At 63.0% G+C, this 112,195-nt stretch carries 105 protein-coding genes (1 of these 105 cut by a window edge); 40 read left to right on the top strand and 65 right to left on the bottom strand.

The window, feature by feature from the left end:
- The 4 genes from ACFSNN_RS09265 to ACFSNN_RS09250 all read right to left on the bottom strand — a co-directional run.
- Window positions 1-1,079: the 5' portion of an RNA polymerase sigma factor gene (locus ACFSNN_RS09265; protein ID WP_134461039.1), read on the bottom strand. It extends 196 nt beyond the left edge of the window; only the first 1,079 of its 1,275 coding nucleotides appear in the window; it begins with the start codon at window positions 1,077-1,079; its stop codon lies off the left edge, out of view.
- Window positions 1,080-1,083: 4 nt separating this feature from the next.
- Window positions 1,084-1,491: a VOC family protein gene (locus tag ACFSNN_RS09260; protein ID WP_134461042.1), complete on the bottom strand. Its 408-nt coding sequence runs from the start codon at window positions 1,489-1,491 to the stop codon at window positions 1,084-1,086.
- A gap of 186 nt (window positions 1,492-1,677) precedes the next feature.
- On the bottom strand, window positions 1,678-2,091 hold the full coding sequence (locus ACFSNN_RS09255) for a YciI family protein (protein WP_134461045.1): 414 nt from the start codon (window positions 2,089-2,091) through the stop codon (window positions 1,678-1,680).
- Window positions 2,092-2,239: 148 nt separating this feature from the next.
- Window positions 2,240-2,593 carry a YciI family protein gene (locus tag ACFSNN_RS09250; protein WP_134461048.1) on the bottom strand — a complete coding sequence of 118 codons (354 nt, stop codon included), beginning with the start codon at window positions 2,591-2,593 and terminating at the stop codon, window positions 2,240-2,242.
- A gap of 588 nt (window positions 2,594-3,181) precedes the next feature.
- Between ACFSNN_RS09250 and ACFSNN_RS09245 the strand changes: the two genes are divergently transcribed.
- Complete coding sequence (locus ACFSNN_RS09245) at window positions 3,182-4,987, top strand: hypothetical protein (protein WP_244322898.1); 1,806 nt, start codon at window positions 3,182-3,184, stop codon at window positions 4,985-4,987.
- A gap of 98 nt (window positions 4,988-5,085) precedes the next feature.
- Here the strand turns inward: ACFSNN_RS09245 and ACFSNN_RS09240 are convergent, their stop codons facing one another.
- The 3 genes from ACFSNN_RS09240 to ACFSNN_RS09230 all read right to left on the bottom strand — a co-directional run bounded on the left by ACFSNN_RS09240 (window position 5,086) and on the right by ACFSNN_RS09230 (window position 7,317).
- On the bottom strand, window positions 5,086-5,559 hold the full coding sequence (locus ACFSNN_RS09240) for a hypothetical protein (RefSeq protein WP_134461054.1): 474 nt from the start codon (window positions 5,557-5,559) through the stop codon (window positions 5,086-5,088).
- Window positions 5,560-6,617: 1,058 nt separating this feature from the next.
- Window positions 6,618-6,890: a DUF1488 family protein gene (locus ACFSNN_RS09235; protein WP_012428894.1), complete on the bottom strand. Its 273-nt coding sequence runs from the start codon at window positions 6,888-6,890 to the stop codon at window positions 6,618-6,620.
- A 133-nt stretch (window positions 6,891-7,023) separates the two neighbouring features.
- Complete coding sequence (locus tag ACFSNN_RS09230; protein WP_134461057.1) at window positions 7,024-7,317, bottom strand: hypothetical protein; 294 nt, start codon at window positions 7,315-7,317, stop codon at window positions 7,024-7,026.
- Between the two features lie 376 nt (window positions 7,318-7,693).
- On the opposite strand from ACFSNN_RS09230, the gene ACFSNN_RS09225 reads away from it, so the two are divergent.
- Entirely contained in the window at window positions 7,694-8,167 is a 474-nt protein-coding gene (locus ACFSNN_RS09225; protein WP_134461060.1) for a GNAT family N-acetyltransferase, read from the top strand.
- Window positions 8,168-8,202: 35 nt separating this feature from the next.
- Entirely contained in the window at window positions 8,203-8,553 is a 351-nt protein-coding gene (locus tag ACFSNN_RS09220) for a DOPA 4,5-dioxygenase family protein (protein ID WP_134461063.1), read from the top strand.
- A 53-nt stretch (window positions 8,554-8,606) separates the two neighbouring features.
- Here ACFSNN_RS09220 and ACFSNN_RS09215 read toward each other — a convergent pair whose 3' ends face one another.
- The 6 genes from ACFSNN_RS09215 to ACFSNN_RS09190 all read right to left on the bottom strand — a co-directional run bounded on the left by ACFSNN_RS09215 (window position 8,607) and on the right by ACFSNN_RS09190 (window position 18,703).
- Window positions 8,607-8,918, bottom strand: a complete 312-nt coding sequence (locus ACFSNN_RS09215; RefSeq protein ID WP_134461066.1) for a high-potential iron-sulfur protein — start codon at window positions 8,916-8,918, stop codon at window positions 8,607-8,609.
- A gap of 48 nt (window positions 8,919-8,966) precedes the next feature.
- Entirely contained in the window at window positions 8,967-9,656 is a 690-nt protein-coding gene (locus tag ACFSNN_RS09210) for a nitroreductase (protein ID WP_134461069.1), read from the bottom strand.
- Between the two features lie 107 nt (window positions 9,657-9,763).
- Window positions 9,764-14,704, bottom strand: coding sequence for a response regulator (locus ACFSNN_RS09205; RefSeq protein ID WP_134461072.1), 4,941 nt, complete (start codon window positions 14,702-14,704; stop codon window positions 9,764-9,766).
- A 328-nt stretch (window positions 14,705-15,032) separates the two neighbouring features.
- Window positions 15,033-15,755, bottom strand: coding sequence for a PepSY-associated TM helix domain-containing protein (locus ACFSNN_RS09200; RefSeq protein WP_134461075.1), 723 nt, complete (start codon window positions 15,753-15,755; stop codon window positions 15,033-15,035).
- Window positions 15,752-16,435 (bottom strand): Fe2+-dependent dioxygenase, encoded by a 684-nt coding sequence (locus ACFSNN_RS09195; protein ID WP_106279046.1) that lies wholly within the window; start codon window positions 16,433-16,435, stop codon window positions 15,752-15,754. The genes ACFSNN_RS09200 and ACFSNN_RS09195 overlap by 4 nt, the downstream gene beginning before the upstream one ends.
- A 69-nt stretch (window positions 16,436-16,504) precedes the next feature.
- The gene (locus tag ACFSNN_RS09190) at window positions 16,505-18,703 is read right to left on the bottom strand and encodes a TonB-dependent receptor (protein ID WP_134461078.1); all 2,199 of its coding nucleotides are present in this window, start codon (window positions 18,701-18,703) and stop codon (window positions 16,505-16,507) included.
- Window positions 18,704-19,157: 454 nt separating this feature from the next.
- Here ACFSNN_RS09190 and ACFSNN_RS09185 point away from each other — a divergent pair, with 454 nt between their 5' ends.
- Window positions 19,158-20,153, top strand: a complete 996-nt coding sequence (locus tag ACFSNN_RS09185) for an aldo/keto reductase (RefSeq protein WP_134461081.1) — start codon at window positions 19,158-19,160, stop codon at window positions 20,151-20,153.
- A gap of 31 nt (window positions 20,154-20,184) precedes the next feature.
- On the opposite strand, the gene ACFSNN_RS09180 is transcribed toward ACFSNN_RS09185, so the two are convergent.
- The 5 genes from ACFSNN_RS09180 to ACFSNN_RS09160 form a co-directional block, all read right to left on the bottom strand.
- Window positions 20,185-20,754, bottom strand: coding sequence for a YbhB/YbcL family Raf kinase inhibitor-like protein (locus tag ACFSNN_RS09180; RefSeq protein ID WP_134461084.1), 570 nt, complete (start codon window positions 20,752-20,754; stop codon window positions 20,185-20,187).
- 39 nt (window positions 20,755-20,793) lie between these two features.
- Window positions 20,794-21,573 carry an ROK family protein gene (locus ACFSNN_RS09175; RefSeq protein WP_134461087.1) on the bottom strand — a complete coding sequence of 260 codons (780 nt, stop codon included), beginning with the start codon at window positions 21,571-21,573 and terminating at the stop codon, window positions 20,794-20,796.
- A gap of 167 nt (window positions 21,574-21,740) precedes the next feature.
- Window positions 21,741-23,348 carry a glucose-6-phosphate dehydrogenase gene (gene zwf, locus ACFSNN_RS09170; protein WP_134461090.1) on the bottom strand — a complete coding sequence of 536 codons (1,608 nt, stop codon included), beginning with the start codon at window positions 23,346-23,348 and terminating at the stop codon, window positions 21,741-21,743.
- Window positions 23,349-23,508: 160 nt separating this feature from the next.
- Complete coding sequence (locus ACFSNN_RS09165) at window positions 23,509-26,316, bottom strand: MGH1-like glycoside hydrolase domain-containing protein (RefSeq protein ID WP_134461092.1); 2,808 nt, start codon at window positions 26,314-26,316, stop codon at window positions 23,509-23,511.
- A 51-nt stretch (window positions 26,317-26,367) separates the two neighbouring features.
- The gene (locus ACFSNN_RS09160) at window positions 26,368-28,371 is read right to left on the bottom strand and encodes an amylo-alpha-1,6-glucosidase (protein WP_134461095.1); all 2,004 of its coding nucleotides are present in this window, start codon (window positions 28,369-28,371) and stop codon (window positions 26,368-26,370) included.
- Window positions 28,372-28,581: 210 nt separating this feature from the next.
- On the opposite strand from ACFSNN_RS09160, the gene ACFSNN_RS09155 reads away from it, so the two are divergent.
- From ACFSNN_RS09155 to ACFSNN_RS09145, 3 genes are all read left to right on the top strand, one after another.
- Window positions 28,582-28,896, top strand: coding sequence for a hypothetical protein (locus tag ACFSNN_RS09155; protein WP_134461098.1), 315 nt, complete (start codon window positions 28,582-28,584; stop codon window positions 28,894-28,896).
- 59 nt (window positions 28,897-28,955) lie between these two features.
- Window positions 28,956-31,109, top strand: a complete 2,154-nt coding sequence (locus ACFSNN_RS09150) for a phosphocholine-specific phospholipase C (protein WP_134461101.1) — start codon at window positions 28,956-28,958, stop codon at window positions 31,107-31,109.
- 146 nt (window positions 31,110-31,255) lie between these two features.
- The gene (locus ACFSNN_RS09145) at window positions 31,256-31,525 is read left to right on the top strand and encodes a cupin domain-containing protein (protein WP_012428877.1); all 270 of its coding nucleotides are present in this window, start codon (window positions 31,256-31,258) and stop codon (window positions 31,523-31,525) included.
- Between the two features lie 22 nt (window positions 31,526-31,547).
- On the opposite strand, the gene ACFSNN_RS09140 is transcribed toward ACFSNN_RS09145, so the two are convergent.
- Window positions 31,548-32,663, bottom strand: coding sequence for a succinylglutamate desuccinylase/aspartoacylase family protein (locus tag ACFSNN_RS09140; RefSeq protein WP_134461104.1), 1,116 nt, complete (start codon window positions 32,661-32,663; stop codon window positions 31,548-31,550).
- Between the two features lie 31 nt (window positions 32,664-32,694).
- On the bottom strand, window positions 32,695-33,486 hold the full coding sequence (locus ACFSNN_RS09135; RefSeq protein WP_134461107.1) for a transporter substrate-binding domain-containing protein: 792 nt from the start codon (window positions 33,484-33,486) through the stop codon (window positions 32,695-32,697).
- Window positions 33,487-33,609: 123 nt separating this feature from the next.
- Between ACFSNN_RS09135 and ACFSNN_RS09130 the strand changes: the two genes are divergently transcribed.
- On the top strand, window positions 33,610-34,530 hold the full coding sequence (locus ACFSNN_RS09130; RefSeq protein WP_134461110.1) for a LysR substrate-binding domain-containing protein: 921 nt from the start codon (window positions 33,610-33,612) through the stop codon (window positions 34,528-34,530).
- Between the two features lie 24 nt (window positions 34,531-34,554).
- On the opposite strand, the gene lysA is transcribed toward ACFSNN_RS09130, so the two are convergent.
- Complete coding sequence (gene lysA, locus ACFSNN_RS09125) at window positions 34,555-35,799, bottom strand: diaminopimelate decarboxylase (protein WP_134461113.1); 1,245 nt, start codon at window positions 35,797-35,799, stop codon at window positions 34,555-34,557.
- 114 nt (window positions 35,800-35,913) lie between these two features.
- Here lysA and ACFSNN_RS09120 point away from each other — a divergent pair, with 114 nt between their 5' ends.
- Window positions 35,914-36,843 (top strand): LysR family transcriptional regulator, encoded by a 930-nt coding sequence (locus ACFSNN_RS09120; protein ID WP_134461116.1) that lies wholly within the window; start codon window positions 35,914-35,916, stop codon window positions 36,841-36,843.
- Window positions 36,844-37,019: 176 nt separating this feature from the next.
- Complete coding sequence (locus ACFSNN_RS09115) at window positions 37,020-37,874, top strand: oxidoreductase (RefSeq protein ID WP_134461119.1); 855 nt, start codon at window positions 37,020-37,022, stop codon at window positions 37,872-37,874.
- Window positions 37,875-37,905: 31 nt separating this feature from the next.
- Here the strand turns inward: ACFSNN_RS09115 and ACFSNN_RS09110 are convergent, their stop codons facing one another.
- The 7 genes from ACFSNN_RS09110 to ACFSNN_RS09080 all read right to left on the bottom strand — a co-directional run bounded on the left by ACFSNN_RS09110 (window position 37,906) and on the right by ACFSNN_RS09080 (window position 45,353).
- Window positions 37,906-38,319: a rubredoxin gene (locus tag ACFSNN_RS09110; protein ID WP_134461122.1), complete on the bottom strand. Its 414-nt coding sequence runs from the start codon at window positions 38,317-38,319 to the stop codon at window positions 37,906-37,908.
- Window positions 38,320-38,704: 385 nt separating this feature from the next.
- A complete protein-coding gene (locus tag ACFSNN_RS09105; protein ID WP_134461124.1) occupies window positions 38,705-39,925 on the bottom strand; it encodes an aromatic ring-hydroxylating oxygenase subunit alpha in 1,221 nt (406 codons plus the stop codon).
- 166 nt (window positions 39,926-40,091) lie between these two features.
- Window positions 40,092-41,543: a glycosyltransferase family 2 protein gene (locus tag ACFSNN_RS09100; protein ID WP_134461127.1), complete on the bottom strand. Its 1,452-nt coding sequence runs from the start codon at window positions 41,541-41,543 to the stop codon at window positions 40,092-40,094.
- Between the two features lie 49 nt (window positions 41,544-41,592).
- On the bottom strand, window positions 41,593-42,192 hold the full coding sequence (locus tag ACFSNN_RS09095) for a cytochrome b (protein WP_134461130.1): 600 nt from the start codon (window positions 42,190-42,192) through the stop codon (window positions 41,593-41,595).
- Window positions 42,193-42,724: 532 nt separating this feature from the next.
- Window positions 42,725-43,825, bottom strand: coding sequence for an SAM-dependent methyltransferase (locus tag ACFSNN_RS09090; RefSeq protein ID WP_134461133.1), 1,101 nt, complete (start codon window positions 43,823-43,825; stop codon window positions 42,725-42,727).
- A gap of 63 nt (window positions 43,826-43,888) precedes the next feature.
- Window positions 43,889-44,665: a DUF1295 domain-containing protein gene (locus ACFSNN_RS09085; RefSeq protein WP_134461136.1), complete on the bottom strand. Its 777-nt coding sequence runs from the start codon at window positions 44,663-44,665 to the stop codon at window positions 43,889-43,891.
- 70 nt (window positions 44,666-44,735) lie between these two features.
- On the bottom strand, window positions 44,736-45,353 hold the full coding sequence (locus ACFSNN_RS09080; protein ID WP_134461139.1) for a lipocalin family protein: 618 nt from the start codon (window positions 45,351-45,353) through the stop codon (window positions 44,736-44,738).
- 327 nt (window positions 45,354-45,680) lie between these two features.
- On the opposite strand from ACFSNN_RS09080, the gene ACFSNN_RS09075 reads away from it, so the two are divergent.
- The 7 genes from ACFSNN_RS09075 (at window position 45,681) to ACFSNN_RS09045 (ending at window position 53,154) form a co-directional block, all read left to right on the top strand.
- Window positions 45,681-46,742 (top strand): DMT family transporter, encoded by a 1,062-nt coding sequence (locus ACFSNN_RS09075; RefSeq protein WP_134461142.1) that lies wholly within the window; start codon window positions 45,681-45,683, stop codon window positions 46,740-46,742.
- A gap of 176 nt (window positions 46,743-46,918) precedes the next feature.
- Window positions 46,919-47,122 carry a DUF3562 domain-containing protein gene (locus ACFSNN_RS09070; RefSeq protein ID WP_134461145.1) on the top strand — a complete coding sequence of 68 codons (204 nt, stop codon included), beginning with the start codon at window positions 46,919-46,921 and terminating at the stop codon, window positions 47,120-47,122.
- Window positions 47,123-47,261: 139 nt separating this feature from the next.
- The gene (locus ACFSNN_RS09065) at window positions 47,262-48,365 is read left to right on the top strand and encodes an NAD(P)/FAD-dependent oxidoreductase (RefSeq protein WP_134461147.1); all 1,104 of its coding nucleotides are present in this window, start codon (window positions 47,262-47,264) and stop codon (window positions 48,363-48,365) included.
- A 26-nt stretch (window positions 48,366-48,391) separates the two neighbouring features.
- The gene (locus tag ACFSNN_RS09060; RefSeq protein WP_134461150.1) at window positions 48,392-48,811 is read left to right on the top strand and encodes a hypothetical protein; all 420 of its coding nucleotides are present in this window, start codon (window positions 48,392-48,394) and stop codon (window positions 48,809-48,811) included.
- Between the two features lie 160 nt (window positions 48,812-48,971).
- Window positions 48,972-49,433, top strand: coding sequence for a GNAT family N-acetyltransferase (locus ACFSNN_RS09055; protein WP_134461152.1), 462 nt, complete (start codon window positions 48,972-48,974; stop codon window positions 49,431-49,433).
- A gap of 280 nt (window positions 49,434-49,713) precedes the next feature.
- Window positions 49,714-51,423 carry a molecular chaperone HscC gene (locus ACFSNN_RS09050; RefSeq protein ID WP_134461155.1) on the top strand — a complete coding sequence of 570 codons (1,710 nt, stop codon included), beginning with the start codon at window positions 49,714-49,716 and terminating at the stop codon, window positions 51,421-51,423.
- Between the two features lie 6 nt (window positions 51,424-51,429).
- A complete protein-coding gene (locus ACFSNN_RS09045; protein ID WP_134461157.1) occupies window positions 51,430-53,154 on the top strand; it encodes a J domain-containing protein in 1,725 nt (574 codons plus the stop codon).
- Between the two features lie 112 nt (window positions 53,155-53,266).
- On the opposite strand, the gene ACFSNN_RS09040 is transcribed toward ACFSNN_RS09045, so the two are convergent.
- From ACFSNN_RS09040 to ACFSNN_RS08975, 14 genes are read right to left on the bottom strand one after another with little or no spacing between them, the layout of a single operon-like run.
- Window positions 53,267-54,670, bottom strand: coding sequence for an MFS transporter (locus tag ACFSNN_RS09040; protein WP_134461160.1), 1,404 nt, complete (start codon window positions 54,668-54,670; stop codon window positions 53,267-53,269).
- Window positions 54,671-54,695: 25 nt separating this feature from the next.
- Complete coding sequence (locus tag ACFSNN_RS09035) at window positions 54,696-55,961, bottom strand: NAD(P)/FAD-dependent oxidoreductase (protein ID WP_134461163.1); 1,266 nt, start codon at window positions 55,959-55,961, stop codon at window positions 54,696-54,698.
- On the bottom strand, window positions 55,954-56,919 hold the full coding sequence (locus tag ACFSNN_RS09030) for a VOC family protein (protein ID WP_012428852.1): 966 nt from the start codon (window positions 56,917-56,919) through the stop codon (window positions 55,954-55,956). Before ACFSNN_RS09030 ends, ACFSNN_RS09035 begins: the two co-directional genes overlap by 8 nt.
- 17 nt (window positions 56,920-56,936) lie before the next feature.
- Window positions 56,937-58,427 (bottom strand): aldehyde dehydrogenase, encoded by a 1,491-nt coding sequence (locus tag ACFSNN_RS09025; protein WP_134465518.1) that lies wholly within the window; start codon window positions 58,425-58,427, stop codon window positions 56,937-56,939.
- Between the two features lie 44 nt (window positions 58,428-58,471).
- Window positions 58,472-59,302 (bottom strand): aspartate dehydrogenase, encoded by an 831-nt coding sequence (locus ACFSNN_RS09020; protein WP_134461166.1) that lies wholly within the window; start codon window positions 59,300-59,302, stop codon window positions 58,472-58,474.
- Window positions 59,295-60,953 (bottom strand): thiamine pyrophosphate-binding protein, encoded by a 1,659-nt coding sequence (locus ACFSNN_RS09015; protein WP_134461169.1) that lies wholly within the window; start codon window positions 60,951-60,953, stop codon window positions 59,295-59,297. Before ACFSNN_RS09015 ends, ACFSNN_RS09020 begins: the two co-directional genes overlap by 8 nt.
- Window positions 60,946-61,743 carry an SDR family oxidoreductase gene (locus tag ACFSNN_RS09010; protein WP_134461172.1) on the bottom strand — a complete coding sequence of 266 codons (798 nt, stop codon included), beginning with the start codon at window positions 61,741-61,743 and terminating at the stop codon, window positions 60,946-60,948. Before ACFSNN_RS09010 ends, ACFSNN_RS09015 begins: the two co-directional genes overlap by 8 nt.
- Window positions 61,743-62,627 (bottom strand): IclR family transcriptional regulator, encoded by an 885-nt coding sequence (locus ACFSNN_RS09005; RefSeq protein WP_208949545.1) that lies wholly within the window; start codon window positions 62,625-62,627, stop codon window positions 61,743-61,745. Before ACFSNN_RS09005 ends, ACFSNN_RS09010 begins: the two co-directional genes overlap by 1 nt.
- Complete coding sequence (locus tag ACFSNN_RS09000; RefSeq protein ID WP_134461175.1) at window positions 62,628-63,518, bottom strand: alpha/beta fold hydrolase; 891 nt, start codon at window positions 63,516-63,518, stop codon at window positions 62,628-62,630. It lies immediately after the preceding gene.
- Window positions 63,519-63,563: 45 nt separating this feature from the next.
- Complete coding sequence (locus tag ACFSNN_RS08995; RefSeq protein WP_134461178.1) at window positions 63,564-64,091, bottom strand: cupin domain-containing protein; 528 nt, start codon at window positions 64,089-64,091, stop codon at window positions 63,564-63,566.
- Between the two features lie 26 nt (window positions 64,092-64,117).
- Window positions 64,118-64,885, bottom strand: a complete 768-nt coding sequence (locus ACFSNN_RS08990; RefSeq protein ID WP_134461181.1) for an SDR family oxidoreductase — start codon at window positions 64,883-64,885, stop codon at window positions 64,118-64,120.
- A complete protein-coding gene (locus tag ACFSNN_RS08985) occupies window positions 64,878-65,972 on the bottom strand; it encodes an aromatic ring-hydroxylating dioxygenase subunit alpha (protein WP_134461184.1) in 1,095 nt (364 codons plus the stop codon). Before ACFSNN_RS08985 ends, ACFSNN_RS08990 begins: the two co-directional genes overlap by 8 nt.
- Before the next feature lie 48 nt (window positions 65,973-66,020).
- Entirely contained in the window at window positions 66,021-66,332 is a 312-nt protein-coding gene (locus ACFSNN_RS08980; protein WP_134461186.1) for a recombinase-like helix-turn-helix domain-containing protein, read from the bottom strand.
- Between the two features lies 1 nt (window position 66,333).
- Entirely contained in the window at window positions 66,334-66,648 is a 315-nt protein-coding gene (locus ACFSNN_RS08975; RefSeq protein WP_012428841.1) for a non-heme iron oxygenase ferredoxin subunit, read from the bottom strand.
- Window positions 66,649-67,089: 441 nt separating this feature from the next.
- On the opposite strand from ACFSNN_RS08975, the gene ACFSNN_RS08970 reads away from it, so the two are divergent.
- Window positions 67,090-68,163 (top strand): porin, encoded by a 1,074-nt coding sequence (locus ACFSNN_RS08970; protein ID WP_134461189.1) that lies wholly within the window; start codon window positions 67,090-67,092, stop codon window positions 68,161-68,163.
- Window positions 68,164-68,253: 90 nt separating this feature from the next.
- Here ACFSNN_RS08970 and ACFSNN_RS08965 read toward each other — a convergent pair whose 3' ends face one another.
- Entirely contained in the window at window positions 68,254-69,228 is a 975-nt protein-coding gene (locus ACFSNN_RS08965; protein ID WP_134461192.1) for an IclR family transcriptional regulator, read from the bottom strand.
- 277 nt (window positions 69,229-69,505) lie between these two features.
- Here ACFSNN_RS08965 and ACFSNN_RS08960 point away from each other — a divergent pair, with 277 nt between their 5' ends.
- On the top strand, window positions 69,506-69,793 hold the full coding sequence (locus tag ACFSNN_RS08960) for a hypothetical protein (protein WP_132379269.1): 288 nt from the start codon (window positions 69,506-69,508) through the stop codon (window positions 69,791-69,793).
- A 98-nt stretch (window positions 69,794-69,891) separates the two neighbouring features.
- Window positions 69,892-71,586: an acid phosphatase gene (locus ACFSNN_RS08955; protein WP_134461195.1), complete on the top strand. Its 1,695-nt coding sequence runs from the start codon at window positions 69,892-69,894 to the stop codon at window positions 71,584-71,586.
- Between the two features lie 64 nt (window positions 71,587-71,650).
- Here ACFSNN_RS08955 and ACFSNN_RS08950 read toward each other — a convergent pair whose 3' ends face one another.
- A complete protein-coding gene (locus ACFSNN_RS08950; protein WP_134461198.1) occupies window positions 71,651-72,343 on the bottom strand; it encodes a DUF4410 domain-containing protein in 693 nt (230 codons plus the stop codon).
- Between the two features lie 159 nt (window positions 72,344-72,502).
- Between ACFSNN_RS08950 and ACFSNN_RS08945 the strand changes: the two genes are divergently transcribed.
- From ACFSNN_RS08945 to ACFSNN_RS08935, 3 genes are all read left to right on the top strand, one after another.
- Window positions 72,503-72,862, top strand: a complete 360-nt coding sequence (locus ACFSNN_RS08945; RefSeq protein ID WP_134461201.1) for a DUF3564 domain-containing protein — start codon at window positions 72,503-72,505, stop codon at window positions 72,860-72,862.
- 396 nt (window positions 72,863-73,258) lie between these two features.
- A complete protein-coding gene (locus ACFSNN_RS08940) occupies window positions 73,259-74,008 on the top strand; it encodes a DNA/RNA non-specific endonuclease (protein ID WP_134461204.1) in 750 nt (249 codons plus the stop codon).
- Window positions 74,001-74,261: a hypothetical protein gene (locus tag ACFSNN_RS08935; protein ID WP_091805439.1), complete on the top strand. Its 261-nt coding sequence runs from the start codon at window positions 74,001-74,003 to the stop codon at window positions 74,259-74,261. Before ACFSNN_RS08940 ends, ACFSNN_RS08935 begins: the two co-directional genes overlap by 8 nt.
- A gap of 59 nt (window positions 74,262-74,320) precedes the next feature.
- Here the strand turns inward: ACFSNN_RS08935 and ACFSNN_RS08930 are convergent, their stop codons facing one another.
- On the bottom strand, window positions 74,321-76,060 hold the full coding sequence (locus tag ACFSNN_RS08930; protein WP_134461207.1) for a methyltransferase type 11: 1,740 nt from the start codon (window positions 76,058-76,060) through the stop codon (window positions 74,321-74,323).
- A 333-nt stretch (window positions 76,061-76,393) separates the two neighbouring features.
- On the opposite strand from ACFSNN_RS08930, the gene ACFSNN_RS08925 reads away from it, so the two are divergent.
- A complete protein-coding gene (locus ACFSNN_RS08925; RefSeq protein WP_012428831.1) occupies window positions 76,394-76,765 on the top strand; it encodes a hypothetical protein in 372 nt (123 codons plus the stop codon).
- A 250-nt stretch (window positions 76,766-77,015) separates the two neighbouring features.
- On the top strand, window positions 77,016-77,405 hold the full coding sequence (locus ACFSNN_RS08920) for a hypothetical protein (protein WP_134461210.1): 390 nt from the start codon (window positions 77,016-77,018) through the stop codon (window positions 77,403-77,405).
- Window positions 77,406-77,419: 14 nt separating this feature from the next.
- On the opposite strand, the gene ACFSNN_RS08915 is transcribed toward ACFSNN_RS08920, so the two are convergent.
- A complete protein-coding gene (locus ACFSNN_RS08915; protein ID WP_134461213.1) occupies window positions 77,420-78,133 on the bottom strand; it encodes a Crp/Fnr family transcriptional regulator in 714 nt (237 codons plus the stop codon).
- Between the two features lie 91 nt (window positions 78,134-78,224).
- Between ACFSNN_RS08915 and ACFSNN_RS08910 the strand changes: the two genes are divergently transcribed.
- Window positions 78,225-78,764: an Mpo1 family 2-hydroxy fatty acid dioxygenase gene (locus tag ACFSNN_RS08910; protein ID WP_134461216.1), complete on the top strand. Its 540-nt coding sequence runs from the start codon at window positions 78,225-78,227 to the stop codon at window positions 78,762-78,764.
- A gap of 40 nt (window positions 78,765-78,804) precedes the next feature.
- On the opposite strand, the gene rarD is transcribed toward ACFSNN_RS08910, so the two are convergent.
- On the bottom strand, window positions 78,805-79,701 hold the full coding sequence (rarD, locus tag ACFSNN_RS08905) for an EamA family transporter RarD (RefSeq protein ID WP_134461219.1): 897 nt from the start codon (window positions 79,699-79,701) through the stop codon (window positions 78,805-78,807).
- A gap of 561 nt (window positions 79,702-80,262) precedes the next feature.
- Here rarD and egtD point away from each other — a divergent pair.
- Window positions 80,263-81,243, top strand: a complete 981-nt coding sequence (egtD, locus tag ACFSNN_RS08900; RefSeq protein ID WP_134461222.1) for an L-histidine N(alpha)-methyltransferase — start codon at window positions 80,263-80,265, stop codon at window positions 81,241-81,243.
- 143 nt (window positions 81,244-81,386) lie between these two features.
- On the opposite strand, the gene ACFSNN_RS08895 is transcribed toward egtD, so the two are convergent.
- Complete coding sequence (locus tag ACFSNN_RS08895) at window positions 81,387-81,680, bottom strand: acylphosphatase (protein WP_063500556.1); 294 nt, start codon at window positions 81,678-81,680, stop codon at window positions 81,387-81,389.
- A 214-nt stretch (window positions 81,681-81,894) separates the two neighbouring features.
- On the opposite strand from ACFSNN_RS08895, the gene hpnA reads away from it, so the two are divergent.
- Window positions 81,895-82,905: a hopanoid-associated sugar epimerase gene (hpnA, locus tag ACFSNN_RS08890; protein ID WP_134461225.1), complete on the top strand. Its 1,011-nt coding sequence runs from the start codon at window positions 81,895-81,897 to the stop codon at window positions 82,903-82,905.
- Window positions 82,906-83,041: 136 nt separating this feature from the next.
- On the top strand, window positions 83,042-83,587 hold the full coding sequence (locus ACFSNN_RS08885) for a hypothetical protein (protein ID WP_134461228.1): 546 nt from the start codon (window positions 83,042-83,044) through the stop codon (window positions 83,585-83,587).
- Between the two features lie 59 nt (window positions 83,588-83,646).
- On the opposite strand, the gene ACFSNN_RS08880 is transcribed toward ACFSNN_RS08885, so the two are convergent.
- Window positions 83,647-84,819 (bottom strand): glycosyltransferase, encoded by a 1,173-nt coding sequence (locus ACFSNN_RS08880; RefSeq protein WP_134461231.1) that lies wholly within the window; start codon window positions 84,817-84,819, stop codon window positions 83,647-83,649.
- The gene (gene hpnC / locus ACFSNN_RS08875) at window positions 84,819-85,685 is read right to left on the bottom strand and encodes a squalene synthase HpnC (RefSeq protein ID WP_134461234.1); all 867 of its coding nucleotides are present in this window, start codon (window positions 85,683-85,685) and stop codon (window positions 84,819-84,821) included. The genes ACFSNN_RS08880 and hpnC overlap by 1 nt, the downstream gene beginning before the upstream one ends.
- 343 nt (window positions 85,686-86,028) lie before the next feature.
- Between hpnC and ispH the strand changes: the two genes are divergently transcribed.
- The gene (gene ispH / locus ACFSNN_RS08870) at window positions 86,029-86,973 is read left to right on the top strand and encodes a 4-hydroxy-3-methylbut-2-enyl diphosphate reductase (protein WP_012428820.1); all 945 of its coding nucleotides are present in this window, start codon (window positions 86,029-86,031) and stop codon (window positions 86,971-86,973) included.
- A 10-nt stretch (window positions 86,974-86,983) separates the two neighbouring features.
- Window positions 86,984-88,138, top strand: a complete 1,155-nt coding sequence (hpnH, locus tag ACFSNN_RS08865) for an adenosyl-hopene transferase HpnH (RefSeq protein WP_012428819.1) — start codon at window positions 86,984-86,986, stop codon at window positions 88,136-88,138.
- 124 nt (window positions 88,139-88,262) lie between these two features.
- On the opposite strand, the gene ACFSNN_RS08860 is transcribed toward hpnH, so the two are convergent.
- Window positions 88,263-88,868: an MlaC/ttg2D family ABC transporter substrate-binding protein gene (locus ACFSNN_RS08860; RefSeq protein WP_134461237.1), complete on the bottom strand. Its 606-nt coding sequence runs from the start codon at window positions 88,866-88,868 to the stop codon at window positions 88,263-88,265.
- Between the two features lie 213 nt (window positions 88,869-89,081).
- Between ACFSNN_RS08860 and hpnN the strand changes: the two genes are divergently transcribed.
- Together hpnN and ACFSNN_RS08850 are read left to right on the top strand one after the other, a co-directional pair.
- A complete protein-coding gene (gene hpnN, locus ACFSNN_RS08855) occupies window positions 89,082-91,697 on the top strand; it encodes a hopanoid transporter HpnN (RefSeq protein ID WP_134461239.1) in 2,616 nt (871 codons plus the stop codon).
- Window positions 91,698-91,699: 2 nt separating this feature from the next.
- A complete protein-coding gene (locus ACFSNN_RS08850) occupies window positions 91,700-92,698 on the top strand; it encodes an MlaA family lipoprotein (protein WP_134461242.1) in 999 nt (332 codons plus the stop codon).
- 114 nt (window positions 92,699-92,812) lie between these two features.
- On the opposite strand, the gene ACFSNN_RS08845 is transcribed toward ACFSNN_RS08850, so the two are convergent.
- The 7 genes from ACFSNN_RS08845 to ACFSNN_RS08815 all read right to left on the bottom strand — a co-directional run bounded on the left by ACFSNN_RS08845 (window position 92,813) and on the right by ACFSNN_RS08815 (window position 99,893).
- Entirely contained in the window at window positions 92,813-93,544 is a 732-nt protein-coding gene (locus tag ACFSNN_RS08845) for a phosphorylase (RefSeq protein WP_134461245.1), read from the bottom strand.
- A gap of 3 nt (window positions 93,545-93,547) precedes the next feature.
- Window positions 93,548-95,578, bottom strand: coding sequence for a squalene--hopene cyclase (gene shc, locus ACFSNN_RS08840; protein WP_134461248.1), 2,031 nt, complete (start codon window positions 95,576-95,578; stop codon window positions 93,548-93,550).
- Window positions 95,575-96,843 carry a hydroxysqualene dehydroxylase HpnE gene (hpnE, locus tag ACFSNN_RS08835; protein WP_134461251.1) on the bottom strand — a complete coding sequence of 423 codons (1,269 nt, stop codon included), beginning with the start codon at window positions 96,841-96,843 and terminating at the stop codon, window positions 95,575-95,577. The genes shc and hpnE overlap by 4 nt, the downstream gene beginning before the upstream one ends.
- A 4-nt stretch (window positions 96,844-96,847) precedes the next feature.
- Window positions 96,848-97,696 (bottom strand): presqualene diphosphate synthase HpnD, encoded by an 849-nt coding sequence (gene hpnD / locus ACFSNN_RS08830; protein ID WP_106281481.1) that lies wholly within the window; start codon window positions 97,694-97,696, stop codon window positions 96,848-96,850.
- A 277-nt stretch (window positions 97,697-97,973) separates the two neighbouring features.
- The gene (locus ACFSNN_RS08825; protein WP_134461254.1) at window positions 97,974-98,912 is read right to left on the bottom strand and encodes a sensor domain-containing diguanylate cyclase; all 939 of its coding nucleotides are present in this window, start codon (window positions 98,910-98,912) and stop codon (window positions 97,974-97,976) included.
- Window positions 98,909-99,532, bottom strand: coding sequence for a chemotaxis protein CheC (locus tag ACFSNN_RS08820; protein WP_012428809.1), 624 nt, complete (start codon window positions 99,530-99,532; stop codon window positions 98,909-98,911). Before ACFSNN_RS08820 ends, ACFSNN_RS08825 begins: the two co-directional genes overlap by 4 nt.
- Window positions 99,525-99,893, bottom strand: coding sequence for a response regulator (locus ACFSNN_RS08815; protein WP_134461257.1), 369 nt, complete (start codon window positions 99,891-99,893; stop codon window positions 99,525-99,527). Before ACFSNN_RS08815 ends, ACFSNN_RS08820 begins: the two co-directional genes overlap by 8 nt.
- A 216-nt stretch (window positions 99,894-100,109) precedes the next feature.
- Between ACFSNN_RS08815 and ACFSNN_RS08810 the strand changes: the two genes are divergently transcribed.
- The 3 genes from ACFSNN_RS08810 to ACFSNN_RS08800 all read left to right on the top strand — a co-directional run bounded on the left by ACFSNN_RS08810 (window position 100,110) and on the right by ACFSNN_RS08800 (window position 104,170).
- Window positions 100,110-100,463: a hypothetical protein gene (locus tag ACFSNN_RS08810; RefSeq protein ID WP_134461260.1), complete on the top strand. Its 354-nt coding sequence runs from the start codon at window positions 100,110-100,112 to the stop codon at window positions 100,461-100,463.
- 145 nt (window positions 100,464-100,608) lie between these two features.
- Complete coding sequence (locus ACFSNN_RS08805; protein WP_134461263.1) at window positions 100,609-102,900, top strand: hybrid sensor histidine kinase/response regulator; 2,292 nt, start codon at window positions 100,609-100,611, stop codon at window positions 102,898-102,900.
- A 226-nt stretch (window positions 102,901-103,126) separates the two neighbouring features.
- Window positions 103,127-104,170 (top strand): hypothetical protein, encoded by a 1,044-nt coding sequence (locus tag ACFSNN_RS08800; protein ID WP_134461266.1) that lies wholly within the window; start codon window positions 103,127-103,129, stop codon window positions 104,168-104,170.
- A gap of 104 nt (window positions 104,171-104,274) precedes the next feature.
- Here the strand turns inward: ACFSNN_RS08800 and ACFSNN_RS08795 are convergent, their stop codons facing one another.
- The gene (locus tag ACFSNN_RS08795; RefSeq protein WP_134461269.1) at window positions 104,275-104,829 is read right to left on the bottom strand and encodes an NADPH-dependent FMN reductase; all 555 of its coding nucleotides are present in this window, start codon (window positions 104,827-104,829) and stop codon (window positions 104,275-104,277) included.
- A gap of 363 nt (window positions 104,830-105,192) precedes the next feature.
- On the opposite strand from ACFSNN_RS08795, the gene ACFSNN_RS08790 reads away from it, so the two are divergent.
- Entirely contained in the window at window positions 105,193-105,399 is a 207-nt protein-coding gene (locus ACFSNN_RS08790; RefSeq protein WP_134461272.1) for a hypothetical protein, read from the top strand.
- 166 nt (window positions 105,400-105,565) lie between these two features.
- On the opposite strand, the gene ACFSNN_RS08785 is transcribed toward ACFSNN_RS08790, so the two are convergent.
- The 3 genes from ACFSNN_RS08785 to ACFSNN_RS08775 form a co-directional block, all read right to left on the bottom strand.
- Window positions 105,566-105,835: a DUF6723 family protein gene (locus ACFSNN_RS08785; protein WP_244322899.1), complete on the bottom strand. Its 270-nt coding sequence runs from the start codon at window positions 105,833-105,835 to the stop codon at window positions 105,566-105,568.
- A gap of 11 nt (window positions 105,836-105,846) precedes the next feature.
- Window positions 105,847-106,131: a hypothetical protein gene (locus ACFSNN_RS08780; RefSeq protein WP_134461278.1), complete on the bottom strand. Its 285-nt coding sequence runs from the start codon at window positions 106,129-106,131 to the stop codon at window positions 105,847-105,849.
- Window positions 106,132-106,707: 576 nt separating this feature from the next.
- Complete coding sequence (locus ACFSNN_RS08775; protein WP_013341997.1) at window positions 106,708-106,839, bottom strand: hypothetical protein; 132 nt, start codon at window positions 106,837-106,839, stop codon at window positions 106,708-106,710.
- 445 nt (window positions 106,840-107,284) lie between these two features.
- On the opposite strand from ACFSNN_RS08775, the gene ACFSNN_RS08770 reads away from it, so the two are divergent.
- A complete protein-coding gene (locus tag ACFSNN_RS08770) occupies window positions 107,285-107,893 on the top strand; it encodes an RNA polymerase factor sigma-70 (protein ID WP_134461281.1) in 609 nt (202 codons plus the stop codon).
- Window positions 107,880-108,083, top strand: coding sequence for a zf-HC2 domain-containing protein (locus ACFSNN_RS08765; protein WP_134461284.1), 204 nt, complete (start codon window positions 107,880-107,882; stop codon window positions 108,081-108,083). Before ACFSNN_RS08770 ends, ACFSNN_RS08765 begins: the two co-directional genes overlap by 14 nt.
- A 55-nt stretch (window positions 108,084-108,138) precedes the next feature.
- Here ACFSNN_RS08765 and ACFSNN_RS08760 read toward each other — a convergent pair whose 3' ends face one another.
- Window positions 108,139-108,429: a DUF1272 domain-containing protein gene (locus ACFSNN_RS08760; RefSeq protein ID WP_134461287.1), complete on the bottom strand. Its 291-nt coding sequence runs from the start codon at window positions 108,427-108,429 to the stop codon at window positions 108,139-108,141.
- Window positions 108,430-108,563: 134 nt separating this feature from the next.
- Entirely contained in the window at window positions 108,564-109,940 is a 1,377-nt protein-coding gene (locus ACFSNN_RS08755; protein ID WP_134461290.1) for a GntT/GntP/DsdX family permease, read from the bottom strand.
- 231 nt (window positions 109,941-110,171) lie between these two features.
- Here ACFSNN_RS08755 and ACFSNN_RS08750 point away from each other — a divergent pair, with 231 nt between their 5' ends.
- The gene (locus ACFSNN_RS08750) at window positions 110,172-111,158 is read left to right on the top strand and encodes a sulfonate ABC transporter substrate-binding protein (protein WP_134461293.1); all 987 of its coding nucleotides are present in this window, start codon (window positions 110,172-110,174) and stop codon (window positions 111,156-111,158) included.
- A 48-nt stretch (window positions 111,159-111,206) separates the two neighbouring features.
- Here ACFSNN_RS08750 and arsC read toward each other — a convergent pair whose 3' ends face one another.
- On the bottom strand, window positions 111,207-111,566 hold the full coding sequence (gene arsC, locus ACFSNN_RS08745) for an arsenate reductase (glutaredoxin) (protein ID WP_134465520.1): 360 nt from the start codon (window positions 111,564-111,566) through the stop codon (window positions 111,207-111,209).
- Window positions 111,567-112,195 lie beyond the last annotated feature (629 nt).

Raw genomic sequence — 112,195 nt, 5'->3', positions numbered from 1 at the left:
AAACCGGCCGCCGGACCGAACGCCATGCCGACCGCCACCGCACGGTTCAACTCGACCACCGGCGACGGCGCCACCTGCGCCAGCGCGTCATACAGTGCGACGATCTGCGCCCAGTCGGTATCTTCCGCGCGACGCGCACGGGCGTGACATGCGGCGAGCGCTGCCTGCAACGCGTACGGGCCGCTCGCGCCGCCGAGCGCGTGCGCGCTGTTGAGCGCGGCCAGTCCACGACGGATCAGAAGCGGATCCCAGCGGCTGCGATCCTGATCGAGCAGCAGCACCGGACGGCCTTGCGCGTCCGTGCGCGCATGCGTGCGCGAGGCCTGAATCTCCATCAGCGCGACGAGGCCGTGCACTTCGCTTTCGTCGGGCACGAGACCGCTCAGCACGCGGCCGAGCCGCAGCGCTTCCTCGCAGAGCGCCGGACGCATCCAGTCGTCGCCGGCCGTGGCCGAATAGCCTTCGTTGAAAATCAGATAGATAACCTGCAGCACCGAAGCGAGCCGCGGCGCGCGTGCGTCCGCTTGCGGCACCTCGAACGGCACCTTGGCCGCCGACAGCGTGCGCTTGGCGCGCACGATGCGCTGTGCGACGGTCGGTTCCGGCACGAGAAACGCGCGCGCGATTTCGTCCGTGGTGAGGCCGCCGAGCAGACGCAGTGTGAGCGCGACGCGCGCATCGGTCGACAACACCGGGTGGCACGCGGTGAACACGAGCCGCAGCAGATCGTCGCCGATATCGTCGGCGCGGGCGGCATCGAGGGCATCGACGAAATCGGGCACGAGATGCGCCTCCATCGCGTCGAGATCGTGCCCCAGCTCCTGACGCTTGCGAGCATGCAGCGCTTCCTGGCGCAAGCGGTCGAGGGCACGGTTCTTTGCGGTCGCCATCAGCCATGCTCCCGGGTTGTCGGGCACGCCCGCGTCGGGCCAGTGTTCGAGCGCGGACACCAGCGCGTCTTGCGCCAGTTCCTCGGCGAGCCCAACGTCGCGCACGATCCGCGCGACGTGGGCGATGACCTTGGCGGACTCGATCCGCCAGACTGCCTCGATGGCACGATGCGTGGCTGCCGTGGTCACCGCTTCAGCCCGCCGCCTTGCCGTTCGGGTCCATGTAGATGAGCTCCCAGATGTGGCCGTCGATATCCTCGAAGCCGTGCCCATACATGAAGCCGTAGTCCTGCGGAGCGCGCGGAACGGCGCCGCCGGCAGCGAGCGCTTTGGCAACCAGCGCATCCACCTCCGCCCGGCTTTCGCACGACAGGCCCACCAGCGCTTCCGTGCTTTCCTTCGGATCGCACAGCGACTTGCGGGTGAACGATTTGAACAGTTCCTTGACCAGCAGCATCGCGTAAATGTTCTCGCCGAGGATCAGACAGGCCGCCTGTTCGTTCGTGAATTGCGGTTCAAAGCTCAAGCCGATCGCGCTGAAGAAGGTTTTCGATCGTTCGAGATTGTCGACCGCGAGATTGACGTAGATCTGCTTATGCATGACGGAGTCCAATGATCGGTTGTGGACAGGGCGCGGCTGGAACGCCCTGCGCCGTGTTCAGCTCGCCTCAGCGAGCGTTTTCAGACTGTTCAGGCCGTCCTCGAAATCCTTGCCGACCGTTTTGTCCATGCTGAAGAACACCTGAGTCAGCTTCGACATCAACGGCGCGCGCTTCGCGTTTGCGTTTCAGCGCTTGCCGGCGTCCAGTTCGCGGAACCGCTCCAACTCCGGGCCGGGTTCGAAGTCGTCGAATTCGAACAATTGACGCACCTCGATTTCGCCGTCCGCCTGGTCGCCGAAGGGCGCCGGAAAGCGCCGCGCCCATTCCATGGCTTCTTCGCGCGAGCGCACCTGGATCAGCGTGTAGCCGGCAATCAGTTCTTCGGTTTCCGGAAACGGGCCGTCCACCACCGAGCGCTTGCCGCCACTGTAGCGAACGCGCCAGCCTTTCGAACTCGGTTGCAGGCCGGTGGCGTCGAGCAGCACGCCGGCTTTGGCCAGCTCTTCGTGATACGCGCCCATCGCGGCCATCAGGGACGCTTCCGGCATCTCGCCGGCTTCGCTGGCGGCGGTCGCTTTTACGAGGATCATGAATCGCATCGCCGTGACTCCTTATCATTGTGAGAGGGAGAGCCGCGCCCTTGGCTGGCTTCTTATTCACACGACGAGCAACGCGCGGCCGGATCGACACACTTGCCGATCCGCCAGGGAAAACCCCGAAACCACATGGCATCGATGCGCGAATCGGCTAGAGGAAACACGGTCCGAGCTTGCGGACTTCGACCGTGCACCACGTTGCGGCCGGGCAGGCTTCGGCAATCGCCACGGCTTCTTCACGCGTTTCGACATTGAGAAGGAAGAACCCGCCAACCATTTCCTTGGCTTCGGCGAACGGGCCGTCGAGCAATTTCGGCTGACCGTCGCGCACCTGGACGTGCACGGCGTCGTTCAGGGACGTGAGCGATTCGGCCGCGACCAGCTTGCCGCGCGCTTTTAGATCGGCGGAGAAGCGGAGCATCTGATCGTAGACTTCGCGGCCCGCGGCTTCACCGCGTTCAATGCGTTGATTCGGGGGTTCGACGATGAGCAGCATATAAGACATGGCGTCTCCGATTTTGATCGCGCCGCGGATGTGAACGCCCTGGAGGCGTATGAAGGCAAAAGCGCGTGCGGCGGGCTGGCGAGAGGCAGTCTAACAAGCATGAAAGGCTCCGGCAAACCTGATCCGGCATTGGCGCGGCGGCCCAGTGGGCGTTTTACGGAGACTCGTAATATGCGCGCGTCATGGGGATTCGTTTTTACCGTGCGGCACGATATCGCCGCATGGAGGTATTCCCCAACGCGCTAAACACCCCCGTGTAATTGCCATTCGTTTTATCGCGTTGACACGCGCGAATTATCGGCCTTCAATTTAACGACGATGCATGGTCCGATTGCGCGCAATCGTCGGCAAATCGGCCCGCAAAAGGATGGCCCATTCACAAGCAATCGAATGATTAGAGCAGCGGGGGAAATCATGCATCGATCGTTAGTGCGCAACGGCATTGCCGCCATCGCGGCCCTAGTCATTTTCCAACTCAGCAGTTGCGGCGGTGGCGGCGGCTCCAACTCCAATTCCGGCTCCAACTCGTCAAGCACGCCGACGGGCCCAGCGACCGTCCTGACCGGGACGGTGACCGCAGGCAGCCTCATGCCTGACGCGCATGTCACGGTGATCGATTCAGCCGGCGTCTGGGTGAACGGGTCCGCCAACGCTCAAAGCGTGTACTCGGTCCTGGTGAAAGGCATGACGCCGCCGTTCCTGATTGTCGCCAACGATTTTGCCCGCCGGTCCGCCCCGCTCGTCTCGGTGCTGGCCCAGTTGCCGAACGGCCCGGCGCCGGCCGTCGCCAACGTCACGACGCTGACCACCGCGGTCGCCGCCATGCTCACGGTCTCCGGCAACCCGCTCGACCTCGCGTCGCCCACGGCGCTCGCCAAGGTGGCCCAAAGCGCCGTACAGATCGAAGCCGATACGCTCAGCGGGATATTGGGGATCATCCTTGCGCGGAACGGCGTCGGAGGGATCGACTTCGATCTCATGGGCGGCGCGTTCACACCGGACCATACCGGCGCCGACGCAGTCATCGACGCGGTGTCCGTCGTCCCGGCCGCTAACGGCGGCTTGCTGCTGCTATCGAATGCCGCGCCCAATACGACCGTGGCGCTGAACAGGAGCACCACGCGAGCGGTGATACTCGACGCGCCGCCCGCACCCGCGAATTACCTGGAACCGCTCGCGACGCTGCTGACGGCCTGCGCCGCCTCCGGCACGTTCAACACGTCCTGCTCGCCAGCGCTCGACGCCACGTTCCTGGAAAACGGTTCGACCGATTTCGCTGTCGGCCATGGCTTCACGGACGCGGACTTGACCGGCGCCGTATTCGGTTCGCCGAAGACCCTCGCCTTTTTCACGCTCAACGGCAAGCAGCAGTCGCTCGTACAGTTCCCGGTCACGCTCTCGGACGGCAAGTCGGCGTGCCTCTTCTACAGCATCGCTCAGCAACGCGCGACGCCGGTCACCCTCGCCGACGGCGTGCAGTTTGGCTGGGATCTGATCGGCAACCAGTCGCGATTCGCCGTGTCGATCAACTCCCAAATCGCGCGGAGCACGTTCCTCGATTTGAAGCCGAACGACGTGGACCATTACGAGTCGGGCCTGATGATCACGATCCCGACCGCGTCGAATCCATCCGTCTATTCGGCTTCCGTTACTGGCCCGGGTCTCGCCGCGCCGATCTGGTTGATGCAGCGCACGGTTCCTGACAGCAGCACGCTGGCTTTGTCGGACGCGGTCTTGAGCGCCGCGCCGGTGTCACCTGCCACGACCGGCAGCGACACGACGTTTTATCGCTGGTCGTGGCAATCGATTTCGTCGGCAGCGAACTTCCTGGCGCCGGCCGCGAGCGGCTACTACGCCGTGCACCCGATGGACGCGAGTATCGTGCCGCTCTATTCGACCTACACGATCACGTTCTACGACCGGAACGGCGCGCAGCTCGGCCAGTCGTCGATCATCAATCCAAGCAGCCCATTGAGCGCAGCGGCCGGCAACTCGGTCGCATGGCCGACGCTGCTGCCGGAGTTCACCAATCAATTCCTGCCCCCCGGCGGGTCGCTCGCGGGCCTGCAGAGCACGGCGAGCGTGACATGGTCGGGCCTCGTGAACGGGCAGGACCTCGCGTTTCCGGTGACATTCGTGCACGTCCGGGCAACCGGTCTGACAGCCTCAGGGACGGCAACGGAAGGGGACGGCTATTTCGTCGGCGCGCCGAACGGCACGGCCGTCGTCGGACAGTATCAGGCGACAGTCAGCGCAGGCAGCAATTCGCTCGGCGTGCTGACTTGCTTGACTTGCGGATTCCCGCCGCTGACCTCGGGCTATTCGCGGCTCGTGCAATTGAACGGCGGGCAGGACGCGACCGCGTTCTACGTTTCGACGGCGTACAACGATTAGCGCCGTTCCTTGCTAAGTCACCGCGGCAGACTAAAAAAACGCCCCACATGGGGCGTTTCATTTGCGCGTGTGAAAAAGGAGAAACGCGTGCGGCCGGCTCAGACCGTCGCTTCCGCAATCGCCTGCACCTGCGCGGACCTCATCAATCCTTCGATCATTCGCGCTTCCGCGCTCGCGATCTCGCTCAGCGATGCCACGGACAGTTGTCCGTCGAGAATCGCCAACGCCGTGCACAAGCGGGCGTATTCGCCGTCTTGCAATGCCCACGCGCCTTCGTCGTGTTCACGCACGTCGAGCTGCACCATCGCGGCATGTGCGCTTTCGATGTCGGACAGAACGTCTTCACCGAGGCCCAAGCGCGCAAGTTCCTGCGACACCAGCAAATGCCGGCTCAACGTCATATGCAGATTCCGCGAGCCGTGGCCGTGCCGGAATGCATCGAGGGCGGTGTAGCACTGCAGGAGCATCGCCGACGTAACCGGCTCATGAGCGGTGCGGCTATAGGTCAGCGCGCGCAACAACGGGGACATGGCCGACTGGTTGTGCTTGCGGACTCGCGATTTACTGGACATATCGGTTCAACCTCCTTCTCTAACTCTCGGCTTCGCCACCGAATTTTTTTGCTCCGGTAACAAACGCCGCCGATACGCCGGCGGCTTGACAGGCCCTGATGTGAGTCTGTGCAGCCATCATGGCAAGCAACTATTAAGACAGACTTAAACGGCTTCAAGTCCGGTTTGCATGCAGCATCTCACACTACGCAACCAGCTGGTTGTTCGATTCCGCCAAAAGCGTAGCGCGTAGCGCAACGTTGAGATATCGGTTCGAACTTGCCAATTACAAGTCGCGTCGCGCGTCACGACGAAAAAAAACCCCGTTCCCGCGAGGGAACAGGGCCTGACAGGATGGAACAGTCGTACTCGCGCGTGGATGCTCGCCGACGTATAACCACCGCAAACTCGCAAAGCTGTTGTTACTTGAACTACACCTGCTGAAGCTGTGTTGCCTGGACTGCCACTGCAAATAAAACCGTGCTGCGTGAACTACCACGACAAATAAAACGTGCTGCCGATACTGCTGCTGCGAAACCATTCGTTTCAGAACTGCTCACTGCAATTACAGTCGGGTCCTTCGCCTTCGACATCGCCTGACTGCAACCCCCTGCTGATTCACGCGCAAATTACATGGATCGCGCGCCGTTTGCATTGCTTCGACTACCTACTGCTTTACTGCCCTGCCGCCTTCGACAACCGCGGCAAACTGCCATCAACGGTACGGTTCAAAACAACGCGGGGGAAGACCGCGTCGATGGGGCTCGGTGATTTGTCGCTCCATGGAAAACAGTGTATTCCGGCAGGTGCGAATGCAATTGGGCGAAGCGAAGGGATTTGGCAGGCCAGTTTGGCGAATCGGTGTAACAGGCCGGTTTCGTCAGAGGTGAGCGGCGCGCAGTCTGCGCCGCCACGGCAAAACATGCGGTTATCGCGAGGGCCAATTCGTCGCCGACGACCTCGGCCGTGCATTGGAGCAATGCGCGGGGCGGAATGGCAACGACGCGAGCGACGGAACCGTCGCCGTCGCTCGCTGATCTTTGAGCATGTGAGCTTGCAAGGCGCGCAGCGTGAACTCGTCAACCGCGTGCGGCGAAATCGCTGATCGTCAGCAGCACTTTTTCGCCCGGACGCGCCAGCAGTTTTCTCTCCGCTACAGCGGTGATGCGTTTGCGGCCGTCAGCGAACGTCTTCAGTACACGTTCCTCGCCCGCGCCGCGTTGCAACCAGAAGTGCTGTTCCAGGGCCTCACGCGTGACGGCGCATTCGAGGTCCCGGCCTCGCGTCGAAAGCTGGAAAATCACCGTGCGCCCGTCTGCCGAGACGCTTGGTTCAAACTCGATAATCTCCATGGCCCACCTCGCAAAGTTCGTTAAACCGCTCGCCGTGTTGAACGAACGACACCGAAAAAAACTGAATACAGATGCGAAACACGCGTCGAGTTCTTTCGACTGATCAATGCACGCTATCGCGCCACGGCCAGACTCACTGTGCGCTGGACCACTGTCGGGTGGCCGAAGCATGCGCGCTGGACCAGCACGGACGTTTCGCGCGGAACTCGTGCAGCAGCGCATTCAACCCTTCCGTCATGGCTTGCGTGCCGCGCCGCACACCTCGCGACGCGGACGACAGCGCGAACCAGGAATGCGGCGGCCGAAGCTCATGGCACATGCCGCGCGCATCGGCAAAGCGCAGACAACCGGTGTCGGGATAAAAGACGAGTGTGATCGCGTCGCCGTCGACCCCGTGCGTGACCGTGAGTGGTTTCGTATTCAGCATTTTCGTTGTTATGCCAGGTGGCGTCGTTCATCGGCGGTTCGACGTTCGAACCCGCACGCGCCAGCAATTCGCGAGTGAGGCAAAAGCAAAGCGCATGCCAATGAACAAAAACCTTGTCGGCCGAGCCGCGGCGAACGCGACACCAAAAGCCAGCACCATGCCGTCAGCAAGCCGCAAACGCCGACTGCGCATGAAAGATCGTGCGCGATAGCGCAAGAATCCGCCACGCGGCGGACCTTATGACGAAGGCATCCACGCGGCCGGCGGCTAGCGAACTCGAGAGGCACAAACATAACCGCGTGGTAAAAAAGCGCTGCTGGCGCGACAATTCACGACCATTCTTACTGGCCGCCGGCACGCCGGAAACGTTACCAACATGTCCGTTCAAGAACCTGTCTTCACCCTGCGCCCGGCATTGGACACGGACGAGGCCTTTCTATTCGAGCTGCGCAAGGCGACCATGACGGAGCACCTGGCGCGCGTCGGCGAGCCGTCGGACGACACCGAGCATCGCGCGCGTCTGCTGCATCGTTATGACACAGCGCGCGTGATTTGCATCGACGGCGCGCCCGCCGGTTTGCTCAAAGCGCATCGCACCGACACCGAGTGGGTCGTCGTGCAATTGCAGATCGCGCCTGCGCTGCAAGGGCGCGGTATCGGCGAGCGCGCGCTGTACACGGTGTTGCGCGCCGCGCAGGCCGACGCGTTGCCGGTCACCCTCAAGGTGCTCAAAGGCAATCCCGCGCAGCGCCTGTACGAGCGCCTCGGCTTCGAGATCGTCGGCGAAGATGAGAGACAGTTTCACATGAGGCGCGCGCCGCGCGCGTCGGCGGAAATTGAAGCAGAATGAATGTCGGATAAAGACAGATACGCCACGGACTTGATATGACCTTTCGCGATACCTCCGCCATTACAAGCTGGCACGCCCACGTGTATTTCGATGCGGGCAGCCGCGACGCGGCATGGACTTTCCGCGAGCAGATCGGCGCGCACTGGGGCGACGCACTGCAACTGGGCCGCTTTCACGAGCGCCCGGTCGGACCTCATCCCATGTGGTCGTATCAGCTCGCGTTCACGCAATCGCAGTTCGCCGACGTGGTCGGCTGGCTCACGCTCAATCATGGCGCGCTGGATATCTTCCTGCACCCCAATACCGGCGATGCATTACGCGATCATCGCGACGCAGCCGTATGGATCGGCCGTTCGTACGAACTGGTGCTGAGCGCGTTGAATTGACTGCATGTAAGTGCGGCGCGCGACAAACCTAATCGCGCGCCGCCTCTTGCCGTTCACATATTCGAGTACGCACTGCACCAGCCGCGCGCCGCGACTTGCTTGTCGCCGAACAGCGTGCATCCGCCATATGCGTCGTTGGCTTTGCCCTGGAACAGCGAGCAGTTGGCACAGCTCTGTCCGGCGGCGTAGCCCGGAAACTTCGCTTTGTCGACCTTGGACGCGTCCTCTTTGTAGCCGACGGCTTGCGCTTTCGGATCGGATTCGCTGAGTGTATTTGCCGTGTCGGCGCAGGCGGCACGGGTGAGCATGACCGCCGAGCCCGCGCTCACGCCCAGCAGCAGAAAATGACGACGCGATGTTTTCATATGGGTCCAATGGAAAGTGGGGACTTGCCTCGATCGCAATAACCGCCGTCAATCGAGAAATCGCGTGAACCGTTCGACTGGTTCGCGCTCGGTGCGTAACGTGTTGACCAAAGCGCTTTCGTCGGCGAAACCAAGTGACATGCCGCACACCAGTTGCTCTTCAGGCGGCAAGCCGAGCTGCTCGGCAATCACCCGATGAAACGGCGTAAATGCGGCTTGCGGACACGTATTGAGACCGCGCCCGCGCGCGGCCGTCATGATCGCCTGCAGGAACATGCCGTAGTCGAGCCAGCTGCCGCGTTCCATCACCCGGTCGATGGTAAAGAACAAGCCCACCGGTGCGCCGAAGAAGCGATAGTTCTGCGCATGCTGCTCGTGCATGCGCGCCTTGTCGCCTTTTTCGATGCCGAGCAAACCATACAGATCCCAGCCGATTTTGCGGCGCCGGTCGATGTACGGCGACACCCATCGATGCGGATAGTACGGATACTCTTCCTGATACAGCTCGTCGCATTGCGGGTGATCGTAAGCGTCGAGCAACGCCTGCGAGAGACGCGCCAGCGACTCGCCCGTCACCACGCAGACCTTCCACGGCTGCGTATTGGTGCCCGACGGGGCACGGCTGGCGGCTTCAAGAATGGCTTCGATATCGGCGCGCGGCACCGGCGTGGGCAGAAAGGCGCGAATCGAACGCCGCGTGACGAGCGCGGCCTCGACGTCGTTGACGGGGATGGTCATCGGCGAATTCCGGTGGAACCAGCAGTTGTGACGGTCTGCGGGAATTCTAGCGCGAGCGCACGCTTTCCCGCCGGCGCGCCGGCAACGCCGGCCGCGCGCAGCGCGGTTTAGCGCAGTGGCGTTTTTAGCGCATCGATGAGATCGAGCGGATCGTAGGGCTTGCGCAGCAGCATCGCGTGCGGCAAGACCGCGCGCTGCGCCGGCGTCAGCACGAGGTCGTAGCCGGTCAGAAAGATCACGCGCAGATCAGGCCGCTCGCGACATACGTCGAGCGCCAGATCGATGCCCGACTTACCCGCCAGCCCCACGTCGGTCAGCATCACGCTGATCGCGTGTTCGCTGAGAATCTGCTTGGCGTCATGCTCGCCTTCGGCCTCCAGAATGTCAAAGTCGAACGTGCGCAGCAATTCGGCGGTGCTCACGCGAATCAGCTCGTCGTCTTCCACCAGCAGAATCCGCAGCCGCGTTTGAGTGACGAAACTATCGGCGCCATCCGGCGTCATCGGTGGATCGATCTCGAGAAGATGCTGCTCGGCCTCGGCGATTTCAGCCGCCTGCGGATTCTGCGCTTGCAGCACGTAGCGCACTTTGCGCGCCAACGCTTCGTGCGTATAGGGCTTGCTGAGCAATTCGATGCCTTCGTCGAGCCGCCCCGAATGGACGATCGCGTTGTCCGTGTAGCCCGACGTGAACAGCACCGCGATCGCCGGCAACCGCTCGCGCGCCTTGCGGGCGAGTTCGGTGCTGCGCAACGGGCCGGGCATCACCACATCGGTAAACAGCATGTCGATCGGCACGCCACTTTCGACGATCGCCAGCGCGCTTTGCGCGTCTTTCGCTTTCAGCACGCGGTAGCCGAGATCGGAGAGCATTTCGACCACGGTCGTGCGCACTTCCTCGTCGTCTTCGACCGCGAGAATCGTTTCCGTACCGCCCTTGGCGGGACCGGCTTCGATATTCGTTTCGAGGTCTTCTTCCTGGCGCACCCGCGGCAGATAGATGCGGATCGTGGTGCCGTGACCTTCTTCGCTGTAGATCTTCACATGGCCGCCGGATTGCTTGACGAAGCCATACACCATGCTCAAACCGAGGCCCGTGCCCTGGCCTTCGGGCTTGGTCGTGAAGAACGGTTCGAACACGCGCTCGCGCACTTCCGGCGGCATGCCGGCACCCGTGTCGGTGACCGCCAGCATCACGTACTGACCCGGCGTGACCTCCGCGTTGCGTTTGGCGTAGGCGTCGTCGAGCGCGGCATTGCCGGCTTCGATCGTGAGCTTGCCGTGGCCGTTCATGGCGTCGCGCGCGTTGATCGCCAGATTCAGCAGCGCGTTCTCGACCTGGAACGGATCGACCAGCGTATTCCACAAGCCGCCCGACACGATCGTTTCGATTTCGACGCCGTCGCCGAGCGCGCGTCTGAGCATATCGTCGAGACCGCGCACGAAGCGGCCGAGGTTGACGACCTTCGGCGCGAGCGGCTGACGCCGCCCGAACGCGAGCAGTTGCGAGGCGAGGTTCGCGCCGCGCGCCACGCCCGCCAGCGCATTGCGCACGCGCTGCTCGGGTTTTTCCGAACCGGCGACGTCTTTCGCGAGCAGTTGCAGATTGCCGCCGATCACTTGCAGCAGGTTGTTGAAGTCGTGCGCGACGCCGCCCGTGAGCTTGCCGATCGCTTCCATCTTTTGCGCCATGCGCAGCGCTTCTTCGGCGTGCCGCAGCGCTTCGGTGGTTTCCTTATCAGCGGTGACGTCGCGGCCCACGCCGTGAATGCGCGCCGTGTCGGGATCGAGCGCGAGTGTCCACGCAACCCAGCGCCACGTGCCGTCGATCCGCTTGAAGCGGTTTTCGTAACGCACCGGCACGCCCGTTCCGCGCAGTTCGGCCAGGTGCGTGCGGACCGTCTCTACGTCATCGGGATGAACAAGATCGACATAGGAACGCGACATCAGCCATTGAACGTTATGACCGAGCGCCGTGCTCCACGATGGACTCACACGCTGCAAGCGGCCTTCGATATCGGCCACCACCAGCAGATCCTCGCTCAACTCCCACAAACGGTCGCGGTCCGCCACCGTTTCGATCACGCGGCGCTCCAGCGTTTCGTTCAGATCGTGCAACGCGCTTTGCGCCTTGGTGCGCTCGGCGATTTCGGTTTGCGCCGCCTGATACAGGCGTGCGTTGTCGATGGCGATCGCCGCCTGCGCCGCGATGCCGGCCACGATCCGCTCGGCGCGCTCGGTGAACACACCTGGCTCCGGGTGGCCGAAGAACAGGCCGCCGACCACTTCGCCGCCGCGCGATTGCACCGGCGCGGCCAGATAGCTGCGCACCTTCAGATGGCCTTCCGGCATGCCACGATGCGGCGCGTTGTGGCCATAGCGCGGATCCTGCGTGATGTCGTCGACGCGCACGATGCCTTCGCCCCGGAACGTGGGTCCGAACACCGCCGTGTTGCGCGGCATGGGAAACCGCTCGAACGCTTCTCTCGGCACGCCGGACAGCGTGTACAGCATGTAGCTGCCGCCTTTGTCGTCGAGCACGTTGTAGAAGAACGAGCCGAACGCGGCGCCGGTCAGTTCGGTGGCCGCGTCAGTCACGATCTGCACCGCCCGGTTCAGATCGAGTTCGGCCGCCACCGTGGAGCCGACGCGATTGAGGATCTCCAGCGTGCGCGATTCCTCGCGCAGCTTCATCTCGGTCTCGCGACGCAAGCGCGCAAGCTGCAGGTTGCCCGACACGCGGGCCAGCAGCTCGCGCGCGGAGAAAGGCTTGGTCAGATAGTCGTCGGCACCATGCTCGATACCGTCGACGCGCGCTTCCTCACCCGCGCGGGCCGACAGCATCAGCACCGGCGTGTCGCGCAAATCCGGATCGGCGCGCAGTGCGCGCAGCAGGCCGAAGCCGTCGAGGCGCGGCATCATCACGTCGGAGAGCACCAGATCGGGCGGTTCCGCGCGCGCGGCTTCGAGCGCCGCCTGGCCGTCGCTCGCGAGCCGCACGTCGTGGCCGGCCGCCCGCAAGATGCGGCTCATATACTCACGCAAGTCCGCATTGTCGTCGACGACCAGCAGCCGCGCGGCCTCGGCCGGCGCAGCCTCGGGCGACGTCTCGCCGGCCGGTGCCGTTTCGATCGACGCGCCGTCCACGATCTCGTTCTCCGGACTCCAGCGCAACGCGGCATCGACATAGCTGCGCGCGTGCTTGCTCATGGTGGCATGCACGCCTGGGTCCTCGCGCTGGGACAGCACGGCGCCGCGCGGCAGCGAAACGGTAAAGCACGCGCCTTCGCCGAGCACACTGTCGACCCGCACGGTGCCGCCATGCAGCTTCACCAGTTCCTGCACCATCGCAAGCCCAATGCCGCTGCCTTCGACCGAGCGGCCCGGTGCGCCCGCCACGCGATGAAAGCGCTCGAACAGACGCGGCACTTCTTCTTCCGCGACGCCGATGCCGCTATCCGTCACGCTGACCTCGACGCCGCCTGTGATCGCGCGAACCGCGACGCGGATCGTGCCGAAGAACGTGAACTTGTACGCGTTCGACAGCAGGTTCATCACGACCTTTTCCCACATCTCGCGGTCGAGCTGCACGACCACGGGCGTAGCCGGAATCTCCACGTCGAGGCGCAGGCCGGCCGCCTCCATCGCCGACTGGAACAGCGACGCGAGTTCGGCCGTGAAGGACGCGATGTCGGTGGGCTGCGTGTGAATCTCGATGCGGCCCGCCTCGATCCGCGAGAAATCCAGCAACGCGTTGACGAGTTTCAGCAGGCGCAAGCCGTTGCGATGCGTGATCTCGATCAGCGCGCGGTCGTCGATATCGCTGCGTGTCTGCGCGTTATCACCGCTCGCGCCTGGCTGGGGCCTGGCGAGGAGTTCTTCGAGCGGGCCGAGCATCAGCGTCAACGGCGTGCGGAATTCATGGCTGATGTTGGAGAAGAACGTGGTCTTCGCCCGATCGATTTCGGCCAGCGCCTCCGCGCGCCGCCGCTCCTCCTCATACGCCTGCGCGTAGCCGATCGCCGCGCCGATCTGACCGGCAACCAGGTTTAGGAAACTGCGATAGGCGTCGTCGACGAGGCGGCAAGGATTCAGCCCGGCGATCAGCAACACTGTTTGCGTCGATTCGCTGCCGGCCGACACCGGCAGGATGACCGCCTGCTCCGGCGCGAGATGCCACGGACCGCTCGGCAACGCGGTGCCGAACCGCTGCGTCAAGTCGCGCACGAGCTGCGGCGCCTGGTTGTCGAAGATGTCGGCGATCGGCCAGAGCGATTCGCCCACGCGCATCGTCTGCGGCGCCGCCGGATGGCCCGGCTCGATGCCGCACGCGCCGACCAGCGTGACCGTGTCGCTGCCGGGTTCGGCCGCGTAAAGCAGGGCAAAGGGCAAGTCTTGCGGATTCGCTTGCAACGCGCGCGCGCTGAGTTCGCACGCCTCGCGCCAGTCGCGGCCATTCGGACTCACCGCCGCCAATTCCTTCAACAGCGCGAGTTGCCGTTCGCCGACCACCCGCGCCGTATCGTCGCTGTTGGCGCAGATGATCCCGCCCGGTTGGCCGTCCTCGCCGGGAATCGGGCTGTACGAGAAGGTGTAATACGTCTCTTCCGGAAAGCCGTTGCGCTCCATGATGAGCAGCTTCTGTTCGACGAAGATGCCCTCGGCACCCGCCAGCGCCGTATCCAGAAGCGGCTCGATGTCAGTCCAGATTTCCCGCCATACGACGCGAGTGGGTTGACCAAGCGCGACCGGATGCTTGCCGCCGATGATCGATTTATACGGATCGTTGTAAAAATAGAGCAGCTCGTCGCCCCAGCCGATCCAGAGCGGCTGACGCGACGTGAGCATGATGCGGATCGCGATCTTCAGACCTTGTGGCCAGGTGTCGGGCGCGCCAAGCGCTGTCTGCGTCCAGTCGTAGGTGCGGATCAGCGCGCCCAGTTCGCCGCCGCCGGAAAGGAAGGACGGGGCGGCCGAGCCGGCGGGCGATGCATCCGACATGAAGCGGTCCGGCTGTTTCAACGCGATCTCCTCGACGCGGCGGGTCATATTCGTGCGGACCGCTATTGCAAAAGCGGTGCCTGATACGACGGATGGCTAACGATCACCACGCAATTAATGTAGCGCGATTCTCGCACGTAGCGGTGTGCCGGAGGAAGGTGAGACGACGCGCCGAAACCCCAAGCAGCGGGCTTTTCGCGGCGCGGGACCGAGCGTTATGCGGAGGATTGCGCGGAGTGGATGAGACGCCGCGGAATGAAACAAAAATGCAGGTAAAACGTACCTTGACGCAATGCGTGCGCAGAGGCAATTTTCCCGATCGCGACGCCTTCGGCGCGCGACCGGATTCTTCGATCACTGCGGGCTTGCAATGTCTTTACAGCAGGCCCACACACACCGCGGCGACGATCGAGCCCAGCACCAACACCGAGCCGATGGTCTTGCGTTTGTTCAACTCCGTCCAGAGCAGAACACCGGTAAGCGACAGCAAGATGATGCTGCCCGCGAGCGTATCGATCAGCAGCACCCAGCCGACGCTCAGGCCCACGCCCTTGTGCAGGTTCGCCAACATGGCGAGAAACGTGTTCTCGCTGCGTTTGACCGTCACATAGCCGTTGCCCACCCAGTACTCGGCGGACGTGTTCTCATGCGGCGACGCGAAATTGAGCTGCCAGTGCTCCGGCTGGACGACGCTGCGCTCGCCCCATGCCACCGGATGAGCCGGCTCTTTCTGCACGCGCCCGGGCGTGCCCGCCAGTTTCAGTTCGTGCTTGAGCCACTTGCCCAACTCACGCGGCGTTTCCGGCGCGGGTTGCGGCAACGGCACCTGCAACATCGCCACTTGCGGCTCGCCGGTCGACACTTTGAGCGGTCCGCCGCGATGGTTCAGCAGGAACCCCGTGGTGCCGAACAGCAAACCCAGCGCCGCGCCCCACAAGCCGACCCAGCCATGCACCTTGCGCAGCCATTTGACGAAGGTGGCGCGGCGCGAACGCTGCTGCCGCGCTTTCAATTCGTCGTTGTCGAGCCGCTGCGGCTCGCGCGTCGTTCGGTCGATGCCCGCGGGCGCTTCAATATCGATTGCCTCGGGTACGCTCACGTTTCACTCCAGGTTCGCAACAGATTGTGATAGATGCCGACGAGGCTGCGGCGCGCCGTATCGTCGGCGTTACTGGCGTTCAGCCGTTGAATCGCGGTGTCCATGTCGAACAGCATCGCGCGCTGCGTATCGCTGCGCACGAGGCTTTGCACCCAGAAGAAACTCGCGATCCGCGCGCCGCGCGTGACCGGCGTGACCTGATGCAAACTCGTCGCCGGATAGACGATCATGTCGCCGGCCGGCAGTTTGACCTGCTGCACGCCGTAGGTGTCTTCGATCACGAGTTCACCGCCGTCGTAGTCGGCGGGATCGGAAATGAACAGCGTCACCGAGACGTCGGTGCGCAGCTTCACGCCATTGGGCAGCACGCGCACGGCGCCGTCGACGTGACTGCCGAACTGCATGCCGCCTTCGTACCGGTTGAACAGCGGCGGATACACCTGGTTCGGCAACACCGCGCTGATGAACAGCGGGTTGCGTTCGATCGAGGCGAGAATCACGTCGCCCAGCTCACGCGCAACCGGCGTGTGCTCGGCGATCTGCTGATTGCGTTTGACAGGCGCGCCCTGATAGCCGGCGGTCGCGCGGCCGTCGACCCAGGCGTCGCCGGCCTGGTCGAGCCGCTCGCGCACGAGCCGCAACTGCTCGGCGTTCAGTACGTTCGGTATGTGCAACAACATCGTGTTTCCTCTTTGCGTCGGCTTGCCGCTTTCGAAAACGGCAAGCCTAACGCATCCGTTCAACGCGTATCAGAAGCGGTAGTCGAACGTCGCCAGCAAGGTGCGGCCGATACCCGGCACGGAACGGCCGCCGTCGGACGGGATCAGCGCGTCGTAGTAGTACTTGTTGGTCATGTTCAACAGGTTCAGGCGCACGTCGTACTTCTTCGCGTGGTACGCGGCGGTCGCATCCCAGCGCGTGTAGCCCGGCACCTGCACGTAGTTCGTGTTCGATGCGTAGCGCGGCGACATATACGTCGGACCGCCGCCGATTTCCCAGTGCGGCGTGATCGCGTAAGTGGTCCAGAAGGTCAGCGTGTTGCGCGGCGTGTTGGCCGGCACGTGCCCTTGCGTACCGTCGCGCGCCTTCAGGATGATGGCGTCCATGTACGTGTAGCCGCCGAACACTTGCCACTTGTCGGTGATGTGGCCCGTCACGCCGGCCTGGAATCCGTCGACGCGAACGTCGCCGTCGAGTTCGTATTCGGTCGGCGAAACTTGCGTGCGCGCGTTGGTCTTTTCTTCGCGGAAGAACGACGACGTCACCGAGAGATTGCCGCCGAGCAGATCCCATTTGCCGCCCACTTCGTACGACTTGGTCGACTCAGGCGCGAGGTTCTGCGTGAGGTTGGTCACCGTCAGTGCTTCGAGCGACGGGTTGAACGACGTGCCGTACGACACGTAGTACGACTGCCAGTCGGTCGGCTGATAGATCACGCCGGCGCGCACGCTGGTGAAGAAGTTGGTTTGCGTCGCGTAGCTCGGCGCGCTGATCGTGTTGTGGATCTGCGCCTGGAAGCGATCCCAACGCAATCCGCCAATCACCTTCCACTGCTGGCCGATCGACACGGTGTCGTTCACGTACGCGCCGATTTCGTTCGAGCCGGAATCGGCGTAGTTGCCGACCGTGGTGGTCACACCGGCAGGGTTGGACAGATACGCCGGGTTCACCATCGACACGACCGGCAAGTTGTTGCGGGTGTATGCCTGGTTCGAATAGCTGTCGTGGCCGAGGTCGACGCCGGCGATCAGGTCGTGCTTGATCGGGCCGGTGACGAACTTGTACTGCAGCATCGTGTCGTTGTAGAGCGAGTGGTTCTCGATCACACGGTCGTGGCTTTGCAACTTGATGAACAGTTGCGACGGCGACAGCGTCGTGAAATTGCCGTTGCTCAACGCGGGGCTGGTGGCGAGCGGCCCCGTCAACACCGCTTGCGGCGCGGTTTCGCGCGCGTCGGTCATCGAGTGCGAGAACTGTGTCTGGTTCGTCAGGATCAGGTTGTCCGAGAACTTGTGCTTGATCCCAGCCGTAACGGTCTGGATGTCCTGGATCGTGCGGTCGGTGGTCAAGCCGTAGAACGTGTTCTTCGGCACCGGCGACGGGCGGCCGTTCAACGCCTGCACGCCGTAGTCCGGCATGTCGTAGTTGTGCTGGATCAGCGCGGAGATCGTCACTTCGGTCGGCGTGCCGATGCCGAAGCGCACTTCCGGCGCGATACCGTAGTCCTTGTTCTTCATCTCGTCGCGCGTCGAACCGAGACTTTGGCCGAAGGCGTTCAGGCGAATCGCCGAGGTATCCGTCAGCTTGTGGTTCACGTCGACGGTGCTGCGATATTTGGCGTCCGTGCCGATCATGCCCGTGACTTCCGCCGAGTCGTGCAGGTTCGCTTTCTTGCTGACCTGGTTGATCACGCCGCCCGTCGAGCCGCGGCCGAACAGCATCGACGACGGGCCGTACAGCACTTCGAGTTCTTCGAGGTCGAAGGTGTCGCGATAGTACTGGTTGCGATCGCGGAAACCGTCCAGGTAGATGTCGTTCTGTGCGGTGAAGCCGCGCAGGTTGATGTTGTTGCCGATCTGGCCGCCTTCGGCCGCGCCGATCGTCACGCCCGGCGCATTGCGCAACGCGTCCTGGAACGAAGTAGCGCCTTGCGATTGCAGCACGGCCTTATTGATGACGGTGACGGTCTGCGGAATGTCGCGCAGCGCCGTGGGCGTCTTTGCACCGACCGTCGCACGCTCCGCCTGGAAGTCCTGTTGTTCTGCTTGCGCCGCCACGCCGATGGTGGGCAGGCTGCCGGTGTCGGCTGCGGTGGTCGTCGTCGCGTTTGCATTCGCGGCCGGCGGCTGCGAAGTGGTTTGCGGAGCAGTCTGCGCGACCGCCGGAGTCGCAAAGGGAACGGCAAAAGCTAACGCTAACGCAGTCGCAAGCGGCGTGTGGTTGAACATGGGAATTCCCGTCGGAGATGCGTTTGCCGGATTCGCATGTCTGAGATGGAATCGACGGCAAAACCGCAATTGGCTGGCTGCCGGTCTCGTGCGCTAGGCACCGACGACGGGATGGCTGGCTAGGTGGTTAAATGAGAATCGCTATCATTCCACACGCATAAAACTGCATCAATCGCGACATCGCTTACCCCTAGTAACAGAATTGTTTCTGTTTTTTACTGTTGTAGGCTATTTGTAATTTTCAAGCCTATTTTTGTGCCGAAACATTACAGTTTTGCAATATTACGACCGTTGAAAGGAAAGACTTTCACCGCCGAAAGTGAAAAAGACGCCGCCGTTAGCTTTCAAATAAATAACAACTGACTGCGTCTGCGGTCGGCACTCAATCCCGGCTCGGTTTATCCTTTTTGCAACACTGCCTACCGAACCGTTCCGTTCACCCCCGGAGTTGACCATGCAATACCGCAAATTCGGCCGTACCGGCCTGACTGTGTCGCGCCTATGTCTCGGCACGATGACTTTCGGCCTGCAGACCGAAGAAGATGTCTCGCATCGCATTCTCGACACGGCGGCAGATGCCGGCGTGAACTTCATCGACACGGCCAACGTGTATCCGCTCGGCGGCACGGAAAACCTTGCCGGCCGCACGGAAGAGATCGTCGGGCGCTGGCTGAAGGGCAAGCGCGAGCGCTTCATTCTGGCGACGAAAGCGGTGGGGAAAATGGGGCCGTCGGCGTGGGATCAAGGCGCGTCGCGCAAACATCTGCTGGATGCGATCGACGCCTCGCTGCAACGCCTCGGCACCGATTACGTGGACCTCTACCAGCTTCACTCCGACGACGCGAATACGCCGCTCGACGAAACGCTCGAGGCGCTCGACGTGATCGTTCGCTCGGGCAAGGCGCGTTATATCGGCGTGTCGAACTTTCTCGCGTATCGGCTGGCGCGCGCGTTGGGCCGTGCTGATGTTTTGCGCGTGGCGCGCTTCGCCTCCGTGCAGCCTCGCTATAACTTGCTGTTCCGCCAGATCGAGCGTGAATTGTTGCCGCTCGCCGCCGAAGAGCAATTGGCCGTGATGCCGTACAACCCGCTCGCAGGCGGCCTGCTCACGGGCAAGCATCAACTGGATGCCGCGCCCACGTCGGGCCGGTTCACCGAAACCGTCGGCAAGGCCGGCGCGATGTATCAGCAACGGTACTGGCACAAACGCGAGTTCGAGACCATCGAGCAACTGAAGGCAATCGTTGCGCCGACCGGCGAATCGTTGACACGGGTTTCACTCGCCTGGGTGCTGGCCAATCCGCTCGTCACGTCGGCGATTATCGGCGCGAGCCGCGTCGAGCAATTGAGCGACACGCTCGCGGCGTCCGAACTCGTACTCGACGAGCAGATCAAGACGCAGCTCGACGAAGCGAGTGTGGAATACCGCTGGGGCGACGCGGCGCGATGAACGTGGCCGCCCGCCGCGACGCCCGCTGCGTTCACCGTCCGTAACGCAGCACCGTGCTCGTTGCCGCCAACACATGGTCCTTGATGGCGGCGAACAACGCCTCGCGCGTCAAACCGGGCGGCAGTGCATCCGGCGGCAGGTCGAGCGCATAGACCTGCGCGAGGTAGTGATGCGGATTGTCGCCCATTGGCGGGCATGGCCCTCGATAGCCGGTGGCGCCCGTCTGATTCGTTCCGGCGACGCTGCCGGGCGGCTGGCTGGCGCCGGCGCCGAGCGAGGTCGTCGAGGGCGCGACGCCGTATAGCACCCAGTGCACGATTCCCAGACCTTTCCCGCCGTCGGGATCGAACAGGGTCACCGCATAACTCCTCGTGCCGGCGGGCGCGTTGCGCCATTGCAAGGCCGGCGATACATTGCCGCCACCGCAATTGTTCGCGCTCGCCGCGTGGCTCGAATCCAGCGCGCCGCCATCGGCCAGTCCCGGCGACGACACCACGAAAACCTCTGCCGCCACGACATGCACCGCGGCAAGCGCCAGCACGGCGGACACGCCGGCCGGTAACAGGCGTCGCGCGACGCCGAAGCGTTTGCTGTCAATCATCGTTTCTGACTCCGGCCAGAGTTCAGCGGTGGTCCGACATCATTTGAAGCGGCCCGTCCGCTCATTCGCTTCCGGCAGTTGCCGCGTCTCGCGCACGGATCTCGGATGCCACAGACGCGCGCCGCCTTCGATACCTGCGTCGTTCGAAACGGTGGCTACATTCGCCGGCAGATCGAACGTGAGGCGTGCCGCGTTGCCGCCGCCGATCCACAGCTTGTCGTAGTTCACGAGCGTGCTCAGAATCCCGATCACCTTCTCAACGCGCCGGTTCCACCGTTTATTCCCGGCTTTTTCACGCGCCGCGTCGCCGATGTATTCGTCGTACGCCACGCCCTTCTTGCTGACGGGGTGATGCGCCAGTTCCAGGTGAGGCATCAACTCGCCGTCGCGGAACATCGCCGTGCCCGCGCCCGTGCCGAGCGTCAGCACGAATTCGAGGCCCTGGCCTTCGATCGCGGCGAAGCCCTGCATCTCGGCGTCGTTGATCATGCGCACCGGCAGGCCGCCCAGCCGCTGCGCCAGCGAATCGGCGAGCGGGATGTCATGCCAGCCTTCCACGCCGAAGTGCGGCGCGGTCAGAATGCGGTTGTTGCGCACCACGCCCGGAAAGCCGATCGACATCAGCGTAGGCGGCTCCTGTTCGACGAGCGGGGCAACCAGTTTCGCCAGCGCGTCCACGAGTTGATCCGGCGTGCACGGATGCGGCGTCGCCACCCGCAGGCGCTCGGTTTTCATGTTGCCGTCCGCGTCGATGATCGCGGCTTTCAAACCCGTGCCGCCGACGTCGATCGCCAGAATCCGCTCAGTGCTGCCTGTCACTTTCGGCTTAGTTGACGGCTTACTTGTCGGCTTGTTTGACCGTTTAAGCGCCGCCTTCGCTGGCGCTTTGCTTGCCGTCTTGCCCGGCGTCTTCGTCGCCGTCTTACCTGTCGTCTTGCGTGTCACCACGGTGTCCCCCGATTGTGTTGGTTCGACTCGTCGTTGAATTACTTCTTCTGCACAGCATCCCGCTTCAACGGCCGCCATGCGTGACCGTCGCGCGCTAATAGCGCGTCGGCTTCCGCCGGGCCTTCGCTGCCGGCCGCATAGCCATGCACCGGCACCGCGCCGCCGGTGTTCGGATGCAGCACGTCGTCCACCGCGCACCAGCTGGTTTCGATGCTGTCGGCGCGCTGAAACAGCGTCTCGTCGCCGAGCATGCAATCGTAGAGCAAGGTTTCATAACCGACGTTGGCGCGTTCCGCGAAGAAGTCGCCATAGTCGAACGACGACTGCACTGCGCCGATCTGCATGACCGGCCCCGGCGTTTTCACGTTGAAGTCGAAGCTCGTACCGTGCGCCGGATCGATGCGCAAAGTCAGCACGTTCGGCGTGAGCGCATCGACGGGTGTGTCGCGGAACAGGCGGAACGGCACCGGCTTCAGTTGAACCGAGATTTCCGTGCGACGCGCCGCCAACCGTTTGCCGGTGCGCAGATAGAACGGCACGCCGGCCCAGCGCCAGTTCTCGACGAACACGCGCGCCGCGGCGTAGGTTTCCGTCGTGCTGTTCGTTGCGACGTCCGGCTCTTCGAGGTAGCCGATGCCGGCTGGGCCCTTTTCGTATTGACCGAACACGACGTCGTCCGGCGTCAACGGCTTGATCGCGTCGAAGATTTCGGCCTTTTTGTCGCGCACGGCTTCGGCGTCGAACGAATTGGGCGGTTCCATGGCGACCATGCCGAGCAACTGGAACAGGTGGTTCGGGAGCATGTCGCGGAACGCGCCGGTCTGTTCGTAGAACTTGCCGCGCCCTTCCACGCCGATGGTTTCCGCCGCCGTGATCTGCACGCTGTCGATATATTCGCGCCGCCACACGGGCTCGAACAGCGCGTTGGCGAAGCGCACCGCGAGAATGCTCTGCACGGTGTCCTTGCCGAGAAAGTGATCGATGCGATACACCTGCTCTTCTTTTGCATACGACAGGATGTGCGCGTTCAAATCTTTGGCCGAAGCGAGATCGGTGCCGAACGGTTTCTCGATCACGATCCGGCGGAAGCCGCCGCCGTCGCCCTCTTTCAGCAGACCCGCCTTGCCGAGATGCTCGACGATCGGTTTGAAGAAGCGCGAGCTGACCGCGAGATAGAAGATCACGTTGCCGCCCGGCGTTTGTTCGAGCTTTTGCTTGAGCTTCGTGAAAGTATCGTCGGTTTCGAATTCACCGGCCATGTATTCGAGGCGTTGCGCGACCCAGTCCCACGCCTTGTCGTCGAGCTTGCCGGCGTGGAACGTGCTGGCCTTGTCGGCAGCGAACTGTTCGAGCGACTTGTGCAGATCTTCGCGCCACGCGCTCGTCTCGCGTTCGCCATGATTCACGCCGATGATTTTCATTCCATCGTCAAGCAGGCCATCCACCGCGAGGTTGTACAACGCCGGCATCAGCAGCCGCTTGGTCAGGTCGCCGCCGGCGCCGAAGATCACCAGCGTGCACGGCGGCGCGGGCCGCTTGCCGGGCGGCGAGGCCGGCGCCTCCTGCGGGCTCGAGCTGACTTTGCAGCTCGGCGGTTGACTGGCAGCGGGGCGATCGGCTGCTGGGGTATTCGGTGTAGTCGACATGGGATTCACTTTTGGAAACCAATGGAACGGACGTGGTATACATGAAAGACCACGCTTGAACCCACACAGTTCAAAAACGGCCACGCAACCTGCTCACCTTGCGACGTTGTATGGCTTGTGTAACCTCACCTCACTCGCTCACTAGCGCCGCCGCTACGCGCTACTTCGCCGACGCATGCACCGGTTCGGCAGCCGGCGCCGTCTCGGCCGGGCAAGCGGGCGCCGTGGCTTGCGCCGAAGGTGACGTCGGAATCGGCGCGTGATCCGTTTCGCCCGCCAGCGGCACGTTGCCCGACGCGCTCATCGCGCGCGGCTGCAACAGCAACGCAACCAACCCGGTCCAGCCGGTTTGATGCGAAGCGCCCACGCCGCGCCCGTTATCGCCATGAAAATATTCGTGGAACAAGATCAGGTCACGTGAACGCGGATCGGCCTGCAATTGCGGATAAGCGCCCATTACCGGCCGCTCGCCGTCCTTGTTCTTCAGAAACAGCGTAGTGCAGCGGCGCGCCAGTTCGTCCGCGATCTGGCTCAGAGAGAACTTCTCGCCCGAACCGGTCGGATATTCGACCCTGAAATCCTCGCCGTAATAGCGGTGAAATTCGTATAGCGATTCGATGAGAAGATAGTTCACCGGCATCCATATCGGACCGCGCCAGTTCGAATTGCCGCCGAACACACGCGTATCGGATTCGGCCGGCAAATACTTCACGGTAAAACTGTCGCCGTTGTGGTTGAACACGAACGGATGATCGCGATGGTATTGCGACAGCGCCCGCACGCCATGATCGGACAGGAATTCGCTCTCGTCGAGCGCGCGGCGCAACAACGCTTTCATGCGATGCCCGCGCAATAGCGAGAGCAGTAGCGCATTGCCCTTGCCCGGCTCGTTCCAGCGCGAGACCAGCTTAGCCAGATCGGGGCGATGTTCGAGGAACCAGACCAGCCGTTCGCGCAAGCCCGGCAAACCGCCGTGCAGACGCTCTTCGAGCACGTGCACCGCGAATAGCGGAATCAGACCCACGATCGAGCGCAGCCGCATGGGAATGCTGCTGCCGTCCGGCAGGTGCAGTTTGTCGTAGAAGAACTCGTCCTCGTTGTCCCAGAGGCCGGTTTCGCAGCCGTCGTCGCAACTCACGGCCTCGGCGATATACAGAAAGTGCTCGAAGAATTTCACGCCAATATCGACGAACACGTGATTGGCGTACGCGAGTTCGAGCGCGATACGCATCAGGTCGAGCGCGTATGCGGCCATCCAGGCCGTACCGTCGGACTGATCGATGTGCCCGCCGGTAGGCAACGGCGATGAGCGGTCGAAGATCCCGACGTTATCCAGCCCGAGAAAGCCGCCCTGAAATATATTGTGGCCGTCGGCGTCCTTGCGGTTCACCCACCACGAGAAATTCAGCAGTAGCTTATGGAAGACAAGTTCCAGAAAATCGCGATCCGCCTTGCCGGTGAGCGCGCGGTCGATTTCATATACGCGCCACGCGGCCCACGCATGCACGGGCGGATTCGCATCGCCGAGCGCCCATTCATAGGCGGGAATCTGACCGTTCGGATGCTGATAGCGGTCCTTCACCAGCAACAGCAGTTGCCGTTTCGCGAACGCCGGGTCGATCAGCGCGAACGCGGCCGCATGAAACGCCAGGTCCCATGATGCGTACCACGGGTATTCCCACTTGTCGGGCATCGACACGATGTCCGCGTTGCACAGGTGCCGCCAATCCCGATTGCGACCTTGTTTGCGGCTCGCTGGAGGCGTCGGCTGAAGCGGATCGCCTTCGAGCCAGCGCTGCACGTCGTACTGGTAGTACTGCTTCGACCACAGCATGCCGGCAAGCGCCTGACGCTGCACGAGCCGCGCGTCGGGGTCGGTGATCTCGTGTTGCAGCGCGCCATAGAACTCGTCGGCCTCGGCGATGCGGCGCGCGAAGATCGCATCGGCATCGAGTTGCACGTCGTCGGGGCTCGACTGCGGACGCCAGCGCATGTACACCACCGCGCGTCCATATGGTTCGAGTTCGATCGCGGCATGCGCGCCGGCCTTGGTGCCGGTGTCGCGGCGGATCGCCTGTTCATCGCCGTGCACGAGGTAATCGTTGAAGCCGTCTTTGAACGGCCCCACGCCGTCCATGTTGAAGAGGCGCTTGACGTTGGTGTCGTTCTCGCAGAAGAGCCACGTGACCTGCGGCGCGTCTTTCGACCAGGCCGTCACGACAATCGGCTCGTGCCCATGCTGATGCCCGACCACCTGCGCCCCGCCGTTATGATCCGTGCCGGCGACGAGCGAGGGTTTGTCGTTGCTCTCCTTCCACGACCACGAATTGCGGGCCCAGATTTGCGGCAGCACATCCAGCGAGGCCGCCTGGTCCGCGCGATTCTCGATGGTCACGCGCATGAGAATGTCGTCCGGCGCGTGTTTGGCGTATTCCACCTGTACGTCGAAGTAGCGCAAATCGTCGAACACGCCCGTGTCGAGAATTTCGTACTCCGGCATGTCGCCGCCACGGCGCGCGTTTTCCTGAACGAGGTCGTCGTAGGGATAGGCGGCGTGCGGATACTTGTAGAGCATGCGCATGTACGAATGCGTCGGCGTGCCGTCGACGTAGAAGTACAGTTCCTTCACGTCCTCACCATGATTGCCCTGCGCATTCGTAACACCGAACAGGCGCTCTTTCAGGATTGCGTCCTTGCGATTCCATAGCGCGAGCGAGACGCACCAGCTGAGCTTGTCGTCGGCGAAACCGGCAATGCCGTCCTCGCCCCAACGATACGCACGGCTGCGCGCATGGTCGTGCGGAAAATAGTCCCAGGCGGTGCCGTCCGGACTGTAATCCTCGCGCACCGTGCCCCATTGCCGCTCGCTGAGATACGGTCCCCAGCGCTGCCAATGCGCGCAGTCGGCCGAATGCAGCCGTGAACCTTCAATGGTGGCGAGCAGATTGGCAGCGCGCAGCGGTGGCATGACTACATCCTTGCATCGGGCTTGGCGGTGGGACACACATCGTAGCGCGGTTTAGGCGCCGGCGGTCGCCAACCCGGCAAGCAGGTGTTCAATGCGCAGCAACTCACCGAGCGACCACGCCTGAAACGGGGTGCCGGCGGGCGCGTGCGGCGCATCGCCGTCCGCGATTTCGGAGAGATGGTCGAGACCGGCGTGGTCGAGATGCGCGTAGAGCGGGTCGAGAAAGCGCGTTTTCGCCTGCATGCGGGCATCCGCCGCGCCGCCGTTGACTCGCAGCCACGCTTCGACGAATGGACCGAGCAGCCACGGCCACACGGTTCCTTGATGATAGGCGCCATCGCGCTCGAGTGGAGACCCGCCGTAGTGTCCGCGATAGGCAGGATCGGACGGCGCGAGCGTCCTCAGTCCTAGCGGCGTGAGCAATTGCGCTTCGACCTGATCGAGCACCGCGCGCGCCGCCGCGCCATCGAGCAATGGAAACGGCAGGCCGCCGAGCGCAAAGATCTGATTGGGCCGGATCGCCCGATCTATCGCGCCTTTAACGTGATCGACGTCCACGTTGTCGAACAGCGCTCGCGTGGACAGATCGACGAAGCGTTCATGAAACGCTTGCAACCCCCGCTCGGCGACCGGCTGCCATTGCGGATTCCACGTTGCTGCAATGCGCAATGCGTTGATCCAAAGTGCTTGCACCTCGACCGGCTTGCCGATGCGCGGCGTGACCACCCAGTCGCCGACCTTCGCATCCATCCACGTGAGTTGCACGCCGGGTGTGCCGGCGCTCAGCAGGCCGTCGTCGGCCGACGCCTGGATGTTGAAGCGCGTGCCCTTCGTATAACCCGTGAGGATCGCTTCACATGCCTGTTGCAGGCGCTGCTGCGTTGCAGCGCTCGCGTGACGCGTGGCCAGATAATCGTGCACGGCGACGATGAACCACAACGACGCGTCGACGGAGTTGTATTCCGGTGTATCGCCATAGTCGGGAAAGCGATTCGGCAACATGCCTTCCGACAACGTGCCCGACCATTCGAGCAGAATCGCTTCGGCGTCGTCGAGGCGGCCCGAGGCAATCAGCAAGCCGCGCATCGCGATGAAGGTGTCGCGGCCCCAGTCGGTGAACCACGGAAAGCCCGCGAGGATCGTGCGGCCTTCGTTGCGCGACACGACGTACGCGTCGGCGGAACGCTGCAAGCGCGAGCCCAGCGCGTCGCGGCGTTGTTGTTCGATGCGCGCGAGTTCTGTTGCGCGGATCGCCGACGCTTTTGCGGTCGTTGGTTGCGTCACGCTCGTCGCGCTCGGCGCGCGTGATGCGTCTGACGCGCTGAGAATCATCACCGCTTCACCATCGGTGAGATTGAAGCTGAACACGCCGGGCGTCGCGAGGTCCTCGCTGAAGTCGAGGCCGCGCTCCCGCTCGCGGACGTAGCAGAAGTTGCGATACCAGTCGGGCGCGTGCGTGTAGACGCCGTTGCTCGCGGCGTGGATCACCGGCAAGTCGCCGTATGGTTGCCAATTTACGCTGGCCTGGTCGTCGCTTGTCTGCGCGTGGAAGTTGAACGCGGCGTTCTCATGGTGCAACGCGTGGTAGTCGCGGCCCGACAGCAGCGGCCTGACTTTCAACGTGAACGCGTTCGTTTCGGAACCGGCTCCCGCACCCTCCTCCAGCCGCCAACGCAAAACCGTTTCCCGAGTCGCTTTGCTGACGAACACGTCGGCAGCCAATACAGCACCAGCACCGATCTGAACGCGCCATGTCGGCCACGGCGTCGTATCGAACGAGACAAGACTCGTGGACAGGTCCGGATAGACAACGTCCGGCACGTATCGCTGCATGCTCAACGGATAACGCGCGCCGTTCGCTTCGAGCCATGCCTCCACGCCGTTCACCAGCACCACACGCCCGCCCGGCGCCCGCGTCGCGGTAAGCAGCAGCGCGTGATAGCGGCGCGTGCGCAGCGTGCCCACGGTGCCTGACGCGAATCCGCCGAAGCCGTCCGCTTCCAGCCATTCGTCTTCGAGACGCGTGATGTCGAAAGGTCGGTCGATGTGTGTCATGAACTCACCGGTTAAGCAAAGCAATCCATCTTTCAGTGCGCCTGAATGTCAGCCATGAGGCGCCGCGGTGACCATTCTCCTACTTATCACTTTCCGCTTCCTTTCGAAAAACCGACTTGTCGACGCAAGTTTTACCACTCGCAAACGTTTCACAATTATTTCTTGAAAGGGTTGGAGACTGCACCCGCTTTCACGAAACTGGACGCAGACATGAGAAGAAACCAACGCCTCGCGAGTGCCGCTTTGGTTGCACTTGCAACTTTAGCGTTGAGCGGTTGCGGTGCAGATGATGCCGCGCCGTCGACAGCCTCATCAACGCCGGCCGTTGCGAACAACGACGCCGCGCCGAATGCGGCTGCCTCTCCCGCGACGCCAATCCTCAACGCATCTTCTCCGCTCGCAGCCGACCCCACAGCGGCCTCCGATCCGATCACGCAGAACATGCAAGCCAGTCTCGCCGCGGACAACCAGCAAGTCGCGCCTGTCATGCATTACGCACCCGGCGACAGCGCCAACAGCAACTAACCCGATTCCACCGGCGCGCGTGGCGCGCTATTCTTCCTCCCCGCAGAAGGTGATATTCGATGACATCAAATAGCCGTCGCCGTTTCCTGCAGACCGTGGCTTCATCCGCCGGCGCTGCTGCCGCGCTGACCGCGCTGCCCGAGTCGATTCGCAATGCGCTCGCCGTGCCCGCGTTTTCGCGCACCGGCACGATCCGCGATGTCGAGCACATCGTCGTGTTCATGCAGGAGAACCGCTCGTTCGACCACTACTTCGGCCACATGCGCGGCGTGCGTGGCTACAACGACCGCTTCCCGATTCCGCTGCCGAACGGCAAGCCGGTGTGGTACCAACCGTCGAAGGAAGATCCGACCCAGCCGGTCCTGCCGTTCCATCTGAATACTGCGACCACCAGTGCGCAATGCGTCGGCGATCTGGATCACTCCTGGTACAAGACTCATGCCGCGATCGACGGCGGCCGCTACGACCAGTGGCCTGCCAACAAGACCGACATGACGATGGGCTATCACCTGCGCAGCGACATTCCGTTCCACTACGCGCTGGCCGATGCGTTCACCATTTGCGACGCGTATTTCTGCTCGTTGCCGGGACCGACACACCCGAACCGCTCGTATCTGATGACCGGCATGGTCGATCCGAGCGGCACGCTGGGCGGTCCGCTGCTCGACAACAACGATTTCGTCGATGGCGACGGTCCGCCGAATTACCAGTTGCTGTCGTGGACCACGTACCCGGAGCGTCTGCAAAACGCGGGCATTTCGTGGCAGGTGTACCAGCAGGGCCTGACCGGCGCCGATCCGTTGAACGGCAACTACGGCACCAACATCCTGCAGAACTTCACGAATTTCATCAACGCGCAGCCGGGTTCGCCGCTGTATGAGCGCGCGCAAACCGTGCGCACCATCGACGACCTGAAGGCCGACGTGCTGGCCAACAAGCTGCCGCAAGTGTCGTGGCTGTGCCCGCCGGCCGCGTACTCGGAACACCCGAGCTATACGCCCGCATACGGCGCGGAGTACACCTCGCAGATTCTGGATGCGTTGACGTCGAATCCCGAAGTGTGGAGCAAGACCGTGCTGTTCATCATGTACGACGAGAACGACGGCTTCTTCGATCACCTCGTGCCGCCGCAACCGGCGACGACCGGCGCGCAAGGCAAGTCGACGGTCAGCACCGAAGGCGAAATTCACAACGTGGTGAATCCGGCGCGCGGCGGCAGCTACACCGCCGACGGCCTGCCGTACGGCCTCGGCCCGCGCGTGCCGATGACGATCGTGTCGCCGTGGAGCAAGGGCGGCTTTGTCTGCTCGCAGGTGTTCGATCACACGTCGGTGATTCGCTTCATCGAAGCGCGCTTTGGCGTGTACGAGCCGAACATCACGGCATGGCGCCGCGCGGTGTGCGGCGATCTGACCACGGCCTTCGACTTCCGCACGCCGGATTCGAAAGTGCCGCCGCTGCCGGACACGAGCAACTACAAGAGCATCGCCGACAACCAGTGCGCGACGCAGCCGAAGCCGACTGTTCCCGCGACGCCGGGCGCCATCGATCCGCAGGAAAGCGGCATTCGTTTCGCGCGTGCGCTGCCGTATGAGTTGCACGTGAACGGCCAGGCCAACGAGAAGAAAAATACGTTCGAGATCTCGATCGGCAACACGGGCGACCAGGGCGCACATTTCTACATGTACGCGACGAATCGCACGGATGGTCCGTGGCGTTACACCGTTGAAGCGGGCAAGTCGATCAACGAGACTTTCGATCTCACCGTGACCAATGGCGTGTACAGCTTCGAAGTGTTCGGGCCGAACGGTTTCGTGCGCAAGTTCGCCGGCAACACGCAGCAGGCGACAGCGCAGAACGCGCAGATCGCCGCAGGCCACGGCAAGAACAAACCGTCCGAGCCGGAAGTGAAGGTGCAATACGACGCCGCAAACGGTAACGTGTTCCTGAAGTTCAGCAACAAGGGCAGCGGCATTGCACGCTTGACGGTGACGGACAACGCGTACGGTGCGCACCCGCGTCCGGTGCTGGTGCCGGCCGGCGCGCATATCGAAGAAGCGTGGGTGCTGGCGTCGAGCCATCACTGGTACGACTTGACGGTGACGAGCAATGACGACGCAAGCTTCTCGCGCCGCGTTGCGGGTCACGTCGAGAATGGGCGGCCGAGCATTAGCGATCCGGCGGCGGTGGCGCCGGTGTTGGTGGCCAATTAAGGGCGCCTCAAAGTGAATGGGCTTCGGTCAACGCAGGCATGCTTGATCGAAGCCCAGCGCCGCTATGTGGTCACGCGAGACGTCCTGCGCGAAACAGCGAATAGCGTTACAGTCAGTGCTCCCCACTTCCTGCCGATGGGCACATCATGGACCGTAACGCATTCACCGAAAGCCTGACGAAAGAAGGCTTCCCCGACGCCGTGGTTGTCACGCGCGAGGCGAACGTCGAGATGGACGTTCATGAGCATCCATTCGAAGCCCGGGCCCTGATCCTGGAAGGCGAACTGAGCATCCGCGTGGATGACGAAGAGCGGGCCTATCGCGTCGGCGACGTCTTCCATTTGCCGGCGAACAAACCGCATTCGGAGCGCTATGGTCCGAACGGCGTAACGTATCTGGTGGGAAGAAAGCAGTAAGGCGCGGCCCGCATAAGGAACATCAAGCCCCCAGCAAAACCCCGGTTCTGAAAGGCCGCGTGCCCGTCACACGACCGAGCGGCGCGCCGGCCGTTACGAAGCGAATCGCGCGGCGCATGTAAAACACGCCTTCGGTTTTGCTGGCGATCGTGGTTGTCTCGTCAGTGAGCGGATCGACGATATCGAACAGCGCTTGTCCGGCGCGAATCATGTCGCCGATCTTCGCGCGGTGAATCAGAATCCCGCTGACAGGTGCGTAAAACTGCTCACTGCCGGCGAGCGGCGTCGCAGGCGACAACAATTCCGGCAGCGGCTTGGCATCGAGTTTGATCGCCTTGCGCCACACAAGATAATCGACGAGCGCGTCCGCATCTTCCTGCGCGACTTCATAGGATACGTCGCGCTGTCCGCGGCATTCCACGGTCACTGCAATCGCACCGTTCGGCACCGGCTTGTCGGGCGGCAACTCCTGCTGCAATTTCCACCACAACAGGCTGTGCGTTTCATCGAACGATTCGCCGCCTGAATTGGTGGCAAGCAACGACGCCTGCGCGCCGAGATAGCGCGACAACGGTTCGAACTCCGGCCACGCAGCCTCGCTGGTGTAGAGATGCATGGCCGCTTCGAGCGAACAATGCAGATCGATAATGACGTCCGCGTCGAACGAGAGCTTCAGCAACGCCAGCTGCAGCGATTCGAACTCGGTCAATGGTTTCTGATCGGCCAATTCTTCGGCAATCAATTGCCGCACCAGCCGCACGTTTTCGGTGGCATCCGAACCCAACGTTTCCTTCGCGCGCGCGACCAGCTTCGAGAACTGCAGAAAGTGACGATTGAAATTCTTCCCACTACCCAGATCGAAACGGCCGAGAAACTGGCCGAGCACGTATTGCCCGAGCCCGACCGGATTCGCCACCGGCACCAGCACGATTTCCGCGTTCAGCGCGCCCTGCTTTTCCAGTTCGAGCAATCGACGTTTGAGCAGAACGGTCGTCAACATCGCAGGGGTTTCATCGGCATGCAGCGACGACTGGATATAAATCTTCTGGCCGCTATTCGCCGGGCCGAAATGAAACGACACCAGTTCGCGGTGCGTGCCGATAGCCGGCGAGAGAAGCGGAATCGATTGCCTGTTCATGAGCGGAAGTCTGTAAAGAGAAGTCGGAAAATCAATTGCCGTACGGATCGAAGTCGAAGTACTTCTTCGCGATCTGCGCGTACGTGCCGTCCTTGAGCATCGAAGCGATTGCCGCGTTAATGGAGGCCTGCACCGCCGTTTCATCCTTACGTAAGCCGATGCCCACGCCGCGATCGCCCATTGAAAGCGGTTCGCCGACGAACGCAAAACCCTTCCCAGCCGGCGTGCGCAGGAAACCGATATCCGCTTCAACCGAGCCGAGCAATGCGCCGTCCAGGCGCCCGTTCTGCAAGTCGGCGAACACTTCGTCCTGACTCTTGTATGCCACCACATGCGCGCCGAGCGGCGCCCAGTTCTTCAGTGCATAGCCCTCGAACTGCGTGCCCGACTGCACGCCGATCTGCTTGCCGGCCAGTGCATTCGTGCCGCCCGCGAGCGCCGAACCTTGTCGCGCGATCAGCCGCGATTTGAACTGGAAGAGTTTCGACGAAAACAGAATCTGCTGCTCGCGCTTCTCCGTGATCGCCATCGATGAAAGGATCGCGTCGATCTTGCGCGCCTGCAGCGCCGGAATCATCCCGGAGAATTCGAGCTCAACCCACTGACAGCGCGCGTGGATGCGCTTGCAGATTTCGTTGCCGAGATCGACGTCGAAGCCTTTAAAGCTGCCGTCGGGCGCCTTGGCGTCCATCGGCGGATAGCTCGGGTCGATACCGAGGCGCAGCGTAGTGGGCTCGACGGCGAACGCGCTGCTGCTGAAGGCCAGCGCGGCGCTCAACGCGGTGCTCAACGCAGCGCCCAGGATTGTCAGCGGAATTTTCATGGGAGGACGGAGTGTGGGTGGGCGGATGACGACGGAGCTATCCTAAGCCGCGTCCGCGCCTCAAAGAAGTCTCGTTCGGACTATCATGATCACTTTTACCGATCACTGAACCGGCGATTCTTCATGGCGTTGACGATCTCCCAGCTTCGCGCGTTCACGGCCGTGGCCGAGCATGGCAGCATCCGCGCGGCTTCGCGGGCGCTCGGCATCGCGCAGAGCGGCATCACGCAGCAGTTGCAGAATCTCGAATCGATGCTCGGTGCGACCCTGTTCACTCGCACGAACCGCGGCATTGCGCTGACGGCCCTCGGCCAGCGGTTATTGCAGCGCGCGGGCGCGATCATCGGCGAATGCGAACGCGCGGAGCAGGAAGTGCAGCAACTGCGCGGCGACTACGTCGGCGAGGTTACGTTCGGCATGACGACCGAGCCGTTGATCGATGCGTTCGCGCCGGTGCTGATGGAATTTCGCACGCGCTTCGAGCGGGTCGCGGTGCACCTGCGCACCGGCACCTCGCGCATGATGATTTCGTGGATTCGCGAAGGCACGCTGGATTTCGCGGTGGCGCTGGTGTCGAAGCACACGGACACCGCCGATCTCTCGGTCACGCCGCTGTATACGTCCGATCCGGTGATCGTCTGCCGTCAGGGGCATCCGGAGGCCGGTGCGACCTCGCTCGCCGAACTGGTCGATTGCACGTGGGTCGCCACGCGCTCGCCGAATCTCACGGACGATCCGCAAACCAACCGCCTGAACCATTTGTTCGAAAGCCATGGCTTGCCGCCGCCGAACATCGTCGCGACGGTGGAAGGCCTGTACGAAACGCTGCATCTGGTGAGCGCGACGGATTGCCTGTCGCTCGAAGCGTCGATCGTGGTGAACCGCGGACCGTTTGCGAGCACGCTCACCGCTATTCCGGTGCGCGAGCGCGCGGTCGAACAGAACGTTTGCCTGCTGCAACGCGCCGCCATTCCGCTTACGCCCGCCGCGCAGGAACTCGCGACCATGATCGCTTCGTACACGCGCACGGTGCGGGCGCGTTGAAGCGGTGTCGCCGCGGCGCTGAAATCAAGCCGCCGTTTCTTCGAGCGCGAGCAACTCGTCGATGGTCTGGCGCCGGCGGATCAGTCGCGGCTTGCCATGATCGAGCAACACCTCGGGCGCAAGCGGGCGGCTGTTGTAGTTCGAGGACATCGACGCGCCATACGCGCCTGCATCGTGAAGCACGATGAAGTCGCCCACTTCAGGCGTATGTATTGAGCGGTTCGTGATGACGCCGCCTTCGGCTTGCGTGAAGACATCGCCGGCTTCGCAAAGCGGCCCGGCCACCGCGAACGAATCGACCGGCGCCTCGCTTAACACGCCGTCGCGCTTCAACACCGTCATCTCATGATGACTGCCGTAAAACGACGGCCGCACGAGGTCGTTGAATCCGGCATCGAGCAAAGCAAACTGCTGCGCGGGGCGTCGATTCAACGCGTGAACTTCCGCGACGAGCACGCCCGATTGCGCAACCAGAAAGCGCCCCGGTTCGACTTCCAGCCTCACGCGATGCCCGACATGCGTTTCGATCTGCTGGCGCGCCGCGTCCCAGAGCCGGAAATAATGCGCGACATCGATCTCAAGCTCGCCTTCGCGGTACGGCACCGACAAGCCACCGCCAGCAGAAATCGCTTCGATATCGTGGCCCAGGCCCTTCACGGTTTCGACCATCGCCTCGCAGACACGCGACAGATGTCCATAGTCGACGCCCGAACCGATATGCATGTGCAACCCGACCAGCTTGAGGCGATGACGCCGGACCAGCTCGACCGCCCGCGGCAGATCGTCGAGCCAGATGCCGTGCTTGCTATGCTCGCCGCCCGTGTTGGTCTTGTTGCTATGCCCATGACCGAAACCCGGATTGATCCGCAGCCACACGCGATGACCTTCGGGCGCATGTCGTGCTATCCGTTCGAGCATATCGAGCGAGCCCGCGTTGACCGTGATGCGATGCTCGATCACGGTGGCGAGGGTCGCGTGATCGATCAGATCGGCGGTGAACACGACGCCTTCTGGATCGCCGTCCGGCGTGAAGCCCGCCGCGAGACTGCGTTTGATTTCGCCCAGAGAGACCGCGTCGACCATCGCCCCTTCGTCGCGCATCAGTTTGAGGATATGCAGATTCGAACAGGCCTTCTGCGCATAGCGGATCACGTCGAAGCTGCGCAATTCGGCAATGCGCCGGCGGATTGTGTCTGCGTCGTAGACCCACAGCGGCGTGCCGTGCTCGTGGGCCAGTTCGACGAGTTGTTGCGGATCGAATGGCGTCATGGTTCCGTCTCTCTTCGTCTCGAAGCGTTGGTGTGAGCGACATGATGCTGAAAACGCGTCATTCAGTAAAATACCAATTCTTGGCAGGCCCATTCACTTCTGATATACGCAATCATGGCGCTCACGCATCGGCATATCGAAGTCTTCCGCGCATTGATGACCGCGGGCAGCGTCACCAAAGCGGCCGAGTTGCTGTTCACCTCGCAGCCCACGGTCAGCCGCGAACTGGCGCGCATGGAGCAGAGCATCGGCTTTGCCCTGTTCGAACGCACGAATGGCCGGCTGCGTCCCACGCTGTCCGCGCTCACCCTGTTCGACGAGATCAAGCGCGCGTACGTCGGGCTCGAACGCGTGGCGTCCACCGCCGCGAGCTTGCGAGAATTTCAGGGCGGGCAACTTTCCGTCATCGCATTGCCCGCGTTTTCACATTCGATCTTGCCGGGCGCGGCGAAGCGCTTTCACGACGCGCAACCGGGCGCGAGTCTGTCGATCGCGACGCAGGAGTCGCCGTTTCTTGAGGAATGGCTGACCGCGCAGCGCTACGATCTCGGCCTCACCGAACATGGCGCGCCGCCGGCGGGTACGCGTCTGACGCCGTTGCTCGAAGTGGATGAAGTGTGCGTGCTGCCCGACGGCCATCCATTGCTCGGCAAGCGTGTGATCGCACTGAAGGATTTCGCTAATCAACCGTTCATCAGCTTGTCGTCGAACGATCCATACCGGATTCAGATCGACGAGACCTTCGCGCAAGCGGGAATCGCGCGCCGCCAGATCGTCGAGACACCTACCGCGGTGTCCGTGTGCAGCTTCGTTCGGCAAGGGCTTGGCCTCGCGATCGTCAATCCGCTGACCGCCCTCGATTTCGTGGGACGCCATCTGCATATCCGGCCGCTCGCCGTGTCGCTGCCGTTTCGCGTGAGTGTGATTCAACCGGAGCATCGTCCGGGTCACCCGCTGGCTGGCGAGTTCGTTGGAGCGCTGCAAAGCGAAGCCGCCGCGCTGCGGCTACAATTGAAATCCCACACCGGACGCAAGCAGCAGTGACGGCGTTTGTTCGCGAATCAACGCGCGCCAGCCATTGCCGACATCCACCACCGAAAAGTCCGGGCACGCTTCAAGCTAAGCACAGCAGCACACCGATTGCGTACGCGAACCGCGCACAGCGCCTTCGCGCCGCATGAGTTTTCACATGTCGTAGACCATCAACAGGAGTTTCCCAAATGATGAATCGAGACAATCCCGTCTGGCTGATCACAGGATGTTCCACCGGCTTTGGCCGCGAATTGGCAAAGCTGGTGCTCGAGCGCGGCTGGCGCGCGGTGGTCACCGCACGCGATCCATCGAAAGTGAAAGATATCGCCGAAGCGCACGGCGATCGCGCACTGGTTCTGCCGCTCGACGTGACGAACCCCAAGCAGATCGACGACGTGGTGACGCAAGCAAAGCAACGTTTCGGCCGCATCGACGCGCTCGTCAACAACGCGGGTTATGGCTATCTGGCGGCGATCGAGGAAGGCGAGGACGACGAAGTCCGCGCCATGTTCGAAACCAACGTGTTCGGTCTGATCGATATCACTAAGGCGGTCTTGCCGATCATGCGCGAGCAGCATAGCGGTTTGATCGTCAACGTGTCGTCGATCGGCGGCATCGCGAGTTTCGCGGCGACCGGCTATTACCACGCCACCAAATACGCCGTGGAAGGTCTATCCGAATCGCTGGCGACGGAGGTGAAACCGCTTGGCATCGACGTGCTGATCGTCGAACCAGGGCCGTTCCGCACGAACTGGGCCGGTCCGTCGATCAAACAATCGGCTACGGTAATCGACGACTACGCGGCCACGGCCGGTGAGCGCCGCAAGCAGACCGAGGCGCGCAGCGGCAAGCAGGCAGGCGACCCGGTACGCGCCGCGCAGGCCATTATCGACGCCGCGCTGTCAGACACACCGCCGCTGCGCTTGCTGCTCGGCAAGATGGCGCTGGAACTGGCGCGTAAGAAGCTGGACTTCATGCGCAGCGATTTCGACGCATGGGAAGCCACCACGGTAGGCGCGGATTTTCCGGAAGGCGCGGGTTGAGCTTCAGGCGTACGTCGTGTGTTGGCCGGGCTTAGAACTCGACCAGCGCGAAATCTTCCTTGCCCACGTCGCAAAGCGGACAGCGCCAGTCGGCCGGCACGTCCGCCCAGCGCGTGCCCGGCGCGATGCCCTCTTCCGGCAAACCTGCGGTTTCGTCGTAGACCCAGCCGCAGATCACGCAGACCCACTGCTTGAAGTCGTCCGCCGAAGCCGCGGGCTCAGCCGCCCGCGGCGCATCGGCCGCGTGCGACGCAGGCGTTTCGTCAAGGCTCACCACCCAAGGCGCGGCGGTGCCCACGCCGGTCTCCGCGAGACGCGCCTGCAGGCTCTCCAGAAGCCGCTGCGCTTCGGCCTGCGTCAGATCGATCCAGTAGGGATCGCCCGCGCCGTCGTTGAGCCGCTCAGAGGAAAACTGGATTTCTACGGCTACGCCCTTCTTGTACATGGCAAATCGGAATTTCGATAAAGCCGGCAACGCGCCCCGCAAGGCGTCTGCCCGGAGGCGTGCCGGCATGGATCGGAAGCGTCGCGCAGAGGCTTCGCGCGGAGATCAGACGAACTGGTTCAGCACGATCGCGGCGATCAGGCCGGCGGCGCCGATGAGGCCCAGCAATTGCAGCAGCGTGAGGGATTTACGGGGAGCAGTAGGAATGTGTTGCGTAGTCACGGGCTATTCTTGAAGATCGGAAAAAGCGAAATGGTACACGGGTCTGCGGCCGGCGCATGTCGAATAGCGCAAACCGCCGTGCATTAGCTGCCATTATCGCTGCTCGATCCTCCTGGATTCCCTACCGTCCGGAGATGGATTAATTCCCCTCGAAAGGGAAAGATCAGCTCTTCGCCAACGGGCTGCCGTGGCGCGAGTCCCAGAAGCGGATTACCGCTGTGTCGCCCGTGCCGGCGCCCACTACCTGGTCCGGCGCGCCGTTTTCGCGCAGCAACGCGCGCAGATCGTTGATGACCGGGAACACCTCGTGGTTCCAGTCCGCGCCTTGCGAATCGTGGGCGCGCTGTTCGGCTTCCACGATCTCGCGGTCTTCCTTGAAAATGCGCTCGGTGAACCACACCAGCAGCGGCCATGCGAGATTCAACACGCCGGGAATGCCCGGCTTGCGAATCGACAGCAGCCCGAATGTGCGGTTGGTGCGCTGCTCGCGATCGAGCGGCACGTAGATGATCCACAGATTCATCACCAGCGTCTGCTCGGACGTGCGGATCTGCAGCGTCTGATACGGATACTCGGTGCGGATCGTCATCACGTCTTTATCGTTGTCGCCGCCGGTTTTACGGCTCTGGCCGAATACGATCGCTTCGCCGATCGGTTGCTGGCCGGCCATGCGCGCGAACGTGTAATCGACTTCGACCCAGCCCTCGCCGCGCCGCCGGCCGAGCGAACGCGCCCGCATCTGCCCCATCTGCTTGCGATGCAGAAACTGATGGTTCATGTCCATCAGGTTCTCGTGCATGAACGAGTAATGACAATTCACCGCGCGGCCGAAGCGGCGCGTCTTGTACTTCGGGTCCGAGACCGACGCGAGATCGGGCAGCGGCCGTTGTTCGGCCAGCGCGGCGTCGCCGGGGAAAACGAAAATCAGGCCTTCGATCTCGCGGCACGGATAAGAGCGCACGCCGTTCGGCAGACGCTCGCGGCCCAGGTACGGTACGTCGATGCACTTGCCCGAGCAGTCGTAAGTCCAGCCGTGATAGCCGCAGCGGATCGATTCTCCATCCACCACGCCCTGATGCAGCGGCACCTGACGATGCGCGCAGCGGTCCTCCAGCGCGAACACCTTGCCGGACTCCGTGCGCGCCAGCACGATCGGATCGCCCGCGAACGTCACACCATGCGTCTTGCCCCGCTTCACCTCGTGCGACCACGCCAGCGGATACCAGTGATCAGGGTGAATACCGACGCGGCGCAGATCGCGCACCGGTGCGTCGTTGGCGGCCTGGCCCGGCGCGTGAGCCGGTTTCTGCGATGCGGCCTGGGCAGGCGACGCATCGACGGTTACATCGACGGTGTCTTGTTCTAGCGGGGGCACAGCATGCATAGGTGGGTCTCCGTGCACGGGCGGATAGAAGGTTGCGCCCTGCAAATTGCGGGCGGCATCGTCGTCAGTCTACTAGAACCCAACGCTGTATGGGTTCGGGGACCGTGCAACCACCTGCTGCGGCGCCTGTGCGGCGCATGCCTGCTTGAGGCGATGGGCCGCCGCGTCAGCTCTCGTCGTGCGCCACCAGTCCCGAGCGGCGCTGCACGCCCCATGACCGGCCGCCGCGCAGGAAATGCAGCCAGCCGAGCGCGGCGCCCACGTGCCGCACCAGCTGAAACGTGAACGGCTCGGCGACCGCCGCGAGCATCGCCATCCACAAACCGGAGCCCGTGCGCTCGCCGGTCCAGCGCCGGTACAGATGAATGCTCCACAAATAGAACGCGAGGTCGATCGCCGTTTTGATCCCGATCACGCTGAAGATCGACACGACGATCGCGCCATGTCCGCCGAACACAAAGGCGAGCAGCAGCGCGAACGCGGTGAGACCGTAGATCGGCTGCATGGTGTCGATCGCCTTGACCGGCAGCATGAGCATGCCGAGCGTGCCGTAGCGCGGATTGCCGGTCATGTCGCGGTTCCAGTACTGCGTCTGCAGAAAGCCCGCGAACCAGCGGCGGCGTTGACGCAGAAAGCTGGCGAGATTGTCCGGCGCATCGGTGCGGGCATGCGCTTCGCCGACCACGCGCACGTCCCAGCCGAGGTCGTGGTCAACCGAATAGCGGCGCAGCCGGTGAATCAGCTCGTAGTCTTCGACCAGACACTGCGGATCGAAGCCGCCCACGTCGACCAGCGCGTCGCGCTTGAACGAAGCGAAGGCGCCGGAAATCAGCAGCAGGCTGTCCGCACGCATCCATGCGAAACGGGCGATGAAGTTGCGCATGTACTCGTAAGTCTGGAACCACTGGAACACGCGCCCCGACACCGACTTGCCGCACACCGGCACCAGAATGCCCGCTGCGGCGACCAACTTCGGCTCGCTCGCGAAAGCGGCGCGCATGGCGTAGGTGGCGTCGTCGTCGAGCAGGGTGTCGGCGTCGACCGTCATGACGGTTTCGGTGGTCATCACGGTGATTGCCGCATTCAGCGCGCGGGCCTTGCCGCCGTGCGGCACACGCAGCCAAAACAGATTGGGATACAGCGTGCTCGGCGCGCTCAGCACGCCGTCGGCGGCCGCGGTGAGGCCGAAGCGTTCGGTGAGAAGTTCGCGCGTTGCATCGGTGGAACCGTCGTCGGCAATCACGATTTGCGCCGGCCCATGCGTTTGCCGCAGCAGTGCGGCGATCGTTACCGGCAGCACCGTCGCTTCGTTATGCGACGCGACGATCACGCCCATGCTCGGCAAGCTGCGCCGCTCGAAGTCCGGCTCGAGCGCCGGCGCACGCCGCATCAACGGCAGTGTTTTCCACGTGACGAACGCCAGCAGCAAAGTGTCGTACACCACGTACGCGATACCCGTCGACCATGCCAGCGCGCCCTGCAGAAAAAAGGCGCGCGCGAACAGCAGCAGCCACAGTACGACCACACTCAGATGAATCAGCGTGCTCAACGGCGTCGTGCGGCGCGGCACGATGCGCGGCGAAGCGAGAGCGAGAGCCTGTTCCAGGGTTTTCTTCAAAATGACTGCCGGGTTTGTCGATGTTGCGGTTGATAGGTGAAAGCGGCGCTCACGGCACCATGCGCTTCAGAACCGACTTGCGATCGATCCACTGATGCTTCAACGCGCCGCCTATATGCATTGCCAGCAGCGCATAGAGCGCGTAGCCGAGCCAGGTGTGCAGGGCGCCGAAGCGGTCGTGCAAGGTCTCCTTGAGCGCCGGATCGAGGTTCATCACATAGCTGATACGCGGCCACGGAAACAGATTGAACAGGTGCATGGGATGCGTGGCCGCGTCTTTCCAGGCGGAATCGTGCAGCCAGCCGGACAACGGCAGCGCAATCATCAGCAGATAGAGCAGAAAATGTGCGACGTGCGCGGCAATCTTTTCCCACGACGGAAACTCGCGCGGCAATGGCGGCGGCTTGTGCGACACGCGCCACAAGATGCGCATGAGCGCGAGACCGAGCACCGTGATGCCGATCGACTTGTGGGTGTCGACCACCGGGCGCACCCAGTCGTCCGGCAACGAATCAGCGCTCAGGCCGAGCACGACGTTGCCGATCATCAGCAGCGCGATGAGCCAGTGCAGCACCATGGCTGTGCGGGTGTAGCGCGACGGCACGGGCGTGCCGGTCGAATCGGTCAAAGGGTCGGCGTGCGTGTTCATGTTTATTCCGTCCGCAACGGCATGGCTGCGAAAGCTGTTTGAAAATCCGGCGAGGCAATAGCACATCCCGATGCGCCGCAGTATAGGCAAACGCCCCAGTGTGACGCTTTATTCCGCCGGGCGCTTAAAACTATGTTTCAGATTATTTCGTGCAGGCGGGTTGAGCGAGGCCGTTGCACCTTGAATGTGCGCCGACTAGTGCGCCACTCCGCGAGATCAGCGCGGGCGAATTAGGCCTCCGTCGAGCCGGCCGTTGGTTGCATGCGCATCAAGTCAGCGGCGATCCCGGGCGGGGCGATTACAGCCATAGGCAAATGACGAGCGCGACGTCATTGCAGTTGCTGCGGCGTACCCCGGGATGCGTCCAAGGTTTGATGCGGGGGTGACTGCGCAGTTTCCTGCCGACGCGATAAATCGTCGCGCGGCATCCGGGAGACGGCCGCGCAACAGCGAGACAAGCGTAAAAGCACCGTGAAAAGCGGCCGGCGCATCGCGTCACGGCTCGCGCATCAGGGAAGCAGCGGGCCGCCCTCTAGCGCTTGACGAACCGATAATGCCCAACGCCCCATTCGTTCCCATGCGCGTAGCCGAACAACTCGGCCACGGCCATGTAGAACATGCGCCACCGTTGCAGCCATACTGCCGCATCGCGCGCGCCGTAGGTGTCGGTGAGCATCGGCATCACCCGGTCGCGCGCCGCATCGAGCGCGGCGAGCCAATGATTCGCCGTGCGCTCGTAATGTGTGCCGCTCACCCACCACTGCCGCTCTACGCGCAGATCGTCCTGGAAATTGAGCAGCAGCGCCTCGGACGGCATCGTACCGCCAGTGAAGAAGTACTTCGACAACCAGTCGCTGCCGTCCTGCACCTGAAAATGGTACGCCAGCGTGCGATGCGCGAAGATATGCACGAACAGCTTCGCGTCGTCGTGCATCCAGCGCGCGATTTTCGCGAGCAGCAGGCCGTAGTTCTTCATATGCTCGAACATCTCGATCGACACTACGCGGTCGAAGCCGCAGCCAAGCTGCGCATCGTCGAATTCGAAATCGACGATGTTGCCCGTCACAACCGAGAGGTTGTGCAAACCCGCCTGCGCCGCGCGCGCTTCGATAAACGCGCGCTGCCCATGCGAGTTCGATAGCGCGACGATCCGCGCATTCGGATAACGCGCCGCCAGCCACAACGACAGCGAACCCCAGCCGCAACCGAGGTCGAGAATCCGCTGACCGTCGGCGAGTTCCGCGCGCTCGGCATAGCGTTCGAGCATGGCCGCTTCGGCTTGTGCGAGCGACTCCCCACCGGTCGGATACAGGCAGCACGAGTACTTCAGATGCGGCCCGAGGTGCGCGTGGAAGAATGACGCCGGCACCTCGTAATGCTGCGTGTTGGCGGCCTGCGTTTCAATCGCGATGGGGCTCGCGCGCAGATCGTCGAGCAGACGGTTGAGCCGTTGCGCGCGCAACTCGCCGTTGTTGGCTGCTTCGTCGCGCAGACGCTGACGCATCAATTGACGCATGCCGAAGCGAATCACGCTGTCCGGCAGCCAGCCGCGTTCGCAGCCTTGAATGAGCCAGCCATCACTGGGCTCGACAGGCGACGGCGGTAAGGTGTGGTCGGTAGTGGATGCGCTCATGAGGCTGACTCCCTGTCGTTATTCTGGACTTTTCGAATGCGCGCGTGCGCCGTGGTCGCCTGTTCAACGCCGCGGCGGCCACGGAATCAGCGCGCTGGTAGTGCGCATGTAATCGGCGTAACCCGGGCGCCGCTTTGCCATGCTTTCTTCGAGCAACGGAATGCCGGAGAGCTTCAGCAACAGAAACGCCATCAGCACCGGCGGCAGCAGCGTGAACCAGGCCCACGGCGTGCCGATCGACAACGCGATATAAGCGACCCAATGCACGCATTCGAAGAAGTAATTCGGATGCCGCGAGTAACGCCACAAGCCGACGCGGCACACCGCGTCGCGATTGGCCGGATCGGCCTTGAAGCTTTGCAATTGGCGGTCGGCCTCGGCTTCACCAGCCACGGAAACGATCCACACCACGACGGCCAGCACGCCCCACTCAATAGCCGGCGCCGTGCCGCGGTACGACGGCACCAGAAACGCGATCGAGAGCAGCATCGAAATCACGACTTGCAACTGGAAAAACCAGAACATCCTGCTCGCCGCCTTATCGCCCCATTCTTCGCGGAAGCGGTGATAGCGCGCGTCTTCGGGCTTGCCGGCATTGCGTTTCCACAGATGCGTGCCAAGCCGCACGCCCCAGATCAAACCGCCGAGCGCGGTCAACGCGCGCGCGCCGGGGTCGCCGGTGCCGAGCACCGCGTAGAGCACCGCGACGAGGCCGAGCGAATATGCCCAGACGGGATCGACCATGCCGGCGTTTTCGCTCTTCAATTGCCACGCCCAGACCGCGCTGAAAATCGCGACGAGTCCGATCAGGGCAATCACGGCAACGGCAAGCGGCGACATGGTTTCCTAGTTCGATGGCGATGCGGGTTATACGCTGCGGCAGCTGCATCGGATGCGCGCGACGCGTCGACTAGTCTTTGTCGCCCGGCGAAGCGAAACCGGGCTTGCCCAGCTGATCCGGCCGCTGCGGCACGCGCCTGAAACGCGATGTGTCGTAGCCCATCGCATCGAGCCGTGCGAGCAAGGCCCGATACGTGTCGTCGCTCATGTCCGGCTCGCGCGAAAAAATCCAGCCGAGGTTTTTGCCCGGATAACCAAGAATCGTGTAGCGATAGTCTGAGTCGACGTACAGCGTCAGTTGCGTCACGTGAATGGGCCAGAACAACTGCACGCTCCACTCGCCACCGTCTTTGCCGGGCACGGGCGTGTCGAGAAACTGGTAGTGCTTTTCCTCGCTGTCGAAGCGCTTCTTGCGGGCGTAGTACGAATCGTCGATCTTGCCGTCCTGGCGCAGTGTCCATTCGGCGCGGCTCGCCACCATGTCGCGCTCGGCGAAGTACGGAATGTTCGCGATGATGTACCAGCGGCCCATATAGCGCGGCAAGTCGACGGGCACGGTGGAGAGCGGCTCGCTCGCACGCGGGTTGGGATTGGGCGGATCGTTGGAGCAAGCCGCGAGCGATAACAGCAGCACCGACGCAACGGCAGTTGCGGCAGCAGTGGCAATGGCATGGACAACTCGGCGCATGGCGGCGGCCTCGAACGTGTGGCGGCAATAAACGTATTACGTTCGACAGGGCTGTCTGGATGCGCCCGGCGCCTATGAATCGACACGGCTGATTCGCGTCAGAACACGCAGCCACCGGCAAGGCGTGCTCGACCACCACCTCGCGCACGCGCAACGTTGCGCTGCTCTGGCCGTCCAGTTTAGGCGACCATATTCGCCTAAACTGGACGCTTTCGTCGCTCCACTGGCCGACCTGCTGCTCAGCAGCGCTTTACGACCGGCTTACAAGCGGCGTGATCCGGTTGGCGTTATCGTGTCTGCAGCGCCTCCTCCCATACGAATTTCCACATGTCGATCCGCTTCAACGCCCCGTTCACCGCCTTGCTTGCCGCCGCCCTGTTCGGCGCGACGACACCGCTCGCCAAAGCGCTGCTCGGCTCGCTCTCGCCGTTCCTGCTTGCCGGACTGTTCTACCTCGGCAGCGGTTGCGGCCTTGCCACGGTGATACTGGCGCGCCGGCTCAAAGGCGACGGCGGCCAGCCGGCCGGCCACAGTCGTTTCCCGTCACGCGAAATCCCCTGGCTGGCCAGCGCGATCGCGGCCGGCGGCGTCGCAGGGCCCGCTCTATTGATGCTGGGTCTGCAAACGACGCCGGCCGCCACCGGTTCGCTGCTGCTGAATCTGGAAGGCGTATTCACCGCATTGATCGCGTGGATCGTGTTTCGCGAGAACGTCGACGTGCGGGTGTTTCTCGGCATGGCCGCGATCGTCGCGGGCGGCGTGGCGCTGGCCTGGCAACCGGGCGCAGCGGGACTGCCGCCGGGCACGCTGCTGCTAGCCGGCGCCTGCGCGTGCTGGGCGGTGGACAACAATCTCACGCGCAAGGTGTCGGCGCACGACGCGATATTCATCGCCTGCGTAAAAGGGCTTGTGGCCGGTTCGGTCAACGTGGCGCTCGCGCTCACCCTCGGCGCCGCCTGGCCGAAGCTCTCGACCGTCGCGCTCGCCATGCTCACCGGCTTTGCCGGCTACGGCGTGAGTCTGGTGTTGTTCGTGGTCGCGCTGCGCAATCTCGGCACCGCGCGAACCGGCGCTTATTTCTCGGTTGCGCCGCTATTCGGCGTGACCCTGTCATGGCTGCTATGGCCGCAACTGCCGCCGCCGCTCTTCTGGGTCGCCGCCGCGCTGATGGCGCTGGGCGTGTGGCTGCACATTCGCGAACGTCATGAACATCCGCACACGCACGATCCGCTAGAGCACTCGCATCGTCACCGGCACGACGCGCATCACCAGCACGAGCATGACTTCGCGTGGGACGGCGACGAGCCGCACACCCATGTGCACCGCCATGCACCCATGACGCACGCGCATGCGCATTTCCCGGACATCCACCACAGGCACACGCATTGATTTTTTGCTCGGCCGCGCTGCGCGGGCTTTTGCCGCATCGCAAGACAAAAATCTCTGTGAAAAAAAATCAGGCGATAGACCGATTCAATTGGCATCGGTGCGCATCGCATCCTGTAATGAAACTCCTGTTGTCCGTGTACTAGCTGTCCAACCTGCCTGCATCTTTGGAGAGATCTATGTCGCAGCCCGAGCCTAACGTAGACGAATTAGTGAAAAGCATCGCCGAGGAAACCGACACGCCCGCGGAAACGGTCTCAAAGATGTACGCAGACACCCTGGCCAGCTATCGGCACGATGCGCGTGTATTCGACTACGTGCCGCTCTTTGCCGCGAAAAAAGTGCGCAACCAGCTTCGCGACACTTTGAATCGCAAACATTGACACGGCGGCGCGCGGAGACCACCGCCTGTTGAATCGCCTGTTCACCTCGACCGACTCGCGCAAAAATTCACGTAACGCGCACTGATTTTTTTCCCGCTGATAGACTCTGGCCCAGAACATCGACTCGGGGGGAGTTGGCATGCGGGTAACAATCGTAGGCGCGGGCATCGCCGGTTTGAGCACGGCGTGGTCGCTCTCGAAACAGGGACATGACATCACACTGATCGAGCAGGGCTCGATTCCAAATCCACTCGCCGCATCGGGCGACCGGCATCGCATGATTCGTCGCGCATACGGCGATGCGGATGGTTATGCGCGAAGCATCGAAGAGGCGTTCGATAGCTGGGACCTGCTATGGAACGATCTCGGCGTGTCCCATTATGCGAATTGCGGCGTGCTCGGCATTTCGCAATTCGCAGGCGATGGCGCCGAACAGTTCCGCACCGGCCTCGACCGGATGGGATTCGAGTACGAACGGCTCGAGCCGCTCGACGCAGCGGCCCGCTACCCGTTTCTCGATCCAGCGACGTTTCGTTACGCTTACCTCGATCACGACGGCGGCGCACTTTTCAGCGAACGCATTGCACGCGATATGAAGGCGTGGCTCAAGATGCGCGGCGCCGACATTCGTATGCACACCAAGGTGCACGCGGTCGATCCGACCGCCGCTTCCGTGCAAATCGAAAACGACGAGATCGTACGCGCCGACCGGCTCGTGGTCACCGCGGGCGCATGGACGGCGCAGCTGTTTCCCGCGCTTGCCGAGAACCTGATGACGTACCGCAACACCGTCGCCTATCTGGAGCCGCCTGTGGATCTGGAAGACGCGTGGTCGAAGGCGCCCGCGATCGTCGATATCGGCGGCGCGAGCGACGGCTATGTGCTGCCGCCGCTCGACGGCATTGGTCTGAAGTTTGGCGCCGGCGTCAACAAAACGCTCACGCCGGACCCCGAGGCGAATCGTGTTGCGGCGCCTGGTGAAGGCGACCGTTTGCGGCGGCTGTTTTCACCGCCGTTCGGCCGGATCGACGAATATACGGTATCCGAAGTAAAAACGTGCGCTTACACGTTCACCGCGGATAACCGCTTCTTTTCGAAGCGCATCGGCAACACGCTGGTGGTGTCGGCTTGCTCCGGACACGGCTACAAATTCGGCGCGGCGGTAGGACGGCGAATCGCTGAGGCGCTGGAGACGGACGACAACGCCACCCTCGCGCGCTGGCTCAGAGCCGAGACGGTCTGAACGGTCGTCCGTTCCTATACGTAACGATGACTGACGCCAACGCATTGTTCATCCCGCCGCAGGACGGCATCGACGAAACCGCGATGACGCTCGCCGCGCTCGCCTGCATCGACGGCTTTACCGCCTGCTTCAACGCGCGCGATCTCGGCGGCATGGACGCGCATTTGCACTTTCCGCACGTCATTCTCTCGGGCGAAGAACTGGTGATCTGGGAACGGCCGGGGCAATTGCCCGCCGGCTTCTTCGACGATCTGACGCGCGCTACGGGGTGGCATCACACTGCGTATCAGGAACAGGATGTGGTGCTGGTGAGCCCGCGCAAAGTGCACCTACGTGTGGTGTATTCGCGCAATCGCGCGGACGGTTCGATCATCACCCAGCATCGCAACGTCTGGATCGTGACGTGGCAGGACGGGCGCTGGGGTATCAAGCAGCGTTCGTACTGAGTGCGGTTTGCTATCCATCGGCATAGCGAGCTCCTGCGGCACCGCACTCCACATCGTCCATTCGTGGCTCCAAATTTCGGCCGTGTCGTGGAGCTAACAATGGCGCGTCGAATTTCTTATGCTGACGGATTGGCAGTCTTCACTCACTAAGGAACCGCACATGTCCGATTCGATTCAGATCCGTCCCGTCGTCCCCGGCGACTTCGACGCATGGCTGCCACTCTGGGACGCCTACAACGCGTTCTACGGCCGCTCGGGCGAAACCGCGTTGCCGCGCGAGATCACGCAAATCACGTGGGAACGTTTCTTCGACGGCTACGAGCCGATGCATGCGATGGTCGCCGAACGCAACGGCCAGTTGCTCGGCCTCGTGCATTTCCTGTATCACCGTCACACGACGATGAAAGGACCAATCTGCTACCTGCAAGACCTGTACACGCTCGACAGCGAGCGCGGCAAAGGCGTCGGCCGCGCATTGATCCAAGGGGTATATGAGCGCGCCAAAGCCGATGGTTCGCAGCGCGTTTACTGGCAGACGCACGAAACGAATCAGACGGCGATGAAGCTCTACGACAAGGTTGCGGACCGCTCAGGCTTCGTGGTGTATCGCAAAGCGTTGTGATGGCGCACGGCAAGCTCGCGTAGCACGCTGCCAGTTCGTCTCGCCGTGCCGCGTGCCCACGCCGCGCGTCGCCTATTGACGTTCGACCGATCGCGCGGCCACCACGCGTCGCGCATCGTCCAGTCCGATTCTCGCCACCTTCCAGACGCGCACCGCTCAAGTTTGCGTGCGGTCTGCCGTTATCGCCATTGGACGGAGCCACACCCGGCTCCACGCGGTTCATCGGCGAAACCTTGGGCGATCTCCTCATGGAGGGGCGCAAACGAATCGGAAACTGTACATGCCTTCGATCATCGGCATCGATCTTGGAACCACGCATAGTCTCGCGGCAATCTGGCGCAACGACCGCGCCGTGCTCATCCCGAACGCGTTAGGCGAAACGCTCACGCCCTCGTGCGTTTCCATCGACGGCGATGGCTCGATTCTCGTCGGCCGACCCGCTCACGACCGCTTGCATACGCATCCCGAGCGCACCGCCGCCAACTTCAAACGCTACATGGGCACGAGCCGCGCCGTGTCGCTCGGCACGCAAACGCTGCGTCCCGAAGAATTGTCCTCGCTGGTGCTCAAGTCGTTGAAGGCCGATGCCGAAGCCTTTCTCGGCGCAACCGTCAGCGACGCCGTGATCGCCGTACCCGCCTATTTCAGCGACGCGCAACGCAAAGCCACGCGCATCGCCGGCGAACTCGCCGGCCTCAATGTACTGCGCCTCGTCAATGAACCGACCGCGGCCTCGCTGGCGTATGGCGTGCATCAACGCGACAGCGAGCGCAAGTTCCTGATCTTCGATCTGGGCGGCGGCACTTTCGACGTCTCCGTACTCGACTTCTTCGAAGGCGTGATGGAAGTGCGCGCCAGCACTGGGGACAATTTTCTGGGCGGTGAAGACTTCACCGACGCATTGGTCGAATTGTTCTGCCAGCGTAACGGGCTGAAGCTTCAATCGCTTACGCCGGTTGCCGCGCAACGGCTGCATCAGCAGGCCGAACGCGCGAAACGTCAACTCACGCAGAACGGCGTCGACAGCGTCACGCTCGAACTCACGATCGACGACAACCAGCACGTGCTCGAACTCGATGCAGCCGCCGCGGAGCGCACCTGCGAGCATTTGCTGCAACGGCTACGCAAACCGGTGGAACGCGCATTGCGTGATTCGAAGATCGCCGTCGCCGCGCTCGACGAGATCATCCTGGTGGGCGGTGCGTCACGCATGCCGATGGTCCGCAAGCTGGTCTCGAAGATGTTCGGCCGCCTGCCCGCCGGACATCTGAATCCGGACGAAGTGGTCGCACTCGGCGCGGCGGTGCAGGCCGGCCTCGTCGGACGCGATGCCGGACTCGACGAAATAGTGTTGACCGATGTCGCGCCCTATAGCCTCGGCATCGACACGGCCATGCAGGTGGGGCCGGCGCAGTTCGTGCCGGGTCACTTCTTGCCGATCATCGAGCGCAATACGATCGTTCCGGTGAGCCGCATGCAGCGCATTTTCACGGTGCGCGACCGTCAGCAGATGTTGAGCATCAAGGTGTTTCAGGGCGAAGCGCGTTTGACCACGGATAACGTTGCGCTCGGAGAATTCACGCTGGAAGTGCCGCTCAAGGCAGCGGGCGAAGCGGGCGCGGATGTGCGCTTCACTTACGACATCAACGGCGTGCTGGAAGTGGAAGCCACGGCGTTCCCAGGCGGCATCAAGCGCGCGATGGTGATCGAAGAGAATCCCGGCGTGATGACGCCGGAGGAAATCCGCGAGCGTCTCGCGGCACTGAGCGCGCTGAAGATTCACCCACGCGATCAACTCGAGAACCGCACGCTGTTGACGCGCGCCGATCGTGTCTATGAAGAAACGCTCGGCGATCATCGGCAATATCTGGCGGCGCATATCGCTCGCTTCCAGACACTGATCGAGCGCCAGGACGCCGACGAAATCGCGCAGGCGCGCGGCGAACTCGGCGCACTGCTGGACCGTTTCGACGTGCATGTGACTTACTGAGCGGCCATGAATACGATCTCCAGCAATCATTGGCCGTGGGACGTGCTCGGCATCGAATCGGATGCCGACGAGCGTGCAGTGCGTCGCGCTTATGCACGGCTGTTGAAACAACAACGTCCGGATGAAGATGCCGAGGCGTTTCAGCGTCTGCGCTATGCGTATGAGTCGGCGTTGCAGATGGCGAACGGTGCGGCCGCGAAGGACATAGACGCTGCGTCGGCAGCGAACGTGTCTGACGCTGAACCCGCGGTGTTAGTCGAAACCGCGCAGGCGTGTGAACTTGCGCCCGCGACTTCCCGTGCCACGATCGACACTGCGCAAGGCCAGGCCGCCACTCGAGAACCCGATGCCTTTGAAACCGCCGTCCAACTCTGGCACAACTTCATCGCGCAAGCGGACGACCTCGAGTCGCGCCGCTCGCTGCAGGATCTATTCGCCGCCGTCGTCAACCTTGCGACGCGCGACGAACTCGAATGGCAGGCACTGTGTCATTGTCTGAACGAGGACACGCCCGCTACGCTGCGCATGAACCTGAGCGCGGTCCTCGGCTGGCGGGAAAATTCCACGCATCTGCGGCGTCGCAACGCGGCCATCGCCACGCTCGCCTTGAACCGCGTATTCGCCGATGAAGACTACGACGCGCTGCGCCTGCGCTTCACGAACGCGATGGCATTGCTCGAAGGTCCGCTGCCGCCAATGACGGCCGGCGCGCGCGCATTGCTTCGTGCCGGCGTGCGCGCCGAGATGGAGCAGTTGTTGACTGCTCTTGGCCGCTACCATCCGAATGTCGTACGACTGCGGCTCGACGCCGAGAAAGTTGATTTCTGGGGACGTTGCCTCAAATTCCGCGTCGGCGCGGGCCGTCTGTTTGGTCCGGCGCTCGCATTGACCGCGTGGTGCGGTTTGCTGTTCGCCGACGCTTCGCTGAACCCCAACAGCAACAGGTGGTTCGATCAGTGGTCGCCGGCTCAGTTGGGCATTTTTCTGTCGACGCTGATGCTCGCCTTGACGGCGGTCGCCGCCACGGCCGTGCTGCTGTCCGAGCCGCAGCAACAGCGGCTGCAGGCGTTGCGCTCGATCGGCTGGCTGCGTTATGGCTGGATTCCGGTGTGGCTTGGCGCGACCGCCTTTGCACTGTGCGATGACGGCACCGGCCGTTCGACATCGATCGCGATGGCTACACTGGGCGTCTGTACGATCTGGGCCGCGTTGATTCACGGCTGGCCGCCCGTCAAGGAACTCGCGATACTCGCCGCATTCAGCGCGACGGCGTTGGGTTTTGCGGGCCACTGGATCGCCACGGATTCGCATGCGTGGCTGATGCCTTATGCGCACGGTGTGCTGTTCGCATTCTTCTTTTCGTTTTCGCAGGCGGAATGGCGCGGATGGACCGCGCGTCGGCCGCGGTTTTTTTGGGCTTGCGTGCCTGTGTGGTTTGCCGGATTCGCAGCGTTAATCGTGTTGCTGCTGCAGCGCGAAGTGCGCGCGACGCAGTTGGCGTGGGCGCTATTTACGGTGATGTCGGCAGCCGGCGGCGTGCTGGCGACGACGCGCTGGAACGATATGCGCAACGCGATACCGGCGTTTTTCCGCGGATATGCGAACCTCGTGTGGATGGCGCTGGCGATTTATAAGCCGGACATCATCGCTTGTGTGAGCGCGGGGTTGATGAGTATCTGGGTTATTGACGGGATCAAGCGGCGGCGGGAAACGCAACAGGCAACGCGGTAAACCACGCCCCCAAAAAAACGAAGGGGCACACCACCCAGTGCGCCCCTCGTCCCCCAGCTAATTGCGGTACTACAACATCAACCGCCCACCAAACTCGAACCGCGCGAAATTCTCAGGCTTCCAGTTGCTCCAGCACCTTCCCCTTGGTCTCAATCCCAAGAAAGTGCACCGCCACCGCCGCAAGAAACGGTACAGCCGCGAGAATATAAAACGCAACCTGCAAATTCCCGCCGATCATCGTCTTCGACACGATAGCCGGCGCGAAGATCGCCGCCACCTTCAGCCACGCGCCGCCGACGCCGCAGCCCATCGCGCGGATACTCGTCGGATACAGTTCCGGCGTGTACACATAAGCCGTGATGAACCCGCACGCCAGAAAGCCCAACGAGAACGCGCAGCACGTCGCCACGACATACACCGACGAATCGTGAAACACGCCCGCCAGCAGCAGCGAGATCGCACACGCCACGAACGACAGATTGATAATCGGCTTACGCCCCACCTTATCCACCAGCAACGCGCAAGTCAGCGAACCCACCACGCCGAGCACCGAAGCGGCCACCGCCAGATTCAACGCGAGTTGCAGCGGCGCGTGATAAATCGTGCGATAGATGGTCGGCAGCCACGTCGAGAGACCGTATTGAATGAAGCCGCACGTGATCCACAACATCGCCACGGCCAGCGTGCGCTTCAGATACGCGGGGCCGAACAGATCGCCCATTCGGCGCTTCGGATGACGATTGGCCATCGCTTCGAATTCAGCCGAGTGCGTGACCGGCGGAAGCGGACCTTTGACCGCACGCTCGAACACATGCACCGCCGCATCCGCGTCAGCCATCTGTTCACGTTCAGCAAGCCAGCGCGGCGATTCCGGCACGAGTTTGCGCAGCACGAAGAACAGAATCAACGGCATACCGCCGATAAAGTACATGGCTTGCCAGCCGAAACGCGGCACGATCCACGCGCCCAACGCATTCGACGCAAGCAGGCCGACCGGGAAAACGATTTCATACAGCAGCACGAAACGGCCACGGCCATGCGCACGGCTGATCTCGTTGATGTAGGTCGCGGCCACCGGCAATTCGCCACCAAGCCCAAGCCCCTGAATCACGCGCAACACGACGAACGCCGCAAACGTGGGCGCAAAACCGCACGCAATGCTAGTGATGCCGATGATCCCCGAGCTCAGCGCAATCGCCTTCACCCGGCCCTTGCGTTCCGCGTACCACGGGAAAACGAACGCGCCGATCAACTGGCCGACCGATCCCGAGCCGATCAGAAAGCCGATTTCCCACGGCGTCAGATGCCACTTTGCGATCAGGATCGGCAACGTCGCCGCGATCGCGATCACGTCGAAGCCGTCGAAGAACGTCGCGAGACCGATCAGGATACGCGCGCGCACCTGCATCGCGTTCTTGGGCAAGCGCTCCAGACGCGCGATGATCGAGCCCCGCGTTACAGGGCCTGAGACACCGGCGCTGCTGCGGTCCCCCATGGTGTTGTCGATGGTTCTCATGCCGTTGTGCCGTCCGTAGATGTGGTTAGGCAAGTGCCGTTGAGGCGTCGGTCAGGGTGGCAAGGTCGATGGTCCGGCCTTGGTTCATCCATTTGCGCGACAGTTTCAGTTCGCGCGGCGTATTGATGGCGATCACGCCGCGAATCGCGCTGTCTTCCAGATGGAACAGCGTGGCGCGTTTGCCCGGCAAATCGCCGCGCACGGCCAGTTGTGCATCGCCGGGAATATCACCGAGAATCTGCAGATTCACGTCGTACTGATCGGACCAGAACCACGGAATATCCGCATACGGTTCGAAGGTGCCGAGCAATGCCTTCGCGGCGGCAATCGCCTGATTCTGCGCATTGGCCCACGACTCGAGCCGCACGCGGCGCTTGAGCCACGCGCTCGGATGATTGGCGACGTCGCCGCACGCGAAAATGCGCGGGTCGTCGGTGGCGCCGAAATGATCGACCACGATGCCGTCGTCCACCTTGACGCCCGCGGCTTGCGCCAACGCCGTGTGCGGCGTGAGACCGATGCCGGCCACCGCGAAATCTGCGTCGAGCGTCGAGCCGTCCGCGAACGTGGCGCGAATGCGATTGGCGTCGTTCGGATGATCCGCGAGCGATACGAGCGAAGCGTTCAAACGCACGTCCACGCCATTCGCGCGATGCAGGTCGAGCAGGAAGCCGGACACCATCGGCGGCAACGAACGCGCGCACAAACGCGGGGCGCCTTCCACCACGGTTGCGTCCACGCCGAGCTTGCGCGCGGTCGCCGCGACTTCGAGACCGATCCAGCCGCCGCCCACCACCAGCACGCGCTTGCTGGCGCGCAGCCGTTCACCCAAAGCGACGGCTTCGTCGAGCGTACGCAGATAGGCAATGTGCGAGGTCTTCACAAGCGACTCCGGCAGCTTGCGCGCCGCGCCGCCGGTGGCGATCACCAGTCGGTCGTATTGCACTTCGCGGCCAGACTGCGTGCGCACGATGCGCTGCTCGCGATCGATCGACGTTGCGCAATCCGGCTGCCATGCTTCGACATTCAGCGCCTCGAAGTCGTCGGGCTTCACGAGCCGCACGGTGTCGATATCGGCTTCGCCCGCCAGCACCGCTTTCGAGAGCGGCGGGCGTTCGTAGGGCAGATGCACTTCGTCGGCGATCATCACAAGACGGCCGTCGAAGCCTTCCTTGCGCAAGGTCTTCACGACCCAGCCAGCCGCCTGGCCGCCGCCGATCACGACGATCGTGCGCGGTGCTTCCAGTCCGGCATGGGCGGCTTGCGCCTTTGCAGCAGCAGCGTCAGTCATTTTTTCGCTCCGTCATGAACTTGCCTTCCGGCGCCTTCGCGTTTTTCTGGCGCCGCGTATTGCCGTCGATGCCGCCGTCGATCGCCCATTCGGCGAACACCGTCGGACCCGGCTCGAAATCGCGCGGCTGCCAGTCGGGCGTGAGTTGGTCTTCGTCGGCGTAATACTCGATCAGCCCGCCCGCCGGATTCTGGAAGTACCAGAAGTAAGCCGACGAAACCGGATGACGCCCCGGCCCGAGTTGCGTATCCCAACCGCAGCGGCTGATATGCATGCCGCCGCCGAACACTTCGTGGATATCGCGCACGGTGAACGCGACGTGATTCAGGCCGCGCTTACCGTTGGGCAGGGCCAGCAGGAAAATGTCGTGATGACCGCCGTGCGGTGCGCAGCGCATGAACGCGCCACGGCCGGGATAACGGTCCGACATTTCAAAGCCGAGCAGTTCCTGATAGAACTTTTCCTGTTCGGCGAGTTTGTTCGTGAAGAACACTACGTGGCCCACTTCGACCGGTTCCGCACGCTCGTAAATCGGCGACGGTTGATCGACGCGCAGCGTTTGGCCCCACACGTTCGACGGCGAACCGTGAATGTCGAGTGCGCGCTTGCGGGTCACTTCCACGCGAATCGCCATGCCGTTCGGGTCGATGCAGCCGACTGCGTCGTCGGTTTCGAAATGGCCGGGCTGACCGGCGAAGCGGCCGCGCAGTTCATCGAGTTCGGCTTTCGTGGCCACACCCCACGTCACTTCGCGCAGCGTCGGGCCTTCTTCAAATGCGGGCGGCAACGAGGGATCATTCGCATTCACAGCGAGAATCGTGCAGCCGTTCAGCGTCTCGAAACGTGCCTGGGTTTCGTCGTGCGCGACTTCCTTCAAGCCCCAGTCCGCGAAAAAGCGGCGACAGGTGGCCAGATCCGTCACGCCGTAAATAATCTGTTCAATGCCGAGAATCGTCATAACGTGCCTCTTGCGTATTAATTCGCCCACGCCAGCGGCGCGTCGTTCAAGCCCCAGTAGAGGCTTTTCTGTTGCATGTATTCGCGGATGCCGAGCCGGCCTTTCTCGCGTCCCATGCCGCTCTCTTTCCAGCCGCTGAACGGCGTCGAGATGGAGAACAGCTTGTAGGTGTTGATCCAGATGGTGCCGGCTTCGAGCGCGCGGGCAATCCGGTACGCGCGCTTGTAGTCGCGCGTCCAGATGCCGGCGGCGAGGCCGAACACGCTGTCGTTGGCTTCTTTCAGCAGCGAGGCTTCGTCGTCGAACGGCATGGCCACCAGCACCGGGCCGAAGATTTCTTCCTGGCAGATGCGGGCGTTGTTCGTGAGGCCTTCGAGAATCGTCGGCTGAAAGTAGGTGCCGGCTTCGCGGCCATCGCCGACCGGACGCTCGCCGCCGCACAACAGGCGGCCGCCTTCTTCGAGGCCAAGCGCGACATAACGCTCGACGGTTTCGCGATGCGCCGCCGTAATCAGCGGACCCATTTGCGTTTCAGCACGCGTCGGATCGCCCACGCGCAGCTTGCGCGCGCCTTCCGCGAGACGCTTCATGAACGCGTCGTAAATCGAGCGTTGTACGAACAGACGCGAACCCGCAATGCACGCTTCGCCCGACGAACTGAAGATGCCGTACAGCACGCCGTTGATTGCGTGATCGAGATCGGCGTCGTCGAACACGATGGTCGGAGATTTGCCGCCCAGTTCGAGTGAGACCGGCATTAGCTTGTCCGCCGCGATGCGCGCGATGCCGCGGCCCACTTCGGTGCCGCCCGTGAACGACACCTTCCTCACCAGCGGATGACGTACAAGCACGTCACCGATCACCGAGCCTTTGCCCGGCACGACGCTTAGAACGCCCTTCGGCACACCAGCCTCTTCGCAGATGCGCGCCAATGCCAGCGAGACCAAAGGCGCCACTTCAGCCGGCTTCAACACGACCGCGTTGCCACCCGCGAGTGCCGGTGCCAGTTTCTGCGCGTCGGAAGCAATCGGCGAATTCCACGGCGTAATCGCGGCGATCACGCCGATCGGCTCGTAGATGCTCATCGTCAGATAATCGCCGCGCGAGGGCGTGACTTCTTCGTCGAGCGTTTCGAGGCAGGCTGCGAAATAACGGAACGTGTTCGCGGCGCTCGCCACCAGTACGCGCGTTTCGCCGATCGGCTTGCCGTTGTCGCGGCGCTGCAATTGCGCGAGCGCTTCGTGACGCGCCATGATCAGATCGGCGATGCGGTACAGAATCAGCGCGCGTTGATGCGGCTTCAAACCCGACCAGTCCGCGCGGCGCCATGCGAGATCCGCGGCTTCCACGGCGTCGCGGGCGTCGTCGGCATTGGCCGTCGAGATTTCCATGTTGACCGACTGATCCGCCGGATACAGGCTTGTGTACGGGTTGCCACGCCCTTGCCGCCATTCGCCGCCGATGAAAATATCGCCGGTGGGCACGAGGCTGGTATCGAAGTGAGTCATGTCGGTCATTCCAGTTTGCTTCAGCTAATGGCTTAACGGGTGCGCTAGATCACGCAGCGCGCCGCGCGATTGCGTAACGCACGCATCGCGCTATACGCGGTCAGCGCGGACGTCTTGGGGTTATCCGGCAACGGCTTGCCGCACATTTCGAGCGACATCTCGCCGAAAGCGCCGCGCGCCACGACGCGATGCACATTGCGCGTCACGTTCGGATCGGCGATCAGCCGAACCGTGGTGTGGTCCAGACCGAGGCCCGCCAGCGCGATCGTCGCGGCCACGTTGGCGTTCTTCGGATACAGCCGCGCCGCTTCGCGCGCGCTGCCTTCGAAAATCACCTTCTCTTCGTTCAGCGTATGCAGATCGCAGAGCTCTTCCGCCGGCGTGCCGAGCCAGCCCGTGGGCGGCTTGCGGCCGGTGTACAGCACTTCGTCGAGACCGCCGAGCTTGGCCGCGGCCAGCGCATCCACGCCGCCAATCGCGCCGGAGAGCAGCGTCAACGTGGCGTCGCCTTCATCGGCGGCAGCGGACAATGCGTCCAGCAGCAACATGTCGGACAGCGCGCCGATCGAGGCGACCGCGCAGTCCGTGCCGGCTTTCAGCAATGGCACTACGTGATCGACCAGCGCGCTATGTCCCGCGCATTCCAGCGCGAAATGCGGCTGGCTGCTCAAGGCGGACACGGAGGCCACGACATCCACCGAGTCGCCCACTACTTCACGCACCGAAGCCATGTGGCGCTCCGGCACGATCACGTGCGACACACGCACGGTCGGATCGGCGGCGACCGAGCGATACACTGCCTGGCCGATCGCGCCGAAGCCGATCATCGCGACGTCGACGGGTGCGTGATGCCCCGCGTAGCCCGCATCACGCATGTTCCGGCTCCTGTTCCTTGACCGGCGGGCCGGCAAACGCGGTGGCGAACGAGCCGACCGACAGCATGTCCACTTCGACCAGCACCGGGCCGGTCTTCGCCATGCCTTCGCGAATGATCGCGTCGGCCTGATCGAGCGATTTGATGCGGTAGTGCGTGAGCTTGAGGCTCTCGCAGAACTGCGCGAAATCCGGCTGATGCAAATCGACGTAGCAGCGGCGGCCGCCGTATTGCGCGTCCTGAATGTTGCGGATCACGCCGTAGCACTGGTCGTTCATCAGCACGATCATCACGTTGGCGTTTTCCTGCACGGCCGTCGCGAGTTCGCCGACGTTGACCATCAAGCCGCCGTCGCCGACGAGGCAAACGGTCTTCGCCGCGCTGCCCGCAAGCGCCGCGCCGATGCCCATCTGCATGCCCTGGCCGATGCCGCCGCCGAGCGCATGAACACCCGCACGCGGCGAGAAAATCTTCAGCATGCGGTTGCCCCACGTGCTGTTCGAAATCGTGACGTCGCGCACCCAGTTGTAGTCGCGGCCCACTGCGGCTTGCAAGGCATCGACGAGACGCTTGTACGGGCCAAGGCCCTTGCCCACATCGGCGACTGCGCTTTCGCGTGCGGCAGCGAGATCCTGTGCGAACGTCGGGTCGACTTTGATACGGCCTTCGAGCAGCGTCGCCAGTTCTTCGAGCACCGAAGATGCATCGCCGTGAATGAACATCTCGTTGCGATAGCCTCGGTTGTCGGCGAGCGCGTCGGCGTCGACGCGATATAGCGGTTGCGGCAACGCGAGCTTGTACTTCAGCGTTTCATTGCCACGCAGACGCGAACCGACCACCACCAGCGCGTCGCACGTCTTGTAGAAGCTCTCGACCGCCGTGTGCACGTTGAACGCGCCGAGCGTCGCGGGATGATCTTCCGGCAACACGCCGCGACCCTGCACGCTGGTCACGACGCCGAAACCCAGCGCCACCAGCCGCTCAACCGCCTTTGTGGCGTGGCGCGTGCCGCCGCCCAGCCACAGCAGCGGGCGCTTGGCCGTTGCCAGCGAATCGGCGAGTTGCGCGACACGCTGCTTGCAATGCGTGAGCGTCGTGATGTGCGGCGCGGCGAGATCGGCGGGCCATTCGATTTCGGCGGCCTGAATGTCGATCGGAATCTCGACGCTCACGGGGCCGCTCGGCGCTGTCAGCGCCACGCGCACGGCTTCGCGGATGGTCGGCAGCGCGGTCTCGACCGAACGCACGCGGAATGCGGCTTTCGAAATCGACGACAGCATCGACAATTGATCCGGTGCTTCGTGGATATACGCGAGGTCCTGATCGAGGTATTCGGTTTCGATCTGACCGGTGACGTGCAGCAGCGCGGTGCCGGCGGTTAGCGCTTCGACCATCGCGCCCGCTGCGTTGCCCGCCGCCGTGCCCGTGCTGGTGAACGCAACGCCGAGGCCGCCGGACACACGCGCGAGGCCGTCGGCCATGTTCACCGCGCCGGCTTCGCCGCGCGCGCCGACGTAGCGGATCTTGCCGCGATTGTGGATCGCATCGAGGATCGGCATGTTATGGATCGAGATCACGCCGAATGCGGTTTGAACGCCGCATTGCTCGAGAAAGGCGGCGATCAGTTCGCCAACGGTGGTTTTGTTAGACATGTCGTGCAACGCCTCCAGAAACATCGATATGACTGCCCGTCGTGTAAGACGACAGCGTCGTAGCCAGATAAAAGAGTGCTTGAGCGGCTTCTTCGGGGCGACCGAAGCGGCCTAGCGGAATATTTTTCTTGCGCGCCAGTTCCGCCGTCCAGTCTTCCCAGCTCTGGCCCGGCTGCGCTTCTTTCGCGTAACGGCGGCGCCATTGACCCGATTCGACAATGCCGATCAGAATCGAATTGACGCGGATGCGCTGCGGCGCGAGTTCCACCGCGAGCGACTTGAGCAGGTTCTGCACGCCGGCCCGCGCCGATGAAGTCGCGACCATGTGCGGCTCGGGTTGCAGCGCCAGCAGCGAGTTGACGCAAACCACAGCGGGGTTCGCGGCGTCGCGCAGCATCGGCAGAAACGCGCGGGTCGGGCGAATCACGCTGAAGTACTTCAGGTCGAGTTCTTCGCGCCAGGCCTCATCGCTGGTGTCGGCGAAAGTCGACACGCGGCCTTGGCCGGCGTTATTCACCAGCATGTCGGTGCGGCCGAAACGCGTCTGCACCGCTTCCGCGAACGCTTTCACTTCGTCGGCGTCGAGCACGTTGCAGCGATGCGCGAGCAGTTGCGCTTGCGGGAACTGCGCCTTCAGCGCGGTTTCCGCTTGCGCGAGACGTTCGGTGTCGCGGCCGCAGATCGCGACCGAGGCGCCCGCCCGCAGAAACAGTTCGGCAGTCGCGAGGCCGATGCCGGACGAACCGCCCGTCACCACCGCTACCTGTCCGGTCAAGTCGATTTGGATCATCAGAGCCCCAATGCCTTCATGTAATTGCTGCCCGACTTCGCGCCACCCTTCGGCCGATAGTTGAGCCGCTGCGAAAGTTCGTCGGCCGCGCGGCGGACCTTGTCGATCAGGCCGCTGTCGAGCAGCGACGCGTCGATCTCGTGACGCGGAATCGTGGTCGTGATCACGGCGACGATGCGGCCTGTGTCGTTGCGCACCGGCGCGCTCACCACCGAAATACCGCGTTCGAACGACGACTCGCTGATCGCGAAACCTCGCCGCGCGTCGTCGCGAATCCGTTCGTACAGGTCGTCGACGGTGATCGGCGTCTGCTTCGTGAAGCGTTCGAGCTCAGGCTCGGGATAGAGCTTCTTCAGCTCGTCGAGCGTGAGGTCGCCCATCAGCACTTGGCCGTGCGTCGTGGCGTAAGCCGGCAGACGCGTGCCCACATTGACCTTCACCGAACTGAAAATCGGCGTGTGGCTTTGCGCTTTGGCGACAAACACGACATCGCGTCCATCGCGAATCACGATGTGACTCGTCAGGCCGGTTTCGGTACGCAGCGCTTCGATAATCGGCAAACCGAGATCGGTCAGTTCCAGCGAGCTCAGATATTCGAAACCGAGCCGCAGCACCGCGACGCCGAGGCGATAGTTGCGGTCCTTGTCGGCACGCTCCAGAAAGCCGAGCGATTCGAGCGTTTGCAACAGACGGAACACCGTCGTACGAGGAATCTTCAGGCGCTTCGATAATTCCGGTGCGCCGAGAACCGGCTCGCGTGGCGAGAACTCCGTGAGAATCTTCAAACCGCGTTCGAGACCGGGCACGCGGTAGGCGGTGTCGCCGGTGGTGTCGTTGCGGTCTTCGTCCGCGTCGCGCTCGGCGTGAGCAGTGTCGGGCGTCATTCATTGGCTCCGTTGTCCGTCGCTCGTGCGACAGAACGTGTCGATGATCGCGGTGTACGCGGCGGGTGCTTCGATATAGCCGGCGTGACCCGCGCGAGGCACGACCTGCAGTTTGGTGCCCGCGGCCAGTGCGAGTCGCTCGCAGGCTTCGGGCGTCGTAATAGTGTCGTCGGCGCCGACGGCCACGTTGATGCGGCCTTTAAAACGCGCGAGGTCGCCAGCGAGATCGGCGTTGGCGAGCAGATGCGTGGCTTGCGCGTAGCCGTGCGGGATCACGCGCGACATGTTCCAGCGCACCCATGCGCGCGCTTCGTCGCTCGCGTGAGCGGACAGCATGTTGGTGCTGCGTTTTTCAGCGAGGCCTTGCGGGCCCAGTTCGTTCAGCATGGCAAGACGCTGATCGCGCTTCGTATCACGCACTTCCGCCGATGCCGCGCCGTATCCACCAGCCGGCGACAACAACAGCAAACCCGCCACACGCTGCGGGTGCGCCACCGCAAACGCCCCGGCGATGATCGCGCCGAGCGAATGGCCGAGCAGCACGCAGCGTTCGATGCCGAGCGCGTCCAGCCACTCCTGCAACACGCTCGCGTAGTCGGCGGCGGCGGGCGATTCGGCCGCGACCGGCGTGGATGCGCCATAACCCGGCGCATCCCACGCCAGCACGCGGCGCGTCGTGCCGAGTCCCTCGAACTGCTGCACCCACGACGCCGCGCCCGACCCGATACCGTGCAGCAGCACGAGCGGCAACGCGCTACTGTCGGCGCTATCCGCTTCGCGATAGCTCACCGCGCGTTGCGAGGCCAGCCGGATCTGCTGCGCCGGAAAGCGCGCAAGGCGAGCTTCGAGCGTAGCGTGTTGATCGGCTGTGACGGACGGGACTGCGGACATGATTTCCTTCGCGGGTGTTTTAAAACGGCGGAAGCGTTTGAAGGCTTAGCGCTTGAGCTTGGCCAGCGGCGAATCCGGCGGATACGTCGGCGTAATGGGCTTCGGCGAACCGAGCATCACGCACATCAACGCGTCTTCTTCGCCGACGTTGATTTCCGTGCGATACACGCCCGGCGGCACCGAGATCAGATCGCGTTCGCCAAGCACCGCTTCCCACGTTTCGCCGTCTTTCTCGCAGACCACTTTCATCTTGCCGCGCAGCACGAAGAAAATTTCTTCGACATCCATATGAATATGGCTCGGGCCGATGTTGCCCGCCGGAATCACCATCGTCGAAAACGTGAAGCCGCCGGCGGGCACCGTGTTCATGTCTTTCGCGACGCCCGTGCCGCCCGTGCCGACATAGCGCATTTGCGCGCGGCGATACTTCGGGTCGTAGTCGGCCTGGAACTTCAGCGCGTCCCAGTCGTAGCGACGCGTTTCCAGGCGCGCGACGCGAGTGTCCAGCCATTGGGCAAAGCTCGCGTCCGCGGGTTGGTCCCACGATTTGCGTTCGATATCGGCGTCCGCCATCTCTTTCTCCTTTCGATTCGACAAGATCAATTCATCACGAAGCCGCCGTTGACCGGCAGCAGTTGGCCGGTCACGAAGCGAGCGGCATTGGATAACAGGAACAGTACGGGCCCGGTGACGTCGTCGGGCACTTGTGCGCGCGTAAGCGCGCGGCCTTGCAGGTAATACTCGTGACGCTCGGCGGGCACGTAAGCGGTCGCCTCGACTTCGGTCAACCCCGGCGCGATCGCGTTCACCGTCACCTGATGCACGCCGAATTCGCGCGCCAGCGAGCGGGTCATCGAAATCACCGCGCCTTTGCTGGCGACATAAGCGAGCAGCTTCGGCGCGCCCCACATCGCCGTGTCCGAAGCAATGTTGACGATGCTGCCGCGGCCCGAGTCGCGCAGATAAGGCAGCGCGGCGGTGCTCATCAGCCAGGTGCCGCGCACGTTGACGTTCATCACGGCGTCCCACGTATCGACGGACAACTCGTCGGCGAACTTGCCGCCGGAGTTGGTGATGGCCGCGTTGTTGATCAATGCGTCGAGACCGCCGAGTTGCGCCGCGCCTTGCTCCGCGAATTGCTTGATGCTGGCCGGGTCGGCGAGATCGAGCGGCACGTAGGTGACTGAGTGTCCTTGCTCGGCGAGCGATGCCGCGAGCGCGCGGCCTTCTTCGTGCAGCACGTCGCCGAACACGACTTGCGCACCGGCTTGCACCAGCGAGCGGACGAATGCCGCGCCAAGACCACGCGCGCCGCCCGTCACGAGGACGCGCCGGCCGTTGAGCGCTGCGGACGCGTCGTTATGCATGGCTGTGGCCTGCTTCGGCCGATTGCGCGGCGCCGGCTTTCGCAGCTTCAGCGCGATGCGCTTCCAGTGCGGCAAAGTCCTGCTGCGCGCGCTGACGCAACATGCGGCGCACACGCGTCATGCCGACGTCGTGCTGATACAGGAATTCATGAGCGCGTGCGTTCGGCGCCATGCTTTCCAGCACATAGCGGTCTTGCTCCAGCACGGCCCAATGCAGACCTTCCAGACGATTGCGATACAGGAAGCGCCATGCGTCGCGTTGCCAGCCCGACACTTTGCGAGTGCGCCAGAAGTAGACCTGGCAGTTGTCGCCGTCGACCGGCGTTGCAAAACCGATGATCCCGAAGTTGCCGCCCGGGCCGAACTTCTTCCTGTACGGAATCGCGAGACGCATCCACAGCGCGCCGGTTTCGCCGAGTTCCACCCAGTCGAAATTCACGTCGCGCTGGCCGACCTTTTCGAACATCAGTCCGGTTTCGGTCTTGCGCACGCGCATGTCGGCCTGCTTGTCGCCTTCGGCCATCGAGTGCGACGTCGCATGCAGATAGGCGCCGTGCATCGGGTCCATCACGTTGTCGATCGCGTACTGGTAATTGCACTTCCAGTGCGACATGCACAGGAAGCTCGCGTATTCCTCGCCGACCAGTTCTTCCGGCAGCACGAGCGGCGTGGGTTCTTTATGCGCTTCGTCGCCGAACCACAGGAAGATCGCGCCGGCATGCTCTTCGACCGGATACGACTTCACGCACTTCTGGCCTTCCAGCGGACAGTTCGACACGGCAGGCACCTTGGTGACTTCACCGCTGCCGTCGATTTCAATGCCGTGATACCAGCACGCGACGCTGCCACCGAGATTCCAGCCGAGCGACAGACGCGCGCCGCGGTGCGGGCAGCGGTCTTCGAGCGCGCGGACCTGGCCTTCCTTGTCGCGCCACAGCACGATCTGATCGCCGAGACGCGTGATGCCGACCGGCGCGTCGCCGACTTGCCAGCTCGGTGCAACGGGATACCAGTAGTTACGCAGGCCCTTGTCCAGATAGGACTGGATCGGATCGGCCGTGCCTTGATTTGTATTGGGGGACGTCATGAAGAGACTCCAGATACGAATGCGATGAACGTGTTCGGGAAAGCGCGCCTATTCGGCGAGCAGGCGGAATTCGGCGGCGAGGCGCTCGGCGTTCCACGTGCTGCCTTCCGGGGTGCGAAAGCCGACGCGGTTCAGACCGTCGACCACTTCCTGCAACTCCACCGCGCCCGCTTCAAAGACTTTTTCGAGCGCGTCGCCGAAGTCGTTTTCGTACTGCGTCGGCTCCGCCTTGCGCGTTTGCCAGATGAAGTTCTCACTCTCGCCCGGCTTTTCGATCACGCCCTTGCCGGCGACGTTGTTCGGCTGCGGCGCGAGCCACGGCTTCAGGAACGGATTGAAGTTCACGATTTGCTCACGCATGTCATTCCACCTTGATCTGGATTTCTTCACCGGCGAGGCGCACCGAGTACACCTTCAGGTCGCGGCCACCGGGCTCTTTCAGGCATTTGCCGGTCGGGATATGGAACACGGCTTCGTGCAACGGGCACTCGACGGTGTCGCCGTCGACAAAGCCCTGCGTCAGCAACGCGTATGCATGGGGGCAGACGTTTTCCAGCGCGTACAGCGCATCGCCCACCTTGTAGATGCCGATCTCGGTGCCGTCGAGCTTGAACTCGAGCGGCGCGTCATCGGACAGGTCGCCGGCATGGCCGGCGCAGCGCCATTGTTCAGTCATTTCTCGCCTTCTCCTGAAGCTTTATGTTCCATACAAGGAACATCAGTTCGTGTATGGATAATTATAGGAGCGGCTTTGGCCGGAGAAAATAAAAATCTGGACTGGTAGGGGAAAACACCGAGTGTGGCGCTTGCAAGACAAGGTCTCGCGAACGGGCGCGAGTAGTTTTGGTCCCCGCAAAGCCTTATCAGGCAAGGTTTTTAGCCATATTTCCAGACGAATCCGACAGCCCTTATGCGGGTTTATACGGGGTCCAAAATATTATTTTGACTGCTCCCAGACTCACTATACTTTTCCATAGGCGATACAAACGCCCATAGGTGGAACATAAAGCGTAGCAGTTTTGGCGCATAAACCCCAGAGCTGCATTCAACCCAAAGCAAGGATCAGGGTCGACGAATCTGGCGAGAGCTACCCGTCGCGTGATCAGGAGAACCAACGGTGAAGCACATCATTGCGGCCGGCTTGACGGCAATCTGCGCAACGACAGGCGCATGGGCGCAGAGCAGTGTGACGCTATACGGCAGCCTGGATGCCGGTGTCGCGTATATCAGCAATGTAGGCGGCCATTCGAAGTGGATGGAAGAACAGGGCAACATGCAGCCTGACCGCTGGGGCCTGAAGGGCGTGGAAGATTTGGGCGGCGGCCTGAAGACGATTTTCCAGTTGGAAAACGGCTTTTATACGAACACCGGCGCATTCGCGAAAGCCGGCGTGCTGTTCAATCGCCAGGCGTTTGTCGGTCTGAGTTCAGACTCGATAGGAACGCTGACCCTCGGTCATCAGACTCCGTTCAGCTTCGACGTGTTGGGTCCGCTGAGCACGGCTTATCTGGCGGCGAGTTGGTATGCATTCCACCCGGGCAATATCGACGAACTCGCCGACACGGGCGTGGTGCCGTTCGACAACTCGGTGAAATTCCGCTCGGCGAGTTTCAGCGGCTTTCAGGTCGGCGCGATGATGGGTCTGGGCAACACGACCAACTTCTCGACCGGCAAGACACTGAGCTTTGCGCTTAGCTATGCGAACGGTCCGTTCAAGGCCGGTGCGACGTACGCGAACGAGCACGACCGCACGCCGTCGATCGTCACGACGGGCATCACGAACTTCCAGGGTGTGGCCGCCGCCACCTATACCGCGGACAAGGTCGAGAACATGGGCGCGGGCGCCTCGTATCAGTTCGGCAAGCTGCTGGTGCACGGTTTGTACACGCGCGTGAAGCTCGAGTCGGGTTCTCACTCGAACACCTATCAGAGCTACGACGTCGGCGCGAATTACCAGTTCACGCCGTTTAACACCGTGGCCGGCGGCGCCGCGACGACGACGCTGGCGGGGCACCGCTGGACGCAGTTCGAAATCGGCGATATCTACGCGCTGTCGAAGTCGACGCAGTTGTACGTGAATGCGCTCTATGAACGCGCCGGTTCGAACACGGATGCGGCGTTCTTCACAGCAGGTGTGTCGAGTGGACGGAATCAGACGATCATTCTGACCGGCATCCATCACTCGTTCTGATGCGCTGATGAGACTGTGATCCGAAGCGGCTAGTCCGGCGGCGAACGCAGCCGGACTAGCGCTGAAGTGAATGCCGAAAAAGAAGCGGAATCAGCCCGCCGCCACCGACTTGCGGCGCGCCTGGACCGCAGTCGGATCGTCCGGACGTGGCCGGTAGCTGAGTCGCTCGGACAGTTCAAGCGCCGCCTGGCAAACCGCGATGATGAGCGGCTCGCGCTCTTCGGCTTCCCCGATATCCGAACGTGGAATCGTCACGGTCAACGCCGCCGCGATCTTGCCGCTCTGGTCGCGCACCGGCGCGCTCACCACCGAAATGCCGCGCTCGAACGACGCCTCGCTCAGCGCATAACCGAGCGCCGCGCTTTCGCGCACTCTTTCGTACAGTTCTTCGACGGTGGCCGGCGTGCGTTCGGTGAAACGTTCGAGCTGCGGCTCCGGATACAGCTGCCGCAATTCCTCGAAGCTCAGATCGCCCATCAACACCTGACCGTGCACCGTTGCATGCGCGGGCAAACGCGTACCGACATGCACCTTCACCGAGCTGAACATCGGCGCATGGGTTTGCGCCTTGGCGACGAACACCACGTCGCGCTGATCGCGGATCAACAGATGCGTGCTCAGGCCCGTGGCATCACGCAGGCGTTCGAGTATCGGCGTGCCGACATCGGTCAATTCGAGCGAACTGAGATATTCGAAGCCGAGCCTCAACACCGCGACGCTCAAGCGGAAATAGCGGTCGCCGTTGACGCGCTCGAGAAAGCCGAGCGCTTCGAGCGTCTGCAATAAACGGAACGTGGTGGTGCGCGGAATGCCGATGCGCTTCGACAATTCGGGCGCGCCGAGCACCGGCTCACGCGCGCTGAATTCCGCCAGAATGCGCAGGCCGCGCTCGAGGCCCGGCACGAGATAAGTCGATCCGCTAGCGCTCTCTTCGTCGGTGGAATCCTGGGACTCGGCGTCATTTGCCTGGGCCGGCGGCAACGCGTCGTCCTGCGAAATCGACACTGTCGCGCCGCGTGGCTTCGCGTGCTTGCGTCCCGCTCCTGTCTGCTCTTCTTTTGCCATCTTGGCTGCCGTTTCTGCTGTTCATCAAGGTCAGATCAACATGATAGCGCGTGGCGCGCCGCCCTCACCGCCTTCGCTATTTCTTGCGCGTGACGCAGTGGCCACGAGCCGCGCGATCGTCGACCGTCACCGGCCAGCGCCGAATGCCGCGTCGTGGTTAACCATGTCAATTGCTGCACCGCCACCATTTCACGCGGTGCTATGCTTTGAAGCGGTCCATTGCGCGTTACCTCGCTGCCGCGCTTTCGCTCCGCTCAAGCGTCCGGAGGCCACGCTCATGTCCGATTCCATTCAGATTCAGGTTGCCGACTCGCACCTTTATCCGGGCTGCGCGGTGCGCATCGCGCACTTGCCCGAGCCGGCCCGAGGAGCGGCCGCCGTCGTCGAATTCGCGGATGGTTCCGGCGCCAATGCGACCTGCCATCGCCGAGCGCTCGACGAACTCGAATTGATGGTCGACCGCTATGCCACGCAAAAGCGTCATCCGGTCGACACGCGGCATTGGCTTCTGCTTGCCGTCGACGCCACACATAACAGTTGGCGCGTGAAGCGCCGGCTTCCTTAATCTGCATCTCTCGCTGCTTCGAATCCGCAACCGGTGCCGCGCGCACGCCGCTCCGAGCGGCGCTCCAGTGCCCGTCACAGCCACTTCGGAACCCACTGATGACCGATCACGACTCCACCCTGCCGCCGAACGCCGATAACGCCAACAACGCCCCCGACGACCCGGAACGCCGCCGAGTTCTTACCGGCCTGGCAGCAGTCGGTATCGGACTGGCGCTGACGGGCTGCAAAACCGACCAAAGCGTGTCGAGCACCGGCGCGCCGCGCAGCGCCGCCGACCTGCGTCTCGACGCCGCGCTTCACGATCAGGTGAAGCACATCGTCGTGATCTACGCGGAGAATCGCAGCTTCGCGAACCTGTACGGCAATTTCCCCGGCGTCCAACATCCGCTCGATGCCGTGAGCGCGGAGCGTTATCTGCAACTCGACCGCGACGGCAAGACGCCGCTGCCGCGCTTGCCGGCCATCTGGGGCGGCCTCGTGCCGCAAGCGCAGGAAGTCGACGGCAAGCGCTACATGATCGGCCAGAAGGATATCGTCAACCTGCACAACCGCCCGTTCCATATCGCCGACGCGCAGGGGGCGCCGCTGCCGACCGGTGTGATCACGCGCGACCTCGTGCATCGCTTCTATCAGAACCAGATGCAGATCAACGCCGGCCGCAACAACCAGTTCGCCGCATGGGGCGATTCCGGCGGCCTGGTGATGGGCCATTACCGGAATTCCGCCGACACGCTGCGGCTGTGGAATCTCGCGCAGCAGTACACGCTGTGCGACAACTTCTTCATGGCGGCTTTCGGCGGCTCGTGGCTGAACCACATCTTTCTGATCTCGGCGCAGGCGCCGTTCTATCCCGACATTCAGAACAGCCCGGCGAAGAAAATGGTGTCCGTGGTGGACGGCGACGATCCGACCGGGGCGCGGCTGAAGCAGTCGGAAGACTCGCCCGCCTCCGCGCTCGACGGTCCGCCGAAATTCGTCAACGACGGCGCGTTCACCGCCGACGGCTACGCCGTCAACACCATGGCGCCGCCCTATCAGCCGAGCAACGTGCGGCCCGCTGAAGGCGGCAATCCGGCCTTCGCGGACCTGTCGAATCCACGCGTGCTGCCACCGCAGAATTACGCGACGATCGGCGACCGGCTGACCGGCAAGGGTGTGGACTGGGCGTGGTACAGCGGCGCGTGGCAGTACGCGTTGGAGCATCAGGATACGGGCGCGGTGCCTGACTTCCAGTATCACCATCAGCCGTTCAACTACTTCACGAATTACGCGCCGGGCACTTCGGCGCGGCGCAAGTATCTGCGCGACGGCGGTCTCGGCAACGACGCGTCGACCAATCATCTGATCGCCGATATCGATGCAGGACGCTTACCGACGGTCACTTTCTACAAGCCGCAAGGCGATCTGAACATGCACGCGGGTTACGCGGATGTCGCATCGGGCGACCGCCACATCGCGACGGTGATCGAGCATATTCAACGCGGGCCGCAGTGGGCGAACACGGTCGTGGTCGTCACCGTCGACGAGAACGGCGGCTGGTGGGACCCTGTGTCGCCGCCGAAGGGCGATCGCTGGGGTCCGGGTTCGCGGATTCCCGCGCTGGTGATTTCGCCGCTGGCGAAGAAGGGTTACGTCGATCACACGGTGTACGACACCAATTCGATTCTGCGGCTAATCAGCCGCGTGCATGGCCTCGCGCCGCTCGATGGCGTGGTGGCGCGCGATCGGGCATTCGCGAGCAACGGACTCGCGCCGTTGGGGGATTTGACAGGCACGTTGGATCTGGCATGAGCGCATGAGCGTTCGAAAGTTGAAACGCCCGCGGCGCGCGCGGCCGCAGGCATTTCAACTCGAACTACTGCGGCTGCGGCTTTGACTGCGCAGCGCCGTGCAGTTTTGCAACCACCGCATCGGCAATCTGCTGAGCCGTCTTCTTGATCGTCTTCTTCTCATCGCCGCTCGCCATCACGAACTTGGCGGCGATCACGTACGGATTCAATTTGATGGCCGCGCCCGGCATGCCCTTGCTGTCGGCTTCGTCGACGGCCTGATATAGCGGCGGCAAATTAGACGCGCCGAGGCTGTCGCACGACACTGCCACCTGGATGTCGTTCTGGCCCGCGCCGAAACCGACCATCGCGCGCCTGAGGCGATTGCCGTCGTCGACCCTCAAAAACACGCCGCGCACTTGCCAACCAACGGTCGGCAGCGGCTGACCCGGCGCACTGCGGCGCGCATCGACGCCCGCCTTTTTTAGATCGTCCGTTAGTGCGTCCGCCATTTCGTCCACGATATGTTTGGCATGCTCCTGCGGATTCTTGTCCTGGCCCATCGGTCCCGGTCCGCTCGGCAGCAAGCCGCGCAGGCGGCGCACCCGTTGGCCCGGTCCGCTGTCCGGCGTCACGTTCGCGACGTCCAGATCGAAGTCGGCGACGTAGACGACCGGCGCGGGCGCCGCGAACGGCGCACTGTCCGCCGCGGCGTTGACGGCGGCCATCATGCTCAGGCATCCCGCCATCACCGCGCATTGCAGAAATCGATGCAGCATGGCGTGCCTCCGCGAACGTAACAGGACGCGCCTATCGTACAACCGTGCGCAGCGTGCGTCTGTTTTTTCGTGCCTGATCGTCATACGGTTTGCCTTGCATAACGCCGGTTGCAGCATAGACTGTTAAAGCACAACTTCGCAATTTGTACGGAACCCGCCATGCGACTGACCATCCTGATCAACGGTTCCGATCCCACCGTCAGCCACGACTACGCTGTGTTATGGCTCGACACCGACGAGCACCGGTGGTCGAGAGAAGCACATCAAGGGATCGATTTGCCCCCGTGGGGCGAACTACGCGACGACAACGGCGTGACAACCCTCTGTGCGCCCAGCACGGATGCGCCGCTGTGCACGCTGCGCGGATTGCACGTGGACCGCAAGCAGCGCGTGAGCGCCGCGCAAGGCGCCGCGGCATGGACCGCCCTGCCGACGCGCGCGCCGACCAGCGGTTTCTGGCGTCTGCAAGCAGTGGATCGCCAACAGGTCCACGCCGAACACAGCGTCTTCGGCAATTAGGTTTCTGCACTTATTTTTTATCGGTCGAAATGACGCATGCGCGAGCGGGTGTTTCCGCTCGCGCATGTGTCATTCCGTACGTGCGTTCGTGCGCCGTCTGTTCGATTTTTTGACTGCCATTTGGCCTGCCATTTTGTCGCACGCGCATTTAAGGTCGCCTTAAGTTTGCGTGAGTAGAGTTGGAAATCCACGCATTAGGGTCGCTGCAAGGCGGCCCGTTTTTTTTGGTGCGGCGAGATGTGGACGTCTCCGTGCGCGCCATGCGGCAGCATAGTTTTCATGACAGCGCTCAGCGCGCGAATCCGTTTTCTCCTCCGGTGTTTCCGTGCATTTCACGTCGCGCGAGATGGGCTCGCAACGCTATACTTGCGCCCCCATCCCTCGACTGACTGACACATGAAGAAGTGGTTTGCCTGTCTGTTGTTCGCCGTTGCCGCTCACGCCAGCGCAGCGCCTTCCTGCACTCAATTCACACCGAATTCGCAATGGCCGGTTCTGAGCAATCAGAAGATGGCGCCGAAAACGCGCATGCTTTGTTATAGCGATTTCGCGGTTTTGCATTCGGGCATCACGCACGGTCCGCTGTGGTCCGCCGAACATCTGACGCGCGATCATATCGAGGCCGCCAAAGACATGGTGCGCACCAACAAGTTCTTTGAAGACGCGCGCCTGCCGGACGGCGAAGGCGCCACGCTCGCGGACTACAAGCGCAGCGGATTCGACCGCGGGCACATGAGCCCGGCGGGCAATCGCTGGAATCAGGAGGCGATGGCACAATCGTTCTCGCTGGCCAACGTCGTGCCGCAAAACCGTGAGAACAACCAGCGTTTGTGGGCACGCATCGAGACCTCCGTGCGCAAGATCGCGGTGTCGTACGACGATACCTATGTGGTCACCGGCCCGATATTCAACGGCCAACAGTTGCAGACTATCGGACCGACGCGCGTGTTCGTGCCGACGCAGATCTTCAAGGTGGTCTACGTGCCGTCGCGCAAGATGGCGTTTGCCGTGGTGGTGGACAATGTGTCGACGAACCGTTACGACATCAAGACGATTCACGAACTCGAAGCAGCATCGGGCATCCGTTTTCCGGGCATTCCGGAGAACCTCAAAGACCAGCGACCGGGAGGACTGAAAGGTGTTTAAACCCTATTCGAACGACGACGATGTGCTCAACATTCAGGGCGATGCCTTAACGGTGAGCAACGGCACGACACGCATCGTGCTGAACGGCACGCTGGAACTGACGCAGGATCAGCGTGGATTGAAGGCGGCGTTGGCACTGAAAGATGCGGTGGATGCGATCGTGGCCAGCTTGCAGGCGCAGAGCAATTTGCCCGCGAAGGTCAAGGACGAACCGGACGCGAAGCCGGGCGTCGTGCAGAACCCGTTCAACTAGTCATCACGCGGAGCGCCGGCAACCGGCGTGATGCATTTTTTCGTGGGAGCGGCCGGCCCTCATCTTGTGTTGCGCAGGTCGATCAAAGCCAAACGAATCCGCTCCACGACCTCGGACCACCCTCTGCCTTTTTCCCGAAACAGGCGGGCAGAGGGAAACCACGGACTGTCTTCCCGTTCGAGGTGCCATCTCCAGTCGCCCAGCATGGGTAGCATCAGCCACAACGGCCTACCCATCGCGCCCGCCAGATTGGCCGCTGAGGTGTCCACGCTAATGATCAGGTCCAGCGCGTTCATCAGTTTTGCCGTATCGCCGAATGAACGAAGACGAGGTCCGAGGTCATGCACGTTGCGCAAGCGCGCGGCGTAGTCGGCGGCTTCGTCTTCGCCTTGTCCCTTCTGCATGATGTAGAACTCAACGTCTTCGAGCGCGAAGAGTGGATCGAGACAACTCAGCGACGGCAGCGATCTGGCGGCATCGTTCTCGTGCGTCGGCGCGCCTTTGAAGATCACGCCGACTTTCAGTGCGTGCGCGTTGCCCGGCAAGACCATCGGTGTGTGCTCGACGCCCGCACGCAGATACGGCACCACGTCCGGCAAATGATCGATGTCGAGAGGCGCCCACACCGGGATTGCATGCGGATAGACCCAATAGTCATGACACGGCAGTTGCGGCGCGTCTTCGACCGAGCAGATCGCCGCGGCCTCGCCTGAGGCCCTGAACAATTCGACGAGCGGGGCCTGACATACCACTGTCACCCGCGCCGCCCCGTGGCGTTCGCGAAAAATCCGCGCAAACCGGAAAAAGAAAATCTCGTCGCCCAGACCGAATTCGCTCCAGATAACGATCGATTTGCCTTCGAGCGACTCGCCGCGCCAGTTTGCGTAGGCCGGCGGCGCGACGGTGGTCCGGCCTCGCCAGTCCGCGCCGTCGAACAGCGCCTCACGTCGACGAAAACCCTCGGTGAGTTTGCCGAGAGCAATCAACATCAGCGCATTGAAGAGTCGAGGCAAGCGCTCGTTCGGGAGTCGTCGGACGCTTTCGTCCCACAGGTCCTCTAGTCGATCGTGAACACCCCGACGCACCAGTTCAAGGTTGATGTGGAAGTAGGTTTGGAGTCGATACGGATACAGTCTTAGCGTTTTATGGCAAAGGTCCAGCATCGCCGAATCGGTTTCCGCATTCGGCATGGCAGTGGCCAGGTCGAAGAGCCGAGGCACATCGCGCTTGCGCAGCACGATTTCTATCGCGTACGCGGCCGCTTGATGCTGTCTGTCCGCCGAACCCTCTTGCCGATTCTCGCCGAACTCGCGCAGCAGGCAAATGCGTTCGCATGACGAAACAGGTGAAGCATCATTCACCAGATCGAGCACATTCAAGGAACCCGCGCTCGCCACGTCAGGCCGATGCAGAGTGAAGGTGCGTTCATGATCGACGTCCGTCAGGGTCGGCGATATTCCTTGCTCGCTGAGAGGATCGACCGGCAACGTCAGAATCAGGTAACCGCCGGACTTGATGAATTCGAGCCACCTGACGAGCACTTGCCGGGGATTGTCGAAGCGTCCAAGGCAATCCGAATGAACGAAATCAAGTACATCGGCCGGCGCGTCGTCCATATAGATAACGTCACGCTCATTCACGTTCCAGGCGAACAGTTGTTCAATGCGAGGAAAAAGACTTGCGTAGTCGGAAACAGGATCGCTCCCGGCGCCGATATCCAAGCCGACGCCGGAGAAGTAGCCGTGCAGAAATGCCGGCTCCTGCGCGCGCCGCAGCGCGAGTTTGAGTGACTGGTTCATCTGGTGTTTCGCACAAGTTAGATGACGCGTCAGGCCAGTTTAACGATAGCCAGCCCGCCCAATTGACGCGGAGGGCAGATGATATTCCGCTGGTGGAAACTCCTATATCACAATACAAATAGCACCCTTCGTGCGAAGAAGCCAGTTCCCAATTTGCCGCCACGGCACAAGCCAAACCACCGAAACTGCTTCGGGATCCCCAATATGTTTCAGCGGTTACGTTTTGTCACCAGAGCGACGTCAACTCCTGTCTTCCCGTCAACGTTAAACCGGCAGCGCTGAAAAATTTCAGCCGCGACACAAGAATCAACCGGTTAAACCAGGAGTTAAACCATGAAGACGCTTTTCGCCGCACTCGCTTCCGCTCTGCTCGTGTCGACCGCTTTCGCTCAAACGGCCGCACCGTCCGCCGCGCAACCCGCGCAAACGCAACCCGCCGGCCAGGCGAACCTGAAGGCGAGCACCGCCGTACAAACGGGCGCCACGGACGACGGCGCCGCAGCAACGAAGGCGCCGGCCAAGGCCGCGACCAAAGCGCACGTGAAGAAGACTTCCGCCCATCACACGGCGAAAGCGCACAAGACCACCAAGAAGGCCGCGGCTGAAACGAGCGCCGCCACGACTAAAACGGAGAGCGCGAAAGAGGCCAGCAATGCCCCGGTAAAAGCCGACGGCGCAAAGACCGACACGACAAAAACGCAATAACACGTGATCGGTTTCGGCACGCACCGGCCAGGCATGTGTAGGTAATCGAAGCCGAACTGTGCCGTTCAGGGAGGGCGAGTCAGATGACTCGCCTTTTTTATGCGTGGTTCGTATCGCGTGAGTGTGCCCGTTTCAGGCAACCCTGTATGATTTTTCTAACGCACACCCGAATTTTTGCACCGCGTTTACCCGCTGACGTCTAATCTCGAACTGTCTTGATCAACCATGGCGTCGACGAACGCCACATCACATGGCTCTCACACAATCCATCGACAGTCTCGCCACCCAACCGGTCAACGAGCCGCACGTTCAACGCAACAACGTCATTCCCTTCCCCGCTGCACGCGTCCGCTTGCAGATAACGCTGCCGCATCGGCCGTATGAACTGCCCGGCACCCAGCTTCGCGCTCTGCTTCATTCTCCTCTCGGTGTTTATGTCGTCGCCACGCAGGCGGTGCGCCAGGAAATCCGCGTGCAACTCGACATCGCTCCCGACGACTTCGACTTCACCCTGCACACGCTGATTTCGACACTTCCCGCCGCGACGATCGGACCGTTGAAGCGGCGCAGCGCGACTGCGGTCTATCTCGCCGCCATGCCGCCGTTCGCGTTCTCTCGTGAGCAGGCGAAAGGTAAATAGCAAAAGCGCCGCAATCAATCCGCAACGGGATTCAACTCGGCCAACGCAGCCAGCTTCTGCATATCGGCAATTTCGATTTCCGCGTATCCGAGCTTCAGCGCGCCTTGCGTTTCGAACTGCTTCAGCACCTGGTTGATGGTTTGCCGGGACAGCGCCAGCATCATCGCGAGATCTTCTTGCGGGACTTTGAGCACGCGCCGCGATGCGCCGGGCTCGCCGTAGCCACCTGCCATCAATAACAAGCGACGCGCCACACGCTGCGCGGCGGGCAGCAACGCGGCTTCTTCAATCGCGTCGAAAGCAAGACGCAGTTTTTGCGTCAACAGCAGACCGAACAAATGCCAATAAGCGGGCGTGCGTTCGAGTAGCGCGGCGAGTGCGGCGCGCGGCACATGAAACAGCTCGGAATCGCGTTCGGCATACGCGTCGTGAGTCCGCGGCCGGTTGTCGAACAGCGCGATCTCGCCGAACCAGTTCACCGGTTCGATGACGGCAAGCAAAGCCTCCTTGCCCGCCGAACTGGCCGCGCCGATTCTCACAAGGCCATCGAGCACGCAATAGAGGCCGTCGTCGAAATCGCCGCGCGTGAAGAGACGCTGACCGGCAGCGAGCCGTTCGACACGCCCAGCTTCGATCAATTGCGCCTGCATGGCGGGGGGCGCCGAACGAAACCACGCGCTGCGCCCGAGCAGCGCGGCAAGCATATTCGATGGAAAACTCGCAGTCATAGAACGGCACTCATGCCCGATTGTCGGCTACCCGATGGTTTCAAATTCCGCTGCCCGCGATTATGCTGACTTTGAAAGAGGAGCGGCATCCATGAGAACGCTGACGCAGCAGCTGACGCAATACGCGGCCTACCATCGTGACCGGCGCAATATCGTCACGCACTTCATCGGCATTCCGATGATCGTGCTGGCCCTGGCGGTGTTGTTGAGCCGGCCTGCTTTCGCTATCGGCGCCTGGCCGCTGACGCTATCTCCCGCGTGGGTGTTATTCGTCGCGGCCACGCTGTATTACCTTGTGCTCGACGTGCCGCTCGGCGTGATGATGGCCTTCGTGTCCGCGCTCTGCGTCGCGTTCGGCCAGTGGACAGCCACGCAATCGACGTTCGCGTGGCTCGTGATCGGTGTAGGGCTCTTTCTGGTGGGCTGGGTGTTCCAGTTCGTCGGACACGTGGCCTACGAACATCGCAAGCCGGCCTTTGTGGATGATGTGATCGGTCTGCTGATCGGACCGCTGTTCGTGCTGGCCGAAGCGTTGTTCGGCTTCGGCTGGCGGCCCGCGCTGCGCGCAGCGATCGAGGCGCAAGTCGGTCCGACGCGTATCAATGCGGCTCATACGGCGGCGCACCGCTAAAGCGCGCCGCGCGCTTCAGCGACTGCCTGGTCGATGCGACTCAGTTCGGTGCGAGACGAACGAGGCGCACGCTATGCAATGCCGTCAGCGCGACCGCGATCCAGATGGGAACGTAGGTCGCCAACTGTGCGACGCTCAGCGTTTCACCGAGCAACGTGATCGAGATCAGCACCAGCAACACCGGCTCGACGTAGCCGAGAATGCCGAACAACGCGACCGGCAACAACCGGCTCGCCTTGAGATACGACGCGAGCGCAATGGTGCTCAGCGCACCGAGACCCGGCAACAGTAACCACCACCGGCTAGGATGGCCGGCGATCATCGCCAGCGAGCCGCCGTTGAAAACCAGCGCGATGGCCGGCGGCAACAGCAGCGCCATTTCCACGGTGAACATCGCGAGCGAGTCGTGATTAATCTTGCGACGCAAAACGAAATACGGCGGATAGCCGAGCGAGACCAGCAAGGTCGGCCACGAAAATGCGCCCGTCACCCACAATTCATGACCGACGCCCGTCGCCGCACACGCAACGGCCAGCCACTGCAAACCGTCCAGACGCTCGTGATAATAAAAGCGCCCGACGAGTACCATCGTCAGCGGCATCAGGAAATAGCCGAGCGAGACTTCGAGCATCCGGCCATGCAGAGGCGCCCACAGAAACACCCACAGTTGCGCGCCAAGCAACGCCGCGCTCACGATCATCGCCATGCCGAGTTTAGGCGCGGTCACCATGCGGTAAAGAAGCCGCCGCAGAATGGGCAGGCGCTTTCTCAAAGCCACCAGCAACAATGCTCCCGGCACAGTCCAGATAACGCGCCACGCGAAAATGTCGAGGCCGCTTAGCGGCGCCAACAGGGTTGCGTAAGCGGACAGTAATGCAAACGTCGTGGTCGCGCACACCGACAGCGCGATCCCGCGCCTTAGGTCATACTGGTTCATCGAGCGATCTGTTGGGTAGCTGCTTCGAAAACGATACCGGCGCGTGCGCGGGCAGTGTTGTTTGCAGCGCAGCATTCAGGCGCACGGCATTTGTTGTTGTCATTGGAAGTGGAATCTCACAAGCGGGCAGTGCGTATCCAGCCCTGCGTTTTTCGCTTCGATAAAAGGAACGAAGCGGCATTCTAGACGGCTTATCCGCTCGCGGCTCCCGCGTGGGTCCGCGCGCTGTCATCAATCGGCTGAAATTATTCCGTGCGCATCGCACGTCGATGGACTAGAACATAACTTCATGTGCGGCCAACGCCACATATCATCCCGCGCCAAGCGGCTCAAGCGCGAATCTTGCTATCTAGTTCTGCGACGCTGCTTGCATCACCGTTCGCGACACCCAGCAAGTCCCCTTGGGGACAGCATGTGCAGCATCCATGAGCCGGGCCGGCGATCGCAGTCCAACGGACCGAGCCCGCCCTTCTTCTCCACGGCACGCCTCAACTGCGTTTCATCGCGCGTGCCGCCGCCCGGCAGCAATCCCGCTCATCGAATGTGACTACTGGAGCCAGCATGACCCAGCCAGCCCTATCGCACGACGCATCGCCCGACCTACGCTCCGCCTTTGCCGCCGACGTTCGCGCCGGCCTCACCCATGCGCCGCAGAAAGAACTGCCATCGAAGTATCTGTATGACGAAGTGGGCTCCGCGCTGTTCGAAGTGATCACCGTGTTGCCGGAATACGGCGTAACGCGCGCGGAAGAACGTCTGCTGACCAGACATGCCGCGGACATCGTCGCGCACTTGCCACACGACGTGACGGTCGCCGAACTCGGCAGCGGCAGCGGCCGTAAAACGCGGCGCATTCTGGAAGCGCTGTGTAAAAAGCGCCCCACTTCTTATTGCCCGATTGAAATTTCGCGCAGCGCGCTGCAGTTGTGCAGGCGCGAACTCGGCGACATCGAGCGCATTTCGATCGTCGGTTATGAACGCGATTACCTGGCCGGCCTTGCTGAAGTGAGCAAGCAGCGCGCGGCAGACGAGCGGTTACTCGTACTGTTTCTTGGCAGTACGATCGGTAACTTCGGAAGACTCGCGGCAACGCGTTTCTTGCGTGACATCCGCAACATGCTCGCTCCTGGCGACGCATTGCTGCTCGGCACGGACCTGATCAAGCCGACGCCTGTACTGGTGGCCGCCTACGACGACTCGATCGGCGTCACTGCGTCGTTCAATCTGAACCTGCTGGCGCGCATCAATCGCGAACTCGACGGCGACTTTCCGCTCGAGGCGTTCGAGCACGTCGCGCGCTTCAATCCGGACGCGCGCAGTATCGAAATGCATTTGCGAGCCAAGCGCGATATCACCGCGCGCGTGGGCGCGGCGCAATTGACGGTGTCGCTCAAGGCAGGCGAAACGATCTGGACCGAGAGCAGCCACAAATATCGCGCGGAAGAGATGCCCGCGATTGCCGACGACGCCGGCTTCGTGTGCAGCCATCAATGGATCGAAGACGAGTGGGGCTTTGCGGAGAGTCTGCTCGTGGCGCGATGAGTGCGTTGGGCCACTGACGTCGCCGACGCCGCTGACTGAAGCACGGCCACGCAAACACGGCAAGGCGGCGCGCCATCGCCCATGATGGATGATGGCGCGCCGCCTTCTGTTTTTGCGTAGTTTTGCGTTGTACGTGCAGCCGCTCAGTGCTGCTCGAAACGTTCGTAGCGCTTTTCCGTGGCGCGCTCTTCGCCGGTTACCTCGGTCACGCGCGCCGCCGGCGGCCCGTGACGCAGCCACGACAGCATGCGGTCGACCTGGTTGGCCGAGCCCTGCAACATCGCTTCGACGGAACCGTCGTCGAGATTCGCCACCCATCCCTTGATACCGAGCGCGTGAGCCTGCCGCACGGTCGCGTGGCGAAAGCCGACGCCCTGCACGGTGCCGCGCACGCGCACGTAATACGTTTCGATCCGCTGATCCAGATCTGGGGCCATGCCGTCCTCTCTCTTCTGTTGACCGGAGTTGGCGCTTTAGCGCTTACTCCGGTGCCATGCAACGCGCAATCTTTCAAGCCGGCATTCTAGTCGCGTCGCGGCGAGCTTGCTCGGCAAAGCGTGCTTCTGACTGTTCGCGCGGGACCGCCGGCGCGACACGCGGCGCGAACGCCACGTACAATCCGTCGACTGTCATGCGGGGAATGGAAAGAGAATGACCGAACAGAATCGCGATCTCGTACTCGTGACCGGCGCCTCCGGCTTTGTCGGCTCGTCGGTGGCGCGCATCGCGCAACAGAAGGGTTTCAAGGTGCGCGTGCTGGTGCGCGCCACGAGCCCGCGTCAGAACGTCGAGTCGCTGGACGCGGAAATCGTGGTCGGCGATATGCGCGACGAAGCATCGATGCGCAACGCGCTGCGCGGTGTGCGCTATCTGCTGCACGTGGCCGCCGACTATCGGCTGTGGGCGCCTGACCCGAGCGAGATCGAGCGCTCGAACCTCGAAGGCACCGAGGCGACCATGCGCGCGGCGCTGAAGGAAGGCGTCGAGCGCATTGTCTACACGAGCAGTGTGGCCACGCTGAAAGTGACCAGTTCTGGCCAGTCTGCGGACGAAACCTCACCGCTCAAAGCCGATCAGGCGATCGGCGTGTACAAGCGCAGCAAAGTGCTGGCCGAGCGCGCGGTTGAGCGGATGATCGCCGAAGACGGCCTGCCGGCAGTGATCGTCAACCCGTCCACGCCGATCGGGCCGCGCGATGTCAAGCCGACACCGACAGGACGCATCATCGTGGAAGCGGCGCTCGGCAAGATTCCGGCGTTCGTCGATACGGGCCTGAATCTCGTGCACGTAGATGACGTCGCGGCCGGCCATTTCCTCGCGCTCGAACGCGGCAAGATCGGCGAGCGCTATATTCTCGGCGGCGAAAATCTGCCGCTTCAACAGATGCTCGCTGATATCGCGGCGCTAACCGGCCGCAAGGCGCCGACGCTGAGCCTGCCGCGCTGGCCGCTGTATCCGTTGGCCATGGGCGCCGAAGCCGTCGCCAAGATCACGAAACGCGAACCGTTCGTCACCGTCGACGGCTTGAAAATGTCGAAAAACAAGATGTATTTCACTTCGGCAAAAGCGGAACACGAGCTCGGCTATCGCTCGCGGCCCTATCGCGAGGGCTTGAGCGATGCACTCGACTGGTTCAGGCAAGCGGGCTATCTGAAGCCGTAGCTTTGCGCGAATAAGCGGCCGGTAGCCAGCGTTGCGGCTCGACTGCAAGCATTTTGTTACAACGTCACTGTGTTAGCGACAGGTAAAAGCCGACGCGCAGCAGTTAAAATCGTGGGTCTTACCAGAGAAACCTCGCATGAATCTTCACGAACAGCTCGGCGCACTGGAACTGGGCGTCGATCAGCTCATTCAGGCTGTCGTGGCCCCGCAGGCCGAAAACATCCCCGAGACACCCGCACAGAACGTTGCGCCGCAAGCGCCGGCGGATCAGGTCGCGTCCGATTCCCGCGCACGACCGGCTGAGACCCCGGCTGAGACCGAGGCGGCCGTTGTCGAAGGCGAAACTCCGGCTCCGCAGCGTCAGCCCACGCTCGAAATCAATCGCCCCGCGCAGAACGAGATCACCATGACGATCGGCGGCCAGACCGTCGCGCTGCGCGCGGAGCAGATCGGCCAATTAATCGAGGAACTGTCGAACGCGCGCGCTTCGATGACGCCGGAACCGCCGCCGGGCATTCCGCCAGGCTGGCGCTTCGTGTCCACGAAAAATCCGGTCATGGCGGTGCAGAAGCAGTCGAATGGCGACCGTTTGCTGGTCATGCGCCACACCGGACACGGCTGGGTGCCGTTCACGTTCTCGCCGGACATGGTGATCCAGCTTTACATGATGCTCACCAAGTAAAAAAGCGGCGCCCGAGCGCCGCTTTTGCATTCCACCGCGACTTCTCACTACCGCTTGCTTCAGCGCTCCTGCACCGGCGCCTGAACCCGCGCCTTCCACTGTCCGCCCTTGCCGCGCCAGTAGCGCACCGCTGACGCGAACGTCGCGCCGACATAGAACAACGCGATCAGCGGCAAAAACGGCGCCCACAACGGCGAGCGACGGTAATAGCTGAGCATCGGCGCATAAGCGCAGCACATGGCAGCCCACGCGAGCCATGCCGGCCAGCCCGTCGGACCGAGCGCCAGCGCGGCGACCGGCGGCATCAGGTAAATGATCGTCATGCCGGCCAACGTGCCCGCCAGCAGCAGCGGCGAGTAGCGCAATTGCGTGAAGGCCGTGCGCGCGATCATGTTCCAGATCTCACGCCAGCTGTCGTACGGACGCAGCGACACACTGCGCGCCGCCACATCAAGCCGGATCGGATGACGCCCCGTGCCGCGATGCTTGATGCGCGCGGCGAGGCTGCAGTCGTCGATCAACTCGGCGCGGATCGACTCGATGCCGCCCGCTTCTTCCAGCGCGCTACGGCGCACCAGCATGCACCCGCCCGCGGCCGCCGCCGTGCGATTGCGCGGGTTGTTGACCCACGAGAACGGGTACAGCTTGGCGAAGAAAAACACGAAGGCGGGAATCAGCGCCTTTTCCCAGAACGAATCGCAGCGCAAGCGCACCATCAGCGAGACGAGATCGCGCTGCTCTGCTTCCGAGCGCGCGACGAGTTGCGCGACCGCGTCGGCGGGATGGCCGATGTCGGCGTCGGTCAGCAGAAGGAAATCCGCGGACAAGCCAAGTGTGCGCGCGGCCTCGATACCTTGCGATTGCGCCCACACCTTGCCGGACCAGCCCGGCGGCAGCGGCTTCGCGCTCAATACGGTCAGACGGTCCGGGCATTGCAACTGCAAGGCGGCCGCGCGAGCGGCGTCGGCGGTGCCGTCGGTGCTGTGGTCGTCGACGACGATCACGTGGAATTCGCCTGCATAGTCCTGCTGAAGCAACGTGGTGACCGCCTCGGCGATCACATCGACTTCATTGCGGGCCGGCACCACGGCGGCCACGGCGGGCCACGTTGCGCGCGGCGCGATGGTCAGCGGCGCGGCGGGACGCGCGCGCCAGAAACCGCCGCGCGCGAACAGCAGCGCACACCAGATCAGCAAGGAGAGACACGACAGAAGAAACAGAACCACCGCCATTAAGCATTACCCTCGATTGAACGCGCTTCTACGCCGACGCGACGCGACAGCCACATCACCACCGTGCGGGCCGCGACCACGCACCAGTCAAACGTATTGAGCACCGGCCGCTCGTGGAACACATCGTAGCCCGCTTTCTCGATGCGTTCGAGAAAGCGCAGGCCGCCGTGAATGGCGCCGCATAACTCGATGCCCAGCCGCCCCGGAATTCGCAACGCGAGCGGCGCGCCACGCACCAGCGTCTCACGTACGAACGACACTTCGTGCGCCATGAGCGCCCGCCAGTCGTCATCGGCGACGCCGTTGGCGATGTGCGCCTCGGTCACGTTGAAGCGCCGCATATCAGCGAGCGGCAAATACACGCGGTCCTTTTTCCAGTCGGCGGAGACGTCGAGCCAGAAGCTGATCAACTGCGACGCCGTGCAGATCGCGTCGGCGTCGGCAAGATTCTCCGGCGTGGCCGCGCCGATCAGATGCAGCATCAGATGCCCGAGCGGATTGGCCGAGTGGCGGCAGTAGTCGAGCAATGCGGCGCGGTCGGCATAACGATTGGTGTCGATGTCCTGGCCGCACGCGTGAAGCAGGTCGTAGAACGGCGCGAGCGGCAGTTTATACTGGGCGACCACGCCGGCGAGCTTGCCGAACAGAAGCGGATGCACTGGCGCCGCGCGCCGCGCCGCTACCGCGTCGAGCCCGGCGCGGAAGTCGGCGAGACGGGCGTGCCGCTCGGTTGCGCTCCAGTCGCCTTCGTCGGCAATGTCACCCGCCGTGCGGACAACCTGATAGATAATGCCGATGGGCGCGCGCAGCGCCTTGGGCAGCAACACGCTCGCGACCGGAAAGTTTTCGTATTGATCGACGTCCATCCAGCGAGCCTCGAAACCCTTTTGTAATGCGGGCGCCAGGCGCCGCGGGACTACGTAGTTTAAGGGTTCCGTCAAACCGCTGCAGCGTGCAATCATTACCGCATCCGCATTGCCGTACCCGTTGCTTGCCGCGCCGGGCATCGTTCGGCTGCTGCGGCGCCTCACCAGCACCCGCCGGGCGCCGCCAAAGCAAAGCCCGGCTGATAGCGTTAGAATGCGCGTTTGGTTTTGCTGTACCGGCACGTCGCCGGGGCTCAAGACGTCAACTAATTAGATGATCGCGGCGATAAAGTCAGATTTACCGACTTCTTCGAAACCCGCGTCAGTCGGAGTTCGCCAACTTATGCGAGTCATCCTTGCTCAACCCCGCGGCTTTTGTGCGGGTGTTGTTCGCGCAATCGAGATCGTCGATCGCGCGTTACAGCAACACGGCGCACCCGTGTATGTCCGCCACGAGATTGTTCACAATCGGCACGTGGTCGACAATTTGCGCCAGAAAGGCGCGCGCTTCGTCGAGGAACTCGATGAAGTGCCGCAAGGCGCCGTGGCGATTTTCAGCGCGCACGGTGTCGCTCAAACGGTTGAGCGCGACGCCGAAGCGCGGGGTCTCGACGTGCTCGACGCGACCTGCCCGCTTGTTACCAAAGTGCACGTGCAGGGCCGCCAGTACGTCGGCGCCGGCCGCACGCTGATTCTGATCGGCCACGCCGGGCATCCGGAAGTGGAAGGCACGATCGGCCAGATTCCAGGCAAAGTGCTGCTGGTGCAGAGCGAGGCCGAGGTCGCGCACCTCGATCTGCCGGTCGACACGCCGCTCGCCTATGTCACGCAGACCACGCTGTCGGTGGACGACACGCGTGGCATTATCGATGCGCTGCTGCGCCGCTTCACCGACATCGTCGGTCCGGATACGCGCGACATCTGCTATGCCACGCAAAACCGCCAGGCGGCGGTGCGCGAGTTGAGCAAGCAGGTCGACGTGCTGCTGGTGGTGGGCGCAACCAATAGTTCGAACTCGAACCGGCTGCGCGAGATCGGCAGCGAAAGCGGCGTGGCGAGCTATCTCGTCGCCGACGGTTCGGAAGTGAAGCCGGAATGGTTTGCGAACGTGCAGACCGTCGGCATCACGGCCGGCGCTTCGGCGCCGGAAGAGATGGTCAAGAACGTAATCGATGCGCTGAGCGCATTGGGGCCCGTCGATGTCACGACGATGGCGGGCCGTGAAGAAAAGGTCGAATTCAAGTTGCCATCGAAGCTGATGCAACCACTCGCTGCACGCGAAGTTTAAGGAGGACGTCTTGTCTATTCCGCTGCTACAGAAAGTCCGGGTCGGCGCATACATCATGCGTCAGCATCTGTCCGGTAACAAACGCTACCCGCTCGCCCTGATGCTGGAGCCGCTGTTCCGCTGCAACCTCGCCTGCAATGGCTGCGGCAAGATCGATTATCCGGATCCCATCTTGAATCAGCGCCTGTCGCTGCAAGAATGCCTTGAAGCCGTCGACGAGTGCAATGCGCCGGTGGTCTCGATCGCAGGCGGCGAACCGCTGCTGCACAAGGAAATGCCGCAGATCGTGAAGGGCATCATGGCGCGCAAGAAGTTCGTGTACCTGTGCACGAACGCGCTGCTGATGGAAAAGAAGATGGACGACTACGAGCCGAATCCGTACTTCGTCTGGTCGGTTCACCTCGACGGCGATCAGCAGGCCCACGATCACTCGGTGTCGCAGGAAGGCGTGTACGACAAGGCGGTCGCCGCCATCAAGGAAGCGAAGCGCCGCGGTTTCCGCGTGAACATCAACTGCACGTTGTTCAACGACGCCGTGCCGGAACGCGTCGCTGCGTTCTTCGACACGCTGGGCCCGATGGGCGTGGACGGCATCACCGTCTCGCCGGGTTACGCGTACGAACGCGCGCCGGATCAGCAGCACTTCCTGAACCGCGACAAGACCAAGCACCTGTTCCGCGAAATTTTCAAGCGCGGCAACAACGGCAAGAACTGGTCGTTCAGCCAGTCGAGCATGTTCCTCGACTTCCTGGCAGGCAACCAGACGTACGAATGCACGCCGTGGGGCAACCCCGCGCGTACCGTATTCGGCTGGCAAAAGCCGTGCTATCTGGTCGGCGAAGGTTACGTGAAGACCTTCAAGGAACTGATGGAAACCACGCAGTGGGAAAAATACGGCACGGGTAACTACGAAAAGTGCGCGGACTGCATGGTGCACTGCGGTTTCGAAGCGACCGCCGTGATGGATACGGTCACGCATCCGCTGAAGGCGCTGAAGGTCAGCCTGCGCGGTCCGAAGACGTCGGGCGCTTTTACGAAGGACATTCCTTTGGATAAGCAACGTCCCGCCGAGTATGTCTTCTCGCGTCACGTCGAGATCAAGCTGGAAGAGATCAAGGTGTCGGGCAAGGGCAAGAAAGTGCAGACGGCGACGGCTGCAACCTAAGCGGCCGAACGGGCGGCCTCGCGCCGTCCTTTGTCCTGTATGCAAAAAAGCGCGGTGGCCATCAAGCCACCGCGCTTTTTTTATGCCTCATGCCTCACTCATTGCGACGCGAGGGAATCAACCGTTACCCAGCGCCACGCGCATTGTGAGCGGTCAAAAACTTGATCAGCCCGTCGATGCCGCCTTTGGAAATCTGATCGGCGAATTGCGTCTGATACACCTGGATCAGCCACGCGCCCATCATGTTGATGTCGTAGACCTTCCAGCCGGCGGCATCCTTGGTCATTCGATAGTCGATCGCGTCGTCGCCGCCATTGCTCAGCACGTGCGATTGCACGACCACGTCTTTGGCGCCGGCCGGCACGTTGACCGGCGCGAACTTGAACTTCACGTCCTGGTCACGCAGTTGCGACAGCGAGGCTGCGTAAGTGCGCGTGAGCAGCAGCGTAAACTGCTCGTACAGTTGTTTTTGCTGGTCGGGCGTCGCGGTGGACCAGGCCTTGCCGACCGCGATGCGCGTGGTGCGCTGAAAGTCCGTGGCCGGCAGGAAGCGCGACTCGACCAGTTGGGTGATCTTGGCCATGTCGCCGCCGCGCGCCTGCGGGTCAGCCTTCATTGCGGCCACCGTGCCCTCGACAGCACTTTTTACCACCGCGTCGGGCGCGCTTTGCGCATATGCCGCAGTGGACACCAAGGCCGCAGCCAGAAAAGCAGACAGATAACGTTTCATACGTTCGACAGAACCTGGAAGAAGTAAGCGCCGCCGGGCTTGCAAGCACGCGGCGAGAGCAGGATAGACCAGTATACCGAGATTGCGTTCCCGCCCTGCGGAGCGTGTGCGGGAGCCGCACTTGCTACCGAACCGGAGACTGAGCCCTCCGGCTCTGTATACTTGTGCACTTTCGTCAAAAACAACAACCGTGATAAGGCCACGTTCGCCTACATGCTGAAGTCATCTATTGTCCGTCTCGTCGCCTATTCAGTGCGTCATCCGCTAAAGGTCGTCGCACTGTCGCTCGTGCTCGCCGTTCTGAGCGGTTTCTACGTTGCCTATAACTTCAAGATCAACACGGACATCAGCCGTCTCATCGAGAACGACAAGCAATGGTCGGCGCTCGAACACGCTGTGGACGAGGCCTTCCCGGATCGCGGCCAAACCGTGCTGGTGGTCGTCGAAGCGCGCGCGCCGGAATTCGCCGATGCCGCCGCGCAAGCCCTGACCACCGCGCTCAAGGCCGATCCCAAGGAGTTCGTAGCGGTTTCGCAGCCGGCCGGCGGCCCGTTCTTCGAACACAATGGCCTGCTGTTCCCGTCCCTCGACGAGGTCATGTCGACCACCTCGCAGCTCGTCCAGTCGCGCCCGCTCGTCAACGCCCTCGCCCACGATCCGAGCCTGACCGGCCTTGCCGGCACGCTGACCACGAGTCTGTTGCTGCCGCTTCAACTCGGTCAGGTAAAGCTCGGCGACATGAGCCATCTGCTGTCGCAAAGCGCGAGCACGCTCGACCGCGTGCTGGCCGGCCAGCCGGCCGCCTTCTCGTGGCGAGCGCTGGTCGACAAGAGCGCGGCTGCCGAGCCGGCGCGCGCCTTCGTCATCGTGCAACCGGTCGTGAACTACGACGCGCTGGAGCCGGGCGCGTCGGCTTCGAAGTCGATCCGCGCCACCGCCGCCGCGCTGCACCTCGATTCGCGCTACGGCGCTACCGTCCGTCTGACCGGCGAACAGCCGCTCGCCGACGAAGAGTTCGCTTCGGTCAAGGATGGCGCGGTGCTCAACGGTATCGGCACCTTCATCGTCGTGCTGATCATTTTGTGGCTGGCGCTGCGCTCGGGCCGCATGATCGCCGCTGTGTTCATCACGCTGTTCGTCGGGCTCGCGATCACCGCGGCGCTCGGCTTGATGCTGGTGGGCGCGCTCAACATGATTTCGGTCGCCTTCATGGTGCTGTTCGTCGGGCTCGGGGTCGATTTCGGCGTGCAGTTCGGCGTCAAGTATCGTGAGGAGCGCAATCGCGACAACCGGCTTTCCGCCGCGCTGATGCACACGTCGCACAGTATCGGCGTGCCGCTCACGCTCGCTGCGGTCGCGGTCGCGTTGAGCTTCTTCTCGTTCCTGCCGACGGCTTACCGCGGTGTGTCGGAGTTGGGCGAAATCGCGGGCGTCGGCATGTTCGTCGCGTACTTCACCAACATGACTTTGCTGCCGGCCCTGCTGAAGATTTTCAGGCCGCCAGGTGAAGCCGGTTCGCCCGGCTTCAAGCAACTCGCGCCCGTCGACGATTTTCTCGATCATCATCGCAAGCCGGTGCTGATCGGCACGTTGATCGTCGTGATCGGCGCCACGCCGCTGCTCACGCATTTGCGCTTCGACTTCAACCCGCTGCATCTGAAGGACCCGCATACGGAGTCGATGGCGACGCTGATGTCGCTGAAGGATTCGCCGGAGGCCGCGGTCAACAACGTGCATGTGCTGGCGCCCTCGCTCGCCGACGCCGACCGCATGGCCGCCCATCTGCGCACGTTGCCGGAAGTGGGCCGCGTCAACACGCTCGACACCTTCGTTCCCGCCGACCAGCAGCAAAAGCTGATGCTGATCGCGAGCGCCGCGCAGCAGCTATTGCCCGCGCTGCAGCAACAGCCCGCGCAACAGGCAACGGACGCCATCCGCGTGGCCGCGCTCAAGCGCGCGTCGAACCAGCTCTCGCTCGCCGCCGACGATCACCCAGGCCCCGGCGCCGCCGAAGCCAAGCATCTGTCCGCCACATTGCAGAAGTTAGCCGCCGCCGACGCCGCCGCGCGCGATCGCGCAGAAACCGCGATGTCCGAGACGCTGCGCATTGCGTTGAAGCAGCTGGCCAACCTGCTGCAACCCACCGAGATCACGCGCGAGAATCTGCCCAAGGAAATCTCCAAAGCCTGGGTCTCGAAGGACGGCCGCGCGCTCGTCGACATCTCGCCGAAGGTGAAACCCGGCACCGATCCGAACGACGACGTCATGCTCGCGCACTTCGCCCATGCGGTGAAGAAGGCGGAGCCGGGCGCGATCGGCGGCCCGATCTCGATCCTGCATTCGGCCGATACCATCATCAAGGCGTTCCTGCAGGCCGCCGGCTACGCGCTCGTGTCCATTGCGATCCTGCTGTGGATCGCGCTGCGGCGCGTCGGCGACATGCTGCGCACACTGGTTCCGCTGCTCGTGTCGGCGCTCGTGACGCTCGAGTTGTGCGTGGTATTCGGCATGCCGCTGAACTTTGCGAATATCATCGCTTTGCCGCTGATGCTCGGCGTCGGCGTAGCGTTCAAGATCTACTTCGTGATGGCGTGGCGCCACGGTCAGACTGGTCTGCTGCAGTCGAGCCTGACCCACGCCGTGCTGTTCAGCGCGGCGACCACGGCGACAGCGTTCGGCAGCCTCTGGCTGTCGCACCATCCGGGGACGTCGAGCATGGGGCGCTTGCTGGCGCTCTCCCTGTTCTGCACACTGATCGGCGCAGTGGTGTTTCAACCCGTGTTGATGGGCAAGCCGCGCTCACGTCGCGCGAAGCAAAAAGGAATATAAGCATGAAGCTGCGTAACGCCGCGCTGGCGCTCGTCGCCACCGGTTTGATCTCTGGCTGCGCCACCGGCCCCGACCGCAAACCCGGCGACCCGTTCGAACCGATGAACCGGGTCGTGTTCAACTTCAACGACGGCTTGGACCGGTACGTCGCCGTTCCGGTGGCGAAGGGTTACCAGAAGGTGACGCCGCAACCGTTGCGCACCGCCGTGAGCAACTTCTTCTCGAATCTAGGCGATCTGACCAACGCCGCGAACGCGCTGCTGCAGTTGAAGATCACCGACGCGACCGAAGACTTCGTCCGTTTCGCGTTCAATTCGACCTTTGGCCTGGGCGGCCTGCTCGATTGGGCGACGCCGGCTGGGTTGCCCAAACATCATCAGGATTTCGGCCTGACGCTGGGGCACTGGGGTATTCCATCGGGCCCGTACCTCGTACTGCCGCTATTCGGGCCGAGCACGGTGCGTGACAGCATGGGGCTGATCGTCGACGTGAAGTTCAACCCGCTGAACTACATGGAGCCGGCGGTGCGCAATCCTCTGTACGTGCTGCAGTTCGTGAGCGTGCGTTCAGACCTGCTGGGTGCATCGGACCTGCTGCAGCAGGCTGCGCTCGACAAGTACTCGTTCGTGCGCGATGCCTATACGCAGCAACGCCGTGCGCGTCTGCGCGGCACCGGCGACAACGCAGCGCCGCTGCCGAACTATGACGATCAGGGCGACTCCGGCGCCTCGGCGGCACCCGCGGCAGGCGCGCTGCCGAACTACGCGGATCCGGGCGACGCCGCGGAAGCCCCAAATGCCGCCTCTGGCGCTGCCACGGGCGCCCCGGCCGGCGTGCCCAACTACAGCGATCCAGGCGAAACGCCCGCGAGCGGCGCGGCAGGGTCGACGCCGGCTGCGCCGGCTGCCGCGCCCAATGGCGCTTCAGGCACGGCCGCACCGACACCGCGCGCCGCGCCGGCCGACAGCGCTCAACCGGCTTCCGCGCCGGTGACGCAATAGGTATTGGGATTTAGACGAGGCGCCCAGAACGGGCGCCCCGTATAGCGGACTCGACGCCGGCACAGAACCGGACGAGTTACTGCTTACCGCTTCGGCGCGCAACGCGCCCCATGTTCAGGCGATGGCCATGCGAAAAACGCCCGCCTCGCCGATCGCGTGCCGCGCCTGCACCAGCGAGAGGCGCGCCGCCCGGGCGTCGACGGCTACCTGGATCAGCGCGCCGAGTTGCGACGGCTGTCGCGCCAATTCCCGCAGAATCGGCCCCAGCGCCGTGCTGCCGTCGTCGCGCAGGCCAGCGGTCGCCGCCGAAGGCAGCGTGCGCCACGCCGGATCGACGATCGCTCGGCACACGGCAAACGGCACGCCATGCGCGGCGGCCTTCGCCCCGGCGATGTGCGACTCCATATCCACCGCCAACGCGCCATTCGAGCGATGCAGCACGTCCTTGTCGCCGGCGCTCACCAAAGGCGCGGCGACCGCCGCCACGAGACCGCGCCGCAAACGCGTTGAGAGCGGCCCGGCCGCCAGCGCGGCCGCAAGCCTGTCCGACCATGGCCGATCGGTCTGAAGGCGCCCAAACGGCCCCTCGACGGCATCCGCGACGATCAGAGAGCCCGGCTCCAGATCCGGCGCCAAACCGCCCGCCGTGCCAAAACTGACAATGCCCGAACAGCCGCGTTCGACCGCCGCGCTCAACGCGCGCTCCAGCAGATCGGCGCGCGCCGCGTAGACGACCTCGACGCCTTCGCCGCGGGCGATGCGCGCTTCGAACGCCATTCCCGTCACCACGATCACCGGCAAGGGACTGCGGCCGTCATCGGCTGACGGGCTTGTGGAAAGCGGCATCCGTTACATCCCGACCGCGACGCGCGTGAGGCCATTGCGCTTCAGATGACGGAAGCGCGCCAGCGCCCACAACGGGAAGAACTTGCGATAGCCGTGATAACGCAGATAGAACACACGCGGGAAGCCGGTCGCGGTGAAACGTGTTTCGTCCCAGAGACCGTGCTCGCGTTGTTCGCGCTCCAGGTACGCGACGCCGCGCGCCACCGCTTCGTGATTGACCTCGCCGGCCGCCATCAGGCCCATGAGAGCCCACGCGGTTTGCGAAGCCGTGCTCGGCGCGCGCTCGTAGCCGTGGTAGTCGAGCTTGTAGCTCTCGCCGCCCTCGCCCCAGCCGCCGTCTTCGTTCTGGATCGACAGGAGCCACTGCGCCGCACGCTTCATGCGCGGGTCGTCGTGTGGCAGGCCGGCAGCGTTCAGCGAACACAGCGCGGTCCACGTGCCATAAATGTAGTTCAAGCCCCAGCGGCCGTACCAGCTGCCGTCCGATTCCTGCTCCTTCAGCATGTAGTCGAACGCGCGTTGCGCCGGCTCGCTGTTCTGCGGCAGTTCGCCGAGTTGCGCGAGCATCGACAGGCAGCGGCCCGAGACGTCCGCGGTCGGCGGATCGAGCAGGGCGCCGTGATCGGAGAACGGAATGTTGTTCAGGTAGTACTGCGTGTTTTCCGGCTCGAACGCGCCCCAGCCGCCGTCGCTGCTCTGCATGCCGACCACCCATTCACGCGCCCGCGCAATGGCGTCGCGATCCACATCGGATTGCGTCACCGTTGCCGAGCGCTGCATCGCCATGGCGACCACCGCCGTATCGTCGACGTCCGGGTAATGCGCGTTGTTGTACTGGAACGCCCAGCCGCCAGGCCGCACATTCGGACGGCGCGAAATCCAGTCGCCGCGCACGTCGAGAATCTGCAGCGGACGCAGCCACGCGAGCCCGCGTTCGGCGGCCTGTTCGGCATGCGCCTCGCCGGTTTCGAGCAGCGCATGAGCCGCGAGCGACGTATCCCACACCGGCGACAGACACGGCTGGCAATATGCTTCGTCATCCTTGATAACGAGGAGCTTGTCGATCGACTGGCGAGCAATCGCGCGATTCGGATGATCGGCCGGATAACCAAGCACGTCGTACATCATCACCGAGTTCGCCATCGCGGGGAAAATCGCGCCGAGGCCGTCTTCGCCATTCAGCCGTTCGTCGACGAAAGCCACCGCCTGCCGCACCGCGCGCTCGCGCGTGGCCTTCGGGAACAGGCCATCGACAGCGCGCAGCAACACGTCCACGCCACTGAAAAACCGGAACCAGCCGGCGTGCTGATGCGGCGCCCGATCGCGCGGGCCGGTGTTGACCGGCGCGCCGCGGAACAGCTCGTCGATGCGCACGCGGCGCGGATTGCGCGCCACCGGCCGCTTTGCATTGAGCACGAGCAGCGGCACGATCACGGTACGCGCCCAGTACGACACCTTCGACAGATGAAACGGGAACCACACGGGCAACAGCATGATCTCGACGGGCATCATCGGCACCGCGCGCCACGACACCACGCCGAACAGCGCGAGCAGAATCCGTGTGAAGACGTTCACGGTTTCGGCGCCGCCGTGGGCGAGAATCGCCTCGCGCGCGCGAACCATGTGCTCGGCGTCGGCCGGGTCGCCGATCATCTTCAGCGCGAAATACGCTTTCACGCTGGCGCTGATGTCGAGCGCGCCGTCGGTGAACAGCGGCCAGCCGCCGTCGGGCAACTGGATGCGCCGCAGATAGCGCGCGATCTTCTGTTCCAGTTCGAGGTTCGGCGTTTCGCCGAGATAGTGAACCAGCAGCACGTATTCGGCGGGGATCGTCGCGTCGGCTTCGAGTTCGTAGACCCAGTGGCCGTCGGGCTTTTGCGCGGCGAGAATCGCATCGGTCGCGCGCGTGATCGCGGCGTCGAGCGATGCCGTGGGCGCCTCGCCCATAATGGCTGGCGCGGGGGCGCTCGGCGCTGCGTCGGCGAAATCGGGCAGGACGGCGTCCAGCGGCTGGGCTTGAGATAAATCGTTCATCGGCGTTCCATCGGTTCATTCAGCAACGTATCCGCGGCCTTCTGGCCGGAGCGGATCGCGCCTTCTATCGTCGCGGGCAGGCCGGTAGCCGTCCAGTCGCCCGCGAGCATGAGGTTGTTCCAGCGAGTGCGCGTGCCGGGCCGCCGCGTTTCCTGATCGGGCAGCGCGGCGAAGGTCGCACGTTTTTCCACGACGACTTGCCAGGCCGGCATCGGCGCGACCGGCAAGCTGGCAGCCTGCGCCACTTCGGCCCAGACGGTGGCCGCGAGGGCTTCATGCGGCGTGTCGAGCAAGCGCTCAGCACCGTTGACGGTCACCGACAAGCGGCCTTCAAAGGCAAACAGCCACTCGGCCGTGCCGTTGAGCAGCCCGGTGACCTGCGGCAAGCCAAACGGCGGGTCGACCGCGAAATGCACGTTGACGGTGGCCGCGAAGCGCGTCGGTGCGCGCAAACCCTGCACGAGCGTCTGCGCGATGTCCGGCGGCACCGCGAGAATCACCGCATGGTTCGCGTCGAGCGTGACGCTCTCGTCGGCGAAATGCAGCGCTTGCACGCGGCGGTTGTCGGCGGCAAAGACGATTCCGTCCAGGCGCGAACCCAGCCTGATCGCCGCGCCGCCATGTTGCAGCAGGCGCAAGGCCGGATCGACGAAGGCGCTGCCAAGGCCGTTACGCGCCACCAGCGGCCGGCACGCTAGGCCGCCGGCAAGCAACGCCTCGCGCACCATGGCGCCCGTCAGTTCCGCCGACGCATCGCGCGGCTCGACGTTCAGCATCGCGTGAAACAGCGGCCGCAGCAGACGGTCCCACAACGGACCGTTGCAACGCATGGTCTGCGCGACGCTGCGTCCCGGCCGGGCGAACAGAAGCGGCGCGAGCGTCAGATAGTCGGCCGGTCCGGTATTCGGCACGCGCGCGTTCGGGTCGAAGACCCACCAAGGCAGATGTCCCGGCGACAGACGCACGGTCCAGCGAGCCCGCGTGGCCAGATCCACGAACGGATACTCGGGCTGGGCCGGGCCGACCAGTTCGTCGGCGGCGCCGATCGCGCGCGCGTAGTTGAGGGTCGCGGCGTTGCCCGACACCACCATGTGATTGCCGGTGTCGAGCGTCGCGCCCAGCTTGGCGTCGTAGTACGAGCGGCAACGGCCGCCCGCCTGGGCAGCCGCTTCATGCAGCACGACGTGCGCGCCACGCCGCTGCAGCTGCACTGCGGCGGCCAGGCCGGCAAGGCCCGCTCCGACCACATGTACGAGCCTTTGCATCAGCTCAGAAAAGCGCGTAACGCGCGACGATCCACAGCATGCGGAGCTTCGGCTTGCTGACCTTCGTGCGCGGAATGTCGAAGCCGCGTTCCAGCGTCCGTTCGAGCAGCAAGCGATACACGCCCGACATGATGCGCGGCGCACGCACATGGTTGCGCGGCTCGCGGTCCATGATCGCGTCGGAGGCGGCGAAGTGCTCCTTCGCCCGCTCGGCGAGGGTGGCGCACACGCGCGGCAGCGACGGGTCGTCGGCGATCTGCGTGGGATTCGTCACCGCGATGCCTTCGCGCGCCAGCAATTCGTGCGGCAGATAACAGCGGTTGATGCCGGCGTCTTCGTCGATATCGCGCAGGATGTTGGTGAGCTGCAGCGCGCGGCCCAGATGATGCGCGAGCAAACGGCCGGGCTCTTCCTGCATCCCGAATATCCTCACCGATAGACGGCCTGCCGCGCTGGCGACGCGGTCGCAATAGAGGTCGAGCGTGGCTTCGTCGGGCGCGCAGATGTCTTCGGCGGCGTCCATCGCCATGCCGTCGATCATCGCGTGAAAATCTTCGCGTTGCAGGTGAAACGTGTGAATGTGCCGCGTCAGCGCGCGCAGCGAAGCGCGCGGCGCGCCGGCGTAGCACGCGTCGATATCGGCACGCCAGCGCTCGAGCGCGGCGGCGCGTTCGGCGCGCGGCAGGTCGCTGTCGGCGATGTCGTCGACGGCGCGGCAGAACGCGTAGACCTGATACATCGCATCGCGCTGCGCGGCCGGCAGGATGCGCATGGCGAGATAGAACGAGCTGCCGGACGTGGCGGCAGCGGCGTCGATTTCTGTATCGTCCACGACGAGATTGGAAACAGCCAAGACGATCTCCGCTGGAGGCGCCCGCTGAAAGGCGTTCAAGAAGTTTGATGGCCACCCGCAGGGCTGGTGGCACGCGCGCGCGGACACGCGCGAAACACCCGGCTGGGAGGCCGGAAACGGCGAAAAGTATATCAACGTTTGTGAGATGCCGCAGTTTCGTCGGCGGATATGGGGCCGGAAGGAAGTCTGGCGGCGGTGGCGCGGGTCGTCAGACAGCTTGCCGCAGGGCTTGAAACGCGTCTCGTGCGAAGCGCGACGCCGCGGCTCTGTGAAATCCTTAGACGAACGCGACCGAGCGGTTGCGCCCTTGCCGCTTCGCGCTGTAGAGCGCCGCGTCGGCCTCGTTGATGAGCACGTCGTACGAAGGCACGCCGACCCGCGCCGAGGCGCCGCCGACGCTCGCCGTCACCGGCACGCCGGTCCCGTGCACTTCGACCGGCGTGTCGGCAATCGTGCAGCGGATCTTTTCCGCGACGCGCATCGCGTCGTCGAGCGGCGTGCACGGCAGCAGCAACGCGAACTCCTCGCCGCCGAAGCGCCCGAAGGTATCCTGCGCCCGCACCACCTCGGCGACGCGCTGCGCCATCACGCGCAACACCGTGTCTCCGACACCGTGGCCGAACTGGTCGTTGATTTTCTTGAAGTGATCGAGATCGAACAGCAGCACCGACATATCGCCGCCGTAGCGCTGCCAGCGCGTGTATTCGTCGCGCAGGCGCGCCTCGAAGAAACGGCGGTTGGCGATACCCGTCAGGCCGTCGCGATCGGCATATTCCTGCAGCTTCGCGACCGCTTCCTCGCGTTCGCGCTGCACGATGCTCACGTGCGTGACGTCGGAAATGGTGACGCACACGGCCACCACTTCGCGCTCGCGCATGAGCGGCATGAAGGTGCAATCCTGCTGCATGAAGTCGACGCCGCCGGTAATCGGCCGGTCGTGATCGAACTTGAAGAGATACGGGCGCTGTTCCCACGAACTGAACGCAAAGCTGCCGAGCTGAAACACGCTTTCGATCTTGCGCGACAGCCACACGCGCGGCAATTCCGGAAAATGCGTGTACAGCGACTTGCCGACCACCTGGTCCGGTGTCAATCCGCTGTGATCCTGCATGAAGCGATTCCACATGAGCACGTTCATGTCGCGGTCCAGCACGAAGATGCCAAAACCGACACGTTCGACCACCAGATCGCTCAACGAGTCCACGGGCACATTCATAGGCTCGACAGCAGCGCGTCGAGCGCCCCGTTCATGTGGCGAATCGATTCCTCGGCCATCAGCATGACGAGGTGCGCGCGGAAGCTCTGGTCTTCGAGCGCGAAATTCACTTCTACCAGCAAGGCCACTTCCCACTGCAGCACGCCGGGCTGGAAGACTTCGTCGAGCGTCATGGCTTCGCCGAGCAAGCCCGGCGCGGAGAAGACCGGCGTGCGGCCGAGCTGGTCCAGAATGCACGACACGCAGGCGCCGGTCAGCACGTTGGCCACGTCGAACACCAGCTCCGTCTGGCTCACCGCCTCGTAAGCCGAGCGCGAGTACGGATCGCTGACGAGCGCACACAGTTGCTCGATGCTGTCGCTGCGGCAGATCACCAGCGCCTCGCCCTTGATATCGGAGCGGAAGCCCTGGCGCACCGCGCTCACCGTGTCTTCGATCCCGGTCATCTCCCGCAGCGCCTGCGCCGCCTCGCTGACCTCCACGACCTTCACGCGCGGCACCGACAATTCGATGAACGCATCGAGCAGCCGCGCAAGACGCGTCGCGGCTTGGCCCATCGCCAGATTGGCGACCTCCTGCAGCGCGTCGCGCTGGTCTTCGTTGAGGACTGGCTCAGACATACAACCCGTACTCCTTGAGGATGGGTAGTACCGCCTCGGGCGTCACGGGCTTCGCGATGAACGCCGCGGCGCCGAGCGCGCGCACGCGCGATTGGGCCATCGGCTGAACATCGGCGGAGACGACGATGACGAAAGTGTTCAGATCCTCGTGCTGCAGCGCTTCCAGCACCTGATAGCCGGTCATGTCCGGCATGGTCAGGTCGAGGAACATCACCGACGCTTTGCCTTCACGATACAAAGCAAGCGCTTCGCGCCCGTTCGATGCGTAAGACACGTCGACCTCCCAGTCCGGCGGCAATGCCCTGGTGAGCACTTTGCGGGCAAGCAACGAATCATCGGCGATCACAATAGGCAAAGGCATGGGCGGGTCGGAAAGCGGAATTAGCTCATTCGCGTTAACGGCGGATCGAGGGGGATTCTTTAGCGCGAAGTCTGTCGACCGGCGGCAAAGTGGGCTGAAGCTTGCTGAAATGCGGATTGCAGGCGAGCGAGGAGCGCACGCGGCGAGGCGCGATGGACGGAACCGGTGGGCACGCCTGAAAGCGTACGCGCACGGTGGACGACGGCGATGACCGGCATGTTCGAAGCCTACCCCGTAGATGAATCTGCGCGGCTTCGTGGATCGGGCTGGTCCCTTGCCGCGCGCGTGATTCCGCGAGCGCCTTCCGCCACGCGTTGTACGCGTGGTTTGGCTGGGTGCCCTCGCGGCAGATGCATCCGAACATGGCGGACGCATTTTTATCATGGCGCTGATTCTCGAAGCAAAACGGCGGAAAGGCAACTCGCCAATTTCACTTTCATTAAAGAGATTTTCTCATTAAATTCTATTTATGAAAATATTTTGGTAGATTCAGAAGGAATTTCCTGCTTCCATGCTTTTGTGTACGTTTGCGCTTCTCAATTCGTCGCTGTTTTAAAAGCAGACAAATGAATCGCCAGTCGCGACGGCGCCGCAAACGGCTTCATGGCGGGCTTCGTTTGCCGCGGGTAACTTCTACCGCCGCTCCGTGTCTATGCTTCTCGTATGATGCTGACTCCCGGCCTCTGCGTCCCGAACGACCTTCGCTTTATCGACAATGACACCAGACCGGTCCGAACCGCCGCCCGCGAGCCGCCTTGCCGCCAGCCGGCAGGATGAGGCGTTGTTCCCCGCCGTGCCGGAACAGAACTTCCATGTGCGGCGCATCACGCTGATCGCGCTGCTGATCGTGGCGATCGTGCTGCCGTGCGTGTATGTCGCGGCCATGGCCATCAGCGATTTGCGCACGCGCGATGCCGACGCCACCGACATGACGCTGCGCACCGTGCGAATCGCCGAAGAACACGCGCTGAAAGTGTTCGACATGAACGAGACGCTCGACGCGCGCATCGTCGATCTGACCGAGGGACTGGACGACGCCGGCATTCGCGCCCGCGAAGCCGCCATTCACGAGAAGCTGCGCGTGATGGGCGGCGGCTATCCGCAAGTGGCCGCGGTGTCGATCTTCGGGCGCGACGGCGCCTTGCTCGCCAGCAGCCGCTACCTGCCGGCGCCGGCCATCTCGGTCGGCGAGCGTGAAGATTTCATCGGCATTCGCGACGGCAAGGATCTCGAGCATGTGTCGAAAGTCATGACGGGGCACGTCGCCGGCGAACAGGTGTTCAACATGGGCGTCGAACGGCTTGGCGCCGACGGCTCGTTCGCCGGCGTGGTCTCTGTCGCGCTGCGGCCGAGCTATTTCGACGCGTTCTACCGCGAACTGCTCGGCGGCAGCGGCAGCAGCAACGGCACGCCGATGACCATGAGCCTCGTGCGCGCAGACGGCTCCATCCTCGCGCACTATCCGCGCACGCCGCGCGAGCCCAATGCCATGGCCGCGCAAACGCCGTTCGCCGAAGCCCTCGCGCAAGGAAGGCGGGCCGGCGTGGTGCGCATGCATTCGAACGTCGACGGCGAAAATCTGATTCTCGCGTTCCGCCACGTCGGTTCGTATCCCGTGTATGTGGTGTGCGGCTATCGTGCCTCGGCGATCTGGGCTGCGTGGTACCGGCACCTCGGCGTGCTGATCCTGTCGATGTTCACGCCGTCCATCGCCTTGTGGTGTGTGATCTGGCTGTCGCTGCGCCGCCTCGGCGCCGAACAGGAGGCGTGGGAGCGCTGGCAGGCCGAGGCGTCCATGCGGCGTTCGATCGAATCGGCGTATCGTCAATCGCGCAAGATGGAAGCGCTGGGCACGCTGGTGGGCAGCGTCGCGCACGACTTCAACAATCTGCTGATGATCCTCTCGGCCAACGTGCAGATCGCGCGGCGGCGCGGCGTAACGGGTCTGGACCGCGAACTGTCGGCAATGGAGCGGGCGCTCAAGAGCGGCCAGTCGCTTACGCGGCAATTGCTCGGCGTGGCGCGCAAACAGCCGCTGCGCAACGAGACGCTGTCGCTCGAACGCTGGCTGCCGGCGTGCCGCGAGTTGCTGCGCGCTTCGCTCGGCGCGAAGGTGTCACTGGTGATCGATATCGGCGTCGAAATCTGGCCGATGCGCGTCGACGTCGCCGAACTGGAACTGGCGCTCATCAACGTCGCGGTGAACGCGCGCGATGCCATGCCGAACGGCGGGCGCTTCACGGTGCGCGCCACCAACATCCATTTCCGGCACGAAGAGGGCTTCCCGCTGACGGGCGACTTCGTGCAACTCTCGCTCGAAGATACCGGCGCGGGGATGGCGCCCGAGGTGCTCGCGCGCGCGTTCGAACCGCTGTTCACGACCAAGCCGAAGGGCATGGGCACGGGACTCGGCTTGCCGCAGGTTTTCGCGTTCTGCGAGCGCTCCGGCGGCCTCGCCGCGATCGATAGCGCAGTCGGCGCGGGCACGTCCGTGCGTCTCTATTTGCCGCGGGCCACGGCTGAGCCGGAGGTCGACGGGCCACCGGACTCCGGCGCCGAGGAGAGCGGCGGGCCGCCGGGCTTGCGCATTCTGCTGGTCGAAGACAACGAGGAAGTGGCCGCCGGCACCGAAGCCCTGCTGCAGATGATGGGCCATCAGGTCACGTGCGTCTTCAACGCCGACACGGCGCTGCGCCTGTTCGACGACGCCCACGCGCGGCAAGCGCGCACCGGCGAACCGCTTCCGTTCGATCTGGTGCTGTCCGATATCCATATGCCCGGCACCCTGAACGGCATCGATCTGGCCGAGGCGGTGCTTGCATTCCACACCAAACTGCCGGTCATTCTGGTTACCGGCTACGCCGAAGAACTCGACCGGGCGCGCCACGTCGACGTGCGCGTGCTGTCCAAGCCTTTCGATATCGGTTTGCTGGAAGAACTTCTGCAAACAATCCAGCGGGATCTGACGCAGACGGGCACCGACCCGGCGGCGCACACGGCGGACTGAGGCGGGCGGCGGCGGACATTGGTTCCAATGTCTGACATTACCGGTGGTTGTAAAAGCGCGGCAGCGTCACGCCGCGCTTTCTTTATGGACGCCGCGCGCGGGTCCGCGCCAGCGGGCGCGCAGGTCCGCCACATGGGGCCCGGCATGATCGTTGCGGCGAATACGGCGGGAGGGGCGGTGCGTTGGCGCGTCGTCCGTTGTGCCTAAATTACGTCGGGAGACAGCCATGCGACACACCGTGATTGGTTTATTCGGCACCTATGCTCAAGCGGAAGCCGCGCGCGATTCGCTCGTCCAGGCTGGTTTCGGCCGCGACACGATCGAATTGCAGGCGAATCCAGAACCGTCGGTCGGCTCGGCAACCGACGAAGTTGCCAGTTCAGGCGTGCTGGCGAATATCGAACGCTTCCTGTCGAGCCTGTTCGCTAGCGGTCCACGTGCCGCGGAAACGGCGCGTTATACCGAGGCTGTACGCCGCGGCGCCGTGCTGGTGTGCGTCAACGCGGTGAGTGAAGCGCATGCGGACCTCGCTCGCAATACCTTGGTCAGACTAGGCGCCACCGATATCGGCGAACGCGCGCCCGATTGGGACACGCCAATCGATGAAACCGGCCGCGAGCACTCCGTTCTCGATGAACTTGGCATCGGCGGTGCCGCGACGCCGGGTACGCCGCGTACATCGAGTGTGTCGAAGCAGGCTGCAACCGCCGCCGCCGCGGATGCCGCGGCATATGAACGTGAACGGCCTGCCACGATCACTGAGCCACGGTACACGGTGCCGCCGGGCAGCACCGACGCCGAGCCGTTCGTGCCGCCGCCGCTCAGCGAGCGGCCTGTGATGGATCCGATCAACGAACCGGTGACGGATCCGCTCGTCGGCGACGTGGGCCGTAGCGCGATCGCCGCGGGGTCGATGCCGGGATCGGGTGCGGTCATGCAGCCGTCCGAAGTCGTATCCGAAGCAGGTCAGCCGACCGCCGGTCTTGGCTCGCAGATGCCGAACGAATATCTCGAATACGAGGAAGATTTCCGCGCGCACTACGACGAGCAGTACGCCGCCGAAAACGCACGTTACGAAGACTACGTGCCGGCGTACCGCTATGGCGCTGAGATCGGCAAGGACATGCGCTATCGCGACCAGCCGTGGGACGACGTCGAACCGGAAGCACGACGCCATTGGGAAAGCACCTCGCCGGACAGCACATGGGAGCGTTTCAAGCTAGCCGTGCGTCACGGCTGGGAGCGGGTGACGGGGCATCATCACGTCTGAATTTGAAAGCGTTCGCGGTGGCGGGCCTTGCGATTACGGCATGCCACCGCCTTCGTCTTGCGATCGGCTTGCTCCTGTCTCGCGCAGTTATCGCGCCGGCCGCGTTAAGCAGCGCCCCGATGTTTGACCCACGCAACGTAGCGATCGACGAAAGTTTGTAGAAACTTGCGCGTACCGTCGTTCAGGATCTCGCCTTTCTCGTTGATGACCGTCGCATCGTGCTTGATGAACACCTCGGGTTGACCGAGCACCGCGACATCGAGATACGCCAGCACATTGCGCAGATGCTGCTGCGCCAACGCCGTGCCGGTCGCGCCCAGCGACGTGCCGATCACGGCACCGGGTTTGCCGCCCCAGGAGTTGGTGCCCCACGGGCGCGAGCCCCAATCGAGCGCATTTTTCAGCACGCCGGGTATGGAGCGGTTGTATTCGGGGGTGACGAATAGCAGGCCGTCGGCGGCTTCAATGCGCTGCTTCAAATGCTTGCCGGCTTCCGGGTAGTCGGCATCGTAGTCCTGGCTGTAGAGCGGTAATGAGCCTATATCGATGAATTCGAAGGTGAAGTCTGACGGCGCCAGTGAAATGACCGCCTGGGCCAACTGCCGGTTGAACGACTCTCGACGCAAGCTGCCAACGACAACTGCAATGTGATAGGCCATGATTCGCTTCCTTATGTGAGGCGCTCGAGGCGCAAAAGGGTACGAACTGTCCATCATAGGCAAAAGCCAGGGCGGCGGGGATGGCGGGCGCCGAAATACCGGCACCACCACTTTTGGGGCATGTACGACGGAAAAAGGCGCTGTGGATAAGTTTGCATCGCACAAAGTTATCCACAGATTCGCTGAATAACCTTGTGGATAACTGGTACTTTTGCCTTGTCAATCAAGCATGCTTTCGGGATAGGCCGTTTTGAGGCAAACGGGTGTTCGCTACCGTCCCGTTCGGGCCGAAACTGACGCGTCCAGCATACATGACCGGTGACGTGCGCCGCATGAGTACGTTTTTTGATGGAGGAACGAGCCATGAGTTCGAATCACGCAGGTAAATCCCACGACGAAGCAGTCGCCGCTCGCAAGAAGGAAAAGCAGCGGGCACAAGAACAGGCCGGGGGCGAGATGGCGGTCGACGGTACGGAGGCGGACGCCACGCATAGCAGCGGCGAGTTGTCCGAACGCGGCAAGGAAGTGTGGCGCCGCGGTAGCGGCATGGATGGTGGCGGGAAGATTTAGTCGCCCGTAGCGCGGCGGGCATGCTGTCTTGTGCCGCTACGCTGCCGTTGGTGCGGGGGTGATTTGCGGTGGTGAGGCGGCTCGCTAAGCCACTCAGGCGTGGCGTTGTGGCTTGCCGCGTCGTTGCCGTTGCGTCACGAGATTGCTTGGCTCTGCACTCACCGCGTCATTCCGGCACTGCGATGTCGCCATCCACCAATTGCCAGCCGTAGGTTTCGGCGAACGACTGCGCTGCTTCGGCGTGTTCGAAAAAAGGCATGTCGGCGTGGCCCTGGAACGGGTAGATCACCCGTTCGTCGCTCAAGCGGATCACTTTGAGCGTCGGCACGGTGCCGCTCGACGTACGGCGCGAGGACGCCATCACCTGATAGTTCTCGCGGCCCGTGAGAGCCGGCAGATTCGCGCTCTGTGAGCGCCTCGTAGCTTGACTTGCCATTGGCGCGCGCATCAGAGTCCAACAATCGACTGGCCGGCGACCATGCCGTCGATGACCTGCTCTGCATAACTGGTTGAAGCAATGCGCGCGTCGCCGGCGGCGCCGAACGGCGAGCGACTCGGCACGCGAAATACGCGACTGGTGGTCACGGTGTCGTCGGTGCCGCGCCGGCAGATTCGCACGGCGGCATCGAAGCCCGAATCGTAGTGGCGGATACCGTCGAGACCGCTCGGCTGGTGCGGATACACCAACGGATAGATCTCAAGACCTCGATAGCTTCTGATCGTATTGCTCATGATGCTTGTCTCCGGTGATGGCTTTCGTGGAACGTGGCTTGGTTGTCGGGCGCGCTGCCCGCCAGATCGCGGCGTACCGGCGAAACGTGGTGTTGATCGACGATGTGCACAAAGAACGGCCGATGCAATCAGGCCATGTTGACGACACCGAGGAACTGCTTAGGAGGAAGGGACCCTGTTCGGTTCAGGGCGCTGTGATGCGAGGCGTTTGCGTCTGGGACTGCGCGCGGTGCGCAGGAGAACTGCAATCTGTTGACCCACTGTAACACGTTAGTAGGGCGAGCGTTGACCGCATTTATGTGCCGGGCGCGAGTGTTGCTTCGGACTGCCGGGTATTCTTTTCCGCTGGTCTATCTGATGTGTTGCTTCCCTTGGACCATGTGTTTTCTGGATTTTTATTGGCTGACTGCATTTGCTGCGTTAATTCAAGCGTTCGCTGTGCTCCGCCGAAGACCTCACGCCAGCATCACGCTGGCGGTCTGATTTTCTCGCCCAAAAGCAAAGGGCGCCAAAACTGGCGCCCTTCTTTTTGACTTCGGAAGCTTCCTCGTCGACGGGTCCGCGCCCGTCGGCCGATCAGTTGCCGAAGAACACGTTGCAGTAGGAGGCCGGGCCGTTGCATTGCGACGGGGCGGCAGCGTGAGCGGCGCCGGAAGCGGCTGCAAACAGGGCGACGGAAGCGATCAGGGCGGAAAGAATGCGTTTCATGGTGCTGCTCCTCAGCGTTGGTTCGCGATCGGGTGCGATCGATGGACTGGAGAATATCGGCTGAGCGCCCGCCGAAAAACAACGAAGACAAGAAGACTTTATTTCAAATCCTGAAATAAACCGGTCGACTGTTTGGATCAATTTCGAGCCCCGATTGGCCGTGGATAATCCTTGCACGGCAGTACACTGTGCACACCGCCCGTCGGCGATTTCAATTTCCGCAATAATCTATTGTGGTTGTCATAACTGCCTGTGCGCTGCGACTAAGTTCATCTGGTCATCGTTTATGGTCGGGCCTATGTTCAATACCAATTCGATTGCACAGCCGCTCGCGGGAGAATGGCGCACAAGCTTAGCCACAGTGCGAGGAAAACCACCGGCTTATGAATCGCCACGATCCAACAAAAAACATGCACCAGACAGCGTTGCGCCGACGGGGCCGTCCATGGCGCAAGTAGGCGGCCCGGCGCTCGACGATCCCGTTTATCTGACGCAACTGCGGCGCGATCTGGTGCGTTTCGCCCGTTTGCAACTGCGCGATGCCGCCGCCGCGGAAGACGCCGTCCAGGAAGCGCTCGCCGCGGCATGGACGCAAGCCGATCGATTCGCTGCGCAATCGGAACACAAGACCTGGGTGTTCGGCATCCTGCGGCACAAACTCGTCGACACCCTGCGCGCCAGACGACGCACGATCAACCTGTCGGCGCTCGAGTCCGAGCTCGATGGTGAAGGCTTGCTCGATCGCGAGCTGTTCAAGGATAACGGCCATTGGTCGCGCGAAAGCAAGCCGCGTCCGTGGCCGACACCTGAAACCGTTCTGCGTCAGCACCAGTTCTGGACCTTGTTCGAGATGTGCCTGGAACGCTTGCCCGAGCACATCGGACGCGTGTTCATGATGCGCGAATTCCTCGATCTCGAGACCGAGGCGATTTGCGCGGAATTGCAGATGACCGCGAATCATTGCAGCGTGCTGATCTACCGCGCGCGGCTGCGCTTGCGCACCTGCCTGAGCGAGAAGGGCCTATCCAGCGAGGACGCAAATGGGGAAATGTAAGCACATCACGCGCTTGTTGTCCGACGCGCTCGACCGCTCCTTGACGACCGGCGAGTGGGTCGCGATCCGTCTGCATCTGCCGACCTGCAGCGGCTGCCGCAACTATCGAAAGCAGATCCGTCTGCTGCGCGTGGCGGCGCATTCCGTCAGCGGCATCGCCGCGCCGGGCGCGGTGAATACCGACGATTGAAGCGCGCGGCGCCTCGTGTTTTGGTGTCACGGCGCGTATGAGCGCGCCATCTGATCTAGCGCTCGCCGGGCGGCGTGTCCCGATAGCGCTCGAAGAAACGCGCGTGCGACGCTTCGTCGATCGAAACGGGATGCGGCGTGGCGCCGGCCGGATGTTTCTCAAGCTGCGCGCGCGTACGAACCGGTCGACGCTGGAAATTGCCGCCGCAATTCGGACACACGTTGCGCAGCGTAGTGAGCGCGCACACTTCGCAAAAGGTGCACTCGTACGTGCAGATCATAGCGTCGGACGCGTTCGACGGCAGTGATTTGCCGCATCCTTCACAGGACGGTCTCAGTTCCAGCATGGTGGCTCCGCGTTTTCAGGGAAGCGCGCTGCGGGACCGCAGTTCGCCTGCCGGGCAGTGTAAGCGGTGGCGGCCGCCCGGAATTGACAGCCACGCATCAATTCCTGCCAACGCAGCGAGAGCCTGTTGCGCCGTCAAGTCAGCACGGTCCACAACACCAGCGTGAGCGCGAGGCCGACGACGGACACGATCGTCTGCAACACCGACCAGACCAGCACGGTCTGTTTCAATTGCAGGCCGAAATACTCGCGGACCATCCAGAAGCCCGCATCGTTCACGTGGCAGAAGAACACCGAACCCGCGCCGATGGCGAGCGCCATCAGCGAATTGTGCGTCGTGCTCAGACCGGCGACGACCGGCGCGACGATGCCGGCCGTCGTCGTCGTGGCAACCGTTGCCGAGCCCGTCGCCTGGCGCAGCGCGACGGCGATCAGCCACGCCAGCAGAATCAGCGGCATGTGCGCGCCGACCGCGATCTTGCCGATGGTCGAGCTGATGCCCGCCACCACAAGCGCCTGCTTGAGACCGCCGCCGGCGCCGATGGTCAGCAACAGCGCGGCGATCGGCGGCAAGCTCTTGCGCAGGATCCCGCCGACGCGCTCGCGCGCCATGCCCCGCGACCACCCCAACGCCATGACGGCGAACAGCACGGTGAGGCCGAGCGCGACCAGCGGCTCACCCAAGAAATTCAGCGTGTTGAACAGGAACGTTTCGGGCTGGAGCAGCAACTTGGCGACCGTGCGCCCCAGCATCAACACAACGGGCAACAGGATCGTGATGAGCGAGATCGCGAAACTCGGCGGCTCGCCGGTGTCTTGGTTGGCGCTGAAGAGCTTGCCCATTTCCTCCGGTTCGACCACGTGCATCCGCTTGGACAACCAGATGCCATACAGCGGGCCCGCGAGAATCACGGCGGGAATCGCGACGATCAGACCAAGTCCGAGCGTCAGGCCGAGATCGGCATGCAGCGCGCTCACCGCGATCAGCGGACCCGGATGCGGCGGCAGGAGAGCGTGCAGCGTGGTCATGCCGGCCAACGCCGGAATCGCGATGCGCAGGATAGGTTGCTGCGAACGGCGCGCCATGACGAAGATGATCGGCACCATCATGACAAGGCCGACTTCGAAGAAAAGCGGCAAGCCGATGATCAGCGCGACGACCGCCATCATCCACGGCAGCGTGCGAGGCGTGGAGTGTTTGAGAATCGTCGAGACGAGCCGGTCGGCAGCGCCGGATTCGGCCATGAGCGCGCCGAGCATGGCGCCGAGCGCGATGATGATGCCGACGTCGCCGAGCAGCGCGCCGGCGCCTTTACTGAACGCACTGGCGACGGCCTCGAGCGGCAGCCCGGCTGCAAAACCCGCGGCGAACGTGCCGACCAGGATCGACAGGAACGGCGCGAGTTTCAGCACACTGATGAAAACGATGATCAGTGCGAGCCCAAGCACGCACGACAAAATGAGTTGGGTGTCGTGGGATGACCACGGCGCGAGCGTTGTCGTCAGATGCACGGTGTTCCTTTTTTGTCGAATGACGCAGCCGCGGCCGGGCGCGGATAACGGATTGTAGCGGCCGCTTCAGATTCGACGCAGTCAGACAGACGGGCAAAGCACGAGCCGTCCTGCTTCGTTTTGTCCGCGTGATTTGCTTATGCGAATTTATCGGTTCGTCCAGGCTTGCAGACGAATTATTGTCGGAGCCAATCGGTCCGTTTTGCGTCCGTCTTTTTTACGAGCCCTCTCATGTCACGTCATCCGCTGCTCACGCGCCGCTCGTTCATTGCCGGCGTGGGCGCAACGCTCGCCGCCGTTACGCTGCCCGTCATTTCCACGTCCGCTTTTGCCGCCGAGTCGCACGCCAAGGAATTCCGCATCGGTTATCAGAAAGCCGCCAATACGCTCGTGTTGCTCAAGGTGCACGGTACGCTCGAAAAACGGCTCGCGCCGTTCGGAATCACCGTCAAATGGATCGAGTTCGCTGCCGGACCGCAGCTGCTGGAAGGACTGAATGTCGGCGCCATCGACTTCGGCTATGTCGGCGAGGCGCCGCCTGTGTTCGCGCAGGCCGCCGGCGCAAACTTCGTCTACGTCGCCTATGAGGTCCCGACGCCGCATGCCGAAGGCATCCTCGTGCATCGGGATGCACCGATCAAAACGCTGGCTGATCTGAAGGGCAAGAAAATCGCCCTCAACAAAGGTTCGGATGTTCACTGGTTTCTGGTCGCAACGCTACAGAAAGCCGGCGTGAAGTACGGCGAGATTCAGCCGGTCTATCTGGCGCCAGCGGATGCGCGCGCCGCCTTCGAACGCGGTGCGATCGATGCATGGGCGATCTGGGATCCGTTCCTCGAAGCGGCAAAGCGGCAGTCGAACGCGCGCTTGCTCGCGGATGCCGACGGCATTGTGAGCCATCACCAGTTCTTCCTGAGCGCGCGGTCGTTCGCGGAACAAAACGCCAATGTGCTCGACATCACGATGGACGAAGTGAGCAAAGAGGGCGCATGGGTTCGCGGGCATTACAGCGAGGCCGCCGCGCAACTCGCGCCGATTCAGGGGCTCGACGCGGGCGTGATCGAAGCGGGTTTGCGGCACTACGCGCACGTGTACAAACCCGTCGATGCGAATGTGCTTGCGGAACAGCAACGTATTGCCGATGCCTTCAGCGAGTTGCGCATCATTCCGACGAAGATCGTCACCAAGGATGCGGCATTGCCGGGTAGCAAAGTTTAGTTTGCTGGCTTGATACGTTGCTGCGATTTGGGCGCTTTGTTACGCCGTTCAGGAGAATAACGCAGCGACGTTCTCCGGCGGGCGGCCGATTACGGCTTGCCCGTTGCGCACGACGATCGGCCGTTGCAGAAGGATCGGATGTTTTGCCAATGCTTCGTATAACTGAGTGTCAGTCAGTGTGAGGTCGGAAAGCTGGAGGTCCTTGTATTCGGTTTCGGTGTCGCGAATCATTTCACGGACGGTGCAGCCTAGCTGCGCGTTGAGTTGCTTGAGTTGTTCGACCGTGAGCGGATGCTTCAGATATTCGACGATTTCTGTGGCTTCGTTTGCGCTGTTGTAGGTGGTGGTAATTAGCTCGCATGTGGCGCGCGATTTTGAGCAACGAGGGTTGTGGTAGATCGTGATCATGGGTTTTGGGGTGGTGGGTGTGGTTTGGGGATGAGTGTGCGCGGCGGCAGTTGGGTGGGAGTTTAGCGGGTGCGGAGTTGGCTTGTTGATGTGTTGCTGTGGAGCTTTATTTATTTGACGCGTTGCTTGGTACGCAGTGGATTTGAGTCCGTTCGGAGACAGACACTTGTGTAAGCGCGCGGCGCGTGTGCTGTCAACGCCTGGTTGGCTTTCGTGGCGATGATGTAGTTTTCTTTTCGCTTCATCCCAAATGTATTGCTCGTCTGCAAAACGGTGTTGGGCGCCGAGGCGCATGATCCGTGAACTGCCTGCGAGTGCGATTGGTAGACCAATGGGTTGGCTAAGCGGCAGGGTGTTGAACGGCGCCATTGTCCTGGGTGGCCCGATTTCGCGGTTTAAGCGCATAAACCGTGCGACCGACATTTAGCGGCAGCCTGCTCCTCAGGCGCCGCAGCCTCCAATCTTTGCACGCCGTTTAGAGCATCGTCCGGGCTCAAGGTTGTTCCTCGTGCTCGTGCTCGTGCTCGTGCTCGTGCTCGTGCTCGTGCTCGTGCTCGTGCTCGTGCTCGTGCCCTCGGCTCGGCTCGGCTCGGCTCGGCTCGGCTCGGCTCGGCTCGGCTCGGCTCGGC

This window comes from Paraburkholderia dipogonis (assembly GCF_042680985.1).
Classification (GTDB): domain Bacteria; phylum Pseudomonadota; class Gammaproteobacteria; order Burkholderiales; family Burkholderiaceae; genus Paraburkholderia; species Paraburkholderia phytofirmans.
This window is presented reverse-complemented; position numbering and strand designations above follow the sequence as displayed.

What these genes read in the sequence shown, in the direction of transcription:
- ACFSNN_RS09035 (WP_134461163.1), bottom strand. Translation starts at nt 55,961, where the DNA reads ATGACTGACGCTGCTGCTGCAAAGGCGCAAGCCGCCCATGCCGGACTG.
- ACFSNN_RS09260 (WP_134461042.1), bottom strand. Translation starts at nt 1,491, where the DNA reads ATGCATAAGCAGATCTACGTCAATCTCGCGGTCGACAATCTCGAACGA.
- ACFSNN_RS09210 (WP_134461069.1), bottom strand. Translation starts at nt 9,656, where the DNA reads ATGACCATCCCCGTCAACGACGTCGAGGCCGCGCTCGTCACGCGGCGT.
- zwf (WP_134461090.1), bottom strand. Translation starts at nt 23,348, where the DNA reads ATGTCGACTACACCGAATACCCCAGCAGCCGATCGCCCCGCTGCCAGT.
- ACFSNN_RS09130 (WP_134461110.1), top strand. Translation starts at nt 33,610, where the DNA reads ATGGCGTTGACGATCTCCCAGCTTCGCGCGTTCACGGCCGTGGCCGAG.
- ACFSNN_RS08820 (WP_012428809.1), bottom strand. Translation starts at nt 99,532, where the DNA reads ATGTCTGAGCCAGTCCTCAACGAAGACCAGCGCGACGCGCTGCAGGAG.
- ACFSNN_RS09010 (WP_134461172.1), bottom strand. Translation starts at nt 61,743, where the DNA reads ATGATCCAAATCGACTTGACCGGACAGGTAGCGGTGGTGACGGGCGGT.
- ACFSNN_RS09000 (WP_134461175.1), bottom strand. Translation starts at nt 63,518, where the DNA reads ATGTCCGCAGTCCCGTCCGTCACAGCCGATCAACACGCTACGCTCGAA.
- ACFSNN_RS09065 (WP_134461147.1), top strand. Translation starts at nt 47,262, where the DNA reads ATGCGGGTAACAATCGTAGGCGCGGGCATCGCCGGTTTGAGCACGGCG.
- ACFSNN_RS09140 (WP_134461104.1), bottom strand. Translation starts at nt 32,663, where the DNA reads ATGAACAGGCAATCGATTCCGCTTCTCTCGCCGGCTATCGGCACGCAC.
- ACFSNN_RS09060 (WP_134461150.1), top strand. Translation starts at nt 48,392, where the DNA reads ATGACTGACGCCAACGCATTGTTCATCCCGCCGCAGGACGGCATCGAC.
- ACFSNN_RS08810 (WP_134461260.1), top strand. Translation starts at nt 100,110, where the DNA reads ATGTTCGAAGCCTACCCCGTAGATGAATCTGCGCGGCTTCGTGGATCG.
- ACFSNN_RS09235 (WP_012428894.1), bottom strand. Translation starts at nt 6,890, where the DNA reads ATGGAGATTATCGAGTTTGAACCAAGCGTCTCGGCAGACGGGCGCACG.
- ACFSNN_RS09220 (WP_134461063.1), top strand. Translation starts at nt 8,203, where the DNA reads ATGACCTTTCGCGATACCTCCGCCATTACAAGCTGGCACGCCCACGTG.
- ACFSNN_RS09015 (WP_134461169.1), bottom strand. Translation starts at nt 60,953, where the DNA reads ATGTCTAACAAAACCACCGTTGGCGAACTGATCGCCGCCTTTCTCGAG.
- ACFSNN_RS09205 (WP_134461072.1), bottom strand. Translation starts at nt 14,704, where the DNA reads ATGACCCGCCGCGTCGAGGAGATCGCGTTGAAACAGCCGGACCGCTTC.
- ACFSNN_RS08925 (WP_012428831.1), top strand. Translation starts at nt 76,394, where the DNA reads ATGAAGACGCTTTTCGCCGCACTCGCTTCCGCTCTGCTCGTGTCGACC.
- ACFSNN_RS09090 (WP_134461133.1), bottom strand. Translation starts at nt 43,825, where the DNA reads ATGAGCGCATCCACTACCGACCACACCTTACCGCCGTCGCCTGTCGAG.
- ACFSNN_RS08750 (WP_134461293.1), top strand. Translation starts at nt 110,172, where the DNA reads ATGTCACGTCATCCGCTGCTCACGCGCCGCTCGTTCATTGCCGGCGTG.
- ACFSNN_RS09045 (WP_134461157.1), top strand. Translation starts at nt 51,430, where the DNA reads ATGAATACGATCTCCAGCAATCATTGGCCGTGGGACGTGCTCGGCATC.
- ACFSNN_RS09180 (WP_134461084.1), bottom strand. Translation starts at nt 20,754, where the DNA reads ATGATTGACAGCAAACGCTTCGGCGTCGCGCGACGCCTGTTACCGGCC.
- ACFSNN_RS09195 (WP_106279046.1), bottom strand. Translation starts at nt 16,435, where the DNA reads ATGTTGTTGCACATACCGAACGTACTGAACGCCGAGCAGTTGCGGCTC.
- ACFSNN_RS09240 (WP_134461054.1), bottom strand. Translation starts at nt 5,559, where the DNA reads ATGTCCAGTAAATCGCGAGTCCGCAAGCACAACCAGTCGGCCATGTCC.
- ACFSNN_RS09040 (WP_134461160.1), bottom strand. Translation starts at nt 54,670, where the DNA reads ATGAGAACCATCGACAACACCATGGGGGACCGCAGCAGCGCCGGTGTC.
- ACFSNN_RS09135 (WP_134461107.1), bottom strand. Translation starts at nt 33,486, where the DNA reads ATGAAAATTCCGCTGACAATCCTGGGCGCTGCGTTGAGCACCGCGTTG.
- ACFSNN_RS08950 (WP_134461198.1), bottom strand. Translation starts at nt 72,343, where the DNA reads ATGCTGCATCGATTTCTGCAATGCGCGGTGATGGCGGGATGCCTGAGC.
- ACFSNN_RS08790 (WP_134461272.1), top strand. Translation starts at nt 105,193, where the DNA reads ATGAGTTCGAATCACGCAGGTAAATCCCACGACGAAGCAGTCGCCGCT.
- rarD (WP_134461219.1), bottom strand. Translation starts at nt 79,701, where the DNA reads ATGAACCAGTATGACCTAAGGCGCGGGATCGCGCTGTCGGTGTGCGCG.
- ACFSNN_RS09160 (WP_134461095.1), bottom strand. Translation starts at nt 28,371, where the DNA reads ATGACACACATCGACCGACCTTTCGACATCACGCGTCTCGAAGACGAA.
- ACFSNN_RS09245 (WP_244322898.1), top strand. Translation starts at nt 3,182, where the DNA reads ATGCCTGACGCGCATGTCACGGTGATCGATTCAGCCGGCGTCTGGGTG.
- ACFSNN_RS09255 (WP_134461045.1), bottom strand. Translation starts at nt 2,091, where the DNA reads ATGCGATTCATGATCCTCGTAAAAGCGACCGCCGCCAGCGAAGCCGGC.
- ACFSNN_RS08880 (WP_134461231.1), bottom strand. Translation starts at nt 84,819, where the DNA reads ATGGCGGTGGTTCTGTTTCTTCTGTCGTGTCTCTCCTTGCTGATCTGG.
- hpnE (WP_134461251.1), bottom strand. Translation starts at nt 96,843, where the DNA reads ATGCAAAGGCTCGTACATGTGGTCGGAGCGGGCCTTGCCGGCCTGGCC.
- arsC (WP_134465520.1), bottom strand. Translation starts at nt 111,566, where the DNA reads ATGATCACGATCTACCACAACCCTCGTTGCTCAAAATCGCGCGCCACA.
- ACFSNN_RS08895 (WP_063500556.1), bottom strand. Translation starts at nt 81,680, where the DNA reads ATGGCCCCAGATCTGGATCAGCGGATCGAAACGTATTACGTGCGCGTG.
- ACFSNN_RS08910 (WP_134461216.1), top strand. Translation starts at nt 78,225, where the DNA reads ATGAGAACGCTGACGCAGCAGCTGACGCAATACGCGGCCTACCATCGT.
- ACFSNN_RS09145 (WP_012428877.1), top strand. Translation starts at nt 31,256, where the DNA reads ATGGACCGTAACGCATTCACCGAAAGCCTGACGAAAGAAGGCTTCCCC.
- egtD (WP_134461222.1), top strand. Translation starts at nt 80,263, where the DNA reads ATGACCCAGCCAGCCCTATCGCACGACGCATCGCCCGACCTACGCTCC.
- ACFSNN_RS08765 (WP_134461284.1), top strand. Translation starts at nt 107,880, where the DNA reads ATGGGGAAATGTAAGCACATCACGCGCTTGTTGTCCGACGCGCTCGAC.
- ACFSNN_RS08885 (WP_134461228.1), top strand. Translation starts at nt 83,042, where the DNA reads ATGAATCTTCACGAACAGCTCGGCGCACTGGAACTGGGCGTCGATCAG.
- ACFSNN_RS09105 (WP_134461124.1), bottom strand. Translation starts at nt 39,925, where the DNA reads ATGCATGCTGTGCCCCCGCTAGAACAAGACACCGTCGATGTAACCGTC.
- ACFSNN_RS09095 (WP_134461130.1), bottom strand. Translation starts at nt 42,192, where the DNA reads ATGAACACGCACGCCGACCCTTTGACCGATTCGACCGGCACGCCCGTG.
- ACFSNN_RS08930 (WP_134461207.1), bottom strand. Translation starts at nt 76,060, where the DNA reads ATGAACCAGTCACTCAAACTCGCGCTGCGGCGCGCGCAGGAGCCGGCA.
- hpnC (WP_134461234.1), bottom strand. Translation starts at nt 85,685, where the DNA reads ATGGACGTCGATCAATACGAAAACTTTCCGGTCGCGAGCGTGTTGCTG.
- ACFSNN_RS09020 (WP_134461166.1), bottom strand. Translation starts at nt 59,302, where the DNA reads ATGCGTGATGCGGGCTACGCGGGGCATCACGCACCCGTCGACGTCGCG.
- ACFSNN_RS08845 (WP_134461245.1), bottom strand. Translation starts at nt 93,544, where the DNA reads ATGCCGCTTTCCACAAGCCCGTCAGCCGATGACGGCCGCAGTCCCTTG.
- ACFSNN_RS09165 (WP_134461092.1), bottom strand. Translation starts at nt 26,316, where the DNA reads ATGCCACCGCTGCGCGCTGCCAATCTGCTCGCCACCATTGAAGGTTCA.
- ACFSNN_RS08940 (WP_134461204.1), top strand. Translation starts at nt 73,259, where the DNA reads ATGAAGAAGTGGTTTGCCTGTCTGTTGTTCGCCGTTGCCGCTCACGCC.
- ACFSNN_RS09185 (WP_134461081.1), top strand. Translation starts at nt 19,158, where the DNA reads ATGCAATACCGCAAATTCGGCCGTACCGGCCTGACTGTGTCGCGCCTA.
- ACFSNN_RS08945 (WP_134461201.1), top strand. Translation starts at nt 72,503, where the DNA reads ATGCGACTGACCATCCTGATCAACGGTTCCGATCCCACCGTCAGCCAC.
- ACFSNN_RS09190 (WP_134461078.1), bottom strand. Translation starts at nt 18,703, where the DNA reads ATGTTCAACCACACGCCGCTTGCGACTGCGTTAGCGTTAGCTTTTGCC.
- ACFSNN_RS09075 (WP_134461142.1), top strand. Translation starts at nt 45,681, where the DNA reads ATGTCGATCCGCTTCAACGCCCCGTTCACCGCCTTGCTTGCCGCCGCC.
- ACFSNN_RS09085 (WP_134461136.1), bottom strand. Translation starts at nt 44,665, where the DNA reads ATGTCGCCGCTTGCCGTTGCCGTGATTGCCCTGATCGGACTCGTCGCG.
- ACFSNN_RS08985 (WP_134461184.1), bottom strand. Translation starts at nt 65,972, where the DNA reads ATGACGTCCCCCAATACAAATCAAGGCACGGCCGATCCGATCCAGTCC.
- lysA (WP_134461113.1), bottom strand. Translation starts at nt 35,799, where the DNA reads ATGACGCCATTCGATCCGCAACAACTCGTCGAACTGGCCCACGAGCAC.
- ACFSNN_RS09115 (WP_134461119.1), top strand. Translation starts at nt 37,020, where the DNA reads ATGATGAATCGAGACAATCCCGTCTGGCTGATCACAGGATGTTCCACC.
- ACFSNN_RS09025 (WP_134465518.1), bottom strand. Translation starts at nt 58,427, where the DNA reads ATGACTCACTTCGATACCAGCCTCGTGCCCACCGGCGATATTTTCATC.
- ACFSNN_RS08995 (WP_134461178.1), bottom strand. Translation starts at nt 64,091, where the DNA reads ATGGCGGACGCCGATATCGAACGCAAATCGTGGGACCAACCCGCGGAC.
- ACFSNN_RS08780 (WP_134461278.1), bottom strand. Translation starts at nt 106,131, where the DNA reads ATGAGCAATACGATCAGAAGCTATCGAGGTCTTGAGATCTATCCGTTG.
- ACFSNN_RS08815 (WP_134461257.1), bottom strand. Translation starts at nt 99,893, where the DNA reads ATGCCTTTGCCTATTGTGATCGCCGATGATTCGTTGCTTGCCCGCAAA.
- ACFSNN_RS08975 (WP_012428841.1), bottom strand. Translation starts at nt 66,648, where the DNA reads ATGACTGAACAATGGCGCTGCGCCGGCCATGCCGGCGACCTGTCCGAT.
- ACFSNN_RS08965 (WP_134461192.1), bottom strand. Translation starts at nt 69,228, where the DNA reads ATGGCAAAAGAAGAGCAGACAGGAGCGGGACGCAAGCACGCGAAGCCA.
- ACFSNN_RS08920 (WP_134461210.1), top strand. Translation starts at nt 77,016, where the DNA reads ATGGCTCTCACACAATCCATCGACAGTCTCGCCACCCAACCGGTCAAC.
- ACFSNN_RS09230 (WP_134461057.1), bottom strand. Translation starts at nt 7,317, where the DNA reads ATGCTGAATACGAAACCACTCACGGTCACGCACGGGGTCGACGGCGAC.
- ACFSNN_RS09080 (WP_134461139.1), bottom strand. Translation starts at nt 45,353, where the DNA reads ATGCGCCGAGTTGTCCATGCCATTGCCACTGCTGCCGCAACTGCCGTT.
- ACFSNN_RS08850 (WP_134461242.1), top strand. Translation starts at nt 91,700, where the DNA reads ATGAAGCTGCGTAACGCCGCGCTGGCGCTCGTCGCCACCGGTTTGATC.
- ACFSNN_RS09250 (WP_134461048.1), bottom strand. Translation starts at nt 2,593, where the DNA reads ATGTCTTATATGCTGCTCATCGTCGAACCCCCGAATCAACGCATTGAA.
- ACFSNN_RS08990 (WP_134461181.1), bottom strand. Translation starts at nt 64,885, where the DNA reads ATGCATAACGACGCGTCCGCAGCGCTCAACGGCCGGCGCGTCCTCGTG.
- ACFSNN_RS08955 (WP_134461195.1), top strand. Translation starts at nt 69,892, where the DNA reads ATGACCGATCACGACTCCACCCTGCCGCCGAACGCCGATAACGCCAAC.
- ACFSNN_RS08770 (WP_134461281.1), top strand. Translation starts at nt 107,285, where the DNA reads ATGGCGCAAGTAGGCGGCCCGGCGCTCGACGATCCCGTTTATCTGACG.
- ACFSNN_RS09050 (WP_134461155.1), top strand. Translation starts at nt 49,714, where the DNA reads ATGCCTTCGATCATCGGCATCGATCTTGGAACCACGCATAGTCTCGCG.
- ACFSNN_RS08805 (WP_134461263.1), top strand. Translation starts at nt 100,609, where the DNA reads ATGACACCAGACCGGTCCGAACCGCCGCCCGCGAGCCGCCTTGCCGCC.
- ACFSNN_RS08760 (WP_134461287.1), bottom strand. Translation starts at nt 108,429, where the DNA reads ATGCTGGAACTGAGACCGTCCTGTGAAGGATGCGGCAAATCACTGCCG.
- ACFSNN_RS09225 (WP_134461060.1), top strand. Translation starts at nt 7,694, where the DNA reads ATGTCCGTTCAAGAACCTGTCTTCACCCTGCGCCCGGCATTGGACACG.
- hpnN (WP_134461239.1), top strand. Translation starts at nt 89,082, where the DNA reads ATGCTGAAGTCATCTATTGTCCGTCTCGTCGCCTATTCAGTGCGTCAT.
- ACFSNN_RS08775 (WP_013341997.1), bottom strand. Translation starts at nt 106,839, where the DNA reads ATGAAACGCATTCTTTCCGCCCTGATCGCTTCCGTCGCCCTGTTTGCA.
- ACFSNN_RS09120 (WP_134461116.1), top strand. Translation starts at nt 35,914, where the DNA reads ATGGCGCTCACGCATCGGCATATCGAAGTCTTCCGCGCATTGATGACC.
- ACFSNN_RS09070 (WP_134461145.1), top strand. Translation starts at nt 46,919, where the DNA reads ATGTCGCAGCCCGAGCCTAACGTAGACGAATTAGTGAAAAGCATCGCC.
- ACFSNN_RS09110 (WP_134461122.1), bottom strand. Translation starts at nt 38,319, where the DNA reads ATGTACAAGAAGGGCGTAGCCGTAGAAATCCAGTTTTCCTCTGAGCGG.
- ACFSNN_RS08800 (WP_134461266.1), top strand. Translation starts at nt 103,127, where the DNA reads ATGCGACACACCGTGATTGGTTTATTCGGCACCTATGCTCAAGCGGAA.
- ACFSNN_RS08915 (WP_134461213.1), bottom strand. Translation starts at nt 78,133, where the DNA reads ATGACTGCGAGTTTTCCATCGAATATGCTTGCCGCGCTGCTCGGGCGC.
- ACFSNN_RS08860 (WP_134461237.1), bottom strand. Translation starts at nt 88,868, where the DNA reads ATGAAACGTTATCTGTCTGCTTTTCTGGCTGCGGCCTTGGTGTCCACT.
- hpnA (WP_134461225.1), top strand. Translation starts at nt 81,895, where the DNA reads ATGACCGAACAGAATCGCGATCTCGTACTCGTGACCGGCGCCTCCGGC.
- ACFSNN_RS09150 (WP_134461101.1), top strand. Translation starts at nt 28,956, where the DNA reads ATGACATCAAATAGCCGTCGCCGTTTCCTGCAGACCGTGGCTTCATCC.
- ACFSNN_RS08980 (WP_134461186.1), bottom strand. Translation starts at nt 66,332, where the DNA reads ATGCGTGAGCAAATCGTGAACTTCAATCCGTTCCTGAAGCCGTGGCTC.
- ACFSNN_RS08785 (WP_244322899.1), bottom strand. Translation starts at nt 105,835, where the DNA reads ATGGCAAGTCAAGCTACGAGGCGCTCACAGAGCGCGAATCTGCCGGCT.
- ispH (WP_012428820.1), top strand. Translation starts at nt 86,029, where the DNA reads ATGCGAGTCATCCTTGCTCAACCCCGCGGCTTTTGTGCGGGTGTTGTT.
- ACFSNN_RS09215 (WP_134461066.1), bottom strand. Translation starts at nt 8,918, where the DNA reads ATGAAAACATCGCGTCGTCATTTTCTGCTGCTGGGCGTGAGCGCGGGC.
- ACFSNN_RS09005 (WP_208949545.1), bottom strand. Translation starts at nt 62,627, where the DNA reads ATGACGCCCGACACTGCTCACGCCGAGCGCGACGCGGACGAAGACCGC.
- ACFSNN_RS09155 (WP_134461098.1), top strand. Translation starts at nt 28,582, where the DNA reads ATGAGAAGAAACCAACGCCTCGCGAGTGCCGCTTTGGTTGCACTTGCA.
- shc (WP_134461248.1), bottom strand. Translation starts at nt 95,578, where the DNA reads ATGAACGATTTATCTCAAGCCCAGCCGCTGGACGCCGTCCTGCCCGAT.
- ACFSNN_RS09030 (WP_012428852.1), bottom strand. Translation starts at nt 56,919, where the DNA reads ATGACGATTCTCGGCATTGAACAGATTATTTACGGCGTGACGGATCTG.
- ACFSNN_RS08825 (WP_134461254.1), bottom strand. Translation starts at nt 98,912, where the DNA reads ATGAATGTGCCCGTGGACTCGTTGAGCGATCTGGTGGTCGAACGTGTC.
- ACFSNN_RS08795 (WP_134461269.1), bottom strand. Translation starts at nt 104,829, where the DNA reads ATGGCCTATCACATTGCAGTTGTCGTTGGCAGCTTGCGTCGAGAGTCG.
- ACFSNN_RS08960 (WP_132379269.1), top strand. Translation starts at nt 69,506, where the DNA reads ATGTCCGATTCCATTCAGATTCAGGTTGCCGACTCGCACCTTTATCCG.
- ACFSNN_RS09055 (WP_134461152.1), top strand. Translation starts at nt 48,972, where the DNA reads ATGTCCGATTCGATTCAGATCCGTCCCGTCGTCCCCGGCGACTTCGAC.